Source organism: Candidatus Bartonella washoeensis Sb944nv, assembly GCF_000278135.1.
GTDB lineage: Bacteria > Pseudomonadota > Alphaproteobacteria > Rhizobiales > Rhizobiaceae > Bartonella > Bartonella washoeensis.
In genome coordinates this window covers 367,897-483,239 of sequence record NZ_JH725023.1, presented here as the reverse complement: position 1 = coordinate 483,239, position 115,343 = coordinate 367,897, and the positions used below count along the sequence as shown (strand labels likewise).

Sequence of the window (115,343 nt, the reverse complement as noted above, 5' to 3'; positions counted from 1 at the left end):
TAAAGCCTTGCTGCACATTCCGCTACGTCTTCAGGAGGAAGTGTTATTTTTGCATCATAATAGGTCGTATAAACCAAATGCCCAAGTTTTTTCATCAGCCTAGCAGGAATAGCTTGCGGTTTAAAACCAGAAGCTTTCGCCTTTGTCATGTCCGTAAACATTTCACCATTGCCAGTTACAAGCCAGTCCAATGAAATACCACAAATTTCTTGGTACTTCGAGAGAACAGAAGCGGTAGGTTCACTTATACCAGTTTCATAAGTTCCTATGGAACCAGCAGTCACACCAAGATGTTCAGCAAACTGCTTACGTTCCGTGAAACCAAGAATGCGACGCACTTCACGGAAACGTTCTGCTAGCTCAGTTTTAAGCTCTGCTTCTGGACGTGCCCAAAAAATCACTCCAAAATCAACACAAAATGGCACAGTTTAACATGAAGTTTTGTACTCAGCGGTAAAAGAAATAATGAGAGACAAATACATGATAACGCGTTATTTTTTAACTGGATTTTTATTTCATAGCACTGTTAGTCCGTCTCTTGTGTGGTTGCTAGATGTGCTCTTTCAGCATCAATTTGACGTTTTAAATGCAATTTCAAAAGAGGAAAAGCTGCTTCGACTTCTTCTATATCATTGATGTTTTGAACAAGCTCTTGCAGCTTTCCATAAAGCCTTGCTGCACATTCCGCTACATCTTCAGGAGGAAGTGTTATTTTTGCATCATTATAGGTTGTATAAACCAAATGCCCAAGCTTTTTCATCAGCCCAGCAGGGATAGCTTGTGGTTTAAAACCAGAAGCTTTCGCCTTTGTCATGTCCGTAAACATTTCACCATTGCCAGTTACAAGCCAAGCTAGGTTAACCTTTAATTGCTGTGATAAAGCAGTCAAAAACTCTACATTGGGAAAGGTGGTCCCTCTTTCAGCATGGTCATAAATTGCTTTATTAATACCTAAACGGATAGCTATCTGATCCCGATTAAGCTCTAAGCTTTCTCGTATCAAACGTAACCGCTTTGCTTGTTCTGTTTTGGGTTCAATTTCTTTTTTTGCCAAATTACATAATAATGCAAATATTGCGCTGAAACACTACAACTATTGCATTATACCTCTTGCTACTGCCCATTAATATAGGCGATTATTACACTATGACCCCACAAAAATGGACGTTACAGCATCTATTTAAGCAAGAGCGAAATTTATGACAATCACATAAGAACCGGATTACCATAGCATTTTGCCGATCTACACTATCGGAACATGTCCTTGGCACAGATCGCAGAAACTTACCAAATACCATCATCGAGTGTCAAAAACATTTGGCAGAGTTTTCTCATTGTATAAGATAAAAAGTTTATCAATGTCTAAAAATTCAATATGAAATGGATAAGATAAATTGGTTTTCCCCAAAACATGAAAGTATCACCCCTTCTTTAGAGGATGAATATTTACAAGCAATGCTTGCGTTAATACCCATGGTATTGATTGAGCTTTGATTGAAAATAATGAGAGCTTAGGGTGTTTGTTTCATCATCAAAATGGCTCCTCTTACGCGCAAATTAACAACCGTTTTATGATGTACCTCAAACACCATAATCTCTACAATTATTCACGATTGGAAGATTAAAGACCATGAAGCAATAAAGTTTCTTACTGACACTGGTCTAAAAGCTGGTATTTTGTGCCAAATTGCTAAAACCATAATGTTGGCGCACATGGCAGCTTGTGGTAATTGCAGTAAATTGATGCTTAAACATACTCAAAGATGCATAAAAAACCGTAATGTGGAGGAATTAGCATGACCCCCTTACCCGATAAGGAATTATCTGATACGCTTGTTGGTCTTTATGACGACTATCAACGCGGTTTTGATATTGCAGAACAGCTTAAATTGTGTGTGGATTTGGCTCTATCCCTTGAATTGGAACTAAGTATTCACCGTTTAAGCGAAGCAGATGCGGTTTTAAAAGAGGAAATTGTACAAACCTTGCGCCATCGCAGAAACTCTTATTCCAATGAAGATGAGACTGACACAGTTATTCATATGGATCTTGAAAAGCATAAATAATCGAACATAATCTCCTGTATTATGAGAAAATACTTTTCTTGTATAAAGCAATTGAATGGCCCAGAGAGTGGATAAAAAACTCTCTTTAAACACAGCATATAGTTTATCAAGTTGAGGTTTTGAACTTAGAACCAAATATATGTTTTTACCACTAAACCAAATCCATAGCTGTTCAGTAATATTGAAACTCTTAATCCAAAACGTAGAATAATAATTTGTATGCAAGACATTGAGCCTATGGTTGCGCTACTCCACAGTTCTAAAAACGCCCTGTCATTAAAAAAAGCCCTTTAAAGTTGCCATTCTTCATGCAGGAATAGTTCGTTGAATCTCTATGCACGCTCTGCATTCCACGAGGAATTGAATATAATCTTTTTAAATATATTCCTTGTGATCTTGGTGTTACGACATAGTGGATGTGTTGATGAACTTGGTTTCCGTGTAATATTTGTGCTACGTTGGCTAGATCTTTTCATCAACTGTTCGTACAATTACCAACAAACACATGAATCAATTTGGTTTCAGAGGTTTTATGGGCAATCCTGATACCACCATTATTTATCGTTACCTATCATCGCCACAAAAAAAGTATTACTAGAGTAAATTCCAGCTTTGATAGAGCTAGCATAGCTTTAAAAAATCTCAGAGTCCGCCATATAGCTGGATATGTCTCTACAAACGATATGATCCCGCTATATATAAGCACATGTACACAAACTCAGCGCATTTAACTCCTCACATTTTTGAAAATTTTTAATCTGGATTTTCTGATACAGTACAAATGGGTGATCTCATTTTTGCAATGGAGTATTCGGTATTGGCAGTTCCCGAGAGCAAGCTGTAAGTTCAATCTGACTAAAAGCATCAAAGCGGTAATCACACCAGAATTTGGACGAATTTTTTATCGGAATGCATGAGATCTTGGCATGATCACAATTGAGCTCCAAAACACATAATTTAAAGCATTATTTAAAGAAGAGGAAAATTTCAGCATCAATCTTATAGAAGGAAAGACCGAAGGTGTAAAAGAACAGTTCCCATTCAGCCTCCCTCGAAATTTATGGTTAACATACTGGACAAAGGATGGCTTCTCAATTATGTATGCCAACAATTATAGGGGGGATTCTTATGACACAAAACCTTCAACCGCAAAGTGAAAAATTTGACGGATTAGCTGATGATTATGATCGCTATCGTCCACGTTACCCCCTCACTTTATTGAAAACCATGCTACTGCCTTTTAAGAACAAAAAACATTTATCCATCGTGGATGTAGGAGCTGGAACCGGCATTGCATTAGAGGGAATTGTCAAACTTCTTGGAAAGGAACACCAATATCATGCTATCGATATATCGACAGACATGATTAAGCAGGGACAAAGAAAGTTTCCTACTGTGCAGTGGTATAAAGGCCGAGCCGAAAGCCTATTGCCTAAAATCGGCAAGCTTGATCTTGTTGTTGTGGCACAGGCGTTTCAATGGATGGATCGCCCTAAGCTGCTTTGCTCTGTTTCAGATCAACTTCGAACCAATGGTGTAATGGCAGTCATGCAAAACAATCGTGATTTTAAGCATAGCAAATTTCTAGACGCTTATGAAACATTGTTAGAGAAAATGAGCCCTAACTATTCGCGTTATTATCGTAATTTTGATTTTTTACAGGAAATGAGTGATGGCTTTGGGGTCAATCCAGAAAAGATTGCTTTCCATACGCACAATTGGACGATGACAATCTCATCCGAAGCCTTTATTGGAATGAGTTACTCCTCAACTCAAGCGCAACGCGCCATTGCGAGCCATGGGGAAGAATATTTGCGGCAACTGATTGAATTGATAAAGCAATATGAAGTGCAGGGGAGTTTGAAGATTTTATATCGAAGTGAACTCTACATGTATGCAAGATAATTCTGCATCTATGGTTACCTCCGCTACCTTTCGGTGTACTAAAGCAAACGAAGTGTGGGAAACTCACGCGTTATTAAGACGCGGATTTGAGAAATATTTGAACAACTTTTCTCCTTTAGCGCTCAATCTAACCCCTCGTTGTATTAGATCTTCACTGTCCAATTGGCGGGTTGGAACCTTCAACAGAAAACTTATTGGCTGTGCCATAGCATTTAAGCAAAAGCATTTGTTAAAGCCATGGTGACCGAAGCACACAAACGTCAACTTGGGTGCATTAAAATTGTTTTACGCAAAGTGTTGACCGAAAACATCCAGTTTTTTACCAGCTAGGAATTGATCCGAATAATATCCTTTAAGTCAGCTATCTATCATATATATTGAGTTGGAGTTAGTTGAATAAATGATAGATACGTTGTGTATTTAAGTTACCATGCATTGCTTTTTAAGCAAGTAACTCAAAGAGAACGCAAACCATTCATCATTGTTACAAAATTAAAATATAGTATTGATAATTTAGAAGATGCTCAAGAAATATTAAGGATCATCAACTCAAAAATACTCCTATCAACAATTATCGGTATAATTACTGATTATGAAGAAAGAGTATGTAAAGCCGTTTAGCAGATGTTATCATTAAACATTTAAAATAGTCTGACTTTATTCTTGACTATGATTAGTCAAACGTTTTGTTTTACTTTAATCTCCCTTATTTCAGCGTTGAGGATTCATACGGAAAGGTTTTGTTTAAATAGGAGAATTATCAGACAATAGCTATGCCCTTTATAAAATTAAAAGAGAAGTTTCTTCTGTCTTTAAATGATGTACCAGAGATCCGAAAAATTCAGTTAATGTACATTAAAAGAGTCCACCACATCTTATACATGTTGCTTAAATAATGTGACTCCCGCTAAAGATCTAATCATCACAAATTGTGATTTTTAAAAAGAATCATTAAAGGAGCTTTAAATGACCTTTGAAAAACCCTGGAAACCCCTTTAAAATTCCTTGAAAAAAATGAATTAGTACAAAAACTCGTAATAAATTTCACAAAACCCGCCGACAAGCTCCACAAAAAGCTACAACTTATTCATAACCTATTAATTACATTGATAAATGGCGGAGAGAGAGGGATTCGAACCCTCGATATGGTTTCCCATATACACGCGTTCCAGGCGTGCGCCTTCAACCACTCGGCCACCTCTCCAGAGGCTTGCACTATACCCAGAAAGAAATAACGTGCAAGTCTAAACTCTATACTCAAAATTCAAAACACAACTTCATTTATCAAAAGAAGATATGATATTTGTTAAATAACAAATACATCCTCTCTTTTTAAGAAAAAATTTTTTCCGTGGATAGTCCTCTAAAATGTAAGAATCGGTTGTCATCAATCAGCAATTTTAGTGTTCATTCATACACCATCTCACTCATGAACAACACTCTTTTTGCATCAACATACTGCGCATATTTCTTAAAAAATCAAATAATTGAAGCATCACGACCACAACCGTTACCATTGATTGTCTCCAGTATTAGCAGGATAAACGTCTATCTTAACCCCTTGATTCTCAAAACTAAAACATGCCTCACAAAGATAATAAACTTCTTTCTAACAAAATATTTATAATGTGATTGCTTAGCAAATTGCAGGATTGCCTAGCTCTTCCCTCTTAAAGTTCTTCATCAGCTTATATCATTGCTCAGAGCACGTACAGCCTGCCCAGTTTCACACTGCAATGCTTTTTTTGCTAAAATTTTCATATCTTCAAAACTATGCGCCTGCAAACATGCTTTTACTGAAGGAATATCACAGGATATCATAGAAAGTTCATTAATCCCCAATCCAGTCAAAATCATCGCAGCAAAAGGATCTCCAGCCATACCACCACACACGCTAACCCAACAGTTATGTTTTTCTGCCCCCTGAATAGTTCGGTGAATCATGCGCAAAACTGCTGGATCAAGACTATCAGCTTCAGATACAAGATAAGGATTTTGTCGATCAACAGCCATTGTATACTGAGTCAAATCGTTGGTTCCAATCGAGAAAAAATCAACATAGGCACTCAACACATCTGCCATAATGGCAGCCGCTGGAACTTCAATCATAATACCAAATTTTAATTTTGGTGCACCAATATCATTCTGAATTTCTTCTGCAATCTTTTTCATAGAAAAAATCTCTGAAACAGACATGACCATTGGAAACAGAATCCATAGATCACCCCCCTCTTTTGCTGCTCGATATAGAGCACGCAACTGGGGAACTAAAAGATCACGCCGACGTAACAAAAGCCGTGTTCCTCGAACGCCTAAAAATGGATTATCTTCTTTAGATAAATGTAAATGTGTAACCTGTTTATCCCCACCAATATCGAGTGCACGAATAATTAATGGCCTATCTCCCACAGCCGCAATCATCGTTCGATATACATCAAATTGTGCCTCTTCATCTGGAATGTGTGGACTATCTAAAAACAAAAATTCTGTACGCATGAGTCCAACACCTTCAGCCCCTAAATCAAATGCAACAGGAACCTGATTTGCGTAATTGACATTAGCCATGATACGTATCCTTTGACCATCTGTCGTTTTTACAGGCAATGCACATACACGTATCTCATTGTCACGCTTTTGCATCAAAATACTTATCTGTTTTTGAGCATCTTCAACATCTACAAGAGCGGGATCAAGATAAATAAAACCATTATCACCATCAATGATAGACTGAATATTATTCTCGACAGCTAAAACATCAGAACCGGCAGCAACAACCATTGGAATGCCAAGTGTGCGCGCTAAAATAGCTGTATGGGACATCGGACCACCCCATGCCGTTACCAACCCACGCACTTTTGTACAATCAAGCTGAGCTATATCAGAGGGAGACAAATCATCCGTGATAAGAATAACATCGTGCGGAATATCATTTAAAAAGAATGATCTATAAGATGGATTAATCTCACCCAAAACACGACGACCAACATCAACTAAATTAGCCGAACGCTCCGCCAAAAGAGGATCATCTACCTTAGAAAACATATCTGCAAACTGCCGAACTGCTCTGTCCCAAGACCAAGCTACACCATGTCCTTCCGCTATAAAACGACAAGCTTGAGCTATCAGATTTTCATCCTCAAGCAAAACTATTTGTGCAGAAAAAATTGCAGCAGAAGCTACCCCCATACGTGCAGTAATATCAGCAATAACTGATGCCATTTTTTGTTTTGTTTTTGAGAGAGCATTTTCAAGACATGCCATGCCAGTTGCAAAACCAGTTGGCTGGTCCATTATGGAAATATCATTCTGCCTTAAAACAAAAATCTTACCAAGAGCTAACCCTGGACTTGCCCCAACACCAGAAATAACTTTTTTCCCAAAGCGTGGATACCAACCATGAAAAGCCCTCGTTTGAGCTTCCATTTCTCTCATAACACATTTTTCACTTACGCTCACTTTCTTTGCGACAGAAATTGCATCCCTCAGAAGTTGTGCACCTTCTGCAGCATCCGTTGAAAAAATCAAAACATCACCGTTTTTTGCCCCTAATTGCAATAAACCAACCAAATTTTTCATTTCAACGGTATACTTACCATGGCGGACTCTGATAGAGCTCTGAGCTTTCTTTGCAAAGTCAACCCAAAGAGAAGCTGGTCGCGCATGAAGACCACTTGGGTAATCTAAAGTCCATTTCTGACTCACCGAAAGGTCACCCATAAAAGTTCCTCTCATCTTCGTATCCTGACCAAATAGAGCGGCAACAATCTGCTGTTTGTCAGCAGTCGTTGAAAGGACTTCAAGCCGCTCCTTATCAAATAGAAGACGCGTCAATTTTTTACAAATCTCTATATAGCGATCTGGACGAGCCGCAATGGCGATGACTAAGCGCGCTTTATTTCCCTCCTGCCACTCAACACCAGCAGGAATCTGTACAACAGCAACAGCATCCCTGATAATCAAATCACGACTTTCAAACATTCCATGGGGGATTGCTATACCATTCCCAAGCCAAGTATTCGTTATTGCCTCACGTTTTAGCATGCTTGCCAGATAATATTTGTTGACTGCACCAACCTGCACAAGTAATTCAGCAGCAGCTTGAATCGCCTCATTTTTATGATCAAAAGCAGCTGAAAGCTTTACAGATTTTATAGACAAGATTTCTATCTCGTTAAAATCTGCATTCATTGCTTCTGCTTCTTCACATCTCATCATGAATTTAAACTACCCTCACATTTGATCATGAATGTCTCTGATAAATTTCGTTTCAAACCTGTATTTTCCCAAATACAAAGCATAAAAAACCACACAAATTTCCTTTATTTTAAAGAATATAAATAAGTGAAGTGCTTAAACACCTCTACGTAGTCCATAAAATAATTAGGTATCGTTATTCACTGAGTTGCTTAAAGCCATCATAGGTAAATCTGACTCCCACTCTTTAATTTTACCACGACAAATACCCGTCTAATTCACTGAAAAATCACTTTTAAAAGTGCTTTCATCATCCCAAGTTATTCGCTATAATTTGTCATTATCCCTCATATTAAGAAAGCAGAATACCCCAATCACCTGCAACTTAATCCGACATTTTAACTTATCTCTCCCCAATTGAGCAACCCACTCTTGCCCCTCTCTGACGCATTTCATAATCAAAAACTGCTCCACATAACCTACTTCCTTCAGATTCGGCACAGCTCAATATCCTCCACACAAAATCTTCAAAATAAAACTTTAACTACATTGTAGACTTCCCTTTCCAGAATAAATATTGCAACCGCACGATAATTTTTGTCTGCGTAGCCACAAAATATATAAAAACTGCAAAAACAACATCCTTGATAACTAAAATCAAAAAAAGACCACGCACAACTTAATTTCTCAGTACTTTGGCAAATAAGACTATAAAATTGAAAGTTTTGTTGCCCTGAAGCAATCTTTATTCTCATACTGGGCTTTATTTTCATAAAGATCACTAACAGATAGATCAAAAAATAATCTTGATGTAGCTGATTGCAAGGTCATTTCGGTATCTTCAAACTCAATCCCCTTCATAGAAAAACTTCATTCTAAATTTACTGGAAATCCTTCAATGTGATATCACTGCTCAAAGCAGCTTTGATCAATGCTGTTATAGCCTTCTCTTACATATAACTTCCCCTCACAACAGATAGGAGCCTAACCAATACCCAATCACTGTCTCAAAAACATAACAACCATTACAAACACTAAAGATGCCAACAAACTAGCTCATCTTCAGCAAAATGATTGCACAAATACTTGCTTATTGAATTTCTCTACAATTCTCCGCAAATAAACTTTCTGGCACTTTTTTCACCCATAAAGAGAAAGTAGATTTTTTCACCCTCTTACTATTTACCCATTCCCTCATCACATCAATGTCTTCAGTAGAAACGAAAGACAACACCACTCTTTTAATTATTGAAGAAAATATTTCCTCAATTTTATTTTTTAGTTTCCTGTACACACCTACTCCACTTCGCACTATATCATAGAGCGCAAAAAAGGAAAGATAGCATCCTATCTTTCCTTCTAATGTTATTTCTCAGGAACTTCAAAACGAAGTCCACGAAATCATGGCTTATTGCAGAGAATATTATGGCTTGCTCTGCTGTCCCTCAACGATAGGAATAACCGAAACATATGAACGGTTATTCGCTTTCCTTTGAAAAGAAACCGTTCCGTTTGACAGTGCAAAAAGAGTATGGTCTTTCCCAATACCGACATTGTTACCAGGATGCCAACGTGTACCACGTTGGCGAATAATAATATTCCCAGCGATAACGGCTTCACCACCAAATTTTTTAACGCCAAGACGTTTTGATTCTGAATCGCGACCATTACGCGAGGAACCACCAGCTTTTTTATGTGCCATGGACGTTGTTCTCCTTTAATCTTCTTTACTATTTGACGCTATAGCCGCTTTCTTCTGCGATGCGGACTTTTTTTCAGCAGGTTCCTTAACAGTTTTCTTAACAGAAGCAGTAGCTTTTGTTTCCTTTGTTGTTTCTTTTAGTTCAACTTCTTCCTGTTTAATTGGCTTTGCAGCTGCTTTTTTAGGCTTTAAACCACCCATTAAAATTTCTAAAATACGAAGTATTGTCATTTCTTGACGATGACCACGCGTGCGTTTTGAATTTTGACGACGGCGCTTCTTAAATGAGATAACCTTACGCGCACGTGCCTGCTCTACAATCTCAGCCGTAACTAAAGCATCGGCAACAACAGGTGTACCAATAATGGCATTGTCTTCTTGCCCAACAATCAATACATCTTTAAATTCAATAACGTCACCGGTATTTCCAATAATTTTTTCAACTTTCACCACTTGGTTAGCAACAACACGGTATTGCTTCCCACCGCTTTTAATGACTGCGAACATTTTTCATCCTTTCGTTCACTCCAGCTCTTATTTGATTTCTGCCTTATCAATTAAGGGAAAATAGGCTGCTTTTTATCAGTCGTAATAGTTTAAAAGAGATATAAAAATACTCTACAAAAACAAATATGCGCAGATTGCTCCACGCTCGTATCGGCAGCATATATGACCGAATTTCGGTTCTCTGTCAATAAAGTCCCACAAAAAAGCAAAAAAGGGTTGTACTTAAAGCAATTGAAGATTATCTACCGTTATATACTCAAACAATGTAAAATTTTTTTCGCTTTCATGTGGAGAGATGGCTGAGTGGTTGAAAGCACCGCACTCGAAATGCGGCATAGGGGTAACTCTATCGGGGGTTCAAATCCCTCTCTCTCCGCCAAAATATATTAAAGGAGTATTCATCAAAATATCTTTATTCCGTACGTCTTGCCTGAATATGTTCTAACAGTCCTAATGTTGAACTATCGCGGTTATTCGCTTTGTTTTCTCCGCGGAGGATTGGTAACAATTCATTTGCTAATTCTTTGCCAAGCTCAACCCCCCATTGATCAAACGAATTAATATTCATCAAAATACCTTCGACAAAAATACGATGCTCATAAAGTGCAATGAGACGACCGAGTGCAAAAGGTGTCAATAAATCCTGAACCAGCATAATACTGGGGCGGTTTCCTTGAAAACTTTTGTGAAGGGCTAAATTGTCTGTCTCATATTCATCGATTCCACTCTTTGCAAGGATACGCCGAGTATCTTCGACACTACGTCCCTTCATCAAAGCCTTTGATTGTGCTAAACAGTTTGCTACCAACATGTCATACATAGGATGTAAATTTTGCTCATGCCCTTTTATAAATAAAATAAATTCCACAGGAATAACATCTGTTCCTTGATGCAGAAGCTGGAAAAAAGCATGTTGCCCATTCGTCCCTGAATCACCCCAAACAACTGGACCACTTGAAAAAGTTAATGATTTGCCATCCAAAGAAACCTGCTTACCATTTGATTCCATATCAAGTTGTTGCAAATAAGCTGGAAAGCGCGCTAAACGCTGTGCATAAGGAATGACAGCACGTGACGTGTAACCACAAATAACACGATGCCAAAACCCTAAAAGCGCAAACCGAATAGGAATATTTTTATGCAAGGGTGTTGTTTTGAAATGTTGATCCATATGCTGGGCACCATTGAGAAATTGGCGAAAATTTCGACTTCCTATTGCTAACATAACAACAAGACCAATAGCTGACCAAATTGAATAACGCCCTCCAACCCAATCCCAAAATCTAAAAATTCTTGGAGAATCTATGCCAAATTCTGCCACTTTATCAAGCGCACTTGAAACAGCAACAAAATGCGTGCAAACAGCTTCTTCCCCTAAATGTGAACGAACCCATTGACGTGCAACTTGAGCATTTGCAATTGTTTCAGCTGTTGTAAAAGTTTTAGAGGCAATAACAAACAACGTTGTTGCCGGATTCAAAACAGCGAGAGTATCAGAAATATGTGCACTGTCAGCATTAGAAACAAAATGACAATGCGGACCATCATGATAAGGTTTTAAAGCATGTGTGACCATTGCTGGTCCAAGATCTGAACCACCAATACCAATGTTCACAATATCAGTTATCTTCTCACCACTGCTTCCCTTATAGCTGCCATCGCGTACCATTTCAGAAAATCGTTCCATATGAGCAAGAACATCCTGAACATCTTGAACAACATCATGACCATCCAAAATGAAAACTTCGTCAGCAGGCGAACGTAAGGCAATATGAAGAACCGAGCGCTTTTCAGTTGTATTAATGGCTTTACCGGAAAACATTGCCTCACGCCTGTTTAAAACATCTGCTGCAACAGCCAAATCATCAAGGAGTTGTAATGTTTTTAATGTTACGCCACATTTCGAAAAATCGAAAAGAAGATCATCAAGTCTTAAGGAAAAATGAGAAAAGCGCTGTTTATCCTCTATGAAATGCTGACGAATATTATAGACCCCATCCTTTGTGGCATGTCTTCTTAAAGCTTTCAAAGCTGCCTCAAAAACTTTTTCATTTCGAATTGATGAGCCATCTTCCATGGACTTATCCCAAATGATTATTGACAATGAAATCTACACACAAACAATAACAAAACAGCCCACATCTCCTTTATTGCAATCAATTTTTTCTGCGCATACACAATCACATGATGTAAAAAGCAAAAAGATAAAACCAGAAAACGACATTTTTAAAACGAAAGTAAAAAAATTATCAAATCTTCCCTACCATATAAATCACTCAACTTGATTGAGTTCTCTTGTTAAGCGTAGTGCCCCTTCTGATTTTGGTCTCACAAAACGTCCAAGAAAGAGATAAACAACTGGGGTGACATAAAGAGTAAAAATAGTCGCTAAACCTAAACCACCAACGATAACCCAACCTAAAGCTATACGCGCCTCTGCACCAGCACCTTTAGCTAAAACCAAAGGAATACCCCCTAAAATGGCACAAATCATCGTCATACAAACAGGACGAAGACGAATATTCGCCGCTTCTTCTACAGCTTCACGCACATTTTTCCCTTGATCACGTAACTGATCTGCAAATTCAACAATAAGAATACCATTTTTAGCCATAACCCCAACCAACAAAATTAAACCAATTTGACTGTAAATATTAAGACTAACTCCACTTAAAAGCATAGCAATTACAGCGCAACCAATTCCTAATGGTACAGTAGCCATGATAATAAATCCTGAAACAAAACTTTCAAACTGTGCAGCTAAAACTAATAGAATGATTACAAAAGCAATTCCAAAAACAATCATAAAATTGGAAGATGTTTCATCAAGTGTAGCGGCTTCCCCTAAAGGAACAATATAATTTCCTTCTGATAATAAAGGAGCAGCAATTTTTTGCACAGTCTGATAAGCGCTACCTAAAACGACACCTGGAGCAAGATTTGCGCTTAAAATAACAGCATTCATGCGTTTCTCTCGTTTTAATTGAGGCGCAATAGCTTTTTCATGCAAATTCGCAATAACCGATAAAGGAACATATTGATTGCCTTTGGTTTTTAAAAAAATATTTTCCAAATCATGAGGATTATTAATAGGATTCTTACGCGAAGTCAGTTTAACATCATAAGAATGATCATCCACATAAACGGAACCAATTTTTTTCCCATCCAACATTGCTTGTAATGTATTACCCAAATTGGTGATATCAATTCCCAAATCAGAGGCTTTTTCTCGATTCATTTCAATAAAAAATTGTGGTTGCGTTGCATCAACAGTAAGCCGTGGGCGAATAAAATGCGGATCAGCTTGCAAAGCATTCACAAGCTTATCAGCAATCGGTTGTAATTTTGTATAATCATTTCCAAGAATTGCAAATTGTAATCCCTGACCAGTTCCTCTAACACCTAAAGAATTTCCCTGCGCAGCAAACACTAAAACCGCTGGAAATTGTCTCACCGTTGCATTAACATCTTCTAAGATCTCTTGTTGACTACGTAAACGCTTTTCCCAAGATGAAAGCAACAAAATCAAAAAAGCGGTATTGGATGAACCACCAATACCAGCAATAGAGTAACTGTTTGCAATCTCTCCAGAATCACGTAACGGCTGTAAACTTGCTTCAATTTGCTCTACCTGTTCATTCAGATATTGTGTTGAAATACCTTGTGGTCCATTAATGACTAAAAAGATAAGAGCTCTGTCTTCTGCTGGTGTCAATTCTTGTTGTAATTTCATATAGCCTCCAACACAAAGACCCGCGAAAATAAGCGAAGAAAAGACAACAGTCCAAGGTCTTCCTAAACATTTATGCAGACTATAAGCATACCACTGACTTAAGAAAGAACCTAATTTATTCAAAAAAGTAAAATGATGCGCCTCTCCCTCATTGTCTTCAATATGTTGCTTGAGAAAATGTGATGCCAACATAGGACAAAGCGTTAAAGCAACAACCGAAGAAAGCAAAATCGAAATTGCCAACACAAAACCAAATTCTCTAAAAAGTGACCCAACTTGTCCAGGAAGAAAAGAAATGGGCACAAAAACGGCAACTAAGGTCAATGTTGTTGCTAAAACAGCAAAAAAGACTTCCCGTGTTCCGATCACCGCCGCCGACCGAGGACCTAATCCCATATTGCGCCATCGAACAATATTCTCAAGAACAACGATTGCGTCATCCACCACAAGCCCTGTTGCTAAAACAAGCCCTAAAAAGGTGAGAATATTTAATGAAAATCCTACAAGGTAGATGGCAGCAATTGTACCAATTAAAGCAACAGGAATAGATAAGGCGGGAATAAGCGTTACACGAATATCTCTAAGAAAAAGAAAAATAACCAAGATAACGCTGAGAACAGCAATAACCAATGCAACCTCAACCTCATGAAGTGCGCCCTTAATGAAAATAGCATCATCACTAATAACACTTATATGCACTGAAGAAGGAACAACACTTTTGAGATGATCAAGAACCTCTCGAACACCTTGAGAAATATTAAGGGTATTTGACTGTGCTTTACGCACAATCCCCAATCCAATTCCGGTCTTTCCGTTTATACGAAGAATAACGGTTTCTACATCGGGTGATAAAGTAACCTGTGCAACATCGCCAAGATGTACATAAGGTTTTAAGATAACTTGTTCAAAAGCTTCTGGTGTTGTTAAGCGCGCAGTAGCACGTACAATTAAAGTTTGCTTAGAATTGCGTAATGACCCCACCGGAACATCTGTTGTCATATCAGCAAGAACACGTGAAATATCTGCTACAGTCAATCCATAACTAGCAAGTTTTGCTTGATCAACATCAACCTGAAAAATCTTCGTGCGAGCATTATCAACCTGTACATCACCAACACCATCAACGGCAGAAAGTGCATCAACAATTTGATCATTTACGACCATTGCTAAATCATCAACACTCATCGTTGGTGAAGTTACAACCAAATACATCATCGCAGCAGCATTGGAATCTGCTTTAATGATCAGAGGTGAATCCGCGTTTTTGGGTAAAGAATAAGCAATACGAGAGAGAGCATCACGAATATCAGATGCTGCAACATTCAAATCAACACCGACATTAAAATTGATCTCTACACGGGAACGTCCAAAAGAAGAAGTTGAAGAAATTGTTTTAACACCTGAAACACGAGAAACAGCATCTTCTATAATTTTCGTAACTTCACGATCAATTGTTTCCGCTGATGCTCCAGCAAAAGTTGTCATAATCGTCGTTACTGGAGTATCAACATCCGGTAATTCACGTACATCAACATTTAGCCATGCAGAAATTCCTGCAATCACGATCATAGCATTGAAAACAAAGGTAAAAACCGGTCTACGAATAAACAAAGCGATTATACCGCCTTGCCCCGCCCGTATTATAGGCTGTTTCGTGTTAAATTCCTGACTCATTGTACATCCTGCCCATGAAGTGCTGATACTTGCTGTTGATGGACTTTTGGATCATCAAAAGTGATCCTACTTCCTGGATAGAGCATCTGTACTCCCTGTATGACAACTTGATCACCATTTTCTAAGGGTGCTTTCACAAATACCTGATCTTCTTTATGCTGAATAATCGATACTGGAATTGGTTCTACCTTACCCTCCCTTACACGCCAAACGAATGAACCTTTACTGTTCCATTGAATGGCAAGAGGATTAACGACAGGGAAAGAATCACCACTGAATTGAAATGCAACAGAAAAAGACATACCAGATAAAAGAGTCTCTTTTTCATTCTTAATTTCAATTTGCACGTGAAGTGTACGGCTTTCTGGATCAACGACATTATCAATCGCATAAATATGACCAACAAAATTCGTATCCGACTGCGTCGTTAATGTCGCAGTCACTTTATCTCCTTTATGTATTCGCGAAATATATCGTTCAGGAACCCACACATCGACTAAAATGCGTTCTCTATTTTCAATCCGGCCTATTACAGTGTTAAGAGCAACAGCATTGCCCTCATCAATGGATAAAATACCAACAACTCCGCTGATTGGTGCACGAATTGTTCGCCGATCAAGGTCTAGCTCAGCATTACGCAAAACCAGATTTGCGTTATCCAGCTCTAAGCGTGCAGTAATTTCCTGAACCTCTGTTGCTGTATTGCTGGAACGTAATTTAACAATACGCGAGAGCGTTAATGCGCTATTATCGCGTTGTACTTTTGCTTTTGCAGCTGCTATTTCTTCCTTTTTAGAATCAAGCTTTGCAATTAAATCACCGACTTGTACTTTTGTGCCAGCTGAAACAAAAATCTTATCAATAACGCCAGATGACCAAGGTGTTAACTCCACCGAAGCCAATGCTCTTCCACTCCCAAGCGTATTCAACTTTTCATAAAAATCTTGGACTTTAACAAGATCAACAACAACATTTGTTGGTGGCCTTCTCTTTGATGCCTTTGATATTTTATGCGACGCATTTGTTGTTTTCTCCACTATAGGAATAAGTCGTTCTGAACTATGCTTTCCCTCCCAATAAGCAACCATCAGAATGAAAACAAAAAACACCGGTGGAAAGATCTTTTTTAACAACCCCATACATCTATCCTTGCTGCGTTATTAAGATTCAAATTTGTCTGAAACAGTCTTCAAAACTAACATCCGAGTTTCACACAAAAATCGAATTGCAGGTCAGGTAGTGTATCTTATTCCCCACCGCAAAAAACTATCTCATCTCTACTTGACTAACTCTCGCAGATTAAAGCGTCAAGTTAACTATCGTTCATATTGAATTGTACTGTCAAAACAACAAACAATCTAGCATACAAAGATCCAATTGAATCGAGAAATATGCTGTACCCTTTTAAAAATGTATCATAAACGAAGTGATAAAATTTTCATTTTTACTAAGTTTCACTTGCAATTTCTCAATGAAACGATTAGGAACCTTCTATCTTAATAAGAAAAAATGAAGCACCCGTAGCTCAGCTGGATAGAGCACCAGACTACGAATCTGGGGGTCAGGAGTTCGAATCTCTTCGGGTGCGCCATCACTCTTTCTTATCTGTCAACTTCAGTGTTCTCAATGCTTGTAATCCCTCAAAAGACCAAATAAGCTAAGCTGTACAAAATTTGGACAGTTTCAATATTTTATTCTATATCTAGAAAATATGCCTTTAAACCTCTTGCTGATCAACTGTCTGTTCATTCAATAAAGGCCAATAGCAATAAATTCTTCTCATCTAACTTTTATATTCTCTCTCACAGTAATAATCAACTTTTATGATATTTTACCTTATTTCTATGTGTTATAGGTTTTATTGTCCTAGTAATAGACACACCCTAAATATTAACGAAAACCAAGTTTGAAGAATTTTTCTATGCCTAAAACAGATATTGAAATTGCTCGCAGTGCTCAAAAGAAGCACATCACTGAAATCGCGCAAAAAATTGGTGTCACACATGAAAATCTCATTCCTTATGGACATGATAAAGCTAAAATTTCTTCTGCATACATAAAATCATTGAATAATAATCCGGATGGTAAACTTATCCTCGTTACTGCTATCAATCCAACACCTGCCGGAGAAGGAAAAACAACAACAACTGTTGGACTCAATGATGCACTCAATCTCATCGGAAAAAAAACAATAGCAGCCTTAAGAGAACCGTCTTTAGGCCCCTGTTTTGGTATAAAAGGTGGTGCCGCCGGAGGTGGTTATGCCCAAGTCGTACCAATGGATGACCTTAACTTGCATTTTACTGGGGATTTCCATGCCATTACAGCCGCTCATAATCTTCTTGCTGCAATGATAGATAATCATATCTACTGGGGAAATGCTTTGAATATTGATCCACGCCGCATCGTGTGGAAACGAGTGCTTGACATGAACGATCGTGCATTGCGCGATATCGTCATTTCATTGGGTGGGGTCACCAATGGTTTTCCACGTCAAACAGGTTTTGATATTACTGTTGCATCAGAAATCATGGCTATTTTTTGTCTTGCTGAAAATCTAGAAAATCTTACGCAAAGACTCAAAAAAGTTATTGTTGCCTATCGTTATGACAAAACGCCCGTGACAGTTGCTGATCTCAATGCAGAAGGTGCAATGACAGTTCTTCTCAAAGATGCCATGCAACCCAATCTTGTACAAACAATTGAAAATAACCCTGTTCTTGTTCACGGAGGGCCTTTTGCCAACATCGCTCATGGCTGTAATTCAGTTATAGCAACAAAAACTGCCTTAAAACTAGCCGATTATGTTGTTACGGAAGCAGGATTTGGAGCCGATCTTGGAGCAGAGAAATTCTTTAACATTAAATGTCGACAAGCGGATATTGCACCAGATGCTACAGTTATTGTCGCAACAATTCGCGCATTAAAAATGAATGGTGGGGTGGATAAAAATAACCTCAAAGAAGAAAATATCACAGCTTTACAAAAAGGAGCTGCCAATCTTTTGCGACATATCAAGAACATGAAACATTATGGTATCCCTTGTGTTATCGCTATCAATCATTTTGATACCGATAGCGATGCTGAAATAAGTACGCTACAAAAAATAGTTGCAACAACCGGACACAAAGCTGTTCTCTGTAAACATTGGAAACAAGGTGGGAAAGGCGCCATAGAGCTTGCACAAGAACTTGTTACCTTAATTGAAGAGAAAAATGCTCATTTTAAACTTCTGTATCAAGATGATCTTCCACTCGTTGAAAAAATTAATTGTATTATTAAAAAACTATATGGTGGACGCGGCGCTACAATCGCAGATCATATTATCAAGCAGCTTGAATGTTGGGAAAAAGAAGGTTTTGGTTCATACCCTATTTGTATGGCGAAAACACCCTATTCCTTTTCTTCTAATCCCAAACAATACGGTGCTCCTGTTGATTTTGAAATACCTGTACGAGAAGTTCGCCTTTTAGCAGGTGCAGGCTTTATTGTTGTCATTTGCGGAGATGTCATGACCATGCCTGGCTTACCGCATTATCCTATCGCTGAAAAAATTTATCTTGATGGAAATGATGAGATTCAAGGACTTTCATAAACTCAGACTTGTAAACTCAATCAATGATAACAAGCTCCTTACAGCAAAAAGCATAGAATTTTAAAAAGCGATATAGACAAACGCCTTATTTGTGTGATATGTGTGCTTACATCATACGTATAATGTACGTATGATGGGTCTTCTTTTAGGTATCTACTTAAAAGGAACTGGATTTTTTCCTATTATTTATGACACTGAAACAAAGCAGGATAAATAGTGCAAGTACTCGTTCGTGATAATAATGTTGATCAAGCGCTCCGCGCGCTTAAGAAAAAGATGCAGCGTGAAGGCATCTTCCGTGAAATGAAAATGCGTGGATATTATGAAAAGCCATCGGAGAAGCGTGCACGGGAGAAAGCTGAAGCTATCCGTCGTACACGTAAGCTTGCCCGTAAACGTGCACAAAGGGAAGGTCTTGTGGGCAATGGCCGTACTGCTGCTGTAAGGTAATGCGCTTTTGCTTTTGTTGGTGTGTTATAAATAGCGCTAGCAATAGTGTAGACAAAATATCTGTAGAACTTGTAATTATATGATGCTGCGAGTGAAGTTCTTTCGCTTTTGGTTTTCTTTGTTCAATGTTCTTTTGTGTATTTTTTATCTGGAATAATGGTTGATTCTGTATCAAGTAGTATTGGGGAATGGCTTTTAGAGATTTCAAACGATAGAAGAAGATCATCTGTTTGAAATTTTTAAGCGTATCTACTGCAGCGCAAGATGCGTTTGTGTGAGGCATTTTATTATAATTTCTCAATACAATTTTTCTGTGCGCACAAATCCTGTGTGTTTTCTTATCTGGACCAGACATCTAATATCTTTCAAGTTGCCTTAATCATATTAAATTGAAAATACGCATTACTGTTACGATATGCAATTATGTCCATTTAAATATAACACCGGAAAAGCTATCTCTTCCCCCCTAACTTAATTAAATGAAGCGGTAAAATTCTGTAACCTTTAGTGTTTCATAATATTCTGAAACTAATATGTGCCTATGTAGTGCAATCTGCTTTTAATGTATACAGTATTACCACTGAATAAAATCGTAGTAGCCTATGAAAAAACTGGAAAATCTGTAAAAAACGTTGGCACTGAAAACCAACATCTTTACGTTTATGAAGTCATAAGGCAGCCACACTCTATATTGGTTTACCCTCAATGTTTCTAATGTTCTTGCATTTAAATGATTTATTAATCATATGTTGCACCCATTCTAAAACACTCCTTTTCACATCACATGCCCCTTCCTTATCGACCTATTATTGAACAATTTTTTGATCATAATACGAATTAGCTTTATCCCCGTTTCAGAAAAAAACAGATAGACGCAATACTTTACTACCATCTGTTATACAAAAGCTGATACAACTCTCAAAGCACTCAACCATCTCAATATTTGTCTCAAACAGATACTGCATGAAAACTGGATATTGACTTACAACCACACTCGATCAAAAAAGCGACCACTAAGAAATTCAAATTTTTATCTTACTTATTTCGATATTCTTGTAACAATTTCCTCATTGTTTAGATCTCTTTAACTAGAGCTATGCCATAGCTTTGATCAGTTCTCGATCCTATCTTCTAGATCTTAGATTGCTAATATATAGAAACGAAGAGATAAAGAGTTTAAGTGTGCAACATTTTATTTGGTTTCGATTTTCAGTGCTTGCGTCATTTATCTTAATGGCAGGAGTTTTTGTATTTAGTTCACCTCGTTTTTTGCACGCACAAACACTCAATCAAAATTTACAGCAAAATCTAGGACCAAGTGGTTTACCACTCCCGCGATTTGCTTCGATTAAGCCCACCCGTGTTAATGTGCGCGTCGGCCCTGGAAGTCATTATTCTATCATTTTTACTTACAAAAAACAGGGCTTACCTATTGAAATCATCCAAGAATACGATCAATGGCGCAAAATTCGTGATGCAGAAGGGGATGAAGGGTGGGTTTATCAGTCGCTTTTATCAGGAAAGCGAACTGCTATAACTATTCCATGGCAAAAAGATAAAACAAAAAGACTGATGCTTCGCAAAAAACCTGCAGACAATGCAGAAATTGTGGCAGAAGTAGAGCCTAATGTCATTGGTAATATTCGGCAATGCAACGGACAGTGGTGCGAACTTAATATTAATAATACCCGCGGATGGCTTCCGCAACCCCAGTTATGGGGAATCTATCCTGATGAAAAAATAAACCGTTGGTGAATTTTAAAACCAACAAAATCTAATCTTTATTCCTATTGAATTCTCTGACATTCTATAATCAAGTCAGTTTTTTTGGTTTTAACCGAACTATCAAATCAACATGCGAAATCTCCATACCTTCTGGTGGTTGAGGCAAATTGCCAATAATAGGAGCTTCTTCCAAACTGCAAGGAATATCAAGAATACGATTTTCGCCTTCTATATAAAAATGATAGTGATCAGATGTATTGGTATCAAACCAAGTTTTCGAACCTTCTACAGCAATAATCCGTAACAACCCTGCTTCCGTAAATTGATGAAGCGTATTATAAACAGTTGCTAAAGACACAGGCACACCCAACCTCATTGCTTCTTCATGAAGCTCTTCAGCAGCAATGTGACAGTTGCCTTTAGAAAAAATCATATTGGCAAGTTCTAATCGCTGGCGTGTAGGTCGCAAACCATTTTGACGCAAATGTTTCTCTAACATAGATATGGAATAATAACTCGCCACCTTTCCACAATCTTTTGTGGACTGTTCTTCTTCATTCAAACCTAAATTGTCTGCACTCAACGACATATTATAAAACCACAATACATTTCTGTTACAATAAAGTTAAAATACAAAAAAATGGGGACAATATGATATAATTTCTTATTACATTTTAATAACCTACAACGCAAGATACATAAAAAAGCGCTTTTGTCATCAAAAATGATATAAAATCATTTCCCTCTCCTTAAAATTTGCTCTAAAAGTATGTTGGGGGGAAAGCGCAGATAAAAATATATGCAAATAAATGGAGTAACAATGACTGAACAAAAGTCTCGCTACACTTATGAAGAGCTTCTAAGCTGCGCTCGCGGCGAAATGTTTGGTAAAGGTAACGCACAATTACCAGCACCACCCATGTTGATGATTCATCGAATCAACGAAATCAGTGAAACTGGTGGTGAATATGGTAAGGGAATGGTTCGCGCCGAATTTGACATTACTCCAGACCTATGGTTCTTTGATTGTCACTTTATAGGTGATCCTGTTATGCCAGGGTGTCTTGGTCTCGATGGCATGTGGCAATTAACAGGTTTTTTTCTTGGTTGGCTAGGCGAACCAGGAAAAGGGAGAGCTATATCGACAGGTGAAGTAAAATTATCGGGTATGGTCACTCCAAAAACCAAACTTCTTGAATATAGAATAGATTTTAAACGTATCCGGCGTGGAACTTTGGTCTTAGGCATAGCAGATGGATGGGTAAAAGCAGATGGAGAAGCCATCTATAAAGCGAGTGATTTGCGTGTTGCTTTATTTAAAGAAGACTAAAAATTATTTCCATTAGAAGAGACATAAACAAGGAGGTATGAATGCGTCGAGTTGTTGTAACCGGAATGGGAATTGTCTCCGCTATTGGAAATAATCCTCAAACCGTTTTAACCAGTTTACGTGAAGCAAAGTCTGGGATTTCTTATGCAACCCAATATGCTAAATTAGGCTTCCGTAGCAGAGTTTACGGTAAGCCTGATATTAATATAGAAGAACTGGTCGATCGACGTGCTTTGCGCTTTCATGGACGTGGAACTGCTTGGAATCATATCGCCATGGATCAAGCAATTGCTGATGCGGGTTTGGAACCTCATGAAGTATCAAATGAACACACGGGTATTATTATGGGCTCTGGAGGTGCTTCAACTCAGTCAATCGTTGAGGCTGCTGACATTACGCGTCAAAAAAGTCCAAAGCGCGTAGGTCCTTTTGTCGTTCCTAAAGCAATGAGTTCTACAGCGTCCGCAACACTTGCGACTTTTTTTAAAATTAAAGGAGTAAACTATTCAATTTCTTCAGCGTGTGCCACCTCTAACCATTGTATTGGCAATGCTTACGAATTAATACAATATGGCAAGCAAAATCGTATCTTTGCTGGTGGCTGCGAAGATTTGGATTGGACATTATCTGTTTTATTCGATGCTATGGGTGCTATGTCCAGCAAATATAACGATGTACCAGAGAAAGCTTCGCGTGCTTATGATGCTAATCGTGATGGATTTGTTATTGCTGGTGGGGCTGGTGTTTTGGTTCTCGAAGAACTAGAAATCGCTAAAGCACGTGGTGCAAAAATCTACGGAGAAATTGTTGGTTATGGTGCAACATCCGATGGGCACGATATGGTCTCTCCATCTGGAGAGGGAGCAGAGCGGTGCATGCGCATGGCGCTCGCGACTGTAAACAATAAAATTGATTATATCAATCCCCATGCAACAGCAACACCTGTTGGTGATCCCCCTGAAATAGAAGCAATCCGCCGTATATTCGGAGCTGGTGATCAATGCCCACCAATTTCCGCTACAAAATCTCTAACTGGTCATTCCTTGGGTGCTGCAGGCGTTCAAGAAGCGATCTATACACTGTTAATGATGAATCACAATTTTATTTGCGAGAGTGCCCATATTGAAGAGCTTGATCCAGCTTTTGCCGATATGCCAATTGTTCGTAAACGCCGCGATCATCAACAACTTAATACTGTATTGTCAAATACATTTGGCTTTGGCGGTACCAATGCAACGCTCATTTTCCAACGCTATGCATGAACAGGAGTTCTGAGCTGGTTAAAAAAAGCACGGTCTTACGGAGAATAATATGAAAGGTTTGATGGAGGGCAAACGTGGCCTTATTATGGGGGTTGCAAATGACCATTCAATTGCTTGGGGCATCGCGTGTCAACTAGCAGAAGCAGGTGCTGAATTAGCATTTACCTATCAAGGAGATGCATTCGGGAAACGTGTTCAACCATTAGCAGAAAAACTCGGCTGCAAATTGTTGCTTGAATGTGATGTTGAAAAAATTGAAAACGTCGATCATGTTTTTGAACGACTTGAAAAAGAATGGAAAACTATTGATTTCGTTGTTCATGCTATTGGTTTTTCAGATAAGACTCAACTAAAAGGACGTTACGTTGATGTCACAACACGAGAAAACTTTAACCGCACAATGGTCATTTCAGCTTATTCCTTTACTGAAATTGCCCAACGCGCTGGTAAACTTATGCCCAATGGGGGAACGCTATTAACACTTACTTATGGAGCTTCACAGCAAGTTGTACCTAATTACAATATCATGGGTGTTGCTAAAGCTGCTTTAGAAGCTATGGTACGCTATTTAGCAGCAGATTTTGGGCCTCAAAATATTCGCGTTAATGCAATTTCAGCTGGTCCTGTTAGGACTTTAGCTGGAAATGGTATTGCAGCTGCGCGAGCAATCTTTTCATATCAACGCCGTAATGCGCCACTACGCCGCACCGTAAACATTAATGAAATCGGAAAATCTGCTCTTTACTTACTCTCTGATTTATCATCAGGCGTTACTGGTGAAATTCATTATGTTGATTCAGGTTATAACATTATGTCTATGCCAACACTTGAAGAATTAAAAAAGAGCGATGAAACTCAGGGAGAATGATTATCGATAACAGTTTTTAAAATTGCAAAATGAATATTTCTATTACTATTTTAGAAGTATATTAAGTGTTTTCTCTAATGTAAATGACACATATAAATGTAAGAAAGAGCCTATTTTCAAAGACACCTCTTAGACAATACCTAAGTTTTTCATGTGCTTAACTTATATTGCATAAAAATTGACTCATATAAGCTTACAGTTTGCTAAAGTGTTATCCTATTATCTCATGGTTTAAAATTGTACTATATCATGCATTTCGTCTTTGAGTGAACGGTTCAGTAATGTATTGGCTGCTTCGGATACACATTTACCACAATAGAGAACGTGATAAACTTGCTCTGCAATTGGCATTTCTACCCCGGTACGTTGTGCTAACATATGCACTTCTTTGGTATTTAAATAGCCTTCAACAATCTGACCAATCTGTTTTTTTGCTTCTTCGATATCCATTCCTTGGCCAAGCAGTACTCCAAAACGACGGTTACGCGATTGGTTATCAGTGCAAGTTAAGACTAGATCACCCAAGCCTGTCATTCCCATAAAAGTGGAAAGTTCAGCGCCCATAGCGATGCCTAAGCGACTAATTTCAGCTAAACCTCGTGTGATGAGAGCTATTCTAGCATTTGCTCCAAATCCCATACCGTCTGACATTCCTGCCCCAATAGCAATAACGTTTTTAACTGCTCCCCCTACTTGAACACCAATCATATCTAGGTTTTTATAAACTCTAAAACTTTTATCACAATGGAAAAGTTTCTGTAGTTCTTCACTAAATTCGGCATCAGAAGCTGCTACTGTAATTGCAGTAGGCAAGCCAATAGCCAACTCTTTAGCAAAAGTCGGTCCAGAAAAAACAGCTAAAGGAATTTTATCACCTAAAATCTCGCGAGCAACTTCTTGTAAAAGACGTCCCGTACCATGTTCTAAGCCTTTCGTTGCCCAAATAATACGTGAATGTTGATCCAAATAAGGTTGAACATTGTACAATACCTGATGAAATACATGACTTGGAACTGCAATGAATATATTGCGACTTGCCGTTATTGCAGTTTCAAGCGAAGCTTCAAGTGATAGATTTTCAGGAAATAGAACACCGGGTAAAAATGCCTGATTACAACGATATTTCTGTAATTCTTTGATATTTTGAGGATCATGTCCCCAGAGTATAACACTATGGCCGTTACGCGCAAGCGTAACAGCTAATGCAGTGCCATAAGAACCCGCACCAACAATTGTCATCGAAACGGTATTCATTAAATTTCCTGATGATTTCCTAAATCTTTGATTTTAATTATAAATACCTTCAAGTACAATATCTTTAATATAAATTCATTGGGTCTGAAGTACTACCTATTCGTAACTTTATTTTGATATAGTATGAATAATCTTTTAGAGGTTCTCATGCTCTGCGTACTAAACTGTACAAATATCGTTGCTTATATGTTGTATAAATTACTGTTTACCTCAAACAAAATAAAGTTTCGCTAACTCATACACGGCTTCCCTTATAAAAATGAAAGCAGATTTAAAATCGTTACGACAAATCCTCAAAAGACTATTCGGCGTCCCGTGCTAGTGCTTGCCTTACGAAATCTTACGTATTTAAGCAATCTTTACACGGGAATTTCTGTGCTTACCAACTACTCTACAGGAATCTGCGCATCAGGTACTTGCTCCACAGGCATCTCAGAGCTCGGTATCTGTCCTATAGAACCCTGCTCATCAAGTACTTGCCCCACAGGCATTTCAGAGCCTGGAACCTGTCCTATAGAACCCTGCTCATCAAGTACTTGCCCCACAGGCATCTCAGAGCCTGGAACCTGTCCTATAGAACCCTGCTCATCAGGTACTTGTCCCACAGGCATTTCAGAGCCTGGAACCTGTCCTATAGAATCCTGGGAATTTGGCACTTGCTCCAAAGGCATTTTTTGGTCTGATAATTGTTCCACCGGCTCTTGTGTATTTAATTTTTCCGATACCGAAGAACTCTCTCTACCCGACACATCCGGTTCAATAACCCGTCCTGAACCACCCATCATATTATAATTCAAATGGGAAATAGCCCACCAAGTACCCCCAATGATAACAACAACGCAGATAACCGCAAACCATAAGGCGCTTAAATTCCATTTTGCATCAGGACCAGAGTTCAAATGCAAAAAGAAAACAATCTGCACTATAATCTGAATAATTGCCATCCCAATAAGATATGCAACCTTCGTGCTAATTGCCCAACTATCCATCATCCCATACATTACAGGAATAAAAGAGGCCAAAGTAAAAAATACAGCTAGAATAAAGCCAACTAAATAGGAACCAGTACTGGGACTATGTGTTTTGTTATGCGTACTCATTACAATGCTCCTAACAGATAAACCATGGTGAAAACACCAACCCACACAATGTCCAGTAAATGCCAGAAAATTGAAAGGCATGCCAAACGTGTTTCATTGTCTTGATCCAAGCCACGACGACGAAGATGAAAAAACATCACTATCATCCAGAGAAGACCAACACTTACATGAAGACCATGCGTACCAACCAAAGCAAAAAATGCTGACCAATATGCAGATAACACCTCTCGTCCAAAAAGTTGTAAACCTGTTGTCGGATCAATACCAGCATAAGCACTAGGATCGTAATAGAACACCTCGTTTAAAAGTTCATGAAATTCATAAACTTCCATTCCAATAAAACACAACCCAAGCACAAAGGTAATAGCCATCCAAAAACGCACACCACTAATATTACCCTTATGCGCTTGCACCATTACAAACCCATAAGTAATTGATGACAGCAATAAGATGGCAGTTTCAACCAAAACAAATTTTAAATCAATAAACTCATTGCCCGCTTTTCCTCCACCATAAGAAGCAGAAAAAACAGCAAAACTTGAAAAAAGTGTCGCGAACAGGATCAAATCCGAAAGAATATAAACCCAAAAACCAAATGTCATTATCGAACTACTGTCGTGATGATGCTCATCAATATGAGTCTTATCCATTGTCATCGCAGTCATACTGTTACTCCTTGTTCTTTAAGAACAGCTGTAAAGGTTTCCTCTGTTTTCTGCACCTCTTCAGCTGGAATATAGTAGCCATGGTGATCACCTGTTAACGAATGACACACAATCGTTGCAATAAAACCAATTAATCCAATCGCGACAAGCCACCAAATATGCCAAACAAGGGCAAAACCAACAACTAACGAAAAGAATCCTGCAATAATTCCAGCCGACGTATTTGACGGCATATGAATTTTTGTAAATCCACTTGTCGGACGCTGATAACCACTCTTCTTCATATTCCAATAAGCATCATCAGATTGTACCTGTGGAATAATTGCAAAATTGTAAGAAGGAGGCGGTGAGGAAGTAAACCATTCAAGCGTACGCGCATCACCCCAGGAATCATTTAATGTTACAGGTAAACGTCCCTTATGCTTGATACCGTACCAAATTACCAAAACAACTTGCAGCACAAAACAAAGAATACCCAGCAAGATAATAAAGGCGCCCAGTGCAGCAATCATAAACATCGGCTGCCAACTAGGTTCCATGTAATGTTGGAGACGACGCGTCGCACCCATTAAACCAAGTGCATAGACTGGGAAAAAAGCAAGGTAAAAACCAATAAACCAACACCAGAAAGATGCAATACCCAGTAATCGATTCGGCTTATAACCGAAAACTTTTGGAAACCAAAAAGCAATCCCAGCTAAATAAGCAAAAACGACACCCCCAATAATTGTGTGGTGGAAATGAGCTACCAAAAAAAGCGAATTATGAAACTGCCAATCAGCTGGCACAATAGACATCAAAACGCCTGTCAATCCACCACCAACAAACGTAAAAATCATCCCCATGCACCACAGCATCGGAGGCTCAAAGCGAATCCGACCTTTATACATTGTCAGCAACCAATTAAAGACTTTTACACCTGTTGGAACAGCGATGATCATGGTCGCAATACCAAAGAAAGTATTCACAGCTTCACCACCACCCATTGTAAAAAAATGGTGCCCCCAAACAACAAGCGAAAGAATTAAAATAACCAACATTGCCCATACCATTGATGTATAACCAAAGAGACGTTTTGAAGAAAAAGTTGACACAACTTCAGAAACAATCCCAAAAGCAGGAACAACCAACACATAAACCTCAGGATGACCAAAAATCCAAACATAGTTAATCCATACCATTGGATTTCCGCCACCAACATTGGTAAAGAAATTCATGCCTAAATAACGATCACAAGCCAATAATGCGAATGCTACAGTTAAGACAGGGTAAATAACTAAAATAAGCACATTACTGACAAAAGCGCTCCAACAAAAGACGGGCATTCTCATCATAGTCATCCCAGAAGCACGCATTTTAATGATGGTCGCAACAAAATTGATTGCCCCCATCGTCGTTGCGATACCAGAAAGCTGAAGTGACCACAAATAATAATCTACTCCCGTATCTGGACTACCTTGCAACTCGGAGAAAGGTGGATACATCAACCAACCACCACGACCAAAATTACCAACACCTAATGATATGTTAATCAATATTGCTCCTGCAGCAGTAATCCAAAACCCTAAATTGTTTGCAAAAGGAAAAGCAACATCACGAGCGCCAATTTGAAGCGGTATAAGATAATTGAAAAGACCAAATAAAATAGGCGTAGCCATGAAGAAAATCATAATAGTGCCATGGGCTGAAAAAATCTGATCAAAATGATCAGGTGGCAAATATCCCGCTGATTCACTCCCAAGTGCTAAAGCCTGATGCGTTCGCATCATAATCGCATCGGCAAAACCACGAACAAGCATGATAATCCCAAGAACGATATACATAATTCCGATGCGTTTATGGTCAACTGTTGTAATCCAATTTCGCCATAAAACTCCCCACCACCCAAGTACTGTCAAAGCAATAACAGCAATTAAGCCACCCACAACAATCGCAATACATGTGTATAAAACGATCGGCTCATGCGCAAGTGCATGAAAAGCACCAGCAGTAGGATCTGTAAGTCTTCCAAACATCTCTTAACCCATATCAAATGAAATTCCAGTTTAAAAGAAACCTTATTTTAAAAAGGGGTCTCTCTCGATCGATACTCTAAATAACACTAGGATCAAAAACTGAACAAAGTGCACCCCACAATGTCTGAGCCGCAGCACGCTTCATTAAGTCTTCATTACATACAGTATTTTCATCAACACATCGATTGACAACCCGATAGTAAAGCCGCTTCTCAACAGGTGAAAAATAACGCACTTCAGCATCCTTTTCCTTCGCAGCAACATCACCCATACGAGGCGCAATGGAAAGCTGACGATAAGATGTGCGATCAAGTACTTGACCATTAGCGCGTACTTTAGCAATCCAATCATCAAAATCTTGCGAAGACACAGAATGCCACTGAAACCGCATACCTGCAAAACCATCACCACTGTAATTGGCCGAGCTTCCTTTGAATATTCCTTGTTCTTCAGCCACCAAATGCAATTTAGCATTCATCTGAGGCATAGCATAAAGAACTGTGCCCAGTTTTGGCACCCAAAAGGCATTAACAGAATTCTCTGATGTCAACTGCAACAAAACCTGACGGCCTTCAGGTGCATAAATTTCATTGATCGACGCAACATTGTACTCTGGATAAATAAAGAGCCATTTCCAATCAAGAGCTACAACATCAACTTGCAATGGCTTCTGTTCACCAACAACTTCCACCGGAAGTGAATTCGCGGGTTCAAGTTTATAGGTATAATAGGCTGTTAATGAACCTAAAACCATTACGATCATAATTGGAATACCCCACATAAATGCTTCAATTTTATTGGAATGCCCCCAATCAGGTAAATAATCTTCTGCTGTATTTGATGCACGATATTTGATCGCCAAAAATACCACACTCACCATTACCGGAATCACAATACAAAGCATAACAAGCACACAGATAACAATCAAAATGAGCTGTTGACGCGCAACATAACCCGATGGCTGAAGAACATCAATTTTACAACCAGACAAAAACAGTGCAATCCCTAAAATTGCAAGCATCTCTAATTGTCTAACAAAGCTTTTCATCTTCACCTGCCCCCGTTATATGCACTGGCAATTGCAGTAAATAAAATAATATCATCTTACTTATCCAAAAAATAATTATCAAGTCAATTCAGTGCCCATATTACTCTTATCCAACATTTGCTTTTTATTCATTATAATGAAGTCGCTTAGCAATATATTCAAGTGCAAACCGATATCCTTCACGCCCACAGCCAGCAATGACTGCATCCACACCCGCAGATGTATAAGAATGGTGACGAAAGGCTTCACGCTGATAAATATTAGATAAATGAACTTCTACTTTTATCCCTAAAAACATTTTTAATGCATCAAGAAGAGCAACAGATGTATGACTGTAAGCAGCTGAATTAATGATCAAACCAGCACTTCTCCCAATCGCTGCCTGTATCCACTCTACCAACTGTCCCTCACAATTACTTTGGTGAAAGTGCACTGTTACGCCAAGCTTCATTGCCCATTCTCTGCAAAATTGTTCAATGTCTTCTAGAGTTTCAGTGCCATAAATTTCTGGTTCACGTTTACCAAGAAAATTTAAATTAGGACCATTTAAAACCGTTATAACCCTAGACATAGTATGCTTCTTCTTCCCGATCATTACATTATAAAAAAAACTCTAGCATGTTGTTACTGCAATAAAGCTCCATCTTTAATTTCAAAAAACTCTGCACGTCCTTTCAAGGCGTCAAATAAAATGGGATCTGTTCCTGTCATAAATGTTTGTCCCCCTAAATCATCAAGAATATCAAATAAAGCAGCACGCCGATGAAAATCAAGATGGGCAGCTATTTCATCAAGAAGGAGAATAGGGGCTCTCTCTGACATCATACCCGTTAAACGCGCATGACACAAAACTAAACCTGTCAGCAAAGCTTTTTGCTCGCCTGTTGAACAAAATGCTGCAGCCATATTTTTGTCAGCATAAAAAACCTGCAAATCTGTGCGATGTGGTCCTTCTAATGTCCGTCCAGCAGCACGGTCTACTGCCCGGTTACGCTGCAATCGATTACAAAATTGCTCTTCAACCTCAATCGCCGATGTTTTACTCAGTGCTGTTTCTAAGAAACCATCAACTTGCAAAAAGGCTCGCGGAAAAGGTGTATGAACTGGCATTTGTGCAAACATGCCATTTAAAAGCCGAATAATATCAATACGCGCCGCAGCAATAGCCGTTGCTAATTCTGCCATCTGCTTTTCTAACGCATTAAACCAAACATGATCTTCACTGCCATCCAAAAATAAACGATTACGGGCACGCATAGTCCTATCATAATCCGTTATGCGACGACCATGAAAAGGATCAATAGCCAAAACCATGCGATCTAAAAAACGGCGGCGCTCCAGCGAGGATCCAGTAAAAAGCCCATCCATAGAAGGAGTGAGAACATTAATATGACAGTAATCTGTTAAGCAATCACTTGTCTCATTCACACCATTAATATGGACTTTTCGACTGTTATCGCCAATCTCCAAAGCTGTACCAATATCCACTTCACCATACAGAGCACATTGAAGACGAGCAAACACAACAAATCCACCATTTCCACCATCTGCAAAACTGACATCAGAATAAGCCGCACGCCGTAAACCACGACCAGGAGAAAGAAAAGACAATGCCTCTAAAAGATTTGTCTTACCAGCACCGTTATGGCCAGTAAAAACTACATGCTGTCCTGAAAAATGAATATTAAAGGATAAATAGTTGCGATAACGCACAAGCCTTAGCTGTCTCACTGCCACTTTGTGCACATGACCAGCTATACATTGCAAAATAATCGTCCTTAAACGCGAATAGGCATCAGCACATAAAGTGCATCCGCATCATCATTATCACGAATCAGAGCCGGAGCTGCAGCTTCAGCCAACATAAAAACCATCTCATCGCTCGAAAGTTGCCCAGCAATATCCAAAAGATAACGCGAATTAAACCCTATCTCAAGCGGATCAGATGTATAAGTGGCCGCCAATTGATCTTCCGCGCTCCCCGAATCAGGATTATTAACAACAAGCTTCAATTGCCCCTGCTCAATCGTTAATTTCACTGCACGCCCTCGATCACTTGAAATTGTAGAAACACGATCAACTGCAGAAGAAAAATCTTGCCTATTGACAACCAACTTTTTATCGTTTGTAAGAGGAATAACGCGTTGATACTCTGGGAATGTTCCATCAATTAACTTTGATGTAAAAACCACAGAACCTATAGAAAAACGAATCTTTGTTTCTGAAAGCTCTACACACACATCATCATCAATTTCTTCAGAAAGAAGCTTTTGCAACTCTCCTACAGCTTTACGAGGAACAATGACACCCGGCATACCCTCAACCCCAGAAGGAGCCTCCATATCAACTTGTGCCAAACGATGACCATCGGTAGCAACTAAACGCAGTTTTAGAACACCGTCATCAACAACATGAAAATAAATACCATTAAGATAATAACGCGTTTCTTCAGTAGAAATAGCAAATTGTGTACAATCAAGCAAATGCTTCAAGCTTGACGCTGATAAAGAAAAACGGTAACCAAACTGTCCCGGAAGCGACTCTGGAAAATCTATTTTAGGAAGACATTGAAGTTGGAAATTAGCACGACCAGAAACAACAGACATTGTACTCGCCTGATTCATATCAACTGATAATACAATCTCACTGCCATCAGGAAGCTTCCGAACTATGTCATACAGCAAATGTGCTGGAACAGTTATTGCCCCAGCTTGTTTTACATTGGCCATAAAAGATTCTGTAACCTCTAAATCAAGGTCTGTTGCTTTTAATTGAACACTATCCTTATCTGCATCAATCAACACATTCGACAAAATAGGAACAGTATTACGGCGCTCAACCACACGGTGAACACGACCAAGAGATTTGAGAAGTTGACTGCGATCAACTGTAATATGCATAAAAATCCCCATTATAATTTACCAACAATTATAGGAATTCTCTAGATTAAAAACAAACTAATTTACCTGAAAGAATCACTTGCTAGAGTTTATTCAACCTCCCTTAAAATGGCAAGTGACTCCTTTATAAGCAAAAGAGCTGCTCCTATTTAATCCCTCTGCAATACTTTCGATAAACAGTGGAAAAGCTATAAACGTTACGCAGCCTGCTCTCCAATCAACCGCTTAAGCAACTCAAGCTCTTTGGCTAAAGTCTGATCATCACAAACCAAATCTTCAATTTTACGGATAGCATGTAAAACCGTCGTGTGATCTCGCCCTCCAAAACGACGTCCAATCTCTGGCAATGAGCGAGGCGTTAGCATTTTTGCCAAATACATTGCAACTTGTCGCGGCTTTACAACTGTACGCGTCCGACGATTAGACAACAAATCTTGCTTAGAAACATTATAATGACGCGCAACAGCACGCTGAATTTCTTCAATCCGAATACGCTTGGACTCACCTGAACGTGTTAAATGACCCAAAAATTCATCAATTCGTTCCAAAGACAAATCAGACTCGAAAGACTGACGAAACAACAACTGATTAAATGCCCCCTCAATATCACGCCCCGAACCCAAAACCGTTTTAGCAATATACTCCAAAACTTCATCGGAAATTACAACCATGTTATCATCTTGTTGCGCCATTTTTAACCGTTGACGCAACATTTTTAAACGCATTTCATAATCTGGTGCTTCAATTTCAAGGGCAACTCCCCCCTGAAGTCTAGACCGAACACGAAGATCAAGTGATTCTAATTCTGCTGGCGGACGATCAGCAGCCACAACAACTTGTTTTGCGCTATCAAGCAACATGTTGAGTAAATGACAAAATTCGTTCTGTATCGACTTGCCTTGCAAAAACTGCATATCATCAATAATCAACAGATCAATATCGCGAAGCTGCTCTTTAAAAGAAAGAGCAGCATTATCACGAATAGCTGTCGCAAAACGCCACATAAAATATTCAGCAGTCAAATAAATAACCCGTGCAGGTGTTAAACGCTTCAGTGCAGCAGCCGCAACAGCTTGAAGTAAATGTGTTTTTCCTAAACCAACAGACGCGTGAATAAAAAGAGGATTAAAACGCAAGGCACTTTTATGCCCCTCTGCAATCGAACGCGCTGCAGCTAAAGCAACACGGTTAGAAGAACCCTCAACAAAATTTTCAAAAGTATAGCGAGAATCAAGCGGCGAACCAAAAACCCCTGCTTCAACACCCTTTACTGAATGCTCCGTACAACTCTCAACAAAAGATGAAACTGTCTGCTCTTCCACAACAACAGGAGTTGCAGTCGTTCTACAGACGACACCTTTTGAAACGCGCTTCATACCGCGAACGATGACTTCAACGCGAAGAATGGCCGAATTCTCTTGTTTCCATAAACTGGTCAAAAGAGAACCATAGTGATTATTAATCCACGAACGTAAAAAAGCCGTAGGAACAGAAAGCTTTACAAGATTACGACTATATTCAGCAAGCTTTAACCGACCAAACCAACTCGTATAAGCTTCGATACCCACCTGCACCTTTAATTGAGCCATCACACGCGCGAAAGCTGCCGCACCTTCCTCCTCTGAAATAACCGGATGCTCTATAGAAACACTTCTATCAACTGATCCACCTCTATCCGTCATCTTATTCTTTATTATTCTCTCTGCCGACAGGATATTCACCGAAACCCTTTTTAAGGAATCAACTTTAGAGTTCAATTTATCCACCATCTTCCATCCCGATAAAAACAAAAACTTTGTCTCGCCAAACAGCTAAAAACAAATTTAGCGAATGCAAAAACAGCCTACCCCAAATAAGATTACTTATCCTCCCCTAGGATAATCTCACCACAACCCCACTAACAAAGATGACCAATAAGATTTACTTGCCCTCATGATATGATCCATTCTTTTAAAACGAAAAACATACCAATCAAAAAAACTAAAAAACACGCCAGAAAACCTATCCAACTTGAGAGCTCATAACAGCCTAAACCAAAGCATGTTACACTCAACATAACATAGGATAATAAGCTGATGTAAACCCTGTATGCTTCCAATCCTGATAAGAACCATACAAAACAGCAGAGGTAAAATGGAAGAGGTCAAAAAAAAATCAAAAGCTCCTAAAAAGCTGCTATAAACCTGCTGCTACAAATGAGGAATGAGAAAAATAATTGATTCAATTCACTTTTTTTTCTCTAAATTTACTAATCATTAAAGAATTTCTTCAGATTAAAAAAAAAAATAAAAAAGCTTGACTAAAGAAGACTCTGCAAAAATCCACAAAGCTTGTGGATAACCATACAACTTCTACAAATCCACTCTAGTTTTTCATGGAGAGAATCACCGCATACTTCCCTTTTTTAGAAGGGCGGTATTTTTAAAATAAAAAAACCAGCACCCAAACGGATGCTGGTTTGATTTTTAACAAATGAAAAAAGATTAAATGTTAAAGGTTTTCAAACGTTTTGCTAAACGCGATACTTTTCGTGCTGCAGCATTTTTATGAAAAACCCCTTTGGAAACAGCACGCATAATTTCAGGCTCAAAACTTTTAAATGCCATTTCTGCACATGCCTTATCGCCACTAGCCAAAGCATCGTCAAACTTACGCATGAAGGTACGAACGCGTGAACGGCGAGCCCGATTAACTTGAGTGCGGGCAGCAACCTTGCGCACCGCCTTTTGAGCCGAAGGTGTATTCGCCATAAATATATCTCTCTCTCAACTCACCGGTAGGAACAGCCTAAGCGATATCCCTACCAACATAAACAAATCTAAGCTAAACTATAAAGTTGCTGATAACTGTGCAGCTTATAGCGCAATCCTAAAGCAAACGTCAATCGAATTCTCAAAAGTTGCGCATAAAAAACGAAAATCATCCCCTTGATACCCAACTTAATAGTCTAACGACACTCCTAAACGAACAAATGCGATTTAAACTGCCAGATTCCGCAAAACATATTGTAAAATTCCACCATGATGTAGGTAATCGAGCTCATCTTCAGTATCGACACGGCATAATAATGGCACAACTTTTATCGTTCCATCAGAAAAAGTGATTGTAGCCATGGTTTTCTGACGAGGCTTCAAATCATGAACCCCTTCAATCGTTACCTTTTCATCCCCTCTTAAACCAAGTGATTGCCAACTTACACCCGCTTCAAACACAAAGGGAACGATCCCCATACCAACAAGATTAGAACGATGAATCCGCTCAAAAGACTGAGCAATCACTGCCTTTACACCAAGAAGATTGGTGCCCTTAGCCGCCCAATCACGAGATGAGCCATTGCCGTATTCAATACCAGAAAAAATAACGAGCGGAACACCTTCCCGCTTATATGCCATTGCTGCATCATAAATTGTTTGTTCTGTTCCTGATGGATAATGAACTGTATAGCCTCCTTCACGACCATTCTCTCCTAACATAAAGTTACGAATGCGAATATTGGCAAAGGTCCCACGCATCATAACCTCATGATTCCCACGACGCGTTCCATACTGGTTAAAGTCAGCCACTTTAACATCATGATCAATCAGATATTTTCCAGCAGGGGAATCAACCTTAATAGAACCAGCAGGAGAAATATGGTCCGTCGTAATTTTATCACCAAACAAACCTAAGATTCGTGCGTCTTTAATATCCGACAACACATCAGGAATTTTCCGCATATTATCAAAATAAGGCGGATTACGCACATATGTTGATTGCTCATCCCACGAATAGGTAACACCTGTAGGAGCTTGAACTTTTTGCCAATTTTCGTCTCCCTTAAAGACATCCGCGTATTTTTCGACAAAAATCTTACGTGTGACATTCTTCTCGATAAATTCTTGTATCTCTTTAGACGTTGGCCAAATGTCTCTTAAATAAACCGGCTGACCATCTGAACCTTCACCAAGAGGATCCTTGCTTAAATCTTTACGCACTGTTCCAGCCAAAGCATGTGCGACAACTAGTGGCGGCGAAGCTAAATAATTTGCTTGCACATCAGGGGACACACGCCCTTCAAAGTTACGATTCCCTGAAAGAACTGCAGCAGCGATTAAACCATTATCATTAATTGTTTTTGAAATAGCTGGATACAAAGAACCAGAGTTTCCAATACATGTCGTACACCCAAAACCCACTAAGTTGAATCCCAGTGTATTTAAATCTTTTTGGAGACCTGAATTGATAAGGTAAGCTTCAACGACTTGCGAGCCAGGAGCAAGAGAAGTCTTAACCCATGGTTTGCTCTTGAGACCTTTGGCTACAGCATTACGCGCCAACAGACCTGCAGCAATAAGAACACTTGGATTTGATGTATTCGTACAAGAAGTAATCGCAGCAATCACCACATCGCCATGGCCAAGCGTGTATTCTTCACCCTCAACCCCATGACGCTCATCTTGCCCAACAGTCTTCTTATAGTCCTCAACCAATGCCGCCTCAAAACCCTGTCCAACACTTTCTAATGCAATACGCCCTTCAGGACGTTTAGGACCGGCCATAGAAGGCACAACACTTTCCATATCTAATTCAATTGTATCAGTAAAAATGGGATCAGCAATCATTTCATCATGCCACATCCCTTGTACTTTGGAATAAGCTTCTACTAGAGCAATCCGAGTTTCATCACGCCCGGTCATATTGAGATAGCGCACTGTTTCTTTGTCAATGGGAAAAAAACCACACGTCGCGCCATATTCGGGTGCCATATTCGCAATCGTTGCGCGATCAGCAAGCGTCATATGCTCCAGACCTGAACCAAAAAACTCAACAAATTTACCGACAACACCCTTCTTGCGTAAAATTTGCGTAACCGTTAATACTAAATCAGTAGCAGTAACACCTTCTTTAAGTTTGCCCGTTAAACGAAAACCGATGACTTCGGGCAACAACATAGAAACGGGCTGGCCTAACATTGCCGCTTCTGCTTCAATACCACCAACACCCCAGCCTAAAACACCTAAACCATTCACCATAGTTGTGTGCGAATCAGTCCCTACACAGGTATCAGGATAAACCGTCTGATGCCCTCCTTCACCCTTTATCCACACACATTGTGCCAAATATTCTAAATTAACCTGATGGCAAATTCCCGTCCCTGGAGGAACAACGCGAAAATTTTGAAAAGCTTGCTGTCCCCACTTAAGAAAACGATAACGTTCGCTATTGCGTTCATATTCACACTCAACATTGTCTTTAAAAGCCATAGGATTGCCAAAATGATCAACGATAATTGAATGGTCAATGACAAGATCAACAGGGATGAGAGGGTTGATTTTTTCAGCATTTCCTCCAAGTTTTACCATAGCGTCACGCATTGCAGAAAGGTCAACGACTGCGGGAACACCTGTAAAATCTTGCATGAGAACCCGTGCGGGACGATAGGCAATTTCTGCACCAGCACTGCCTTTATCATTTAACCACTTAGCAACGTTTAAAATATCTTCTTTCTTGACCGTGCGGCCGTCCTCAAATCGTAACAAATTTTCAAGAATAACTTTCATCGAAAACGGTAAACGAGAGACACCGGCAAGCCCATTCTGCTCCGCTTCGATTAAACTATAATAAGTATATTCTTTGCCACCAATATCTAAAATTCTGCGACAATTAAAACTATCAATTTGAGACATGACTGCCTACCCTCATACAACAAACTACCCAATTTCCTGGAATGAACAACACAAACTACGAGTCAAGGTCGCAGCTTGAGCGCAGACGCGATCACCTCCACACCATTCATTTCCCCCTCCACCTTCTCATAGGCAAATTCGGAAATCGGCGCCGAAAACCATTCTACACCAGATATTGATGTAATACATGTCTTATAGAACTATTTCTAGAACTATTCTAGGTACAATAGGATAAAAAACATGTTTTTTATCCTATAATGCAATAAAGATTATAGAAATCAAAAACAAAACAGGCAATCACATGGTGTTATCGGGCAAAAATTTAGCAGCTTACAGAAACGAAAAAGTGCTGTTTCAAGGTCTTTCTTTTTGTTTATTCCCAAAACAACTGATGACAATTACAGGACCCAATGGAATCGGAAAATCTACATTACTACGAATCATTGTTGGCCTTCTTGAAGCTGCAGAAGGTTATGTAATCCTTAAAGACCATGAAAAAACATATCCTGTATCAACTGCATGTCATTATCTTGGTCCCCAAAATGCTATGAAACCTTTCTTATCAGTCATTGACAATCTGCGATTTTGGTCAGCATTTTATGGGCAACATCTACGCTATCCACACGAAGCCCTTGCCGAAATTGGTCTCTCAAATCTTGGACTCTTACCCTTCAATGTTCTATCAACCGGACAAAAAAGACGTGTAGCCATTGCCCGCCTTTTGCTATCCTATAGACCCATTTGGATTTTAGATGAACCAATATCTGGAGTTGATAATCACGCTCAAACTATCCTTGCTAATATTTTTCAGCATCATCTAAACCAAGGTGGCATAATTGTCGCTGCAACGCACAATCCACTCGGCATTCCAGAAAACCACAGAATCACTCTAGAAAAATTTTTACCTCTCGAGGAGGAAAAAGAATGAAAGCACTGTTCTGGCGTGATCTTCGATTAACCTTAACACCACAAGCTTCTACATTAACAGGACTTTTGTTTTTCATTGCTGTTATTATGATAATCCCATTCGCCATTGGACCAGATCCCAAAATTCTCGCGCAAGTAGGTCCAGGCGTATTATGGGTTGGAGCCCTTCTCGCAGGACTCCTCAATCTAAACAAACTTTTTCAAACCGATTTTGATGATGGAAGTCTCGACCAATTCATTCTTTCTGGACAAAGACAAAGTCTTACACTGATTGTCTTTACCAAATGCTTTGCCCATTGGGCAGGAACTATGCTTCCGCTTATTTTTGCTACTCCTATTTTAGCATTCATGCTCCATTTAGATGCAACAATAACTTTTACAACAACACTCACCCTCTTATGCGGAACACCTGCCATTATTTTTATTGGCGCTATAGGAGCGGCTCTTGCAACGTCATTATTACACAGCTCTCTTCTCATTTTCATTATCATCTTGCCATGGATAATTCCAATCATGATTTTTGGCATTTCGGCTGCTACAGCTCCAACAAATCCAAATGTTTCTTTTCTCACTTCCCTAGCTCTTCTTATCGCTTTTTCGCTTCTTTTGAGTCTTTTTAGTTCTTTTGTTACAGCTATAACGCTCAAGTTTTTATCAGAATAGTAGAAGATGATTGCCGCACAGCTAAACTCTGCTTATTATAAATTGTATGAATAAAACATCTCGCACACATAAAATGAGGTCACTGCCCGCAAGTTTAACCCATTTCATGAAAATAAGCAGTACCGTTTTGCCTTGGATAACCAGTATAACATTATGTTTTTTTATCTTAGGGCTTATTCTGATTTTATATTCCCCTGATGACTATCAACAGGGTATTACTGTCAAGATTATGTACATTCATGTACCATTTGCATGGTTATCTATGTTCTGTTACATAATAATGAGTGCCGCTGCACTAGGAAGTCTGATTTGGAGATATCATCTTGCTGATGTGGCACTCAAATGTGGTGCACCCATTGGTGCTATTTTTACAGCCTTGACCCTCGTGACAGGAGCTCTCTGGGGACGTCCCACATGGGGAACATGGTGGGTATGGGATGCACGGCTAACGTCAGTTTTGATCCTGCTTTTTATTTACCTAGCCATTATCATGCTTGATCGCGCCTTTGATAACAAAGAAAAAGCTGCACGCGCTACAGCAATTCTGACACTCGTTGGGTTTGTAAATATCCCCATTATTAAATTTTCCGTTAATTGGTGGAATACACTTCATCAATCAGCATCGCTTTTACGTTCAGGAGGCACAACAATCGACCGCGCTATGCTATGGCCCCTCATCACAATGATAATTTTTTTCACCTTTATGTTTATTTTGCTCTACTTGATGGCTATGCGAAACGAAATTAATGGTCGTCATATCCAAATACTTCAAATTAAAGAAGCCCGTCGTTCTCAATATCAGGACTCTTCATCATGCTCGACCTAAATAGTATCCATAAGCGACTTCTAGGAAATCTGTCTCAGCAAATTGATTTTTTCCTTGGCACTCTTCACCACGAACAAATTGTTGTTTTGAGCTATATGCTTTCTGCAATTTCCCTCCTGTGTTTTATCGTGCATATTCTTCGCAAAGGTATGTACCAAAAAAAAATCCTACAGAAACTGAATGGAAAAGACACGCTTCGAAAAGAAAAATATAATGAAAATTATTCCTCCAAAACCTAAAAACAATTTATCTCTGCCCGTCTTTTTCGGTCTTTTTGGACCGTTTGTGTTTTTTCTTCTTCTTATTATGCTTTTTTTCAACTTTATGGACAATAAGCACCCAAACGATACTTCTCTTCTCCCAAACGCATTAGCAGGAAAAACGGCCCCCCAAACTAGTCTTCCCCTACTTGGTAATGAAAATCATTTTTTCAATTCAGAAGAATTTAAAGGGCGGGTAACATTAGTTAATTTTTGGGGATCTTGGTGTTCACCCTGTCGCGAAGAGCATCCTGTTCTTATGAAAATTGCACAAGATCAACGTTTTGATCTTATTGGCATTAATTATAAAGATAACAAAGAGAACGCTCAACGCTTTCTGAGTAATTTTGGTAATCCTTTTAAATTTATTGGCTTTGATGTTTCAGGGCATGTGGCCATTAATTGGGGGGTGTATGGACCACCAGAAACCTTTCTCTTAAATAAAGAGAGCAGCATTATTGCTAGACACATTGGCCCCTTAACATGGCAAATTTATCAAAAAAAAATCCTGCCAAAAATTGAAAAAGCTCTCATAACAGAAAACCTGTTAAACGACAACACATTGATGCATAAAGATAATTAATCGCTTTCCTCCTATTGAATGAGAATACCAAATACAGGAATATTTGCTCATTTCATCGCTATATTCGAAATTTGCTTGCACCTCACAAGAAGTAGCGATGTGTGGATAAAAACCGTTTGAAAAAAAGCTAAATATGCCAAGTCAGCTTCATGCAATAAGAAGTAACAATATGGAGTATTGGTAAATATAACGATGGTGCTGGTGTGTACCTTCATCATAAGCAAAAAATGGTGATACTATAAATCTTGTGGGATACTATTCACGAGTGATGAGCTTGGAAGAAAAGAGAGATGCCTTTTTAAAACAAGTGCGTGAATGAATAGAAAAATGATATGCTGTTCTGTAAAGAAGATACCCCGATTAAAGACATAAAGACACGCAAACATAAAAACGTGAGATGCTGCAAAATTCCAAAAATATTACCGTGTATATTTTTGAAAACCGTAAAGCGTAAACTTAAAGAGAGACAGTGAAGATGGGCAATGATTGACATCCCTGCGTTATATAACCATATAATAATGCGAAAAGCTAAAATTTGAATGACTTCCCTCGAGGGAAGAATTTCTCCATTCATTAAATCCCCAGCTTGGCAAATTTCTCTTTCATATAAACTGGAATTTAATAATAAAACATAGAATATAATATCAGATTACATTGCAAATATTATACCCTTATCCGCCGTCTTTCAGAGATTGGCTGAAAAGCTATCTTGGCATGAAAAGCACAATAAGGGCTGTTCTCACCAGAATCAGCACCACAAAAATGGAAATCTGATGATAAAGGATCGCCAACTGGCCATCTACATGTATTTTCACTCAATTGCAAAAGATTAAGCTGACGTGATATAGGAACAACCACATTTGATTTTGCAGACACATCAACTTCTGTTACATCTTCCGCTACTACATCCATCTTTAAAGCTGTCGCTCCAACACTGCAAGAAGCAGCATTGGTTGGCAATACCGTTGATGTGGTGCGACGTATTCGCGGTGATGATGAACTGACGCTCACAATTGTCTTTTGTGCACGCGAAATCGCCTGTGCTGTCTTACCACGTCCAGGTAGTTTTAACCGGTGCACTTTACCGATCACTGCATTCCTACTAACCCCACCTAACTGAGCTGCTATCTGACTTGCACTCAACCCCTCACTCCAAAGCTTCTTAAGAAGTTCAACGCGTTCACATGTCCAACTCATATCAGCACTCCATTCTGATCACCTCATTGAGAGGCACTCTTTTGCCTCTTCAAATGTTTCAATCATATTTTTAATGAGCCGAATGAAAAACTTTTATCTCTCTCAGAGCACAAAAAACTTCACTCAACCTATGAAATTTATAAACTGAAACACAATCTCGCTTGCTGAGTTAAACTACAATATGCACTGACTTTATGACAAGAGTCTTTGCTTCTTGAAGTGTCTATTTACAATGTTTTCCCCAACTTGCGAATCAATCAGAGGTCAAACTATCGTTTTTACCTAAGGCTTTTTCCTACAAATGTTCTTTGCAAAACCTTCATTAGCTTTTGCCAATTGGTGCAATGATCTATAGAGCTAGTAATTGATCGTAATGAAACACTGATTGCACTGTGCTCAAAGATAAAAAATGCAATGTGTTTTGTTTGCAGCATTGTTTTATTTGTTGTATTGCGAATTGAGAACATAAAGGAAATAATGATGGATGCTACAACGATACAGCCACTTTACCAGTGCTTTGCTCGACGTAATTTGCATTTCGAACAGGGCAAGGGTGTATGGCTTGTTTCCGATAAAGGAGAGCGTTATCTTGATTTCACGTCTGGCATTGCTGTTAATGCATTAGGGTATGCACATCCAAAATTGGTTGATACTCTCAAAATACAAGCTGAAAAACTTTGGCATGTTTCCAATCTTTTTCAATCACCTGAACAAGAAGCTCTTGCCACACGTCTTTGTGCAAACAGCTTTGCTGATAAGGTCTTTTTTTGCAATTCCGGCGCTGAAGCACTGGAATGCGCATTCAAAACTGCTCGTCACACTCATTATGTATCTGGTCATCCAACACGCGTTGAAATTATTACTTTTGAAGGTGCATTTCATGGACGCACCCTGGCAACGCTTGCTGCTACTGGAGAAGAAAAATATCTTAAGGGGTTTGGTCCCAAAGTTGGTGGATTTATACAAATTCCTTTCTGTGATGAAAAAGCTTTGCGTAAAGTTATCAATAAAAATACCGCTGCCATCCTTATTGAACCCATTCAGGGAGAAGGAGGAATACGAACGGTCCCTTATGAATATTTAAAGTTTTTGCGCAAAATATGCGATGATAATGATCTGTTATTGATTTTGGATGAAGTCCAAACAGGCATCGGACGAACAGGGAAGCTTTTTGCTTACGAATGGAGTGATATCACACCTGATATTCTTACCCTTGCAAAGGGACTGGGTGGCGGATTTCCTTTGGGAGCCTGTCTTGCAACAAATAAAGCTGCAAAAAGTATGACACCAGGAACCCACGGATCAACTTTTGGAGGAAATCTTCTTGGGATGGCTGTAGGCAACTGTGTTCTTGATATCATATTAGAACCCGGTTTTCTCGACCATGTTCAGCACATGGGATGTAAGCTAAAAAAGGGACTTTCAACCATTCTAAGCAGTTATCCTGAAATTATCTGTGCAATTCAAGGTGTAGGCCTTATGGTGGGAATTCAGTGTGTTATTCCTTCTCATATTCTTATTAATGCATTAGAAAATGAGCGTCTTTTATGCGTTAACGCTGGTAATAATATTGTGCGTTTATTACCTCCCCTTATCATAACCGAAGAAGAAATATATGAAGGCTTACATCGTATTGAAAAAGCAATTGCTCATCTTTTGTAAATGAACCCAATAAAGGCAAGTAATCATACCATGACAAATGCTCCTCGTCATTTCACTGATTTATCTATTTTAACCCCGCATATAGCACGCACTCTTATCGACTACGCGAAAATTCTCAAAAAAAGCCTCAAAGCAGGAAAAGATTCAAAACCCTTTGTTGATAAAACACTGGCGATGATTTTTGAAAAACCATCCACACGAACGCGTGTTTCATTTGATATCGGTATGCGTCAGCTTGGTGGAAACACGATCATGTTAACAGGCTCAGAAATGCAGCTGGGTTATAGCGAAACTATCGCTGATACAGCGCGTGTATTATCACGTTTTGTGGATATTATCATAATACGCACAACAGCACATCACCGGATGCTCGAATTGGCGCAATATTCCCAAGTTCCTATTATTAATGCCCTCACAGATGACACCCATCCTTGCCAAATTCTAGCGGATATTCTAACCTATGAAGAACACCGTGGACCAATTGCTGGTGCAACATTCGCTTGGATGGGAGATGGCAATAATGTTCTTCATTCCTTGATCGAAGCAACGGCTCTCTTTAATTTTCATTTACGCATTGCTACACCAAAAGGCAATGAACCACAAGAAAAGTACATTAACTGGGCACGTGAGTGCGGAGCTAATATTATGCTCACAAACAACCCTCAAGAAGCTGCCAAAGATGCCGATTGCATTATGACCGATACATGGGTTTCCATGGGGCAAGAATTTCGCACCCGTAGTCATTCTGTTTTCCAGCCTTACCAAGTTAATGAAGCTTTAATGAAATTAGCTAAACCCAATGCCCTTTTCATGCATTGTCTTCCTGCTCATCGTGGCGAAGAAGTCGTAGATTCAGTAATCGATGGACCGCATTCTGTTGTTTTCGACGAAGCTGAAAATCGTCTTCATGCTCAAAAAGCAATTCTTTCTTGGTGTTTACAAGATGCGTTTTTCTCTCCACAATAACATGCAAAAAAATTATATAGAAAAGGCAGAGATATGAGCGAAGAACGCGAACAGAACAAAGATGAAGCCTTTCTCAACAACATTTACTTAAGTGAAGATGATACTGTTATTCCTTTTCAAGTTGAAGAACTCGACATCCGTGGCCGTGCCGTGCAACTTGGAGAAACTTTAAATTCTATTCTCACAAGACATCAATATCCTGAACCGGTTTCTTATCTTCTTGCAGAAGCTTTAGTCTTGACAGTTCTGCTTGGAACCTCCCTAAAACTTAAAGGAAAATTTATTTTACAAACCCATTCTAATGGACCAGTTAATATGTTGGTGTGCGACTTCTCTCCCCCCTCCAATCTACGTGGGTACGCTCGTTTTGATGAAGACAAGCTAGAACAAGCAATAGCCAACAATCAAATATCTTCAGAAACATTGCTGGGAAAAGGCACTTTAGCCTTCACTATCCATCAAAGTGCCCATACGCAACCCTATCAAGGGATCGTTGCGCTAGATGAATCAAATTTACAAGAAGCCTCCCGTGCCTATTTTGACCAATCAGAGCAAATTCCCACCGATATCCGTTTGGCAGTCGCTATATTGATCAACCGCGACCAAAAAGGTAAACCACAGAAAAACTGGCGGGCAGGAGGACTTTTGACCCAACTCTTACCCCAAGCATCATCTCATCATAAAATATATCAACCCAATAAAAAACCAGAAGAAACTAAAACCCGTGCTCAACTTGAAAACCAATGGCAAGAAGCCAAAGCACTGACAAGAACCATTGAAAGTGCAGAATTGACCGATCCCCAAGTCGGCAGTAAACAGCTATTGTTCCGTCTTTTCCATGAACAAGGTGTTAGAGTTTTTAATCCTCTTTCTCTTGTAGATCAATGTTCCTGTTCACGCGAAAAAATTAAAGAAATACTGGAAGGTTTTCCCACTGATGAACGGAACAAAATGGTTAAAAACAAATATATTTCAATTACATGTGAATTTTGCTCAACAACTTATCGTTTTAAACCGCAAGAATTTTTTGAAAATAAAACGTGAAAAATATCCCTCACAAAAAAGAAAATATTGAGTACAGGTAAAATCAATTTAATTACGCATCTAAAGCATAGCAACAGCTAGCGTCAGCCTTTAGAACATGTTGTGTGTCTTGTGTTCCCTTAGAGCTAACCACTCTTTCATTGCCTACACAATCATACTTCTTCTTTAAACCAAAACGCACTCTATACGCTTTTTATAAAATAGCCCATTTTAAAATATGTTCCGTCTTTTCTGAAAATACCCTTCCTTTACTCTTGGCATATCAGCAAAAATTGATCTCTTAACACAAATAAGTTTTTCGAATCCTTTTATCATCATATTAAGATATTGATTTTAAAGATAAATAATCTTTTAAATTGAAAGAGATCTGTGAACAGAATAATATTTTTTTATTCGAGCTCTCTTAATTTAAAAATCAAAAAATCGTTTACTTGCGCATCACAAAAAAAATCAGCGTGTAGAAAATGTGGGAAAAACTAAATATGTTCTATGAACCAATCATCTTAATGCAAGGACAAGTGCACTTTTGGGGACGAAGATACAATGATGGTGCTGATCTGTTCCTTTATAAACCTTAACAATGGTTCGCGATAAACTTTATTACAAAGCATACCCCAAATTCAAAAGCGAAAACAAAAAACTTTTTTATGACTCATATTTTTTAAACAACCGCATATGACTTTGATAACACAACTGCCGATAGCGTTCACCAATCCCAATAATTGGTCTATGCTAACCCAAATAATCAAAAATAAAGCCAGCAAAAAGATGTTTAATCGTTGAAGGAAAAACTGAAACTCTCAAAACTTCTGTAGTGCTTTGGATATTCTTTATTTTCACAATTGTTTTTTGGCAATCAATGGGGAAATCCTCTTATAAAACCACTAACATAAAATTACTTTGAGTAAAAATTGAAAGCAATGACCTAACTGTACGACAAAATCTTTCTCTCTTGCATCTCTTCCATGCTCTACAAAATACTATATCTGATGAAAAAAATATTGAAGCTAAAAAAACCCAAACAACATCATACCCTTTTCTCAGGCATAAATCGTCGCAACTGAACATAAAGCGCACCACCACCACCATGCTGACGAGCAGCTTGTTCAAATGCATGAACGTAATATCGAAAAGTCGGCGTTGATAACCAATGAGGGACAAACTGATACAAAACCCCATCGCTCCCGTGCGACCGGCCCTTTCCTGTTATCACGAGTACATAACGCAATCCTTTCTGCTGAGAGGATTGTAGAAATTGTTTCAAGAAAAAATAGGCTTCTTCTTGCCCATACCCATGAAGATCAAGACGAGCCTCAAGTGGATAATGACCCTTGGCAATTTTACGATGTACAACAGGATCAAAGAAATAAGACTCATGTAATTGTACAACCGTCCTCTTTTCTTTTTTAACCACTTTTTCTCTCTGTTGATTTGCCTGAACCAATGGGAGGATTTGTGTTACGTGCTGTTTCTTATGATCGATATTTGCAACATCTCCTGAAATAATAGAAGAAGGAAACTTATCATGAAGGGGTATTATTGTGCGGCAAACCATCTCCCACAGTAGACGATCCTGCGCAACCAATGGATCTCTTTTTTGTCTCCATTCACCCATAGACATTGGAAGTTTCAATCTCTCATAAACTTTATTGATATGATCTTAGGATGAAAAACACCTTAATTTTCATCTTCTGTTGCAAAAAGCTTCCAGTTAGGATCTGACGATAGACTATTGCGAACAAAAGTCCAAACATCCCTAATTTCAACAATAGCATCAGGATCACCGTCTATAGGTTCTTCCTGCTCATTGTAAGTGACAGAAATCATTTCACTGACAATACGCACAGTCAAAAACTGTTCTTTTTCTTGCACTGCTGCTGCGACAAATTCGATTTTATTAATTCCAACAAAAGTAAATTGGACTTTTTCATTGTTTTTTTCGCGTTGCTCAATGGCTGCACAAAAACTTTCAAAAACATTCTGAGAAAGCAATCTCTTAAGTTGATCGCGATCACCTTTAGCAAAAGCTGTTACAATCATTTCATAAGCAACTTGAGCACCCTTTATAAAAAATTGAGGAGAAAAATGAGGATCATTCTGGCGCAGTGCACGTAAACCTTCATTTAGTGCACTTCCCTCTGGTGAAATTGCGTCTATTTCGCTAAAATCACTTTTTTGCGAATTGGCTTGATGAGGGAACGAAACAATATTGTCAGTCGTTTCTGACTCGATCTGTTTTTTAGTACAACCTGAATAAGGATCAAAGGGAGGCTTTTCAAAACCAATCCGTTTTCCTAATACGTTACGGAGTTGCACAAAAACAACAACCATAACAACAAGAGCTACAAAAAGTACGACGTCAAATTCCATGGGCGCTGTCAATCTCCAAATCTAAGATGATCCGTAATAAAACATTGCTGTCAATACCATTTATCAATAAACATGTAAAATAGGTAATCTACTATTCAAATATTTTTATAGCGCTAATTTTTAAATTTAAAAAGGATAGCTCCTATAATTTTCTGCTCCAATACCTTAACAAAGGGAATTTTCCTGTGATAAAATCTTATCTTATAAATCCTCGCCTTTTTATCATTTTCATCCTAGGCGCTCTCTTAGTTGAAATCGCCGGTTTTATCTTTGTTGGAAAAGAAATTGGAATTTTGGCAACTTTGAGTTTGATCATTTTAACAACAATAGCTGGAAGCATTTTATTGCGAATTCAAGGGCTTAGCCTCTTAAAAAATATACAACGTGAAGTCATCCAAGAACATAAATTAGAGAATAATATTATCAATGATGCTTTCATCATTATTGGCGCAATTTTGCTTATTCTTCCCGGCTTTGTAAGTGATATTTTGGGAATATTATTTCTTATTAAACCAATCCGTCCTTTTGTCTGGTATTTGTTTTCATCCTTCAGAAATAAAATGAACACCCACCCTAAAAATAATACCAACGCCCAAAATGAGTCTGAAAAAATAATTGATCTTAAAGCAGAAGACTATCAAGTCTCCAATACCACAGAATCTCCATGGCGTAAAAATGATTATAATCATTGAAATGCCAAAAAAATCTGTAACGAGCTAAAAAAATAATCAAGATAAGCAGACCATTCCTTGAAACCTTTTGCAAGGCGTGATAACCAGCCCTATCTTTAGATCTAAAATAGAAATACATACATTATAATGAGAGGTTCGTAGTATGGCCGAAAGTGAAATTAACAACAATGGTGGAGAGCCAATTTTTGCTGTATTGACTCAATATTTAAAAGATCTTTCATTTGAGAACCCAAGTGCTCCTCGCTCATTGCGTCCACGGGAAAAGGCACCACAAATCGACATCAATATCAATGTTAACGCTAACCCAATTGGTGACGACAATTATGATGTTGTTTTGTCCCTCTCAGTTAAAGCCAATGATGATAATGAAACATTATTTCATGTAGAACTGATTTACGGTGGTGTTTTCCATATCAAGAATATCCCACAGGAACACGTTATGCCGCTTGTTTTTATTGAATGTCCTCGTCTTTTGTTCCCATTTGCTCGGCAGATTATATCTGATGCTACCCAAAATGGTGGATTTCCACCTTTGTGGATTGATCCAATCGATTTTGCAGCTCTATTCCAAAAACGCGTTGCTGAAGAACAAAAAAATAGCCAAACTCAACCATCCTAAAAATTTATTTTTTCAACAAAAAGGCCTTGAAATATCAAAGGCCTTTATTTTTTATAACTTCTTCGCATGATAAGCGGCAAGTGTTGCGATATTGAAAACATCCGTATCGCTTCCACTAAACGGTACAATTTGGACAGATCTTTCCAAGCCAATCAAAATAGGGCCAATAATGGTTGCTTCACCAAGCTCTTGCAACATTTTACTAGCAATGGAAGATGCATGATATCCAGGCATCACTAAAATATTAGCAGTATCTGTTAATCCCATAAAAGGATACTGTTGCATTAACTTCGAATTAAGTGCCACATCAGCACTCATTTCTCCATCAAATTCAAAATCAACATTGCGTTCATGTAAAATATTAACAGCATCCTGAATATGCTGTGTAACCGATCCTTTCATATACCCAAAAGTAGAAAATGCTACAAATGCCACCCGTGGCTGATATCCGAACCCACGAACAAAAGAAGCTGTCTGTTCCGCTATATCAGCAAGTTCCTCAGCGTTAGGGTCCTCGTAAACAGCTGTATCGGCAATAAACACAGTTCGTCCACGACAAATGGCCATTGAAATACCAAGTAACCGTTCTTTTGGTTTCTCAGAAATCACTCGACGAATATCAATCAATGCTGTTTCATAATTGCGTGTAACCCCTGTCACCATTGCATCAGCATCCCCTAATGCCACCATACAAGCAGCAAAATAATTGCGATCATTATTGATACGACGATGACAATCACGCAACAACCAACCTTGACGCTGCATTTTTTTATAAAGATAATTAGCATAAGCATCCACGCGACAAGAAAGCTTAGCATTCATAACAGAAATACCTTCACGCTGAAGATCAATTCCAGCAACAGCGGCAGTTTCCTTAACTTGTTCTTCACGACCAATCAAAATCGCTTGCCCCAGTTTTTGATGAACATAGGAAACAGCTGCCCGCATTACCTGCTCTTCTTCACCTTCTGCAAAGACAATTTGTTTAGGTGCTTGCCGAACATGATTATAAACACCACGCATAATAGATGAAATAGGATCACGTCTCGCATTTAAATCGCGTTCATAAGCTTCTAAATTATCAATATGCTTTTGCGCAACACCGCTTTCCATTGCCGCTTTTGCAACTGCAATTGAAACAACTGTGAACAAACGTGGATCAAAAGGAACAGGAATGATATAATTGGGACCAAATTTTAATCGCTTGCCACGATAAGCCTCCGCAACGCTGTCAGGCACTTCCTCATGAGCTAAAGCAGCAAGAGCCCTTGCTGCAGCAATTTTCATTTCCTCATTGATGACCGTCGCACGCACATCAAGCGCACCACGAAATATATAAGGAAAGCAAAGAACATTATTAATCTGATTTGGATAATCGGAACGACCTGTTGCTATAATGGCATCATGACGTACTTGCATAACTTCTTCTGGTGTAATTTCTGGATCAGGATTCGCCATAGCAAAAATAATCGGTTGAGGTGCCATCGACTTTACCATCTCAGGAGTAATTGCGCCTTTAGCAGAAACCCCAAAAAACATGTCAGCGCCTTCCATCGCTTCAGCGAGAGTGCGTTTATCAGTTCGAACAGCATGAGCAGATTTCCATTGATTCATCCCCTCTTCACGACCTTCATAGACAACGCCCTTAGTATCGCATAATATGATATTTTCAGGTCGAAATCCCATCGCTTTAATGAGTTCAATGCAAGCAATCCCTGCAGAACCAGCACCATTACAAACTAACCGCGTATTTTGCATATCACGCCCAGTTAAATACAGAGCATTGAGTACACCAGCAGCTACAATAATTGCTGTACCGTGTTGATCATCGTGAAAAACAGGAATCTTCATTATCTCGCGTAAGCGACTCTCGATCATAAAACATTCAGGTGCTTTAATATCTTCAAGATTAATACCACCAAAAGAAGGCTCCAAATGACGTACCAGATTGATAAAATTTTCCGGATCATTCGTATCAATTTCCAGATCTATTGAATCAATATCGGCAAAGCGCTTAAAAAGCACCGCTTTGCCTTCCATCACCGGCTTAGATGCTAGTGCTCCTAAATTACCTAAACCCAAAATAGCGGTTCCATTTGATATAACAGCAACAAGATTGCCCTTTGCTGTATAATCATAAGCCAGCGCTGGATTTTCAGCAATTGCTTTAACCGGAACAGCAACACCTGGCGAATAAGCAAGTGCTAAATCATGCTGCGTTGCCATAGACTTTGTTGCAATAATTTCAAGCTTGCCTGGTCGACCACGACTATGAAAATCAAGGGCTTCGCGCTCACTGGTACTATAAACCTTTTGATGCGTTTTTTGATCCTGCTCACTTTTTTTCATTTCACTTAATTTTCTCCAAAAATAGTGTAAATTCTGTTCGATAATGCCTACCATTATCTGATTTTAAAATTTGATTCATATGCTAGAAATCGCTATGCTTGCTCTGGCAGACCTGTTCGTGCGTTTCAATTCAAAAACAATAGAGATAATGAAGATAAACATTGAAGTAAACAAAAAAGGGCTTCAAAGCCTCACTTGAAGAAAACGAGCGCGTAAAAATGGATAACAAAACCAACCATACAAATGAGTTAATCCCACAGCTCGCACCTTCATCTCCTCCTCGTCAAGAACGCCTTACACCGATGATGGAGCAATATATAGAAATCAAAGCAGTTAATAGCGATTCCCTTCTCTTTTACCGCATGGGTGATTTCTATGAACTATTTTTTAATGATGCAATCGAAGCTGCTCAGGCTTTAGGAATCACACTTACAAAACGCGGAAAACATTTAGGTGAAGATATTCCTATGTGTGGTGTTCCTGTTCATGCTGCAGATGATTATTTGCAAAAACTGATCGCATGTGGTTACCGTGTTGCTGTTTGTGAACAGACAGAAGATCCTGCGGAAGCTAAAAAGCGTGGTTCAAAATCAGTTGTTCGGCGTAATGTTGTGCGCCTTGTCACACCTGGAACCATAACAGAAGAAAAGCTTCTTGATCCAACACGTGCAAATTATCTAATGACACTTGCTCGCATCAAAACTAGCGAAGGAGAAGAATTTGCACTTTCCTGGATTGATATCTCAACAGGTATATTTCGTGTAACAGAAAGCCGCCATGAAAAACTTTTGGCAGATATTATGCGCGTGGATCCACAAGAAATCATTGTAGCGGACTCCTTTTTTCATGATAAATCTCATAAATCACTTTTCAATGCGCTCGATCGTATTGCCTCACCTCAACCAGCTAGTCTTTTTGACGCAATTACTGCTGAACGAGATATTTGCAATTATTTTAAACTTTCAACCCTTGAAGGTATTGCCGATTACTCACGTTCTGAACTCTCCGCAATAGCCGCTGCTATTCGTTATATCGAAAAAACGCAAATCACTCATCGCCCCCCACTCATGCGCCCTGAACGCCAAAATGAAAATGCTACCCTTTTTATTGATGCCGCAACCAGACTGAGTCTTGAACTTGTTCGAACCACATCTGGTCAACGTGATGGAAGCTTACTGAAAGCCATTGATCGCACTGTAACAGGAGGAGGATCACGCCTTCTCATTGATCGTTTAATTGCTCCTCTCACTACACCTGCTGCTATTGATAAGCGCCTAGATTCAATTACCTTTTTTCTGCATAATACTTCACTTGCAGAAGCTATAAAGCTCGCTTTGAAAGGGGGGCCAGATATGCCCCGTGCAGTTTCACGTTTGGCTCTTGGACGAGGAGGACCACGTGATATAGCGGCAATTCAACGCGGTTTTGAAATCATTTGTGAACTTGATCAGCTTCTTAATAATGAATTGCTTCCTGAAGAAATAAGCGATGTACAACAAATATTCTCACATTTACCGACTGCCTTGCATTTTCATTTAGAAAAAGCATTAGGCGATAATCTCCCTCTGCTTAAACGTGATGGTGGTTTTATTCGCCCGCATTATCACCAAGAGCTCGACGAAATGCGTGCTCTACGCGATGAATCACGCCGTGTCATTGCTGAACTTCAAGCAAAATATGCCCAAGAAACTGATATTAAGACCCTCAAAATAAAGCATAATAATATTCTAGGCTATTTCATTGAAGTAACCAATTTACAAGCATCAGCTCTCACCAATACCTCACAAGCAAAAGCACGTTTTATTCACCGACAAACAATGGCAAACGCTATGCGTTTTACCACAACAGAACTTGCCGATCTTGAAAGCCGTATTGCCCATGCAGCCAACCATGCTCTGACGCTTGAACTGGAAATCTTTGACAATCTTGTTCATGAAATTACAGAACAAGTTGACTTCATTCGTAAAGCTGCTGAAGCGCTTGCTATCTTGGATGTCTCCGTTGCTTTGGCACATTTAGCTGAAGAACAAGGATATTGTCGTCCTAAAATTGACCAATCACTTACTTTTCATATCACCGCGGGACGTCATCCCGTCGTAGAGCAAGCACTTCGAAAGCAAGCTGCAGAACCATTTGTTGCCAATAACTGCGACCTCTCTGTGCAAGAAAATCATCAATATGCAGCAATCTGGCTCTTAACAGGTCCTAATATGGGGGGAAAATCAACTTTCTTGCGGCAAAACGCACTCATTGCTATTATGGCGCAAATGGGTTCTTTTGTCCCAGCTGCTTCAGCTCATATCGGCGTTGTTGATCGCTTATTTAGTCGTGTTGGAGCTTCTGATGATCTTGCACGAGGACGCTCAACCTTTATGATGGAAATGGTCGAAACAGCAACGATTCTTAATCATGCAAGTCATCATTCCCTTGTTATTCTCGATGAAATAGGGCGTGGAACATCAACTTTTGATGGACTTTCAATTGCTTGGGCAACCGTTGAATATCTGCACGAAGTTAACCACTGTCGTGCTATTCTCGCTACACATTTCCATGAAATGACAGCACTCACAGAAAAACTCAACCGTCTTCATAATGTAACAATGAAAGTTAAAAATTGGAATGGCGAGGTTGTTTTTCTTCATGAAGTCATGCCAGGAGCTGCTGATCGATCTTATGGTGTACAAGTTGCAAAGCTTGCTGGGCTTCCCACAGCGGTTATTACACGTGCTACCGATGTTCTCCATCAATTAGAACAAAGTGAAATGGCTGGAAAAGGAGATAAATTAATTGATGATTTACCACTCTTTTCCCTTAAAGAAACATCTGTCACAAGTGAAAAAACAAATAAATGTTGTGTGATCCATGAAGCTTTAAAAAATATTCATCCTGATGAGTTATCACCTAAAAAAGCTTTAGAAGAACTTTATCGCCTCAAACAACTTGAACAAATGTAATTTCTTTAATAAAAAATCAAAAAATATATCATTACGCATTATTTTTAAATTATATTTGTTATTCACTGTATTATTATTTCTTTTTACTACTCAGTGTCATGTTACGATAGCTTTTGAATTTAGACCTTTTATAAAAGTTATATTTACTCCTTTCTGAAATGGTTTTTTTCCACATGCTAATCCCTTTTGTGACGTGCAAAGGAAGGGCTTTGGTTGATTTATTATAAGAAGAGTCGAAATGGGAGAATCTTACAATTTTAAGGTCTCTCATTAAAGTTGCAAACGATGAATTATCATTATAAATCAATATCTTGTCATGATAATTATCTCTTCTATAGGGAAAGAGTTTATAGATCGCATTTGCTAGAATCGATTTTTTCACCTTCTGTATGAAAGAGAAATGTAATCTTTAACCTCCTAAAATCACTCCACCATTTCCAAAAATCTTACTCATCGAAAGGGCTCACAATAATCAGCTTAGAATATTAAGCATTTAAGAAATCTCTTCTTCCCCATGCATCTTCCACAAACTGATTTCTTCACTCAATCAAATGCTGCGCACTGCACCTTTAGCAGCAGAAGTTGTCATAGCTGCATAGGCTTTAAGCGCCTTTGAAACTTTACGTTTACGCTTCTCAACCGGTTGCCAAGCGGCGTTTCCTTTTTCTTGCATTTTGGCACGACGGCGCATAATCTCAATATCATCTACCAACATATGAATAGTACGGTTAGGAATATCAATTTCTATTATATCACCCTCTTCCACAAGAGCAATTGTGCCTCCTTCAGCAGCTTCTGGTGAAATATGTCCGATAGAAAGCCCTGAAGATCCTCCAGAAAATCTACCATCCGTTATAAGTGCACAAACCTTTCCCAATCCTTTGGATTTGAGATAGCTCGTGGGATAGAGCATTTCTTGCATCCCAGGTCCACCGCGCGGACCTTCATAACGGATTAAAACAATATCACCTGATTTAATTTTATCGGTCAAAATCGCCGAAACAGCTGAATCTTGGCTTTCAAAAATTCTTGCTGGACCTTTAAACGTTAAAATTGATTGATCAACACCTGCTGTTTTTACAATGCAACCATCTTCTGCAAGATTTCCATAAAGAACTGCCAATCCTCCATCCTGCGAATAAGCATGTTTACTATCGCGGATTACACCTTTTTCACGATCAAGATCAAGGGTGTCATAGCGACAAAATTGGCTAAAAGCTGTCTGTGTTGGAATACCACCTGGAGCTGCACGGTAAAATTCATGAATAGTTGGTTCTTTAGTTCGTTTCACATCCCAGCGGTAAAGAGCTTCCTTCATCGTTTTCGCATGAACTGTATAAGCGGATGTATCAATGAGTCCAGCCACATTCAATTCACCTAAAAGTCCCATAATACCACCAGCACGATGAACATCTTCCATATGCACATTCGCAACAGCAGGTGCAACTTTACATAAAACAGGAACACGACGTGAAAGACGATCAATATCCGTCATGTTAAAATCTACCTCAGCTTCTTGCGCCGCTGCTAAAAGATGTAGAACAGTATTGGTTGATCCCCCCATGGAAATATCAACAGTCATTGCATTTTCAAAAGCTTTACGCGAAGCAATAGAACGCGGCAAAACTGTCTCATCATCTTCTTCATAATAACGCTTAACCAATGTGACAATCTGTCGTCCAGCTTCTTCAAAAAGCAACCGACGATCTGCATGCGTTGCTAATATTGAACCGTTTCCAGGAAGAGAAAGCCCTAATGCTTCAGTCAGACAATTCATAGAATTAGCAGTAAACATTCCTGAACAAGAACCACATGTAGGACAAGCAGCACGTTCCATTTCAGCAACTTCGTCGTCTGAATTATACTCAGAAGCTGTAGCAATCATTGCATCAACTAAGTCAACAGCCAGATTTTTATCTTTCCATTTAATCTTACCTGCTTCCATAGGCCCCCCTGAAACAAAGATTGTTGGAATATTCAACCGTAAAGAAGCCATTAACATACCAGGTGTAATTTTGTCACAATTGGAAATACAGACAAGTGCATCTGCACAATGGGCGTTGACCATATATTCAACAGAATCAGCAATGATTTCACGTGAAGGCAAAGAATAAAGCATTCCATCGTGCCCCATAGCAATTCCATCATCTACAGCAATCGTGTTAAATTCTTTCGCGACAGCGCCAGAAAACGCTATTTGTTGTGCCACCAGTTGCCCAAGATCTTTTAAATGGACATGCCCTGGTACAAATTGTGTAAAAGAATTCGCAATCGCAATAATGGGTTTACCAAAATCAGTATCTTTCATTCCTGTTGCACGCCAAAGACTGCGGGCCCCTGCCATATTGCGCCCATGAGTCGATATTCTTGAACGGTAAGAAGGCATTATTTTTTCCCCTCAAATAATTCCATTTTCCCTGTTGTGCTGCAATCCAACCCTAAAAACAAGAGTTCTCGCACGAGAAATGAAAAAAGCCTCTTTTTGAGACATTTAAATCACAAAACTGAAAGGCACATATAAACCCCATTCAACAGCAAATAATCCAATAAAACTTTCTTAAGAAAAATAATATCTCAATCATTCGTAGAATCTATAATAACTGCCTTTTAGCTGCACAAAAACCTTTAAATTTAAGCAATAATGTTGGCATAAGCGTTCTACTTGAGTTATAGGAACAAAGGTTGCTTGTTATAACAAGCTGCCACCATCATACTATTTTCCAACTCCCAATGTTGCGGAGAATTCTTGCATTGCGATGGTTCATAAGAGGCATATTTACTCTTTTCTTAAATGATTTTTTGTCCACACTCCAATCCCTGTTGTAACGTACAAGCGGATGGCTGTAATTGATTTAATATAAGAGAGTTTGAAATGAAGAATCTTGCTGTATTCTGGGGAATAGTTCAAGTTGCAAAATGATGAATTATCATTATAAATCAATGCATTATTGTATAACAGATAACCTTTATTGATGATACCTTTTTATCCAGATACCTCTTTTTTCTATGCATTATGTCACAAATGATAAACAGCTTGCTTTTTCTTTTTACGCACCAATCTGCTTGTTCGCTTTCATAACAATAAAATCGTATGAATCTTACAAGGTAACAAAAATGCATCGTAAATAAAACAGATGCATTACGAAATCATCGAAAAATACTAAGAGAGACCAGTAAAGCTAAAATAGCATCTCTCAAAACAGATTTAAATCTGATTCTCTCTTAAAATAATAGCCTTTTTGGTGGAGCTAAGCGGGATCGAACCGCTGACCTCTTGCATGCCATGCAAGCGCTCTCCCAGCTGAGCTATAGCCCCACATAAAAACGCATTTTTTCCCAATCGATAAACAATCTTGGGGAAGTTTTCTAGAACGAGAAAAATTGAAGATCAAGAAGATTTTGCATTCAATGAAAAGAACGCTCTCTTATTTCTCTCAAGAATCGTCGTCCTTAGACACACCGCCTCCTAGAATACCGGTAACGTCATCATCCTCGTCGTCATCATCGTGAGATAAAAACGTGTCATCGTCATCACCCAAATCGACATCACTATCTTCCAAATCAGGAATATCATCATCTTTAGAATCATCCCCATCTTCTTCAAGAAGCATAAAGGCAGATTTTTCAAGTGCTGTATCAAGCTCTTCAGTATCAACTTCTTCTTCACTATTTGCTTCAGCTGCCGCAACCTCAAAATAAGAACGCGGATAAGAAATTCCTGTATAAGGTGATACAATAGGATCACGATTAAGATCATAAAACTTTTTTCCCGTTTCCGGGTCAACACGTTTGGTTCCAAGTTCCTGTTTTGCCATGGACCGTGCCTCTTTGGTTAGCTATCATTCATTAAAGACAAATTTTATGCTCCTTAATCGAAAGACAATGCCTTTGTCAAAGATAAATACGTCATTCCACACGGATTTTCTCATGACGCTTCTCAAAGCATGTGCTAAAGGATGCTTAATTTTGTAAAATTCAGATGGAAATAAATAGAACTTCTATGCAAAAAGCAATACCTATAACCTCCTACCAATCTACCAATCTTTCTGGCAAAATTAAAATACCAGGAGATAAATCAATCTCCCATCGATCCCTTATATTGGGAGGATTAGCAAGTGGTGAAACACATATCCGCGGACTGCTTGAAAGCGATGACGTTCTCAATACAGCTGCTGCTATACAGGCTATGGGCGCCTGTATTCATAGAAAAGAGGATCTCTGGATCATCCGAGGAACCGGCAACGGCTGTCTTTTAGCTGCACAACAACCTTTAAATTTCGGCAATGCTGGCACAGGTGCCCGCTTAGTTATGGGGATGGTTGGTCCTTATCATATGAAAACAACTTTTATCGGTGACGCCTCTCTCTCCAAACGTCCAATGGGACGTATCCTAGACCCGTTACGATTAATGGGTACTGAAATTGAAGCGAAATATGGCGACCATCTCCCTTTAACGCTTTATGGCCCGAAAATGGCTAACCCGATTCGCTACCGTATTCCAATGGCTTCCGCCCAAGTTAAATCAGCAATCCTCCTTGCTGGACTCAATACCGCTGGTACCACAACTGTTATTGAACCAATTCTCACACGAGATCATACGGAAAAAATGTTAAAAGCGTTTGGTGCTGAACTTGAGATAGAAACAGATGCAGAAGGAACACGTTTTATCCATCTCAGTGGTCAACCACACCTTACTGGACAAGCGATTGATATTCCAGGTGATCCCTCTTCTGCAGCTTTTCCAATTATCGCAGCCCTTCTTGTAGAAGATTCTGATATCACCATTGAAAATGTGCTTATAAACAACTCTCGAATAGGGCTTATCGAAACATTGTGGGAAATGGGCGCTCAAATTGAACTTTTGAACCAACGCCAAACAGGTGGAGAAGACATTGCGGATCTGCGGGTCAAATCATCAATGCTAAAAGGCATAACTGTGCCTAAAGAACGAGCCCCATCAATGATTGATGAGTATCCTGCTTTGGCAGTAGCAGCAGCTTTCGCTGAAGGCAAAACTGTTATGCTAGGAATTGAAGAATTGCGCGTTAAAGAATCAGATCGACTGTCTGCACTTGCTCAAGGACTAAAAATCAATAACGTCGATTGTGAAGAAGGTATGGATTTTCTCATTGTTTATGGAAAAAGCTCTACAAAAGGACTTGGTGGTGGATATGTCACTACACATCTTGATCATCGGATTGCTATGTCTTTTCTTATCTTTGGACTGGTATCAGAAAAACCTGTTACCATTGACGATAAACGAATGATCGCTACTAGTTTTCCAGAATTTATCCCTTTTATGCAAAAACTTGGGGGGAAAATTTCTTGAAACCTTTTGTTATAGCAATTGATGGACCAGCAGCCTCAGGGAAAGGAACATTAGCACGAAAAATTGCTATGCATTATCGTCTTCGCTATCTCGATACTGGGCTCACTTATCGTGGTGTTGCTTATGCACTTTTACAACAAAAATTATCTCTTGATGATGAAAAAAGTGCACTTGCTTATGCTACAGAACTTGATTTCAACACTTTAAATCCAGCTGTTCTTTCTTCTCATGAACTTGGCGAAGCCGCTTCAAAAATAGCAATTATACCAGCTGTACGCGAAATCCTTGTTGCCAAACAACGTAACTTTACTAAAGTTTTACCTGGCAGCGTGCTGGATGGCCGCGATATTGGCACGGTTGTCTGTCCCGATGCCGATGTTAAGCTTTATGTTCTAGCCAATGTTCAAACACGAGCAAAACGACGCTATCAAGAAATTTTAAAAAAAGGATTCCAAGCAGATTATCATGAAATCCTAGCTCAGCTTGAACAACGTGACAGCCGCGATATAACCCGCAAAAAAAGTCCATTAAAACCAGCGAAAAACGCCCACTTGCTTGATACGTCAGAATTGAGTATAGAAGCAACGTTTACAATTGCATGCACTTTTATTGATCCTATCATAAAAGCGCGTATAATTGGATGAAGTCATCAAGGTGATTTCCGGCCAAGCGCTAATTTTTCTTCCTGTATTAAGGAAAAAGGCAGGAAGTTACCTCATATCAACACTAACCTAGCGCTTATACCTTTAAATCTTGACAATAAAGGTATGTATCAGGAGTTCTTATGTCACAATACAATCCCACAACAGCGGATTTCGAAGCCCTTTTAATGGAATCTTTTCAAACTAATGATCTTAATGAAGGATCCGTTGTTAAAGGCCGTGTCATTGCAATCGAAAAAGACATGGCCATTATTGATGCTGGACTTAAAGTTGAAGGACGTATTCCACTCAAAGAATTTGGAGTTAAAGGAAAAGACGGTTCTTTGCAAGTTGGAGATGAAGTCGAAGTTTATATTGAACGCATTGAAAATGCGATGGGCGAAGCTATTCTATCACGTGAAAAAGCACGGCGTGAAGAAAGCTGGATTCGTTTGGAAGAAAAGTTTAACGCTGGTGCACGCGTCGATGGCGTTATCTTTAGCCAAGTAAAAGGAGGCTTTACCGTCGACCTCGATGGTGCTGTTGCTTTCTTGCCTCGCAGTCAAGTCGATATTCGCCCTATTCGTGATGTTTCACCTCTTATGCATAATTCACAATCCTTTGAAATTTTGAAAATGGATCGTCGTCGTGGTAATATTGTTGTCTCACGTCGTACCGTCTTAGAAGAAAGCCGCGCTGAGCAACGTTCAGAAATCGTTCAAAATCTTGAAGAAAACCAAATTGTTGAAGGTGTGGTTAAGAATATCACCGATTATGGTGCTTTTGTTGATCTTGGTGGAATTGATGGTCTTTTACATGTTACGGACATGGCGTGGCGGCGTGTTAATCATCCATCTGAAATTCTCACAATTGGTCAAACTATTAAAGTTCAAATTATTCGTATCAATCAAGACACACATCGTATCTCTCTTGGAATGAAACAACTTGAAAATGATCCTTGGGAAAGCATCAGTGCCAGATACCCAGTTGGCAAAAAAATTACTGGTGCTGTTACCAACATTACTGATTATGGTGGTTTCGTTGAAATTGAACCAGGAATTGAAGGGTTGATTCATGTTTCCGAAATGAGTTGGACAAAGAAAAACGTTCACCCTGGAAAAATTCTGTCTACATCGCAAGAAGTGGAAGTGGTTGTTCTTGAAATTGATCCTTCTAAACGGCGTATTTCTCTTGGTTTAAAGCAAACATTTGAAAATCCATGGGTTGCTTTTGCCAATAAATTTCCTGTCAATTCACAAATCGAAGGAGAGGTCAAAAACAAAACAGAATTTGGTCTCTTCATTGGGCTTGAAGGCGATGTTGATGGTATGGTTCATCTTTCTGATCTTGATTGGAATCGTCCCGGTGAACAAGTCATTGATACTTACAATAAAGGTGATATCGTTAAAGCTGTGGTACTTGATGTCGACGTTGAGAAAGAGCGTATCTCTCTTGGCATCAAACAACTTTCTAGTGATAAAGTTGGAGAAGCAGCAGCATCTGGCGAACTCCGCAAAGGCGCTGTTGTGACATGTGAAGTTACTGGAATCAATGACAATGACATTAATGTAAAATTGGTTGACCACAATCTTGAAACAACCATTCGCCGGACTGATTTAGCGCGTGATCGTGATGAACAGCGTCCTGAACGTTTTTCTATTGGTCAAAAAGTTGATGCCCGCATTACTGCATTCGATAAAAAAACACGCAAGCTTTCAGTATCTATCAAAGCTTTAGAAATTGCAGAAGAAAAAGAAGCTGTTGCTCAATATGGCTCAACAGATTCTGGCGCTTCTCTTGGTGATATTCTTGGCGCAGCTTTAAAAAAGCAAGAACAAGATTAATGGATTAATAGTTATAGTTAAAAAGTAAGGCCGCTCGTTTTTCTAGCGGCCTTTTTTATTCTTTAATATTTCCCTTCTTGATTCTTCAATGATCTCGTCAAACATTACAAATACTTCTAAATAAAAATAAAAAGCTTATTATAATAAAATGCCAAAAGCCCTTTGAATAAAAAAGAAACCGCATCATTTAATGACAATATAGTATTATGGCGCTCACAATATCTTTTATGAAATGTTTTTTTTCTCAAAAAACAAAATTCCGCTCTTTTGCTGAAACCAACTTTCCTATTCGTTCAAGTTATAAATCCGAAGAAGAACTTTATAAACTAGGCCATGATATAGCCTCTGGCAAAGAAATTTCACTTCCTGAATATGAAGGAGAAAATGATTTTCGTAGACGCTTGATCGAAAATGCCAAACTTATTCTTCATACTTTTCGCAGCAGTGATATTGCTTCCGATAACAATGAAACTATTGCACCCTCTGCTCAATGGCTTATTGATAATCATTATACAATTGATAAAACCATACAACAGCTACGCTATAACTTCCCACAATCCTTCATCAAACAACTTCCCCCTTATAAAAAAAAAGCAGAAATTCCACGTATTTTTGCTTTAGCCTGGCTTTATATTGCTCATACAGACAGCAGATTTTCACAAGAAACGCTCACTGCTATAGTCAATGGATTTCAAGAAATTGATAATCTTACAATTGCTGAATTATGGGCCCTACCTTCTGTTGTACGTATGCTGCTCATTGAAAATATTCGTCGTATTTCATTGCGGATTAAAGAAACACAGCATATGCGTCATCTCGCTAATGAGGTAGCCGACAAAATTGCTCTTGCGAAAAATGAAACCAAATTACACAGTCTTTTCACTCTTTATGAAGAATTAACTGCAGATTCGACTTTTTCAGCTCATTTATTCTACCGTTTACGAGGTGCATCTGTTGATTCAACAGTGGCATTAAATTGGCTTGAAAAACAATTGCATCATCAAAGCAGTAGTCCCCAAATTGCAACTGCTGATGAACATACCCGTCAAGCAGCAGATGGTGTAACCATGGGCAATATTATTCGTGCCCTCAAAACCATTGATGATGTTGATTGGACAGTATGGTTCGAACGCGTAAGTTCTGTTGACTTTATATTACGTGAAAAGAGTGACTTTTCTGAAATTGATCCCTATTCACGCAATGCCTATCGACAAGTGATCGAAACAATTGCGCGGGGTTCTTCTCTCAGCGAAGTTGAAGTCGCGTGTAAAGCTGTGGAAATGGCACATCTTGCCTCTAAATATAATTCTCATCATAACGGTTCCTCTATTGGATGGTATCTTGTTGACGATGGGCGTTATGCCTTTGAAAAAGCTTGTGGATACTCCCCATCGCTTTTCATGAAATGGGTACGTGCTTACCGTGGCTTAAAAATAGGAACGATTGCAATTCCTGTTTCTTTTTTAACGCTCGCTCTTTTATTGACAATCTATATTCTATTACGGACATCAGACTTAACACCGTTGAAGACTGTCCTTTTTACAGCCTTAGCAATTTTTCCTGCTATGGATGCTGCTTTTTCTTTCTTTAATACTCTTGTTTCATGGTTTGTTCCATCAAAACAGCTCATTGGTTATGAATATAAAGAAGGTATTCCCAAAAACGCGCGCACAATGGTTGTTGTTCCTACTTTAATTACATCACGTGATTCTATTGATGAGCAAGTGCGCAATCTTGAAGTGCATTATCTTTCTAATCCAAAAGGTGCTATTCATTTCGCTCTCATTACAGATTGGAGCGATGCTTCATTAGAAGAAACACAAGATGATCTTAATCTGCTACACTATGCGCAGAAGAGTATCGCTAAACTTAATCACCGTTATCGTCGTGATGATACCCCCCTCTTTTTTCTTTTACATCGTCGGCGTTTTTATAATGCCAGCGAAAAATGCTGGATGGGGTGGGAACGTAAACGTGGTAAACTCCATGAACTTAATCTCTTATTAAGAGGAGATAAAAATACAAGCTTCTATGCACCAGATCCACATCTTCCCATGGATTGCCGTTTTATTATGACTTTGGATTCAGACACACGTCTAACACCTGAAAGCGTCGCAAAACTCGTTGGAAAACTTAACCATCCACTCAACTCTCCTATTTTTGATCCCCAAAGTGGGAGAATTGTAAAAGGTTACGGCATTTTACAACCCCGTATCACACCTTCTCTCACCTCAGGAAAAGAAACATCCATTCTACAAAAGATTTTTTCTACCAATCGTGGCATTGATCCTTACGTCTTTGCTGTGTCTGATACCTATCAAGATCTTCTAGGAGAAGGAACTTTCACCGGCAAAGGTCTTTATAACATTGATACATTTGAAAAAGCACTGAATGGTAAAATTAAAGAAAATACTGTTCTCAGTCACGATCTTTTAGAAGGAAGTTATGCGCGTACCGCACTAGTGACTAATGTGGAAATAATTGAGGATTATCCAACAGCCTACAATGTTGATGTTAACCGTCATCACCGTTGGATTCGTGGTGACTGGCAGTTATTACCCTATCTCTTAAATTGGCGTAAAATTAGCCTTACCACTCGTTGGAAAATGCAAGATAATCTGCGTCGTTCCCTTACACCGCTTATGTGGCTCATCGCAGCAATTACAGGGTGGTCTATTTTACCGTTAAAGACAGCTATTGTCTGGCAAATATTCTTGCTGCTTAGTCTCTTTATCTCGCCAATTTTGGGCGTGCTTCAAATCATTATTCCTTCTAGCCTTAATCATTTTTGGTATGGGCATCTCCAATCAATTTTGAGCAAAATTGCTTTCACAGCAGCAGATATATTTCTTAAAACTACGTTTATTGCCTACTCAGCTTATTTTATGACTGATGCAATCATCCGCGCACTTTACCGGATGACGATTTCAAAACAATATCTTCTTGAATGGAAAACCTCCGCTGCAACAAAATCAATCCCTAACAGTTTAGAATTCTATGTCCTCGCAATGTGGCCAGCATCACTTATTGGGATTATCGCTGTAATACTGCCTATATTTTCATATTCCCCAGCAAGCTTTATTGCTCTGCCCTTTGGAATAACTTGGTTTTTCTCACCTCTCATTGCTTGGTTTGTCAGCCAACCATCAACATCTCAGGATACGCTTGATATATCTTCAGATGACAAAAAAATACTCCGACGTATTGCACGAAGGACTTGGCTTTATTATGCAACCTTTGTTAATGCAGAAAATAATCATTTACCACCCGATAATTTCCAAGAAGACCCTAAACCTATAATTGCTCAACGCACTTCACCTACAAATATTGGAGTTTACCTACTTTCCACTATCGCCGCGCGTGATTTCGGCTGGATTAGTTGTCAAGAGACAATTACACGCATCGAATGCACTTTAAACACTCTTGCAAAAATGGAAAAATTCCGTGGCCATCTGTATAATTGGTATGCAACTGATACACTCAAGCCTCTTTTGCCAACCTATGTATCAACAGTTGATTCAGGAAATCTTGCTGGCCATTTGGTAACACTTTCTTCTACTTTAAGTGAATGGGCCGAGACACCTCGCATTTTTTTGCAAAGTAATCTAGCGGGTTTATTTGATGTCAACGATATCCTTAAAGAAACGATAAAAGAAATTCCAGATGACCAAAATATTTTACGTCCATTACGCAAACGGATCGAAGAACGTATAGCCAATTTTCATTGCACTATTAATACTCTCATAGAAAACCCAAACACTATTCCTTTTCGCATCATTAATCTTTCACTTGCAGCCCGTGAGATTGTAGATTTAACCGCTAAATTCGATCAAAAAATTCAAACGGTAGAATCTGCTCGAGCACACTCCTGGGCCAAATGCCTCATAGAAACCTGCGAAGCCCATCATCATGATGTTAGCAGTAATTATGATACTAAAAAAATACGTCAAAAATTAAACACTTTAGCTACAAATGCACGGCAAATAGCTTTTGATATGGAATTTGACTTTTTGGAGCAGCCTGAACGGCAACTCTTATCCATTGGCTATCGTGTTCAGGAAAATAAGCTTGATGAAGGCTGTTATGACCTTCTAGCTTCAGAGGCACGCCTCTCAAGCCTTTTTGCTATCGCGAAAGGCGATATCAAATTCAAACATTGGTTTCATCTCGGCCGGTTACTCATCCCGATTGGTTGGAAAGGTGCTCTCTTATCATGGTCTGGATCCATGTTCGAATATTTGATGCCATCTCTCATCATACGTGAACCCTCAGGATCAATACTGGATCAAACTAATCGATTAATTATTCATCATCAAATACAATACGCCCATAAACGAGGATTGCCATGGGGTATATCAGAAGCCGCATTTAATGCTCGTGACCACTTAATGAATTACCAATATGCTAGCTTTGGAGATCCAAACCTTGGACTGCAACGCGGTTTATCGCGCAATGCAGTTATTGCTCCTTACGCAAGCCTTTTAGCAGCACAATATATGCCAAAGCACGCCGTAAAAAATTTAAAACGACTGCGTGATCTTGGAGCTTTAGGAACATATGGTTATTACGATTCTATCGATTTTACTCCCTCACGTGTACAAAAGGGGAAAAAATACGCCATTGTACGTAATTATTATGCACATCATCATGGCATGTCAATTCTTGCTATCAACAATATCATTTTTGAAGGGCAGATGCGTAATCGCTTTCATCGTGACCCAGTCATTGAAGCAATACAATTGTTATTACAAGAAAGAGCTCCAACTCAAATTCCTGTCATTCACACAAAAATTGCCAATCCTAAGCGCAATAAATCTCAAGAATTTGATAACGCTCCTACACGCATTATCACTAACCCACTTTTCAAACCCCGTGCAACTTTGCTTTTATCAAACGGTTTTTATTCTACAATGTTAACAGCTAATGGTTCCGGTTATAGTCGGTGGCATGATTACATGATCACGCGCTTTATTCCTGATATCGCTGAAGATCAACAAGGCACCTTATTCTTCCTGCGCGATACGCATAGTGGACGTTGGTGGTCTGCGACTAGTGAACCAACACGTGTTGCCGAAGAAGAAACGATCAGCATTTTTTCAGATGAAAAAGCTGAATATATGAAAATGGTTGATGGCATTAAATCAACACTTGAATGTCTCGTTACATCAGAAAATGATGGCGAAGGCCGACGTCTACAGCTTATAAATACAACCAACAAAGATCGCTTGATTGAAGTTACTTCTTATGGTGAATTAGCGCTCGCAACAATGGATACTGATTGCATCCATCCCATTTTTTCACGTATGTTTATAGAAACAGAAATTGTCGATTCAGGAGGGACAATTTTTGCTAAAAGGCGCAAACGCGCCCCTAATGATCCCGAGATCCATATCACCCATTTTGTTACCAATACAGCTGGCACTATCCCAGAAGCAGAATCTGAAACCGACCGTTCCCTATTTATCGGTCGTGGTCGCTCTATTTGCCGACCAGCTGCATTTGACCAAAATGCTCGTTTTAGCAATAGCCAAGGCTGCGTACTTGATCCAATCATCTCACTCCGCTGCCGTATAAAAATTCCTGCACATGAAAAAACTGAACTCATCTTTTGGACTTTTGCTGCTAATTCAAAAGAAACGTTGCAAAATCATATTAAACATTATCGACAACCCAATATGTTCCAGCGAGAATTTTCAATGGCATGGACACGCTCACAAGTTGCATTATATCAGAGCGGCATCCACCCTAGAGAAGCTATTACTTATCAAAAATATGCAACACCGCTTATCTATCCAGACCGCTCATGGCGTCTTCCTCCTGAAATATTAGCAAAAACTCTTGGCAAACAATCTGATCTCTGGCCAATGTCCCTTTCAGGGGATACCCCTATCTGCCTTTTAAGGTTAGATAATGAAATGGATTTAACTGTACTTCGTGAACTCCTCAAAGCACATGAATATTGGCGTACGCGTGGATTAATTATTGATCTAGTTATTTTGAATGAACAGGCATTTTCTTATATACAAAATACGCAACGCGCTATTGAATGGGTATGCGAATCCTACCGTCACAACACTACTGAAACTGATAAACGCCAACATATTTTTACCCTTCGGCGTGATCAGATGAATGAACAAAGTTTCAAGACACTTCTTGCATCAGCCCGTATTGTCCTTCATGCTCAAAATGGATCTTTGTCTGAACAACTCAAACGTATTGAAAATATTGATTCTAATCTGGCTGCCCACAATAGTCATCAAGAATTGAATAATAAATTAAACCACGGTAAATATAACAAAAAAAGGCAAGTAGCAACACCAACTGAACCAAACCTTTTTACTTCGATTGGTCTTATTGGCCAACCAAAACCCTCACGCCTTCCTGCTCATGGTAAAGATTTAAAGTATTGGAATGGTTATGGCGGTTTTAATCATTATAACCATTATGTCATACGTCTTAACGGACACACAAACACACCACATCCATGGATTAACGTTATTGCCAATGACCACTTTGGCTTCCATGTATCAGCTGAAGGTGCAACCTTCACATGGGCTAACAACAGTCGTGATTACCATTTAACACCTTGGTCAAATGATCCTGTTTCAAATCGCCCAGGAGAAGCGCTTTATCTTGTTGACCGCTTGTCTTTAAAGCGTTTTTCGCCAGTTTCTTCTGTCGAATGTAATGAAAATGTTGTTTATGAAGCTTGCCATGGTTTTGGATTCTCAACCTTTAAATCCATACATTCAGAAATCGCATTAGAACTTACCCACACGATCGATCTGAAAAAACCAGTTCGCCTTTCCCGTCTTATCATCAGAAATGAAGGGAAAAAACCACGAAGCTTCCGCCTTTATAATTATGTTGAATGGGTTTTAGGAAATATCCGTACAAAATACGCCCCCTTTATCCTTCCCTCTTATGATTCCAACCGTGGTGCATATTTTATTCAAAACCCTTATCAGATTGAAACACCTCAACAGGTCGCTTTTTTATCGGCATCAGAAATGCCAACCAGTTTTACCACCGATCGTCTTGAATTTATTGGCTCTACAGGAACAGTCAAGCATCCCCGTGCACTCCATCAAGCTAGAGCACTTTCAAATACAGTTGAAGCAGGCTGCGATCCTTGCTCGGCATTAGCTTATGATATTGATCTAGAACCTGGACAAACAAAAGAGATCATCTTCTATCTTGGCAATGCTCAAAATATGCAAGAAGCTGAAAAACTTTTAGATCAAATCCGTGTAAATGATTTTAACGTTCTGCTTGCACAACAAAAACAACAATGGAACGATTTTGTTTCCCCATTACAAATCAAAACGCCGGATCCTTCTTTCGACATTATGGTCAATCATTGGCTACCTTATCAAATTTATGCATGTCGTATCATGGCACGTGCAGCTTTTTATCAAGCCAGTGGTGCATTCGGCTTCCGCGACCAATTACAAGATAGCTTGTCTTTGCTATTACTCAAACCCCAGCTAGCACGACAACAATTGTTAAACGCTGCAACGCATCAATTTCTCGAAGGTGATGTACAGCATTGGTGGCTTCCTCATAGCAATGCTGGTGTTCGTACACACATTTCCGATGACATTGTTTGGTTAGCTTATGGTACTGCCCTTTATGTTAACACCACTGGTGAATACGACTTTCTTGATACTCCAATTGCTTTCATTGAAGGTCCTTCTCTAAAGACAGAACAACAGGATGCTTATTTTCAACCTACGCAATCTCAAAAAACAGCAACACTTTATGAACATTGTACTTTAGCATTAGATCTTGCCATCAAACGTTGTGGGCAACATGGTCTCCCTCTCATTTTAGGCGGTGATTGGAATGATGGCATGAATTTGGTAGGCATCAAAGGAAAAGGTGAAAGCACTTGGTTGGGGTGGTTTCTTGGTAACACTTTACAAGCCTTTATCACTCTTGCTCAAAAACGTGGCGACCATAACCATGCTAAAACATGGAGTACATACCTTAAACGTTTGAAGAAAGCTCTAGAAAAAAACGGTTGGGATGGCGCTTGGTATCGACGTGGTTATTTTGATGATGGGACTCCCCTTGGTTCAAAAACAAATGATGAATGCCAAATTGATACTATTGCGCAATCTTGGGCTGTTATTTCTCAAATGGCATCACTTAAGCGCCAAAAACAAGCAATGGCTTCAATGCTTGAACATCTATGGGATAAAAAAGGTGGCTTTATACGTCTTTTTTGGCCTCCTTTTGATAAAAGTACTCTCGAACCGGGTTATATAAAAGGTTATCCACCAGGCATTCGAGAAAATGGTGGTCAATATACTCATGGTGCCATTTGGAGCATTTTAGCGCTTGCTGAGATGGGCGAAGCAGACAAAGCTTATTCTCTATTTTCTATGATCAACCCAATCACCCATGGTCAAAATCCCGAGATTTATCGTGTTGAACCCTATGTTATGGCTGCAGACATATACGCCATTGAACCACGCCGTGGACAAGGCGGTTGGACATGGTATACAGGTTCAGCGGGATGGTTCTACCATGCTGCAATACAAGCCATTCTTGGGATTCAACGTCAAGGCAATCAATTATTTTTACGCCCACATTTACCCTCTTCATGGCCTGAATATGAAGCAAAAATGAAATTTTATGATGCTCTTTATACAATTAAAGTCAAATGGGGTTCCCAAAATACACTCATTGTTGATGGTAAAAAATGTGCTAAGCTTAATGCAGGAATAAAATTAAAAAAGACAGGTAAACATGAAATCATGCGCATTCTTAAATCTTAAAAACAGAAACAATAACAGACTTTTTTATTCTTGCTCAAAGCCACAGAGTTGTTATATCTCCTGCACTCCCTATACTGACCGTGTTGGTGCACAATGATTTTAGATTCTATGAAACTGAAAGAAAATGGATTATGAACCATCCAGATATTGCGAGACGTGTTTACAATCATACTTGGAAACTTGATCCTATTATTCGTTCACTTCTCGATACAGATTTTTATAAGCTTCTTATGGTACAGATGATTTGGGGACTTTACCCCAATGTAAATGTTACCTTCTCTCTCATAAACCGCACCAAAACAATACGTCTTGCCGATGATATTGATGAAGGTGAGTTGCGTGCTCAACTTGATCACGCTCTTAGTTTGCGCTTCACGAAAAAAGAGATGATCTGGCTTGCTGGTAATACATTTTATGGACGCAAACAGATTTTCGCACCAGATTTTCTTCATTGGCTTGAGAATTTTCAACTGCCAGAATATGAACTAACCCGTAAAGATGGCCAATACATCCTTCATTTTCATGGTCCGTGGACTCATAGTTCCATGTGGGAAATCCCCGCCCTTGCAATTATAAGTGAACTACGTTCACGAGCTGCTATGAAAAACTTAGGGCGCTTTGCACTCGATGTACTTTATGCTCGTGCTAAAGCAAAAATGTGGAGTAAAGTTGAACGTCTCAAAAAATTTCCTGATATTAAAATATCCGACTTTGGCACAAGACGTCGTCATTCTTTTTTATGGCAACGCTGGTGTGTAGAAGCATTAAAAGAAGGTATTGGCGATGCTTTTACAGGGACTTCCAATGTCCTTCTTGCTATGGATACAGATTTAGAAGCTCTTGGCACCAACGCACATGAATTGCCCATGGTCATAGCCGCTCTCACGAATAATGATAACGAATTATGCAAAGCACCTTATCAAGTCTTGCAAGATTGGAATCGTTATTATGGTGGAAATCTTCTCATTGTTTTACCTGATACCTTTGGCACAGAAGCATTTTTACGCAATGCACCAGATTGGGTAGCTGATTGGACAGGTTTCAGACCTGATAGCGCTCCACCCATTGAAGGTGGAGAACGCATTATCAAATGGTGGAAAGAAAAAGGAAAAGACCCACGCGAAAAATTATTGATTTTTTCTGATGCTCTCGATGTCAATACAATTGAAAAAACCTATCACCATTTCCATGGTAAAGTGCGCATGAGTTTCGGGTGGGGAACAGATCTTACTAATGATTTTGAAGGCTGTGCTCCCCAAGAAATTACAACTTTTGATGCTCTTTCCCTTGTCTGTAAAGTCACTGATGCCAATGGTCGACCAACTGTAAAACTTTCAGATAATCCTGAAAAAACCACCGGTGATCCTCAAGAAGTACAACGTTATCTCAATTTTTTCGGTAATGAAAATCATGTTGTCAAACCTATAAGGACTTAAATCATCAGCTAATTGTATGAAATTAAAAACAAACGACTATGAAATCAGTCACTGATCAATACCATGGCAGATAGTCTCACTCTTAACGCACACAAATAATATTCCCATTATATTATGCCCCATTACATTATGAATGTGATCATCATTATTAATCAAAGTGATTTTACGAACACTTGATTAAAGTGTCCTTTTATATATCCTCTCTGCTGTTAAAATCATTCACAAGCATATCATTCTTGCCAATGAACATGCAAATTTTATAATCCTCTAAAAAAGCTTATTGGGTGAATATATATCCTAATATGTGGATGTTATCCTAAAATTTGAAGACGAAAATTTATCTGTCAATAGCTTCAACAAACTCGCAAAAATAAAAAGAGCATTAGGATCATAAAATCTTTCATTTCTACACTTATGAAGATGGACGTGTCATAATATAAATGGCAATCAAAAGCAAAACAGCCATAACTAAGAAAGCAAGCCATAAAGCAGGATGTACCATCACTAGAAAAGATAAAAAACCACCTACCATACTCATTACAGCAAAAACTTTAAAAAATATTGGAATAGCCCGCTTTTCCTCCCATTGTTTAATAGGTTGACCGAAAATGCGGTGATTATGCAGCCAACTATGGAACCGTGGTGATGAACGAGCAAAACACCATGAAGCAACTAATAAAAAGGGCACGGTTGGCATAATCGGTAATACGATACCGATAATACCCAATACAACCATTACCCATCCCACTATAGAAGTGCAAATACGCAAAGAGTAAGATATTTTGAAATCTTTTTTCATCCTCTAGTGCTACTTTCCTTTACAAGAGACAATCATTATCTCCTTACTTTTCAAATGCTTTAGCGCACAACTCCTTCCCAATATCACTTCATTGGTAAGCATATTTTCGGTGATAATTTCTTCCAAAGCACAGAATAGGTTACGCAATATGATAATCGTTTGAAAATTTTCAAGTAAACAAAACAAATTTTTAAAAAAGCCCAAAATAAAAAGGCTGCAGAATAAATCAATGCAGCCTTTTAATCACGAATGCAGCTTCGGGGGGGAGAAAAAATGCTGCATCCATCTGCTAGATATTAGGAGGAAAATAATCTAGCGTTTTGCTGTCTATTTAAAACAAGCTTTAGAGACAACATACAAAAATGCATTGCTGTTATGCAATAATTTTTTCGCGCTTAAATTTCCTGAATTGCGATTCGACGAAAGAACATTGATATAAAAATGGCGATAAAGATGAGTGTTAAAACCAACACAATCGTAGAAGCAGAATCAGACCCAATGAATAAGCTCAGATAAATTCCTAAAAAACCAGAAATAGCCGCTACAAGCATAGCGATTACCAACATAAAAGAAAATCGCTTCGTGATAAGATAAGCAATTGCTCCCGGCGCTATCAAAAAAGAAATAACGAGAACAATTCCAACAGCTTTCAAAGCTGCAACGATCGTGAGAGAAATCATCGTTAAAAGGGTATAGTGGAGAACCGATATTCGTAATCCCATTGCACGACCTTGAACTGAATCAAAAATATACAGCATGAAATCACGCCATTTCGATCCTAAAATAAAAGTGACAATAACAGAAATTATTGCTGTCTGCGTAATATCAAGCCAATTAACACCCAAGAGATTACCAAATAGAATATGATTTAAATCTAAGCTACTATAAATAGCGGTTGCCAAAACAAGCCCTAAACCAAACATAGATGAAAAAACAACACCCATCACCGTATCCTGCTTGATACGGCTATTGCTCCCTAAAAAACCCGTTACAAGGGCACAAATCATACCCGCAACAAAAGCACCACAAGTAATCAAAGTCATCGTAACATTAGCCGGACGCACGTGTTCAAACCAAGCAAAGGGTAAAGAAGTTAAAAATGCTATCACCCACGGCGTTGCCATGTAACCAAGAACAACACCAGGAAAAACCGCATGAGAAATTGCATCACCTAAAAGAGCCCATCCTTTCAAAATAAGAAAGCAAGAAAGCATTGCCATTGGAATAGAAAGGATAGTGACAATAACCATACCCTTAAGCATAAAAGAAAATTGAAAAGGAAGTAGTAATTGATCAATCATGATATCATGACACCTTTTTTTGCCGCATTTATACGTAGGCGCGCAGCAATATACCCGTGTTTAGGAGCAAAGATAAAAGCAATAATAAACAGAAATGCCTGAAAAAGCACAACAACACCACCAGTTTGTGCATTCAAAAAATAACTCACATACACACCAAATACACTTGTAACGGTTCCAATCACAACTGCAATAAGCAAAATGTTTACAAAACGGTCACTTAAAAGATAAGCTGTTGCCCCAGGTGTCACAACAAGACAAATAACCAAAAACGCCCCAACTGTTTGCATAGCAGCAACGGTACAAGCGGCAAGTAGTGTGAAAAAGAGAATCTTTAGAAACTTTACGTTTAATCCAATAGCACGCGCGTGCGTTTCATCAAATAAAGAAACGAGGAGATCTTTCCACTTCACAAGCAATATAAGCAAAGAAAAAAAACCAATAAAAGCCAATTGTATAATATCTGATGAACTGACTGCTAAAATATTTCCCAAAACAATCGTATCAATATTAACAGCCATCGGTTTTAATGATTTGAGGAACAATCCAAAAGCAAAAAAGGAAGAAAAAATGAGACCAATAATGGTATCTTCCTTTAGCTTCGTCCGGTGGTTAAAAAAGAGCATCGCTGCCGCAGCAAGCCCACCGGAAAAAAAAGCTCCAAGTGAAAAAGGTAAGCCCAAAAGGTAAGCCCCTGCTACTCCAGGTACAATCGAATGGGAAAGTGCATCGCCAATCAAGGACCAACCTTTTAACATCAAAAAAGCAGAAAGAAAGGCACAAACACACCCCACTAATCCCGAAACCCACATCGCATTAACCATATATTGATAGCTCAGTGGTTCAAACAACCAAGAAATCATGCAACATGCTCCATATTTTGAGAATCTTCAAGAACGAGAGGCTGTTTGCCCCGTGTAAAAGCATCATTTTTTTTTGCACTTTGAAGATCAAAAATATGATGGTGCAAAGCTCCACCAAAAGTTTTCTCAAGATTTTCTTTTGTAAAGACAGTTTCAGTTAACCCTGAAGCCAAAACTGTTCCCTTTATTAAAACCGTATGATCACAAAATTCACGAACAGAACCCAAATTGTGGGTAGAAACCAATATCACAGCGCCTTCTTTACGCAGATCTTGTAACAAAGCAATAATTTTATCTTCTGTTGTAACATCAACTCCTGTAAATGGCTCATCTAATAAAATAGCTTTTGCCTGCTGTGCAAGAGCGCGTGCCAGAAAAACACGCTTTTTCTGCCCACCAGAAAGTTCGCCAATTTGACGCTTGGCAAATGCCAACATATCGACGCGTTCTAATGCAACACGCACAGCTTCATAATCCCGCACCCGCGCATAACGAAAAAAATTCATGTGACCATATCGCCCCATCAAAACCACATCTTCAACGAGAACAGGAAAATTCCAATCAACATCCTCACTTTGAGGAACATAAGCAATAAGGTTTTGCTTTAAAGCTATGTCAACGGGCAAACCAAACATACGAATTTTTCCTTTTGATGGTCGCACAAACCCCATAATAGCTTTAAATAACGTCGATTTTCCTGATCCATTCACGCCAATTAACGCCGTAATGGAACCCTTTGGGCTCTCAAAATTCACTTCACGCAAAGCTGTGTGTCCATTACGATAAGTTACTGTTACACCTTGAGCAAATATTCCAAATCCTGTCATTGACTTTTCACTCCATCTGATAAAGCATTGGTAATCCGAGTACTCGTAACGCGTAACAAATCAATATAAGTTGGTACCTCACCATTTTTCTCACTTAATGAATCAACGTAAAGAACACCGCCATATTTAGCTCCCGTTTCTCTCGCAACCTGTTTAGCAGGTGCAGGGGAAATAGTACTCTCAGAAAAAACTGCCTGGATATTATATTTGCGAACCATATCAATAACATGCTTCACTTGCTGCGGTGTTCCTTGTTGATCAGCATTAATTGGCCAAAGGTAGAGTTCTTTCAGATTAAAATCACGTGCCAAATAGCTAAATGCTCCTTCACTGGTCACGAGCCAGCGTTTGTCTTTTGGCAATACCTCCAGTTCAGCCCTGATTGGATCAATCATTGAGCGAATCTTCTGCTTATAAATTTCAGCATTTTTTTTATAAGTAGCAGAATGCTCAGGATCGTATTTTACAAAAGCATTGCGAATATTATCAACGTAAATCAAAGCTGAGGTCGGTGACATCCAGGCATGAGGGTTAGGCTTACCACTGTAAGGCCCTTCACCAATTTTTATCGGCACAATGCCTTCGGAAACAACAACACTTGGAACGTCTTTGATATTTTGAAAAAACTTTTCAAACCAAAGCTCTAACTCTAACCCATTCCATAATATAAGATTTGCCCCTTGCGCACGCATAAGATCGCGAGGCGTAGGCTGATACTCATGAATTTCTGCACCTGGTTTTGTAATCGATTCAACATCAGCAGCATCACCTGCTACATTGCGCGCCATATCAGCAATGATGGTGAATGTTGTAACAGCTTTAAATTTACCAGCACACAAAGCTAAATTGGGTGCAAAAAAAATAACACTTCCCAAAACTATGCTAAAAAAAAATTTTACATTCATTAATTCTCTCATTTATTGCTAATGATTTGCATTATTATTTAGCAATAGCAGTTATCCTTTAGCTTTGCAATGAAGGATTCTTACAAAAAAACAACTTTTCCACTTGCTTAAAAACATTTTGCTGATGACTTAAAGAAAAGCTACTTTGATAAAAAAACACATTTCAAGAAACTCTACAGATTTTGAATGCCAAAAAAATAAAGGAGCACTCAAAAAGTGCTCCTGTTTTATAAAATAATTCGATCGAAGACGATGATACTTAACGACGCAAATATGCGCCTGTCGTCTTGGTGACATTTTCTATCACCTTTAAAGCAAGCTCTTCTAAATCCTCATCGGTCAAAGTACGTTCAATAGGTTGAATAGTTAATTCAATCGCAATAGATTTTTTATCTTCGCCAATGCTTGAATCTTCAAAAACATCAAAAACCTGCACTGAATGAATAAGCTTTTTATCTGCTCCACTTGCAGCACGAACGATAAGAGAGGAAGCAACCGTCTTATCAACAACAAATGCAAAATCACGCCGTACCATTTGAAAAGGCGATAATTTCAAAGGAGAACGGCTTTTTGTTGCCTTTTTCTTTGGCTCTGGAATCCGATCAAAAAAAACTTCAAAACCACATAAAGGACCACTAACATCTAATCTTTCCAATGTAGCAGGATGAAAAACGCCAAAAAAACCAAGAATAATCTTTGATCCAAGCTTCATGACCCCTGAGCGACCAGGATGATACCAATCAGGCGCCCCAACCTCAATCTGCACCTTGCTGATATCCATCCCACATGCTTCTAAAACAGCCAATGCATCCGCTTTAGCATCAAAAACATCAACGGCTTTTGCATGACCACTCCAAAAGCGCCCTGCTCCTTCAAATCGTTCTGTTCCACGGCGAATTCCACCAGCAACGCGTTGTTGTTTATCCGGTGTATCACCTTCATAGATGTTAGAAACTTCAAACAAAGCAAGATCTGGAAAACCACGATCAGCATTTCGCTGTGCTGCCACAAGCAAACCAGGCAACAGAGAAGGACGCATCACTGACATATCTGCAGCAATAGGATTTATTAATTTAAGCTGTGCTTGACCGCCTCCAAAAGCAAGTGCCTGACTTTCAGAAATAAAAGACCATGTCACAGCCTCCTTCATACCACGATGTGCTAAAGCCAAACGAGCAATGCGTGAGCGAATCTGCGAATATGTTAAAACTTGATCTTTTCTCTCTGCAAAACTTTCTAACGGAATGGGTTCAATTTTATCCAATCCGTAAATTCTCATCACCTCTTCCACTAAATCTGCTTTACCGACAATATCGGGGCGCCATGTTGGCACTTTAACCGTTACCGCTTCTCCTTCCCCTTCGATACCAAATCCAAGCTGTGTCAAAATAGTAAGAGCTTGCTCACGCTCTATTTCCAAATGTGTCAAACGTTTAATTTCAGAAAAGGGAAAAGCGATTTGTTTGATTTCTGGCTGCTGATAACCAACAATCTTTGTCTTTGAAACTTCACCACCACAAAGACGTAAAACCAATTCTGTTGCAATCGCAAGCCCTTTTTCCATAAAAGCCGGATCAACGCCCCGTTCAAAACGATAACGTGCGTCACTAATAAGTCCTAATCCACGCCCAGTCTGCGCAATACTCTTTGCATCCCAAAGCGCGGATTCAATAATAACGCGTTGCGTCATCTCATCACAGCTTGTTCTTTCACCACCCATGATACCGGCAATAGAAACAACACCCTCTTCATCTGCAATGACACAATCATTAATACCCAAATTATAGATTTTTCCATTAAGTGCTTGAAGCTGTTCACCTTCACAACCACGACGTACACTTAAATTCCCCTTAATCTTATCAGCATCAAAAACATGAAGCGGACGACCAAGATCAAAAGTTATATAATTGGTCATATCAACCAACGCATTAATTGGTCTCAAACCAATTGCACTCAAACGCTGCTGCATCCATTGCGGCGATGCACCATTTTGAACATTGCGGACTTCACACCAAGCAAAGCCTAAACACAATGATGAATCTTTTGAAAAATCTAAAGAAACATGAAGTGGTGTTTCAAAAAAAGCGTCGAATTTTGGCAAGGATAACTCTTTTAAATGCCCAATTCCAGCCGCAGCAAGATCACGCGCAATACCACGAATACCTGTACAATCAGAACGATTGGGTGTCAAACCAATGTCAATTATCGGATCATCTAAACCGGCATAAGCCGCAAATGAACCTCCAATAGGAGCATCTCCTGGAAGCTCGATAATCCCATCATGTTCATTCGATAATTCAAGCTCCGCTTGTGAACACATCATCCCAAAACTTTCAACGCCGCGGATTTTGCCTACAGATAATGTCACATCAAGCCCAGGTACATAAGTGCCAGGCAGCGCAAGAACACCAACAAGTCCAGCACGTGCATTCGGTGCTCCACAGATAACTTGAATAGGCGTATCAGCTCCCGTATCTATGGACAAAATCTGTAATTTGTCTGCGTCAGGATGTTTAATTGCGGTTAAAACTTTTGCAATCACAAAACCTTTTAAAGAAGAACGGTCATCAACATGATCAACCTCAAGGCCTATAGCCGTTAGTTTATCACAAATTTCATCCAAAGATGCATCTGTCTCTAAGTGATCTTTCAACCAAGACAATGTAAATTTCATTTTAAAACCTCACATGAAAGCTATGACAAGATCACACATTTCTTAAACCAGGAAAAAAAGCAGGCATATCAAAGCAACGAAAGCCATAATGCTCTAACCAACGTAGATCAGCATCAAAAAAAGCCCGCAAATCAGGCATACCGTATTTCAACATAGCAACGCGATCAATGCCCATTCCCCACGCAAATCCTTGATACTCATCGGGATCTAAACCAACATTTTTTAATACCTGAGGATGCACCATTCCGCATCCTAAGATTTCCAGCCAATCGTCTCCTTCACCGAATTTTACTTCTGAACCAGAACGGTCACATTGAATATCTACTTCCATAGATGGCTCGGTAAAAGGAAAATAGGATGGACGAAAACGCATCTTTACAGAAGGAACTTCAAAAAAAGCTTTACAAAAAGTCTCATGGAGCCACATCATATGTGCAATGGTAGAGGTTTTATCAATCACAAGACCTTCTATCTGATGAAACATTGGTGAATGAGTAGCATCCGAATCCATACGATAAGTTTTTCCAGGAATAATGATGCGTATTGGTGCTTTTTGTTTTTCCATCGTACGGATTTGTACAGGCGATGTATGGGTGCGTAATAATTTCCGCTCTCCCGTTTTATCAAAATCAAAAAAGAAAGTATCATGCATTTCGCGCGCCGGATGACCTTCAGGAAAATTCAATGCAGTAAAATTATAATAATCTGTTTCAATATCTGGTCCTTCTGCAAGTGAAAAACCCATATTCGTATAAATGGCTATAATTTCCTCAATCACTTGTGAGATAGGATGAATACGTCCGCGTTCCATAGGTGAAGAACGAATAGGTAAGGTGACATCAACCGTTTCACTAGAAAGACGTGCATCCATTGCTTGACGCCTCAGAAGATCACGCTTTTGTGCCCATAATTCTAAAACGCGATTTTTTAATCCATTAAGAGCTGGTCCAACTTTATAGCGTTCTTCGGCACTCATTTTTCCTAATGTTTTTAATTTTTCAGAAATGCTGCCTTTTTTACCTAACGCCGCAATACGCACTGTTTCAAGTGCCTGTTCATCATTAGCTGCTTCTAGAGCTAAACAAATTTCGTGTTCCAGATGCTCAATATCGCTCATACCTTTTGCCTATTTTTCCGAATAAAAAAAACCCGCACCAGCAAATAACCAGTACGGGATCCTGAATAAATGAATGTTTTAAGAAAACACGACTGGCTTATTTGACAGCGCCTTCAAAAGCATTCGGCGTTGTATCTTTCAAATATTCCAAAGCCTTCTTTGCGGAAGCCACTAAAGCAGAGAACGCCACTGACTCGTGGACTGCTATGTCTGAAAGAACCTTACGATCAACCTCAATACCCGCTTTTGATAAGCCATCAATAAAACGCCCATAAGTTAGGCCTTCTGCACGAACAGCAGCATTTATTCTCTGAATCCACAAAGCACGGAAAGCCCGCTTTCTATTTTTACGATCACGATACGCGTACTGTTTTGAGCGATCAACCGCTGCTTTAGCCGCACGAATGGTATTTTTACGACGACCGTAAAAACCTTCAGCCTGTTTAAGAACCTTTTTGTGTTTAGCGTGTGCTGTCACACCTCTTTTTACACGTGCCATTTAATATTCTCCTAAAAATCAAAAGCGCAAGGTTTATAAACCATTCGGCAAATAATACTGAATAACTTTTTGAGAATCTTGTTCGCACAAAACCATCGTTCCACGCGCGTCACGAATAAATTTATTCGAACGCTTAATCATGCCATGGCGTTTGCCTGCAGCTGCTACTTTAACTTTGCCTGACGCAGTGATTTTAAACCGCTTTTTAGCGGATGACTTGGTCTTCATCTTGGGCATTTTGCTACTCCATATCTCATAATTCAATCAAGCTGACCAAAGCTTGAAAAAGCATACTAGCAGCCACGGCATGCCCTGCCGGGCGGCTCTAATAGTGTTTTCATAAGCCACTATACACAAAATAGCAAGTCCGTATCAAAAAAAAATTGGAGTTCCATTACCTTGAACTTCAACCAAAGGTGCTGGAATTGAAGTTGTTTTAATTGCTGCTTTACAGAGATCAGCAATAATACATTGCGTACATTGTGCTTTACGCGCTTGGCAAATATAACGCCCATGTAAAACAAGCCAATGATGCGCATAACGAAGATAATGAGCCGGTATAATCTTTAGAAAATTTTTCTCTACAATTTCTGGTGTTTTGCCGGGCGCTAAACCAAGACGGTTTCCAAGGCGGAAAATATGTGTGTCCACAGCTATAGTAGGCTGCCCAAAAGCAACATTCAAAACAACATTTGCAGTTTTTCGCCCTACCCCAGGAAGTGCCATAAGGTCCTCACGTTTATCAGGCACTTGACCGCCATATTTGTCAATTAAAAAACTGCAAAGCGCATACACATTGCGCGCTTTGGCACGCCAAAGTCCAATTGTACGAATATGACGTGCAATCTCTTCTTCTCCTAATGCAACCATTTTTTCCGGTTGATCAGCAAGGCGAAATAATGCTTTTGTCGCTTTATTAACACTCGTATCTGTCGCTTGAGCTGAAAGAACAACCGCAATTAAAAGAGTAAAAACATTGGTATAGATAAGATCACTTTTCGGAATCGGGCGTTGAACAGAAAAACGGCGAAATATTTCCGCAATTTCGTCTTCTCTATACAATATTTTAGTAACCCTTTTTGCCTGTGACAAATTTATTGTTTTATGAGTCATTGAACTCTCTCATCTTTCCTCTTGAAGTTACCACTTACACTTGCCATATGAGAGGGATGTAACAAACGCTTTTTTAGAGTTTGGTCAAGTAACCGCTTCGAAGAGGACACTCACAATGACAGATGTGACGCCTTTCTCCAATCCCCTTCTTTTAGGATTTGAAGCGGTGGAGAAAATATTGCAACGTATTAGTAAGACTGATGAAAGCTACCCAGCCTATAACATAGAGCGTTTGCACAAAAACGATGACGCAAACTATATGCGCATCACTTTGGCTGTTGCTGGATTTAAAGTCAACAATCTTAATATCTTGCTCGATGGCAATCAACTGATCATTCATGGTAAGCAAACAAACAGTCAAAATCATCAGTATTTATATCGTGGTATAGCTGCGCGGCAATTCCAACGTACCTTTATTCTTGCAGAAGGAATGCACGTCACAAATGCCGAGTTGAAAAATGGTCTTTTATCAATTAACTTACATCAGCCAAAGTTAAAAAAACAAACGAAGCAAATTCCAATTAAAGTCGGTAGTGGTGAGTCATAAGAGTTAAGGTGTAAAGGAATAATGAAATGGGAGAGCATAAACAACACTTGTCATTGCAAGATATAACCCATTCTGATAAGGGGCAAATTGCTTATTTAAAAAAGGTTTGTACAGATGATCTGGCGAAAAACTTTCCAGATCTTCCACCAATGACCCCAGGTATTACAATATGGGCTCTTTTTGGTGAAACAGGTTATCCGATCATTTTATCCGATGAACGCTCTATTGCTCTTGCAGGAGCTAATGAGCATGAACTAGAAATTGTAACTTTGCACTAAGTTTGTGCACCTCATTCTCTTAAGCTATAGGATGATTAAAGGATAGGCTAGCGATCTCATAAAATAAAAAGCTTTTTTATCTAATCGCCAGAAGATATATCTGAAATGATTGATTCTATTGAATAAACCTTCAATAGTGTAGTGTTTTTTTAAGGTTTTTATCACTGTTTTGCTGTATTTTCTTGTTTGAGCAGAAAAGAAGGACAGAGATGCAACTTTACTTTCTCATCTCTTCTTCATGTATTGAGACATAACCTTTATCAACACACTGTGTATATTTTCATTCTCTACGACAAGCGGAGAGGCTTCTGTCATATCACTTCGGTTCCTTAGAGTAGAATAAAACGTAAAGATCGCCCCTGAAGCATCCACCACAGCATGACTCTTCGTGGTAAATCTTGCTTGTGTTTCTTTCCAATGTCTCCACCCCTTATGCTAACCTTATCTATAGCTTCCAGCACAAGAATGAACCTGAGCAAAGGTGGTATCAATCCTCATAGGCTTCTGCATCATAACCTACAGTTCTTGGAAAAATCTTGCAAAACTGTATGTGAGATCCCTTTCTGACACTAGGATTTATAAGGTTTAGGGATGATAGATAACTTACCTGAGGACAAAGGGACAACTCATGTCATTGAGCTTGGGTTTTTAAACACTGTAAACGCTTTCAACAAAACAACGGGAATGGTTATAAATCCTCATGCGTATCACAGCAATTTACCTTCAATAAACAGTAAATCTTTTGCTAATCCGTCTAGTTGATGTTACACTTTTGTTTAGTAACATTGCTGTTCTTTACATCATGCTATTAGAACAAGATATTGATTTGTAAAAATAATTTATTATTTAGATTGAATTAGCCCCCTCGAATACAATAAGATTTTCTTATTTCAAACCGTTTTATATTGAATCAATCACAGCCATTCCCTTGCATATCACAAGCAAAGTTAGTATATGAATGAAAAACGTTTAAGAAAGGCATAAAAATGCCTCTTATGAACCGTCTCAATGCAAAAGAAATCACAACATTGAATAGTATGATGATGCCGTTTTGCACCTTCATAAGTGCAAAGATGCTAGTGCAAAACGGTTTTTGCGCTATACTCTTTAACGAGCGCCGTTTTGAAATGGGCGTGGATAGATTGAGAGATGTTTCTATTAATGCAACGTTCCCAGCACCCTACCTTTTACCTGAAATTTTAAAAGGGTACAGAATCTAGATTGACTCACAAAAAACAATTCCTGTTTTAAGAATTATAGCTCTTTTCAATCAAGAAATACCGTTGCACTTAACCTCAAACTTTTTTGTGACATGTCATCAATCTTTTCAACAGCAAGATTCGCTCTTTCTTCCCCTTAAAAAAGGAAAAATCTTTGCTGATCAATTTTATTGGAGGTACCTTTTTGTTAGGCTTTTATGTTGTCTTATCCCTTGAGAACATATTTTCTTTCAAACAAAGTTTTTCATGAAAACGTTCTTATCATAATGCTCTCAAATGCCATTGCAAAAGCTTCCTATTTCCTAGACTTAACTTAATTTGCGCAACCAGAAAAATCATACCTTTCCATTCAAATCAGGAAAATTTCTGCACTCGAATTAATCTCACAACCAATCTAATTTTTGATTTAAATATTTTCACAATCCCCTTTAACGCCACCCACATACTCTTAATTGCTGTTCATAGTTTCTAGATATTCTTGCCATACGCTTTGCTGCCTGTGCAAGTGCTGCCGTTACATAACCTTTACTTCGTGCATAAGCACCATGCCCCATATGATAATTTAAATAAAGACTATAGGCATCATCAAATCTCACACCATTACGCTGAACGCTTTTACGATGATACCAAGCAACAAAATCAGCGGCATCTGCAAAATTAGTACGCCATGCAAAAGACCTTCCTGTGGAGCGAAGATACATTTCCCATGTACTGTCTAGCGCTTGAGAATAACCATACGCTGTCGAACGACGTTTCCATGGAATAAAACCAAGAAGCTTTTTGCGTGGAGGACGTGCATTATGACGAAAACTTGACTCCATGTTAATGGTTGCAAGAATAATAGACATGGGGATCCCATGGCGCATTTCCGCATTCTTAGAAGCTTTTCCCCAATTATCAAAAAAACCATTTTTTTGCGCTAAAATAGCACAAGCATTGTTTGTATATGTAGGAGGACTTGTTGCACACCCCCCTAGCAGAAACACCAATGCTCCTAAAAACAAAAGGTGTTGCATATTTTCTCTTCCTCTTTGATCTAGAAGATAAAATGAAACGTAAAAGTACTAAAAAATTCTTACCAATCAATGAAGAATATGATCACGCTCTCTATGTATTAAGTGTGTTATCTTACTCTTCATCAATTAAACGCAATGTTTGCGGCTGAACAGAGGTTGTGATTGACGCTGATTCAGAATTATCCTCTTTTAATTCAAAAGCTTCAATACGATTAGCCCTTTTCATAATTTTAGAAGATGATGTTAAAATCCCTTCAATATCTTCACCCGCTTTGTAAAAATGCTTCTGTAAAGCGCGAACACGTATATCCATTCGTTCAAAATCTTCCATTAATTTTGCTACTTCTGACTGGATCAAATGTGCTTGCTCACGCATCCGTGCATCTTTCATAATAGTTTGTACAACCTGAATAGATAACATTAGTAAAGATGGTGATACAATAATCACATGCGCCCGATTAGCTTTTTGTACCAATGGTTCAAAATCTTCATAGATTGTTGCAAAAACCGATTCCGATGGCACAAAGAGAAAAGCGGTGTCATGTGTTTCTCCAGGAATTAAATATTTTTGTGCAATATCACGAATATGCACATCCATATCGGTACGAAACTGACGTTCTGCCTCCTGACGTTGTTGTGGTGAAGCTGCCTTATGCATCGCATTCCAAGCTTCCAAAGGAAATTTAGCATCAACAACAAGAGAAGGAGCTTTATTTGGCATATGAATGAGACAATCCGGTCGTTTTCCATTTGAAAGAGTCGCTTGGAAAGCATAGGCGTTAGATGGTAAAGCATCTGCAATAATTGCTTCCATACGTCCCTGACCAAAAGTACCGCGCGTTTGCTTATTGTTTAGAATAGCCTGCAACTGAACAACCTGTCCCGTAAGTGACTGAATATTATTTTGCGCCGCATCAATTACCGCTAAACGTTCTTGTAAACGATTCAAATTTTCATAAGTAGACTTGGTCTGCACCTGAAGAGTTTGGCCCAAATTGGTTGTCATCCCATTGAGTTGTTCACTGATAGATTTATTTAACTCCGCTTGTCTTTGACCAAAAATTTCTGCCATCGTCTGCATTCGGCCTTGCATTTCGGCCTGTGTTTTTAGCAATGTAGCCATTTGCATTTGTGCCTCACGGGCGCGTTCCGCAATTTCACTTTCCAAAAGTGTCTTTTTTTGATGAGATCGTATCAACATAAACAATGCCAAGCAGATGAATATAAGCAAAAGCAAAGCTATCAGTTTAGCAAAAAACTCATCAAAGGGCATGAAAGAAAAAAACGAATCAAACATGAAAAGTAATATAACGCTCTTATTGTAAAAAAGCGCAAGAATCGTTATTCAATATTGACCCATAACAAACCATTGATTAATCTGTATTCATGTCAATTAAACCTTTAGTTACTTTACCTGATCCGATATTACGGGAAGTGTCCAGACCTGTTGAGCATGTCGATTCAACTCTTCAAAAGCTCGCTGATGATATGTTGGAGACCATGTATAATGCCCAAGGTGTTGGCCTTGCCGCTATTCAGGTTGGCCTACCACTCCGCATGCTGGTCATAGATGTCTCTAGAAATGATGCTCCTAAAAATCCGCTTGTCATTATCAACCCAGAAGTCTTATGGCTTTCAGATGAACGCAATGTTCACAAAGAAGGTTGTCTTTCTATTCCTGAGTATTTTGCGGAAGTTGAACGTCCTAAACGTCTCTGTGTTCGCTATAGCGATCGTGAAGGAAAGCATATAGAAATTGAAGCCGATGATCTCTTGGCTACTTGCCTACAACATGAAATTGACCATTTAAACGGTCGTCTTTTTATTGATCACATTTCAAAGATTAAACGTGATATGGTAATACGAAAGTTTAAAAAACGAGCACGAACAAAAGAAAAAAATGCTCAGGAAGCAATTTTGTAATGGTACTACGGTTAAGTTTTATGGGGACACCGAGCTTTTCTGTTCCCATTTTTCATGCTTTATTGGCTGCTGGCCATGATATTGTGGCTGTTTACAGTCAACCTCCTCGTCCAGCAGGACGTCGCGGTCTTAAACTGGTCCCCTCACCTGTTCAAAGTGCAGCGGAAGCAAAATCTATTCCTGTATTCACGCCTCAAACACTGAAAACAGCTGAACAACAAGCTCAATTTGCAGCACTTTGTGTTGATGCTGCTGTTGTTGTTGCCTATGGACTACTCTTGCCAAAAACCATTCTTGAAACACCACGTTTTGGTTGTTTCAATGCCCATGCTTCACTTTTACCACGTTGGCGTGGTGCTGCACCTATTCAACGTGCAATTATGGCTGGTGATAGGGAAACGGGAATGATGATTATGAAAATGGATGAAGGACTTGATACGGGGCCTATCGCTTTATCTCGCTCCATCCCCATCACGGATAACACCACAGCGGATGAACTTTCAAATAGGCTTGCACATATAGGCGCAGAACTTATGATAGAAACCCTATCAGCTCTTGAAAAAGATCAACTAAAACTTACACCACAATCAGGGAAAGATATAACCTATGCCTCCAAAATCAAAAAAGAGGAAACACGCATTGATTGGACAAAACCTGCAGAATTTATTCATAGGCATATTCGCGCGCTCTCTCCCTCTCCTGGTTGCTGGTGCAACATGAATATCAGCGGTCGAGAAGAACGCGTAAAAATTCTTGCAAGTCATTTAACATCAGGTCCTTCTCTTGAAATTGGCAGAATAGAACCAGATTCTTTGGTCATACATTGTGGACAAGGGCGTATAGAAATAACCTCCCTCCAAAGATCTGGCGGTAAAATTCTTGATAGTGTAACATTTTTAAGAGGCGCTCGTATTTCTGCTGTTTTTTGATATGCCACGTTTTAAACTCACCCTTGAATATGATGGCTCAAATTATGCTGGCTGGCAGCGCCAAGCAGGGCTTCGCACCATACAAAGTGCCCTTGAACAAGCTATTTTTCATTTTAGCGGCCAACAATTAACCATCACGACAGCCGGTAGAACTGATGCAGGTGTCCACGCTACAGGACAGGTTGCGCATGTTGATTTCATAAAAAATTGGCACACGCATACTGTACGCGATGCACTCAATGCTTATTTGCGGAAACAGGGTGAAGATATTTCGATTTTGAATGTACAAAACGTTCCTAATAGCTTTGATGCACGATTTTCTGCGGTCAAACGCCATTACCTTTTTAAAATTCTCAATCGCCGCTCACCACCAGCTCTAAACGCCAAACGCGTATGGTGGTTGCCAACCCCCCTCAATGCTGAAGCCATGCATGAAGCTGCGCAAAAACTTGTAGGACAACATGATTTTACCACTTTCCGCTCAACTCACTGTCAAGCAAAAAGCCCTATTCGCACTCTAGACTGTTTAGATGTTCAAAGAAAAGGAGAAGAAATTTTTCTTTATGCACAAGCTCGCTCTTTTCTTCATCATCAAATTCGTTCATTTGCAGGAAGTCTCATGGAAGTTGGCATTGGACGCTGGACTGTACAAGATCTTGAAGCAGCTCTCCAAGCTAAAGATCGTACGCGCTGTGGTATGGTCGCACCTCCTTCAGGACTCTATTTGACACAAGTTGACTACTAACTACCCTTTAAAAGCCATTTCCCCAAAAGCGGTTAACAAAGCTTATAAAAGACACGAATGTGTTCAAAAGCTTCCGCCGCTGTATCGACAAATGTTACAAGATCCATATCTGAACGAGAAATCGTACCTTGCGCAGATAAATAATCAAAATTGACAACATTGTTCCAAAATTCTTTGCCGAACATTAAAATTGGAACTTTTTTCATACGTCCCGTTTGCATTAAAGTTAATGTCTCAAATAACTCATCCAGAGTACCAAATCCTCCAGGAAAAATTGCCAACGCTTTTGCTCGCACTAAAAAATGCATTTTACGCATCCCCAAATAATGAAAATTAAAACATAAATGCGGAGTCACATAAGGATTTGGCTCTTGCTCATGTGGTAAAACAACATTCAAACCAATCGTTGGTGCTCCAATATCAGCAGCACCACGATTTCCTGCTTCCATTATCCCAGGTCCTCCCCCTGTGATAACCACAAATTCGCGATACTCCGTCGTAGCAGAATAACGTGAACACAAACGCGCAAATTCTCTTGCCTTATCGTAATAATGGGACATAGCATGCAAATTTTTCTTTTGTGTTTCATCTTTTGCTGCCCATGCTGTTTGTCCAGATTCGGGAATACGTGCTCCACCAAATAAAACAACAGTTGATTGAATATCACACTCCTGAAGAGCTATTTCCGGTTTTAAAAACTCAAGACCAATACGCTGTGAACGTAATTCTGGACGCATCATAAAATCTTGATCGATATAGGCTAAACGGTAAGTAGGTGAAAGCGCTTGTGGTGTATCAGAGGATTCATATATTTTTTGTATTGCCTCCTTTGCATGGAGAAATGAACACCAACTCTTTTTTTCTTCTTTCATTTTTTCTCTATAACCTTTCTCATGCGCTTATCTTGCTCCCTCACCGTTTCATTGACTGGACACATTTCTTCGCGTAGGTCATAAGAAATAAATCTTGAAACTTTCAACTTGTTTAACGGAATTCCAACCATGAGCAATCTTACACAACTTGAAATGATTATTGAAAAAGCATTTGACAACCGCGCCTCTGTCAATACCACAACAAAAGGTGAAATCCGCGAAAGTGTTGAGCACATACTAAACCTTCTTGATAAAGGTGAAATCCGCGTTGCAGAACGTCAAGAAAATGGCCAATGGCATGTACGCCAGTGGTTGAAGAAAGCTGTTCTTCTCTCTTTTCGAATCAATCCTATGCGCATTATTTCTGGTGGAGCCAATGAATCACATTGGTGGGATAAAGTTCCTTCAAAGTTTTCTGGTTGGCAAGAAGATGATTTTAAAAAAGCTGATTTCCGTTCAGTTCCTGGAGCAATTGTACGCCATTCTGCCTATATTGCTCCCAACGTTATATTAATGCCATCCTTTGTAAATCTTGGTGCCTTTATCGATGAAGGAACAATGGTTGACACATGGGCCACCGTTGGTTCATGTGCTCAAATTGGAAAACATGTTCATCTTTCTGGTGGTGTTGGTATCGGAGGTGTTTTGGAACCACTGCAAGCAAACCCAACAATTATTGAAGATCATTGTTTCATCGGTGCACGATCTGAAATCGTCGAAGGCTGCATTATCCGTGAAGGCGCTGTTTTAGGAATGGGAGTTTTTATTGGAAAATCCACAAAGATTATTGATCGTACAACAGGAGAAATTTTTATAGGTGAAGTACCAGCCTACTGTGTCGTTGTTCCAGGCTCTCTCCCCGGGAAACCGCTACCAAATGGTGAACAAGGCCCCAACCTTTATTGTGCTGTCATAGTAAAACGCGTTGATCAAAAAACACGAGAGAAAACGTCTATTAATGATCTTTTACGTGATTAAAAAGCACTTCTCAAAGATTTTGGTTAAGAAACAAAATGTAAAAGCTGAATCAATGAGGGAAAATACTTTCTCTCTTGTCTACTATTTACTCATTTTTAGCGCTTGGATAAAAGCCGACTGTGGAATTTCTACTTTTCCGAATTGACGCATCCGCTTTTTCCCCTCTTTTTGTTTTTCTAAAAGTTTGCGCTTACGCGTCACATCACCACCATAACATTTAGCGGTCACATCCTTACGCAAAGCACGAATGGTTTCACGCGCAATGATTTTGCCACCAATCGCTGCTTGGATTGGAATCTGAAACATATGCTGAGGAATAAGATCTTTCAACTTTTCGCACATTGAACGCCCACGCTTTTCTGCAATAGTGCGGTGCACAAGCATTGACAATGCATCAATAGACTCTCCATTCACCAAAATAGACATTTTAACCAAATCACCTTCCGAATAGTCAGTCATCTGATAATCAAAAGAAGCATATCCCTTTGAGATTGATTTTAAACGATCATAAAAGTCAAAAACCACTTCATTTAAAGGCAAATCGTACGTTACCATAGCACGCGCCCCAACGTAAGACAAACCAACCTGTACCCCGCGCCTTTCTTGGCAAAGTTCTAGGATGGCTCCGAGATAATCATCTGGCGTCATAATTGTTGCCCGAATCCATGGTTCTTCAATAGAAGAAATTTTAACAATATCAGGCATATCCGCTGGATTGTGTAATTCTTTAACAGAACCATCATTCATATTCATGCGATACACAACAGAGGGTGCTGTCGCGATTAAATTCAAATTAAATTCGCGCTCCAATCGCTCTTGAATAATTTCAAGATGAAGAAGCCCTAAAAAACCACAACGAAAGCCAAAGCCCAAAGCTGCTGATGTTTCCATTTCAAAAGAAAAACTGGCATCATTTAAGCGCAATTTACCCATGGCTGCACGCAAATCATCAAAATCCGCTGCATCAATTGGAAAAAGTCCACAAAAAACAACCGGTTGAGCAGGTTTAAAACCAGACAAAGCCTTTTCACAAGGGCGACGCTCTTCAGTAATGGTATCACCAACCCGCGTATCAGCAACCTCCTTGATAGAAGCTGTTATAAAACCAATCTCCCCTGGTCCCAACTCATCAACTTGCACCATTTTAGGCGTAAACACACCAACGCGTTCAACAGGATATTTGACTCCCGTACCTATCATGCGAATGGTTTGACCTTTTTTTAAAATACCATCTATTACACGTACCAAAACAATGACGCCAAGATAACTATCATACCAACTATCAACCAACATTGCTTTTAAGGGGTTTTTAGCATCACCAATATGCGGAGCAGGCAATTGTGTAACAATTGCTTCTAAAACATCTGAAATACCCAAACCTGTTTTTGCTGATATTTCTATAGCCTCAGATGCATCAATACCTATTACATCTTCAATTTGCTCTTTAATGCGCTCAGGTTCTGCAGCCGGAAGATCCACCTTATTGAGTACCACAACCAATTCATGAGAATTATCAATAGCTTGATAAACATTTGCCAATGTCTGCGCTTCCACACCTTGGCTTGCATCCACAACTAAAAGTGAACCTTCACACGCCGCTAACGAACGTGATACCTCATAAGCAAAATCAACATGACCAGGCGTATCGATAAGATTTAAAATATAGGTTTCACCATCTTTTGCCTTATAGTGCAAACGTACCGTTTGTGCTTTAATAGTAATTCCACGTTCGCGCTCAATATCCATGGAATCGAGCACTTGCTCTTTCATCTCTCGTGTCTCAAGCCCTCCTGTCATTTGAATCAAACGATCAGCCAAAGTCGACTTTCCGTGGTCAATGTGAGCCACGATGGAAAAATTACGGATATGATTACGATCTACTGTCATATGAGGCGATTTAGCAAAGAATAGCGCAAAACGCAAAGACCAATTACGTTCCTTTGGAAACCTTTCAAAAAAATATAAATGCAAAGAGCTCTAGAAGTATAACCCCTTATAGCCTAAAAAATGAGGCGTTTCATTTACTAAACTAAACATCAATGATTAAAAAAATACCCAAATGCTTTATTATGCAATGCTTATTGAAAAATAGCATACCTTCTGTAAGAATCTGTTTTCTTAAAGTTGCAAAGTTAATCAATTTTTTTAATCATTTTATCTTTTTTACGCCATTGTGAAGGTTGTAATTCAGCTACGATGATTCCAATTAGAATAAGCAATCCACCTAATAAAGCTAAAGATGATAAATGTTCACCAGCTAAGCGTCCAACAATACCAGCCCATACAGGCTCGCCTGCGTAAATGAGTGTTGCACGAGTGGGTGAAACGGATTTTTGTGCCCAATTCATCGCCAATTGAATGATAGCACTCATCAATGCCAATCCTATACCGATACCCAGCCATATCCATGAAAATTCAGGAATACTTTCCCCCATTAAAGGCATACAAAAAAATGAAAAAAGGCCACTAAAAAATAATTGTATAATCGTTACGCGTCGACTATCAACCTTGTTGGCAAAAATTCCAATGAGTATAACTTCTCCAGCAATTGCCAAAGCACCTAACAAAGTTAAAATTTCACCTTTTGAAAAATCGAAACTCCCTGGCTTTTGTCCCGAAATAAATACAAGACCAATAAAAGCAAAAATAATACCAATCCAACAAGCTAAACGGGGTGGTTTTTTAAAAACAATCCATTGCAATATTGGTACTGCCGGAACATAAAGTGCCGTGATAAAAGCCGATTGACTACTCATAATCGTTTGAAGCCCCGATGCTTGCAAAGCATAACCAAGAAACATTCCCAAACCAATAGACATACCAGCAAAAATCTCATAAACGGTGACATCTTTCATAGAGCGCCAAAAAACCGCCCCACATATAAACGATGCAATGATAAAACGAAATCCAACAAAGAAGAGAGGTCCGCTATAATGTACCGCAATGTGAATCACTAAAAACGTAATACCCCATAATATTGTAGCGAAAAACAGTGCCCATTCCTGTTTGCTAAATAAAGGACGTTTCAATTGTTTTATATCAATCATGAAAAGGTTTCATCCTCCAGTTTATTCCATACGTCCTACGAAACAATAAGTGTTCCCGCTCCCTGTTCGGTAAAAAGTTCTAGTAAAACAGAATGGGGAGTTTTGCCATTTAAAATAACAACACCTTCAACTCCATTTTGAAGGGCTTTCATACAAGTCTCTACTTTTGGAATCATACCACCTGAAATTGTTCCATTTCTTATGAGATTTTCAGCTTCCGAAATTGTCAATTCCTTTAAAAGTTTACCCTTTTTATCCAATACACCAGGAACATCCGTTAAAAACAAAAGACGCTTAGCTGCCAAAGCACCAGCAATGGCCCCAGCAAAAATATCAGCATTAATATTATAGGTTTTACCATCGCGGCCTGGAGCTACAGGAGCAAGAACTGGAATCATTTCAGAACATGCTAAAAGATCCAGTAATGTGCGATCAACTTCAACAGGTTCGCCAACAAATCCTAAATCTAAAACACGCTCAATATGCGAATCAGGATCAATCACAGTTTTATAAGCCTTTTCGGCAAAAACCATATTGCCATCCTTGCCACACAGCCCTATTGCCCATTCACCTTCAGCATTGATGAGAGCAACAATTTCCTTGTTTATGGAACCCGCTAAAACCATTTCAACAACTTCAACGATCCGTTCATCGGTTACACGTAAACCGTTTTCAAACCGTGATTCAATCCCCATTTTCATTAAAATTTCAGCAATTTGAGGACCTCCACCATGAACAACAACGGGGTTAATGCCTGATTGCTTTAAAAGAGCAATATCACGCGCAAATGCTCGCCCTAAAGCAGGATCACCCATAGCATGACCGCCATATTTTACAACGACCGTTTGATTTTCATATTTTTGCATATAGGGTAAAGCAGACGACAAAAATGCTGCTTGTTTTTCAAAAACATCAGCAACACCGTTTTCAACATCATCCATTAAAAGAGCCTCCTCATTACTTTTTACCATCTCTTTTAGTGGAGTTTAGAAAAAGTGAAAACAAATTTTATTCTATCCATCCCCGCTAAATATTGTTAACTTTCCTTTAAACTACGACAAAAATAATAATGAGATGAAATAAAGTCATCTTCCTTAAAAAAAATTGGCGTCGAAGAATTAAACAGAATAGGCGTACCAAATGTCATTATCTTATGTATAAAATTTCGAAGCAGAGTTTAAAAGAATTTCTAAGCTGTGTCGTACATTTAACTCATGGATTTTATCCTATAGTAGGATCTTTAACAATGAATATAGATATATACAACTATTGATTTTATAAGAGAAAATAAATTTTTTATAATGATGAAATTGGCTGCCATATTGGCCAATATAAAAAATAACTAAGTCGCAAATATTTCCACTAAGCTACAGTTTTTGACCTAAAATTTCATCTTTTTCCAATCATGGCAATAAGAAAACATCATGTGAACAATCTACCACTATACATGTGAAATCAGAGCTGCATCAAAAAAATTTTAGCAAAATCGCATTTCTTTTCGCTTAAAGAAATACACATAACCCGTTAATTTGTCGATATTCATTGCCTAAAGAGATAAAAATGGAGATTTGAATATCATTACATCGCTGAAACGATAAAATATTATTCTACCCCTTCACATAAATAGAATTGATGGCAATAAACAAAAATGAACAAACAAGAAAAAATTCGATCGCTTGCGTCCCATTACCAAAAAACTTTTGCATATACCGAAAGTGTACCAGGAAAATTCGTATGAAAATATCTTTGGGACTTATCTACAACAAATGACTACTGCAAGTATCCTAAATGTTTCACTAAAAAACCTATGATAGCTGCGAACTTTGCTTTTTCTATTCTCTAAGATTTTATCTTCAATTGAGCGATTTTACAGTTTGTATTTAAATGACAGCTTGTTTATAAAATTAAGAAAAAGACAGATTTTTAAGAGAAAAACTACAAAAAACTTTGCATAGATAAAGTGTAGTTATAGTGACACTTGAGATATTGTCAGTGTAGCCAATATATCGGTGCGTAGATAAGCTGTTTTTCAAACGTCATAGACACTCGAAACAACATTTGCCCATGAAGCTATGAAATCAAACATACAAACGAACCAGCAACAGAAATGCACTCTAAAACAGCCAATAAAAACCTTTCTTTTTTCAAGCAAAAAGAATGTTAAGCTTTCTAAAGGTTGTGATGCAACAGGAAATGTAACTAAAATAATTTTTCAAATACCCTCTCTCCATTTATTCTGACAAGTATTCACTAATTTTGACCAGAAATATTCTCAAAAAACTCTTTCATACGTGAAAAAAAACCATGTGATTGTGGCGAATTTTCATGATTTGAAAGCTTCTCAAATTTTTGCAACAATTCGCGTTGCTCTTGTGTCAATTTCTGCGGTGTTTCAATATTGATATGGATATAAAGGTCACCCCTTACTTGCTGGCGCCGCAACATTGGCATTCCTTTGCCCTTAAGGCGAAACTGACGCCCATTTTGTGTCCCTTCTGGAACCTTAACACGTGCTTTCACACCATCAAGGTCAGAAACTTCAAATTCCCCTCCTAAAGCAGCTGTCACCATTGAAATAGGAACGCGACAATGAAGATCTGCCCCCTCTCGCTGAAAAAATTCATGCGGTTTAATGGAAAGAAAAATATAAAGATCACCGCTAGGACCACCACGAATACCAGCATCTCCCTCACCAGAAAGACGAATACGCGTACCATCTTCAATACCAGCTGGAACGTTCACACTCAATGAACGTTTTTTTTCTACCCGTCTTGTTCCCTGGCATTTTGGACATGGATCGGTAATAGTTTCACCACGTCCATGGCATGTAGGACATGTTCGTTCAATAGAAAAGAAACCTTGTGCGGCACGCACACGACCAGCTCCATGACAAGTTCCACACACTTGTGGCTTAGAGCCTTTTTTTGCACCCGATCCCTCACAAGCATCACAAGTAACAGAACAAGGAATATCAATTTGCGCAGTTTTTCCTGAAAATGCTTCTTCCAAAGTCACTTCCATATTATAACTTAGATCTGCACCACGCTCACGACCATCGCCGCGCTTACGGTGTCCACCCCCCATAATTTCACCAAAAAAATCTTCAAAAATGTCAGCAAATCCACCAGCACCAGCAAAACCACCAAAAGGATTTGCTCCCCCTTGGTTGCCGCCTTCAAAAGCTGCATGACCAAATCGATCATAAGCAGCCCGCTTTTGAGGATCTTTGAGAACCTCATAAGCTTCACCAATTTCTTTGAACTTCCGTTCTGCCTCTTTATTCCCCGGATTGCGATCAGGATGGTATTGCATTGCCAACTTACGAAAAGCAGATTTCAACTTTTTATCATCACATTCGCGAGTTACGCCAAGAATTTCATAATAATCAACCTTCATCATGTATTCCTGATATTTTTTCATCCATTGCTAATGGATTAAAATTTGCTTTCAACTTATATTTTTAGCAACAAAGTTGCAACTCATCTCAAATAATAAACCCATCCCTCTATTTCAAAGGCTGGGTTCATTAATTAATCAACACAGTTGCTACACTTATTTCTTCTTATCATTAATTTCTTCAAAATCAGCATCAACAACATCATCATTCTTTGTATCTGTTTCACTGTTGGCTGTTTCTGCTTGCGAAGCTTCATACATAGCTTGTCCCAGCTTCATACTCACTTCTGCTAATTTCTGCATTTTTTCTGTTACTTCTCCAGTATCAGTGCCATCGAGCGCAGCCTTCAAATCAGATATTGCAGTTTCAATCTGTTCTTTTTCTTCAGCTGATACCTTATCGCCATATTCCGTAAGCGACTTTTCAGTTGAATGGATAAGTGACTCTGCTTGATTTCTGGCCTCAACACCTTCACGGCGTTTTTTGTCCTCGGCCGCATGTTCTTCTGCATCTTTTACCATTTTTTCGATGTCTGCATCACTTAAACCACCTGAGGCCTGAATACGAATTTGATGCTCTTTACCAGTTCCTTTATCCTTAGCCGAAACATTGACAATACCATTCGCATCAATATCAAAAGTAACTTCAATCTGAGGCACACCACGCGGTGCTGGCGGAATACCAACAAGATCAAATTGAGCCAGTAATTTGTTATCGTTAGCCATTTCGCGCTCACCTTGGAAAACACGAATAGTCACCGCATTCTGATTATCATCAGCTGTTGAAAAAACCTGTGATTTTTTAGTAGGGATAGTGGTATTGCGTTCAATAAGGCGCGTAAAAACTCCACCCAGCGTTTCAATACCTAAAGATAAAGGCGTTACATCCAACAGCAACACGTCTTTTACATCGCCCTGCAAAACACCCCCTTGAATGGCGGCACCCATCGCCACAACCTCATCGGGATTAACACCTTTATGTGGATCCTTGCCGAAGAAGCTTTGCACAACTTCCTGAATCTTGGGCATACGCGTCATACCACCCACTAAAACCACTTCGTCAATCTCACCAGCTTTCAATCCTGCATCTTTCAGTGCAGCTTTACAAGGTTCAATAGTACGCCGAACTAAATCGTCAACGAGAGATTCAAATTTCGCCCGAGTCAATTTCATCGTTAAGTGCTTGGGACCAGATTGATCTGCTGTAATAAAAGGTAAATTGATTTCCGTTTGCTGTGAAGATGAAAGTTCAATCTTTGCTTTTTCTGCCGCTTCTTTTAAGCGCTGCAACGCCAGTTTATCATTTTTCAGATCAATCCCTTGTTCTTTTTTGAATTCATCTGCAAAATAACCGACCAAACGCATGTCAAAGTCTTCACCACCTAAAAACGTATCTCCATTGGTTGACTTAACTTCAAAAACACCATCTCCAATTTCAAGTACAGAAATATCAAATGTACCGCCACCAAGATCGTAAACAGCAATCGTTTTTCCGTCTTTCTTATCCAAACCATATGCTAAAGCAGCAGCTGTCGGCTCATTGATAATCCGCAAAACCTCAAGTCCTGCAATTTTACCTGCATCTTTGGTAGCTTGACGTTGTGCGTCATTAAAATAAGCAGGAACCGTAATAACGGCTTGCTCAACTTTTTCACCAAGATACGCCTCAGCAGTTTCTTTCATCTTTTGCAAAATCATAGCTGAAATTTGCGACGGAGAATATTTCTTACCTGCTTCTTCAACCCATGCATCACCATTGTCGCCCTTAACAATTTTATAAGGCACAAGCGCTTTATCTTTTTCAACCATGGGGTCATCAAAACGGCGACCAATCAAACGTTTAACTGCAAAAATCGTTCCTTCAGGGTTCGTAACTGCTTGCCGTTTAGCAGGCTGCCCAACAAGCCGCTCGCCCCCATCAGTAAATGCAACAACAGAAGGTGTAGTCCGTGCTCCTTCTGAGTTTTCAATAACCTTTGCGTTTTTGCCATCCATAACAGCGACACAAGAGTTAGTCGTCCCCAAATCAATACCAATTACTTTTGCCATATCATAATCTCCATTCAGCAAGCTACCACAACCTTCATCACGCATCTTTCTCAGGCAGCTCCTTGATAAAACTCAAAATCTGCCTCCTACTTCCAGTTACACAAACAATAAACTGTAAGTCGCAACAAATTTTGCTGCCTCGTATATAAGAACAGCCTTTTACCGCTACAAGAGAATAATGAAAGAAACATTCCTAAAATGAAATTTTTCTTTTAAAAGAGGCATTCTACTTACGCGCAAACGCCATCATAGTTAATTAATAATGCAGATATCATAGCATATCCTTCTTGCGTTCTTTTAAAAATATCAACTTATAAAAATTGAAAAAATAAAGATTTTCAAAATATCGCTCAACCACGACTGATTTATACCACGAATATCACAGCTTTCCTTAGCAAAATCTCTAACGGATGCTGTATTCTTATATGGTTAATAGATACAATATTTCTTATATCGATTACTTATAGAGTCAAGCCTAACCTTGCTAAGTACTAATATTTGTGAAGATATTGTCCATTAATCCACTCTCAATAGCTCTGGTTCTAACCGCCTAATAGTTCATTGCTGTTTGAAAGTCATACTTTAAGAAACCCAAGATGATCTTTTGCTCACCTGTATACTTCTTATTAAATTTGTTATTAAATTTTTAAATATACTAAGAACGAACCATCCCGTTTGTAAGAGCACTGCCATTTTAGATCTTATCCCATTCCTTCAAAATAAGGGACTCATTCCCCTATCCTTACATTCAAATCAATATAATTCTAGAAATTCTCTCTTTTATTTTAAACAGAAACTCTGCTAAAATGGAAAAAGCACTCAAAAGTGAGTTTAACGAAGGAGGGTAAATCAATGATGACATTTATCATCGAGAGAATAAAGAAGCTTATGTCTAAAGATTCAGCACACGCACAATATCCACTTAAAAAGCTCATCACAAATGTCCTGTGGGCTCTTCTCTTTGCTTTTACAACATTGCCCGCAACCGCTCAACAGTATAAAATTGGCAACATAGAAATCCTTCATCCTTGGACACGCGCAACACCTAGAGGCATAAAAGTTGGCAGCGGTTATCTCTATATCATTAATCACGGCAACACCCCAGACCGTTTGATTTCTGTTTCAACAACCGGCGTACAGTCAACAGAAATTCACTCTATGGCTGTCGTTAACGATATCATGAAAATGGAAAAAATGCACAATGGTATCGAAATTCCCGGTAATGGCGAAATCACACTTAAACCAGGTGGAGATCACATTATGTTCATGGGACTTTCACACCCATTTAAGCTAGGTGATAAAGTCAGCGCAAAATTGACGTTTGAGCAAGCAGGAACAATTGACATTGACTTCTCTGTAAATGCTATGGCTGTAAATTCGCCTTCCAAATCTGCTCCTACTCACTAGCTATTTCATCATCATGCAATCGAAGCGTGGGAAAATCTCACGCTTCTTATTTTTGTTTAGCTCCGCAAAACATATTGTAAAAAGCAAATAGTCTACCTTTTTTATTTAAGCGTGGTCAATTTCAGGAATACGCAAAACTTGTCCAGGATAAATTTTATCAGGCGATTTCAGCATCGGCTTATTGGCTTCAAAAATGAATGTGTTTTTATCGCCTTGCCCTTTTCCATAAACCTCTTCAGCAATTTTCCAGAGATTATCACCAGATTTCACCTCATAAAAGCGAGAGGCTTTTTTAGACATCGTATCTGCAATTTTTAATTGATCAATATCAACAGAAGAAATACCCTGCGAATTCCCAACAACCAAAAGTGCTTTTTCAAGTGTTTCCCTATCTGGAACCTCACCACTCAAAACAGCTTTACCATTTTCAACCTGAATATTCACTTTTTTTGTGTCGAGCTGAAAGCTATCGAATGCCGCCTTAAAATCTTTTTCTTTTGGCGCATGATCCCCAATACCAAGCTTTTCGCCAACTGTTTTAACAAAATTAAAAAATCCCATTATGGCCTCCTTTTATGCAAGTGGATGCAATTTTGCATATACCACCACCCTCTTTCCTCTGCTCTTAAAACAGATAGGCGAATTTTCTAAACTTCAACAAATAAAAACCAACTGTTCAATTCTGGGACAGAGATAACGATAGACTTTGGTAAAAAACGCCTCTATGAAAATTTTTCCTGCATAAAGGGATCTTAATACATACAAAAACGTTATAAAATTGCAGAGATAAAACAATCTGTTACCGCAAAGATGCAGAGTTTTTTCTTCAGTTACAATTTGTATCATATTTGTTTTGCAAAAAAAATGTGAACTCCCATATAAATAGCGTGGATAATTTGCTGCCACGGCAATAGAAAGGTCTAAGAAGTCATGAAAGATAATCCAGCAATCACACAAACGATTGTACTTGTTGATGATGACCGTAACATTTTAACATCTTTATCTTTTGCGCTTGAAACAGAAGGCTATCGCGTTGAAAGTTATACAGATGGAGCATCTGCACTCAAAGGTCTAACACTGCATCCCCCACATTTAGCTATTTTTGATATTAAAATGCCTCGAATGGATGGGATGGAACTTTTACGCCGATTGCGTCAAAAATCTGATATTCCTGTTATTTTTCTTACCTCTAAAGATGATGAAATTGATGAACTGTTTGGTCTTAAAATGGGAGCTGACGATTTTATTACCAAACCTTTCTCTCAACGTCTTCTCATTGAACGCGTAAAAGCTATTTTGCGCCGTTCCAGTGCTCGTAACCAACCGCTTGCAACAGGAGCATCTCCCACCTCTTCTCTCAAACGCGGAGATCTTGTGATGGATCAAGAACGTCATACCTGTACATGGAAAGATAAACCTGTTATCCTAACCGTTACAGAGTTTTTGATTCTACAAACCTTAGCGCAAAGACCAGGAGTTGTGAAAAGTCGTGATGCTTTGATGGATGCTGCCTATAGTGATCAAGTTTATGTAGATGACCGTACCATCGATAGTCACATTAAACGTCTGCGTAAAAAGTTTAAACAAGTGGATGATGATTTTGCAATGATTGAAACACTTTACGGTGTGGGCTATCGTTTCCACGAGGTGTGAAGCTATTTTGTCGCAAAAATTTGAACGGCGATCAAATCGATGACAAAAAATACTCGACCGGAAACTGTGCAAAAAACAACCTCAAATGACATCCTCTCAACGCCATTTCTTATGTTTGCTCATTTCCATTTTCGGACACAACGTCTCCTCAGACAATTGTTTTTTTCCAGTCTTACACGCCGCATCGTCATTTTAAATCTTGCTGCTCTTGCTATCCTAGTTACAGGCATTTTATACCTTAATCAGTTTCGCGATGGTTTAATTGAAGCGAAAATCAAAAGTTTATGCATCCAAGGGAAGATTATCGCTGGAGCCATTGCTGCTTCTGCAACGATAGATACGAATTCTATTCTCATAGACCCCAAAAAACTTTTGGAATTACAAGCTGGAGAAAGTGTTACACCTGCACCTCAATCAACAGACTCTTGGGATTTTCCCATTAATCCTGAACAAGTTGCTCCTCTTTTACGGCGTCTTATCACGCCCCAAACAACAAGAGCACGTATCTATGATCGTGATGCTACTTTACTTCTTGATTCGCGCGTTCTTTATTCTAGCGGCGAAGTTTTCAGCTATGATTTACCTCCAATTAAAATTGAAAAAAACCTGTGGGAACGCCTCACATCATGGTTTTCAAGCGCATTTTATGGCAATGGAATTGCCACTGATAGAGAGCAAGTGAAAAGCCGGGGTATTGCTTATCCAGAAGTTTACCGAGCACTAAATGGATCTCTTGCTACTGCCAAACGACGCAATAGACAAGGTCAATTAATCGTTTCTGTTGCTGTACCTGTTCAGCGCTATCGTGCAGTGGTGGGTGCGCTTCTTCTTTCAACCACCGGTTCAGATATTGATAACATTGTAAAAGCTGAAAGGCTGGTTATTTTTAAAGTCTTTGCCGTTGTTGGAAGTGTGCTTTTGGTCCTTTCCTTATTTTTAGCCCATACGATCGCGCATCCATTGAGCAAATTGTCCGCCTCTGCCAACCGTGTACGCAATGGCAACAACAAGCGCGTAGAAATTCCTGACTTTTCAATGCGCGAAGATGAAATTGGTCATCTTTCAACCTCTATTCGTGATATGACCAATGCTCTTTACACACGCATTGAAGCCATTGAACGCTTTGCTGCTGATGTAAGCCATGAATTAAAAAATCCACTTACCTCCTTGCGTAGTGCTGTTGAAACGCTCCCACTGGCCAAAAATGAAGAAGCACAGGAACAATTGCTTGAAATTATTCAACATGATGTGCGTCGTCTTGACCGTTTGATTACTGATATTTCTGATGCCTCACGACTCGATGCAGAACTTGCGCGTGAAACCGCGCAGATTGTTGATATGACACTGCTTCTGGAAAGTCTCGTTCATGCCGTTCATGAAGTATACCGTAATACGCAAACCATTGATATCAGCCTTAATATTGTCCCACGTCCTCATGGAAAAGCCTACCTTGTTTTGGGACATGAACTCCGTTTAGGGCAAGTTATTTCAAATCTCATTGAAAATGCACGTTCTTTCATTCCCCATGATAATGGCAAAATTTGTATAACGATGAAGAGTGATGCTTCAACTCTTACCTTAACCATTGAAGATAATGGCCCTGGTATTCGTTCGGATAATATTGAACGCATTTTTGAACGCTTCTATACAGATCGACCAAATGAAGATACATTTGGTCAAAACTCAGGACTTGGCCTTTCTATTAGCCGGCAAATCATTGAAGCTCATAATGGAACAATTACAGCTGAAAATATTGTTGACCCCAAGCTCGAAAATAGTAAAACTGGTGCACGTTTTATTATTGTGCTTCCCTTCGCAAAATAAACCCTTTTACCCAAAGCAAAAAGCATGAAAACAAAAAATGAAATACTCCATGCAAATTGTCTCCAACTTGGAGGAAAGGGACTCTTGATTATAGGCCCGTCTGGCTCAGGAAAATCAACATTGACCCTTTCTTTACTTGACCGTGCTGGGTGGTCAAAACGTGAAGCGAAGCTTATCAGTGATGATTATACAATGCTCTGTGTGGAAAATGGAAAACTCTGTGGATATACTCCAGAAGGTTTGCAGGGCGGTATCGAGATTCGTGGTGTTGGTCTCTATACGATGGAGTTTGAAAAACAAACAACTATTGACTGCGTTATTCTTCTTGGTCCTGAATATGAGCGTTTCTCAACGAATCAGACTTTTAAATTTGCTGATCTGCATATTCCTCTTTTAAAACTTCCTAGCCTTCATGAAGCAGATTGCACTGCCATTTGTCAGGCTATTGAAGCATTCTTTTTTAGAAAAAGATGGTCGAAATCTGTCTAATTTTTTTCTAAAGGGGAAAAAATCATTATTTTTGCCTTTTTTTGAAAATTTTTCTTGGCAGCACAGCAAAGCCTTGTAAAATACTCTTTCCACCATATGGTTGGGTCTTTTAGTTAACAGGAGTTTTTGTAAAATGATTGGACTCGTGCTTGTAACGCACGGTGAATTGGCTGTTGAATTTTTGCATGCTGTAGAACATGTTGTTGGAACACAAGAAAAATTTGCAACAATATGCGTCTATCCCGATGATGACATGAATCAGCGCCAAGATGACATTATAGCCGCAGTTTCCTCTACAGATACAAACCATGGTGTGATTATATTAACAGATGTGTTCGGTGGAACACCGTCAAATATGGCTATTCCTGCTATTAAAAAAGGACGTGTTGAAATGATTGCAGGTGTTAATTTACCCATGCTCATTAAACTGATTTCTATTCGGCAATGTCCTGATATTTCATTATCAGAAGCTTTAAAAATAGCCCAAGAAGCAGGACGTAAATATATTAATGTACCAGTATGACTTTATAGCGGATAATTAACACAGATGCTTTCCAAAGATACTCTCCCATGTATATTAAGTCGCCATTTCAATATTTGTAATAAACGCGGGTTGCATGCCCGCGCTTCTGCAAAATTTGTACAAACTGTTGACAATTTCAATGCCATTGTTGAAGTTGAAAAAGACGGAAAAGTTGTTGGTGGCTCATCAATTATGGGACTTATGATGTTAGCAGCCTCACCGGGTTGTAATCTCACTATCCGCGTTTCAGGACCAGAAGCAAATGATGCTCTCAATGCTCTTGAAAAACTTATTAACAACAAATTTGGAGAAGAAAACTAAAGCTTCTCACCTAAAAAAGAGACTTCTTCGTTTTCTCTTAAGGATATCAACATTCGTATCCGTTTGAATTGGCAATATGGTTATCGTAGACATAAATGTTTGTGGTTTTTGTGTTATTTATAATACCTATATGAGCTTTCTTTTCCCACGATATTTGACCAGTTCGAATGTTGAGCATTATGGCTATCATAACCTTTAACACATATAATTAAATGTTTATAGAGATATGCTAAAACAGCTTTGAGTTTACTTTTAACCAATATAAAAGATAATTGCAAAATTAAAAATCCATAAACTTTTCTTATTTTAGCCTGTATTTGTAACATTGATAATAAGAACACAAGCGATCCTCTAACTGTATATCTTTCCGATACTTCATATAACATAGCTTTATTAAAAATTATGAGCATTATCCTAGATCATAAACTTTATGAATTGAATTCATAATTATGGTAGCCATTTTTTAGCTATTCTTTTTCTATATAATTTCCTCATCCTTAGAGGTGTGATCCGTTATTAATTATCCGTCATTGCGCTCACAGTGATGTTTTCTGACTATAAGGAGATACCATGCAACGTCTGTTTAGTGCACTTCAGATTCCGCAAGAAACAACAGAAGCACTTATATTACTGCAAAATGGCTTGCCAAACGCACAGTGGATTAACCCACGAAACTTTCATATCACTTTGTCTTTTTTTGGTGAAGTTGAAGACTCTGTAGCAGATAAGATTATTTGTGCTTTTGACACAATAAAGCTTCCCCCTTTTGCATTAAAAATGAGAGGTTTCGAAGTTTTTGGTTCAGAAAATGCTCCCCATTCTCTAGTTGTCGGCATTGAGCCTTGTGAAACTCTTAATAGTTTACACGAACAGATGCAAAATATCCGGAGCCATTTGACGTTAGCTCCTGATGAAAAGCAATTTACTCCGCATATTACTCTTGCACGATTGCTTGATATTAGACCTGATGATCTGCCTCCTTATTTGTCCTCTCGAGATGATTTTTCGTTTCCGGCCTTTGAAATTAACCATTTTGTCTTATTGTTATCGCCATCTCCTTCAAGCGATGCCCCATATGTTGTAAAAGGACGCTGGACACTTCAAGGATAAAGGATGTTAAAACATCCTTTAAAACCTTTTTGATGAAATGCTTCAAAATATAAAACTGCACCTGCAATGCTGTAGTCTTGCGTTGCAGATATTTTTGTTGAAGTGTTTATTGCGAATTAGCTTCAACAGAAGCTTCTTTTGCTCCCCTTCTGGCCACACCAACTATTGCTGGACGTAGCACGCGTTCACCAATGATATAACCTGCTTGAACAACTTGCTGAACGGTATTATCTGGAACATCAGAATTAGGAATTTCAAACATTGCTTGATGAAAGTGAGGATCAAATTTTTGCCCCTCTGGGTAAATTTTCTTCACTCCATGACGTTCTAACGCTGCTATCATTGCACGCTCAGTCATTTCAACGCCCTCAGCTAGCGTTTTCAAACCAGCATCATTCTCCTTTGCTCCTTCTGGAATAGCTTCCAAAGCACGATTGAGATTATCAGAAACAGATAACATATCGCGTGCAAAATTAGCAATCGAATAAGCTCTTGCATCAGCCACATCACGTGCAGTACGACGCCGAAGGTTTTCCATATCTGCCGCAAGACGTAAAAGTTGATCTTTCAATTCTTTATTTTCATCCTGCAAAACAGCTAAGGAATCAATAAACTCATTTCCTTCTTCTTCAACGTCTGCGCAAGTTTCTGCTTTACGGTCTTTTAAAAACTCATCAGCAGCTTGTTTCAATGCATCACGATCAACTGGTTTTTTTAAATCGCAATTTTCCAATGAAGCGTCAGTAAATTTGTTTTTTTCATCAGACATAAAAATTCCATTCCTTCATAAAATTTATTATTATCGATATCGAAATTTTACAGACAAAAATCAAGGGGTATTACGCATCTTAACACAATGAGCGTCTATAAAAAACATCCACGGCGTTATCCTAACGCAACAACTGCGAGATAAGTTGAGCTGTATAATCAACCATAGGCACGATTCTTGCATAATTAAGCCGTGTTGGCCCAATAACCCCCAAAGCACCAATAACTCGTTGTTGTGAATCACAATAAGGTGCCACCACTAAAGAAGAACCAGAAAGCGAAAACAACTTATTTTCCGAGCCAATAAAGATACGAACCCCTGAACCTTCATCCGTTAAATCAAGTAGCTGCGCCATACTTTCACGCGTTTCAAGATCATCAAACAAATGTCGCAATCGCTCTAAATCTTCTTCTGCTTTCACATCTTCAAGCAAATTGCTCCGCCCGCGAACAATAAGGTGTATTTTATGCTCAGCATCTTCTCCTCCCCAAACAGCTAACCCTGTTTCAACAAGATGATGAGACAAATGATCAAGTGCAGCCCGTGTTTCCAAGCATAAACGCGCAATTTCCTTTTTAGCTTCACTCAATGTACGCCCCTGAATATGGGCATTGAGAAAATTCGTTGCCTCTGTCAATTGTGCATGGGTAACTCCTTCCGGTAAATGAACAATACGATTTTCAACTTCACCTTGCTGAGTCACCAAAACTGCAAGAGCGTGTTCTCCATCAAGGCGCACAAATTCAATATGCTTCAACGTCCCTTCGTGTTTTGTTGCCAGAACTAATCCTGCCCCACGCGATAGATCTGAAAGAACTTGGCTCGCTTGAATGAGAAAATGTTCAATTGATTGTGCATGACCAGCCTCCTTAACTTGGGTTTCAATACTTTCGCGCTCCTCAGTTGGTAAATCACCAGCTTCCATGAATGCATCAACAAAAAATCGTAAACCCGATTGCGTCGGCATTCTTCCTGCAGACACATGAGGTGCATAAATCAAACCGAGATGTTCAAGATCACTCATCACATTGCGAATTGTCGCAGGTGATAATGTCTGTTGCAAAAGCCGTGAAAGATTTCGTGATCCCACAGGCTCTCCATCATTAAGGTAGGCTTCAACGATATGGCGAAAAATATCACGTGAACGCTCATTAAGATATTTTATTTCATTATCAATAGGTTTTTGCTTCATCACAATTGTTTCAATACTTTTAAAATACTCTTTTCTTATATAAGTTTTGCCAAGGTTTGGTCAAATAGTCTAAAGCAGTGCAAAAGCATAATACATATTTATCATAAAAAAAATGCTATCATCAAAAAGAAAGATACTTTTATATATCTTTCCAATCACTGTCTTCATTAAATATGTAAGACTCCATTTGAACAGAATATGAATAAGCATTCAAAAAGATTGTGTTTCGTAAAATCTGTAAAAACGCATATTATATAATAGTTCAAGCTGGTTTTTAGCATAAAAAATAGCTATCCTCTTTCATTTTGGAGAGATGTATATGAGAAGTATAGTAACTCAAAAACTCGTCATTGCCACGCATAATGCAGGCAAATTACATGAAATCATCACATTAGTCTCTCCTTTTGGTTTAACAACACAATCAGCAAAGGAATTAGACTTGCCTGAACCAAAAGAAACAGGAAAAACATTTGCAGAAAATGCCTATATTAAAGCCTTCGCAGCTGCAAAAGCTACAGGGCTTCCTTCTCTCTCTGATGATTCTGGTATGGAAGTGTATGCATTAGATAGTGCACCAGGTGTTTATACAGCTGACTGGGCTATTCAGCCCGATGGTACACGTAATTTTTTTAAAGCGATGCAAAAAGTAGAAAACGAACTCCAAAAAATTGGAGCTACTGAAAAAAGTAAGAGAAAATGTCGTTTTATATCAGTTATTTGCATTGCATGGCCTGATGGTTATGCAGATTATTTTCGTGGCAGTGTTGAAGGCACATTCATTTGGCCTCCACGCGGCGATAAAGGTTTTGGGTTTGATCCCGTTTTTTTACCAGATGGATATGAAAAAACCTTCGGTGAAATGACAAAAGAGCAAAAACATGGCTGGAAACCCAATCATAAAACACCCCTCTCTCACCGCGCGCGCGCTTTCAAAATTTTAGCAGAAAACCTTTTGACGTTCTCATGAATGAACCTTTTGGCATTTACATCCATTGGCCCTTTTGTGCTGCCAAATGCCCCTATTGTGATTTTAATTCGCATGTTCGCGTAAATGGGGTTGATCAACCACGTTTCGTAGCTGCCTTTAAACGCGAAATAGAAACGCAGTACCATAAAATAGGTCCACGTCATATTACGAGTATTTTTATCGGCGGGGGAACACCCTCCCTCATGACTCCTCAAACTGTTGATGCTTTGTTGCAAGCAATTACAAAAAAGTGGACAGTTGATGATAAAGCTGAAATAACACTGGAAGCCAATCCATCTAGTGTGGAAGCAGAGCGCTTTCGCGGATACCGCACAGCAGGAGTTAACCGGTTGTCGCTCGGTGTACAAGCACTTAATGATAAAGCATTGCGACAACTTGGCCGTCTTCATGATGTGAAACAAGCTCTTCACGCTGTTGCTTTAGCGCGAGAAATTTTTCCATGCTTATCTTTTGATTTAATCTATGCACGCCCCGAACAAACACTCGAACAATGGAAATGTGAGCTTCTTCAAGCCCTTGATTTTGCAGTAGACCATCTTTCTCTTTATCAACTAACTATCGAGGAAGGAACCTCCTTTAAAAGACTCCATGCTGCAGGAAGACTTATTCTTCCTACATCCGAACTCGCAGCAGACCTCTATCATCTCACTCAAGAAATAACTACACTGCATGGACTTCCAGCCTATGAAATCTCAAATCACGCAATCCCCGGTGCTGAATCAGCTCATAATCTTCTTTACTGGCGTTATCATGAATATGCAGGCTTTGGTCCAGGGGCACACGGACGCTTTATCAGACGCCCACAGGATAATTTCTCTGCCTTTTCAAAAGTATTTTCATCTCAAATTGAAAATGACGAACGTTATGTCACAATAAATGAAAAATACCCTGAACATTGGCTCAAATTGGTAGAAACTACAGGACATGGATGTGTTGAAACAGAACAATTAACCAAAGTGCAACAGGCAAATGAAATGCTTCTTATGGGGTTGCGTCTTTGCGAAGGTTTAGATCTTATGCGCTATGAAACTTTAAGCCCTAGCAGTTTATCAATGGAAAAACTTATTGATTTACAACAAAAAGGATTGGTAGAAATGTTAGGGAACCAGCGTTTAAAAGCTACCACCACAGGACGCATGCTCCTTGACCACATCATCAGCCAACTGGCAAATTAAAATCTCTTCAATTCTAACTTACTATCACATCATGTGTGACTTGATATTTATGGTTTTCAATTTGGGAGAAAACTGTTTAAAAAAAACGATCACTTCATCTATGCAAAAAAATCAACAATAAAACGTTCATAAATAGAAGTGAGAGTTTCCAATGCATCAAGAGTTACACACTCATCCACCATATGAATCGTTTGCCCCGGTAAACCAAATTCAATCACTGGACAATAATCCTTAATAAATCGCGCGTCCGAAGTTCCTCCAGAAGTTGAACATTCTGGTATATTCCCTGTTATACTTTCAATAGCATTTGATAAAATTTTAACGAGTTTGTCATTTTGAGTCAAAAAAACATCCCCTAAATTTTGTACCCATTCAAGCTGATAATAGGGTAATTGATCGTAAGTGTTTTTTGTTTGCACCAAAGAAAGACGATTTTCAATTTCAGTAATAAGCGTTTCCCTTGTCCAAAGATCGTTGTAGCGTATATTAAAACGAACTATCGTCTGCGCTGGGATAACATTTACCGCAGAATTTCCGGTATCAATGGTTGTTAATTCCAAATTACTTGGTTGAAAATTCTTTGTTCCTTGATCCAAAGCAGTTTGTGTCAACGTTTGGATCAATTTACATGTTAAAGGCAATGGATTAGCTGCCCGTTCAGGAAAAGCGACATGGCCTTGTTGGCCCTTAACTGTTATAATACCAGAAATTGATCCACGACGGCCAATCTTGATCACATCACCAACCACTTTAACACTCGTTGGTTCTCCCACAAGAGCTGCAGTCCATTTTTCGCCTTTTTTTTCTGCCCATTTTAGAAGTTTTACCGTACCGTTAAGTGCGGGACCTTCTTCATCACCAGTGATCAAAAGACTTACCATTCCTTTAACAGATTGCTTCTCAAGAACACGAGCCAGCGCTGCAATAAAACAAGCGATCCCGCCCTTCATATCAACAGCACCACGTCCATATAATTTCCCCTGATCTATCACAGCTTCAAAAGGAGGATACGTCCAGCTTTCTAACGCACCTGGTGGCACCACGTCAGTGTGACCAGCAAACATAAGATGCGGACCTTCTTTACCGATTTTTGCATAAAGATTTTCAACATCTTCTGTATTTTTATCCGTAAAAATGGGACGCTCAACACGAAACCCTATCTTCTTTAAAAATTGTTCCAAAGTTGATAAAGCACCAGCTTCACGAGGAGTAACAGAAGGACAACGAACAAGCGCCTGTAATAGCTGGGTAGGATCTGTAAGAACAGGCATAAGCGCTCTTCCAATCTAAACTAAGAATTATTAAAAACTATTAAGCTGAATTACAAAAAAGATAAAGCAAAAACATTGAAGACACTCAGCAGACAAAGCAGGGGAAGACAATCGTACTGAGGCTTCAATGAACTCCTCATCATGCGATGAAGCACATACATAATGAAAAGCTTAAATAAAAAGTTCCATCAAATATCGCTTTTTTTAAGTTTTTTCATACCTCGAATCTTTATGAGTAAAAATTAATCGCATGCAGCATATAACCATTTTTCTTCAACCAAGCTTGATGAACTTTACTGCCGGGACAAAGTTTTTCACAAAGAGCCCAAAACTTTAATCCGTGATTCATTTCTACAAGGTGAGCCACTTCATGAGCAACAACATACTCAATGATTTCTTTTGGCGCCATAACAAGACGCCACGAAAAAGAGAGACGCCCAGCTGTTGAACAGGAACCCCAACGACTTTTGGTATCTTTATAGCAAACTGACTTCACTTTACGATCCACTTTATGTGCATATTTTTTTACCAACGGCATTATAATAATTTCAGCCTGTTTTTTTAAAACATCTGCAACACGCCTTGGCAAATATTCCAAGTGACCATAAACGATAATTTGTGGTTCTTGCCCCATATTACCTGCAATAATTTCAGATACTCCCCGCCCTTCTTTACGCATTATAACATGTGCAACACCCAACAAAGGAATTCTTGTCCCC

At 39.0% G+C, this 115,343-nt stretch carries 89 protein-coding genes and 4 tRNA genes (2 of these 93 only partly in view); 42 read left to right on the top strand and 51 right to left on the bottom strand.

The annotated features are described in order from the left end of the window. A protein-coding gene (locus MCQ_RS04605) for a helix-turn-helix domain-containing protein (protein ID WP_006923837.1) crosses the window boundary here: on the bottom strand, window positions 1-425 show its 5' portion. 139 nt of this gene lie to the left of the window's left edge; the window shows 425 of its 564 coding nt (coding positions 1-425); its start codon is at window positions 423-425; its stop codon lies beyond the left edge, outside the window. A gap of 101 nt (window positions 426-526) precedes the next feature. Continuing rightward, window positions 527-1,054 (bottom strand): helix-turn-helix domain-containing protein, encoded by a 528-nt coding sequence (locus MCQ_RS04600; protein WP_006923836.1) that lies wholly within the window; start codon window positions 1,052-1,054, stop codon window positions 527-529. 536 nt (window positions 1,055-1,590) lie between these two features. Here MCQ_RS04600 and MCQ_RS09915 point away from each other — a divergent pair. The 3 genes from MCQ_RS09915 (at window position 1,591) to MCQ_RS04590 (ending at window position 3,971) form a co-directional block, all read left to right on the top strand. Continuing rightward, window positions 1,591-1,800, top strand: coding sequence for a hypothetical protein (locus tag MCQ_RS09915; RefSeq protein ID WP_108702503.1), 210 nt, complete (start codon window positions 1,591-1,593; stop codon window positions 1,798-1,800). Then, window positions 1,797-2,066 (top strand): hypothetical protein, encoded by a 270-nt coding sequence (locus tag MCQ_RS04595; RefSeq protein ID WP_006923835.1) that lies wholly within the window; start codon window positions 1,797-1,799, stop codon window positions 2,064-2,066. The genes MCQ_RS09915 and MCQ_RS04595 overlap by 4 nt, the downstream gene beginning before the upstream one ends. 1,128 nt (window positions 2,067-3,194) lie before the next feature. Then, window positions 3,195-3,971, top strand: a complete 777-nt coding sequence (locus MCQ_RS04590; RefSeq protein ID WP_181461087.1) for a class I SAM-dependent methyltransferase — start codon at window positions 3,195-3,197, stop codon at window positions 3,969-3,971. A 1,114-nt stretch (window positions 3,972-5,085) separates the two neighbouring features. On the opposite strand, the gene MCQ_RS04585 is transcribed toward MCQ_RS04590, so the two are convergent. From MCQ_RS04585 to rplU, 4 genes are all read right to left on the bottom strand, one after another. Then, window positions 5,086-5,175 (bottom strand) — tRNA-Ser (locus MCQ_RS04585). 479 nt (window positions 5,176-5,654) lie between these two features. Next, window positions 5,655-8,186, bottom strand: coding sequence for a phosphoenolpyruvate--protein phosphotransferase (gene ptsP / locus MCQ_RS04580; protein WP_006923831.1), 2,532 nt, complete (start codon window positions 8,184-8,186; stop codon window positions 5,655-5,657). 1,402 nt (window positions 8,187-9,588) lie between these two features. Continuing rightward, window positions 9,589-9,867, bottom strand: a complete 279-nt coding sequence (gene rpmA, locus MCQ_RS04570) for a 50S ribosomal protein L27 (protein ID WP_006923830.1) — start codon at window positions 9,865-9,867, stop codon at window positions 9,589-9,591. A gap of 15 nt (window positions 9,868-9,882) precedes the next feature. Continuing rightward, window positions 9,883-10,374 carry a 50S ribosomal protein L21 gene (rplU, locus tag MCQ_RS04565; protein WP_006923829.1) on the bottom strand — a complete coding sequence of 164 codons (492 nt, stop codon included), beginning with the start codon at window positions 10,372-10,374 and terminating at the stop codon, window positions 9,883-9,885. 289 nt (window positions 10,375-10,663) lie between these two features. Between rplU and MCQ_RS04560 the strand changes: the two genes are divergently transcribed. Beyond that, window positions 10,664-10,753: transfer RNA gene (locus MCQ_RS04560), tRNA-Ser, on the top strand. Between the two features lie 33 nt (window positions 10,754-10,786). Here MCQ_RS04560 and pgi read toward each other — a convergent pair. From pgi to MCQ_RS04540, 3 genes are all read right to left on the bottom strand, one after another. Beyond that, on the bottom strand, window positions 10,787-12,451 hold the full coding sequence (gene pgi, locus MCQ_RS04555; protein ID WP_006923826.1) for a glucose-6-phosphate isomerase: 1,665 nt from the start codon (window positions 12,449-12,451) through the stop codon (window positions 10,787-10,789). A 195-nt stretch (window positions 12,452-12,646) separates the two neighbouring features. After that, on the bottom strand, window positions 12,647-15,781 hold the full coding sequence (locus MCQ_RS04545) for an efflux RND transporter permease subunit (protein ID WP_006923824.1): 3,135 nt from the start codon (window positions 15,779-15,781) through the stop codon (window positions 12,647-12,649). Further along, window positions 15,778-16,920, bottom strand: a complete 1,143-nt coding sequence (locus MCQ_RS04540; RefSeq protein WP_006923823.1) for an efflux RND transporter periplasmic adaptor subunit — start codon at window positions 16,918-16,920, stop codon at window positions 15,778-15,780. Before MCQ_RS04540 ends, MCQ_RS04545 begins: the two co-directional genes overlap by 4 nt. Window positions 16,921-17,295: 375 nt before the next feature. Here MCQ_RS04540 and MCQ_RS04535 point away from each other — a divergent pair. The 4 genes from MCQ_RS04535 to MCQ_RS04520 all read left to right on the top strand — a co-directional run bounded on the left by MCQ_RS04535 (window position 17,296) and on the right by MCQ_RS04520 (window position 21,581). Then, a tRNA-Arg gene (locus MCQ_RS04535) sits at window positions 17,296-17,372 on the top strand. A 330-nt stretch (window positions 17,373-17,702) separates the two neighbouring features. Continuing rightward, complete coding sequence (locus MCQ_RS04530; RefSeq protein WP_006923822.1) at window positions 17,703-19,376, top strand: formate--tetrahydrofolate ligase; 1,674 nt, start codon at window positions 17,703-17,705, stop codon at window positions 19,374-19,376. Window positions 19,377-19,592: 216 nt separating this feature from the next. Further along, window positions 19,593-19,826: a 30S ribosomal protein S21 gene (gene rpsU / locus MCQ_RS04525; protein WP_006923821.1), complete on the top strand. Its 234-nt coding sequence runs from the start codon at window positions 19,593-19,595 to the stop codon at window positions 19,824-19,826. A 1,182-nt stretch (window positions 19,827-21,008) separates the two neighbouring features. Continuing rightward, entirely contained in the window at window positions 21,009-21,581 is a 573-nt protein-coding gene (locus MCQ_RS04520; RefSeq protein ID WP_006923817.1) for an SH3 domain-containing protein, read from the top strand. Between the two features lie 58 nt (window positions 21,582-21,639). On the opposite strand, the gene irrA is transcribed toward MCQ_RS04520, so the two are convergent. Continuing rightward, window positions 21,640-22,140 (bottom strand): iron response transcriptional regulator IrrA, encoded by a 501-nt coding sequence (gene irrA / locus MCQ_RS04515; protein WP_006923815.1) that lies wholly within the window; start codon window positions 22,138-22,140, stop codon window positions 21,640-21,642. 231 nt (window positions 22,141-22,371) lie between these two features. Between irrA and fabA the strand changes: the two genes are divergently transcribed. From fabA to fabI, 3 genes are read left to right on the top strand one after another with little or no spacing between them, the layout of a single operon-like run. Beyond that, a complete protein-coding gene (gene fabA, locus MCQ_RS04510; RefSeq protein ID WP_006923813.1) occupies window positions 22,372-22,881 on the top strand; it encodes a 3-hydroxyacyl-[acyl-carrier-protein] dehydratase FabA in 510 nt (169 codons plus the stop codon). A 41-nt stretch (window positions 22,882-22,922) separates the two neighbouring features. Beyond that, the gene (gene fabB / locus MCQ_RS04505) at window positions 22,923-24,143 is read left to right on the top strand and encodes a beta-ketoacyl-ACP synthase I (RefSeq protein WP_006923812.1); all 1,221 of its coding nucleotides are present in this window, start codon (window positions 22,923-22,925) and stop codon (window positions 24,141-24,143) included. A 49-nt stretch (window positions 24,144-24,192) separates the two neighbouring features. Further along, a complete protein-coding gene (fabI, locus tag MCQ_RS04500; protein ID WP_006923811.1) occupies window positions 24,193-25,011 on the top strand; it encodes an enoyl-ACP reductase FabI in 819 nt (272 codons plus the stop codon). A gap of 231 nt (window positions 25,012-25,242) precedes the next feature. Here fabI and gpsA read toward each other — a convergent pair whose 3' ends face one another. From gpsA to acnA, 11 genes are all read right to left on the bottom strand, one after another. Continuing rightward, window positions 25,243-26,265: an NAD(P)H-dependent glycerol-3-phosphate dehydrogenase gene (gpsA, locus tag MCQ_RS04495; RefSeq protein WP_006923810.1), complete on the bottom strand. Its 1,023-nt coding sequence runs from the start codon at window positions 26,263-26,265 to the stop codon at window positions 25,243-25,245. A 386-nt stretch (window positions 26,266-26,651) separates the two neighbouring features. Then, window positions 26,652-27,365 carry a cytochrome o ubiquinol oxidase subunit IV gene (gene cyoD, locus MCQ_RS04490; RefSeq protein WP_006923809.1) on the bottom strand — a complete coding sequence of 238 codons (714 nt, stop codon included), beginning with the start codon at window positions 27,363-27,365 and terminating at the stop codon, window positions 26,652-26,654. Then, window positions 27,365-28,030, bottom strand: a complete 666-nt coding sequence (locus tag MCQ_RS04485) for a cytochrome (ubi)quinol oxidase subunit III (RefSeq protein WP_006923808.1) — start codon at window positions 28,028-28,030, stop codon at window positions 27,365-27,367. Before MCQ_RS04485 ends, cyoD begins: the two co-directional genes overlap by 1 nt. Continuing rightward, window positions 28,027-30,045, bottom strand: coding sequence for a cytochrome o ubiquinol oxidase subunit I (gene cyoB / locus MCQ_RS04480; RefSeq protein WP_006923807.1), 2,019 nt, complete (start codon window positions 30,043-30,045; stop codon window positions 28,027-28,029). The genes MCQ_RS04485 and cyoB overlap by 4 nt, the downstream gene beginning before the upstream one ends. Before the next feature lie 76 nt (window positions 30,046-30,121). Further along, window positions 30,122-31,093 carry a ubiquinol oxidase subunit II gene (gene cyoA / locus MCQ_RS04475; RefSeq protein WP_006923805.1) on the bottom strand — a complete coding sequence of 324 codons (972 nt, stop codon included), beginning with the start codon at window positions 31,091-31,093 and terminating at the stop codon, window positions 30,122-30,124. 124 nt (window positions 31,094-31,217) lie between these two features. Beyond that, a complete protein-coding gene (aroQ, locus tag MCQ_RS04470; RefSeq protein WP_006923804.1) occupies window positions 31,218-31,664 on the bottom strand; it encodes a type II 3-dehydroquinate dehydratase in 447 nt (148 codons plus the stop codon). Window positions 31,665-31,717: 53 nt separating this feature from the next. Further along, window positions 31,718-32,851, bottom strand: a complete 1,134-nt coding sequence (gene recF, locus MCQ_RS04465) for a DNA replication/repair protein RecF (RefSeq protein WP_035007961.1) — start codon at window positions 32,849-32,851, stop codon at window positions 31,718-31,720. Between the two features lie 20 nt (window positions 32,852-32,871). Beyond that, the gene (dnaN, locus tag MCQ_RS04460) at window positions 32,872-33,993 is read right to left on the bottom strand and encodes a DNA polymerase III subunit beta (protein WP_006923802.1); all 1,122 of its coding nucleotides are present in this window, start codon (window positions 33,991-33,993) and stop codon (window positions 32,872-32,874) included. Between the two features lie 197 nt (window positions 33,994-34,190). Next, entirely contained in the window at window positions 34,191-35,762 is a 1,572-nt protein-coding gene (gene dnaA / locus MCQ_RS04455; RefSeq protein WP_006923800.1) for a chromosomal replication initiator protein DnaA, read from the bottom strand. Between the two features lie 714 nt (window positions 35,763-36,476). Further along, the gene (gene rpsT, locus MCQ_RS04450; RefSeq protein WP_006923799.1) at window positions 36,477-36,743 is read right to left on the bottom strand and encodes a 30S ribosomal protein S20; all 267 of its coding nucleotides are present in this window, start codon (window positions 36,741-36,743) and stop codon (window positions 36,477-36,479) included. Between the two features lie 228 nt (window positions 36,744-36,971). Beyond that, window positions 36,972-39,659: an aconitate hydratase AcnA gene (gene acnA / locus MCQ_RS04445; RefSeq protein ID WP_006923798.1), complete on the bottom strand. Its 2,688-nt coding sequence runs from the start codon at window positions 39,657-39,659 to the stop codon at window positions 36,972-36,974. A gap of 301 nt (window positions 39,660-39,960) precedes the next feature. Between acnA and ccmA the strand changes: the two genes are divergently transcribed. The 5 genes from ccmA to MCQ_RS04420 are packed head-to-tail and all read left to right on the top strand — an operon-like array spanning window position 39,961 to window position 42,918. Beyond that, complete coding sequence (ccmA, locus tag MCQ_RS04440) at window positions 39,961-40,587, top strand: heme ABC exporter ATP-binding protein CcmA (protein WP_006923796.1); 627 nt, start codon at window positions 39,961-39,963, stop codon at window positions 40,585-40,587. Continuing rightward, window positions 40,584-41,249 (top strand): heme exporter protein CcmB, encoded by a 666-nt coding sequence (gene ccmB, locus MCQ_RS04435; RefSeq protein ID WP_006923795.1) that lies wholly within the window; start codon window positions 40,584-40,586, stop codon window positions 41,247-41,249. The genes ccmA and ccmB overlap by 4 nt, the downstream gene beginning before the upstream one ends. 46 nt (window positions 41,250-41,295) lie before the next feature. Further along, complete coding sequence (locus MCQ_RS04430) at window positions 41,296-42,075, top strand: heme ABC transporter permease (protein ID WP_035007905.1); 780 nt, start codon at window positions 41,296-41,298, stop codon at window positions 42,073-42,075. Next, window positions 42,063-42,314, top strand: a complete 252-nt coding sequence (locus MCQ_RS09590) for a heme exporter protein CcmD (RefSeq protein WP_006923791.1) — start codon at window positions 42,063-42,065, stop codon at window positions 42,312-42,314. The genes MCQ_RS04430 and MCQ_RS09590 overlap by 13 nt, the downstream gene beginning before the upstream one ends. Continuing rightward, on the top strand, window positions 42,289-42,918 hold the full coding sequence (locus MCQ_RS04420) for a DsbE family thiol:disulfide interchange protein (RefSeq protein ID WP_035007903.1): 630 nt from the start codon (window positions 42,289-42,291) through the stop codon (window positions 42,916-42,918). Before MCQ_RS09590 ends, MCQ_RS04420 begins: the two co-directional genes overlap by 26 nt. Before the next feature lie 663 nt (window positions 42,919-43,581). On the opposite strand, the gene MCQ_RS04410 is transcribed toward MCQ_RS04420, so the two are convergent. Continuing rightward, window positions 43,582-44,115 carry a GcrA family cell cycle regulator gene (locus tag MCQ_RS04410; RefSeq protein WP_006923788.1) on the bottom strand — a complete coding sequence of 178 codons (534 nt, stop codon included), beginning with the start codon at window positions 44,113-44,115 and terminating at the stop codon, window positions 43,582-43,584. Between the two features lie 480 nt (window positions 44,116-44,595). Between MCQ_RS04410 and MCQ_RS04405 the strand changes: the two genes are divergently transcribed. From MCQ_RS04405 to MCQ_RS04395, 3 genes are read left to right on the top strand one after another with little or no spacing between them, the layout of a single operon-like run. Continuing rightward, on the top strand, window positions 44,596-45,777 hold the full coding sequence (locus MCQ_RS04405; protein ID WP_006923786.1) for an aspartate aminotransferase family protein: 1,182 nt from the start codon (window positions 44,596-44,598) through the stop codon (window positions 45,775-45,777). Between the two features lie 30 nt (window positions 45,778-45,807). Then, window positions 45,808-46,743 (top strand): ornithine carbamoyltransferase, encoded by a 936-nt coding sequence (gene argF / locus MCQ_RS04400; RefSeq protein WP_006923784.1) that lies wholly within the window; start codon window positions 45,808-45,810, stop codon window positions 46,741-46,743. 33 nt (window positions 46,744-46,776) lie between these two features. Further along, window positions 46,777-47,787, top strand: coding sequence for an Hsp33 family molecular chaperone (locus tag MCQ_RS04395; protein ID WP_006923782.1), 1,011 nt, complete (start codon window positions 46,777-46,779; stop codon window positions 47,785-47,787). Window positions 47,788-48,814: 1,027 nt separating this feature from the next. Here the strand turns inward: MCQ_RS04395 and MCQ_RS04390 are convergent. Then, a complete protein-coding gene (locus MCQ_RS04390; protein ID WP_006923780.1) occupies window positions 48,815-49,408 on the bottom strand; it encodes a Smr/MutS family protein in 594 nt (197 codons plus the stop codon). Window positions 49,409-49,464: 56 nt separating this feature from the next. Beyond that, a complete protein-coding gene (locus tag MCQ_RS04385; protein WP_006923778.1) occupies window positions 49,465-50,157 on the bottom strand; it encodes a Tim44/TimA family putative adaptor protein in 693 nt (230 codons plus the stop codon). A gap of 185 nt (window positions 50,158-50,342) precedes the next feature. Here MCQ_RS04385 and MCQ_RS04380 point away from each other — a divergent pair, with 185 nt between their 5' ends. Continuing rightward, a complete protein-coding gene (locus tag MCQ_RS04380) occupies window positions 50,343-50,849 on the top strand; it encodes an FxsA family protein (RefSeq protein WP_006923776.1) in 507 nt (168 codons plus the stop codon). Between the two features lie 142 nt (window positions 50,850-50,991). Further along, entirely contained in the window at window positions 50,992-51,468 is a 477-nt protein-coding gene (secB, locus tag MCQ_RS04375) for a protein-export chaperone SecB (RefSeq protein ID WP_006923775.1), read from the top strand. Window positions 51,469-51,519: 51 nt separating this feature from the next. On the opposite strand, the gene MCQ_RS04370 is transcribed toward secB, so the two are convergent. Further along, complete coding sequence (locus MCQ_RS04370) at window positions 51,520-53,817, bottom strand: NADP-dependent malic enzyme (RefSeq protein ID WP_035007896.1); 2,298 nt, start codon at window positions 53,815-53,817, stop codon at window positions 51,520-51,522. Window positions 53,818-54,035: 218 nt separating this feature from the next. On the opposite strand from MCQ_RS04370, the gene mutS reads away from it, so the two are divergent. Continuing rightward, window positions 54,036-56,771, top strand: a complete 2,736-nt coding sequence (gene mutS, locus MCQ_RS04365; protein WP_006923773.1) for a DNA mismatch repair protein MutS — start codon at window positions 54,036-54,038, stop codon at window positions 56,769-56,771. A gap of 547 nt (window positions 56,772-57,318) precedes the next feature. On the opposite strand, the gene ilvD is transcribed toward mutS, so the two are convergent. From ilvD to MCQ_RS04345, 3 genes are all read right to left on the bottom strand, one after another. Continuing rightward, on the bottom strand, window positions 57,319-59,157 hold the full coding sequence (gene ilvD, locus MCQ_RS04355) for a dihydroxy-acid dehydratase (RefSeq protein ID WP_006923772.1): 1,839 nt from the start codon (window positions 59,155-59,157) through the stop codon (window positions 57,319-57,321). A gap of 854 nt (window positions 59,158-60,011) precedes the next feature. Beyond that, a tRNA-Ala gene (locus MCQ_RS04350) sits at window positions 60,012-60,087 on the bottom strand. 118 nt (window positions 60,088-60,205) lie between these two features. Continuing rightward, window positions 60,206-60,586, bottom strand: coding sequence for a TIGR02300 family protein (locus tag MCQ_RS04345; protein ID WP_006923771.1), 381 nt, complete (start codon window positions 60,584-60,586; stop codon window positions 60,206-60,208). Between the two features lie 185 nt (window positions 60,587-60,771). On the opposite strand from MCQ_RS04345, the gene aroA reads away from it, so the two are divergent. The 5 genes from aroA (at window position 60,772) to pncB (ending at window position 74,804) form a co-directional block, all read left to right on the top strand. Then, window positions 60,772-62,100, top strand: a complete 1,329-nt coding sequence (gene aroA / locus MCQ_RS04340; RefSeq protein WP_006923770.1) for a 3-phosphoshikimate 1-carboxyvinyltransferase — start codon at window positions 60,772-60,774, stop codon at window positions 62,098-62,100. Further along, window positions 62,097-62,744: a (d)CMP kinase gene (cmk, locus tag MCQ_RS04335; protein ID WP_006923769.1), complete on the top strand. Its 648-nt coding sequence runs from the start codon at window positions 62,097-62,099 to the stop codon at window positions 62,742-62,744. Before aroA ends, cmk begins: the two co-directional genes overlap by 4 nt. Before the next feature lie 140 nt (window positions 62,745-62,884). Next, window positions 62,885-64,585: a 30S ribosomal protein S1 gene (gene rpsA, locus MCQ_RS04330; RefSeq protein WP_006923768.1), complete on the top strand. Its 1,701-nt coding sequence runs from the start codon at window positions 62,885-62,887 to the stop codon at window positions 64,583-64,585. Between the two features lie 206 nt (window positions 64,586-64,791). Then, on the top strand, window positions 64,792-73,368 hold the full coding sequence (locus MCQ_RS04325; RefSeq protein WP_006923767.1) for a glycoside hydrolase family 94 protein: 8,577 nt from the start codon (window positions 64,792-64,794) through the stop codon (window positions 73,366-73,368). A gap of 131 nt (window positions 73,369-73,499) precedes the next feature. Beyond that, on the top strand, window positions 73,500-74,804 hold the full coding sequence (gene pncB, locus MCQ_RS04320; RefSeq protein ID WP_006923766.1) for a nicotinate phosphoribosyltransferase: 1,305 nt from the start codon (window positions 73,500-73,502) through the stop codon (window positions 74,802-74,804). A gap of 412 nt (window positions 74,805-75,216) precedes the next feature. Here pncB and MCQ_RS04315 read toward each other — a convergent pair whose 3' ends face one another. The 10 genes from MCQ_RS04315 to nth all read right to left on the bottom strand — a co-directional run bounded on the left by MCQ_RS04315 (window position 75,217) and on the right by nth (window position 84,902). After that, a complete protein-coding gene (locus MCQ_RS04315; protein ID WP_006923765.1) occupies window positions 75,217-75,603 on the bottom strand; it encodes a YbaN family protein in 387 nt (128 codons plus the stop codon). A gap of 395 nt (window positions 75,604-75,998) precedes the next feature. Then, a complete protein-coding gene (locus MCQ_RS04310; protein ID WP_006923764.1) occupies window positions 75,999-76,904 on the bottom strand; it encodes a metal ABC transporter permease in 906 nt (301 codons plus the stop codon). Further along, a complete protein-coding gene (locus MCQ_RS04305) occupies window positions 76,901-77,767 on the bottom strand; it encodes a metal ABC transporter permease (protein ID WP_006923763.1) in 867 nt (288 codons plus the stop codon). The genes MCQ_RS04310 and MCQ_RS04305 overlap by 4 nt, the downstream gene beginning before the upstream one ends. Further along, on the bottom strand, window positions 77,764-78,594 hold the full coding sequence (locus MCQ_RS04300) for a manganese/iron ABC transporter ATP-binding protein (protein ID WP_006923762.1): 831 nt from the start codon (window positions 78,592-78,594) through the stop codon (window positions 77,764-77,766). Before MCQ_RS04300 ends, MCQ_RS04305 begins: the two co-directional genes overlap by 4 nt. After that, on the bottom strand, window positions 78,591-79,499 hold the full coding sequence (locus tag MCQ_RS04295) for a metal ABC transporter substrate-binding protein (protein ID WP_006923760.1): 909 nt from the start codon (window positions 79,497-79,499) through the stop codon (window positions 78,591-78,593). Before MCQ_RS04295 ends, MCQ_RS04300 begins: the two co-directional genes overlap by 4 nt. A 259-nt stretch (window positions 79,500-79,758) precedes the next feature. Further along, window positions 79,759-82,173, bottom strand: a complete 2,415-nt coding sequence (gene pheT, locus MCQ_RS04290; protein WP_006923759.1) for a phenylalanine--tRNA ligase subunit beta — start codon at window positions 82,171-82,173, stop codon at window positions 79,759-79,761. Window positions 82,174-82,204: 31 nt separating this feature from the next. After that, window positions 82,205-83,290, bottom strand: a complete 1,086-nt coding sequence (gene pheS / locus MCQ_RS04285) for a phenylalanine--tRNA ligase subunit alpha (RefSeq protein WP_006923758.1) — start codon at window positions 83,288-83,290, stop codon at window positions 82,205-82,207. 97 nt (window positions 83,291-83,387) lie between these two features. After that, window positions 83,388-83,789 carry a 50S ribosomal protein L20 gene (gene rplT, locus MCQ_RS04280; protein WP_006923757.1) on the bottom strand — a complete coding sequence of 134 codons (402 nt, stop codon included), beginning with the start codon at window positions 83,787-83,789 and terminating at the stop codon, window positions 83,388-83,390. Between the two features lie 33 nt (window positions 83,790-83,822). Continuing rightward, entirely contained in the window at window positions 83,823-84,026 is a 204-nt protein-coding gene (gene rpmI / locus MCQ_RS04275) for a 50S ribosomal protein L35 (RefSeq protein ID WP_006923756.1), read from the bottom strand. 135 nt (window positions 84,027-84,161) lie between these two features. Next, on the bottom strand, window positions 84,162-84,902 hold the full coding sequence (gene nth, locus MCQ_RS04270) for an endonuclease III (RefSeq protein WP_006923755.1): 741 nt from the start codon (window positions 84,900-84,902) through the stop codon (window positions 84,162-84,164). A gap of 115 nt (window positions 84,903-85,017) precedes the next feature. Here nth and MCQ_RS04265 point away from each other — a divergent pair, with 115 nt between their 5' ends. Together MCQ_RS04265 and MCQ_RS04260 are read left to right on the top strand one after the other, a co-directional pair. Next, window positions 85,018-85,449, top strand: a complete 432-nt coding sequence (locus MCQ_RS04265) for an Hsp20 family protein (protein WP_006923754.1) — start codon at window positions 85,018-85,020, stop codon at window positions 85,447-85,449. Between the two features lie 26 nt (window positions 85,450-85,475). Then, window positions 85,476-85,727: a BQ00720 family protein gene (locus tag MCQ_RS04260; protein WP_006923753.1), complete on the top strand. Its 252-nt coding sequence runs from the start codon at window positions 85,476-85,478 to the stop codon at window positions 85,725-85,727. A gap of 1,648 nt (window positions 85,728-87,375) precedes the next feature. Here the strand turns inward: MCQ_RS04260 and MCQ_RS04250 are convergent. Next, window positions 87,376-87,963, bottom strand: a complete 588-nt coding sequence (locus MCQ_RS04250) for a transglycosylase SLT domain-containing protein (protein WP_006923750.1) — start codon at window positions 87,961-87,963, stop codon at window positions 87,376-87,378. 112 nt (window positions 87,964-88,075) lie between these two features. Next, window positions 88,076-89,260, bottom strand: a complete 1,185-nt coding sequence (locus MCQ_RS04245) for a DNA recombination protein RmuC (protein ID WP_035007890.1) — start codon at window positions 89,258-89,260, stop codon at window positions 88,076-88,078. Between the two features lie 89 nt (window positions 89,261-89,349). Between MCQ_RS04245 and def the strand changes: the two genes are divergently transcribed. From def to truA, 3 genes are read left to right on the top strand one after another with little or no spacing between them, the layout of a single operon-like run. Beyond that, window positions 89,350-89,886, top strand: coding sequence for a peptide deformylase (gene def, locus MCQ_RS04240; protein WP_006923748.1), 537 nt, complete (start codon window positions 89,350-89,352; stop codon window positions 89,884-89,886). Further along, window positions 89,886-90,815, top strand: a complete 930-nt coding sequence (gene fmt, locus MCQ_RS04235) for a methionyl-tRNA formyltransferase (protein ID WP_006923747.1) — start codon at window positions 89,886-89,888, stop codon at window positions 90,813-90,815. The genes def and fmt overlap by 1 nt, the downstream gene beginning before the upstream one ends. Before the next feature lies 1 nt (window position 90,816). After that, window positions 90,817-91,560, top strand: coding sequence for a tRNA pseudouridine(38-40) synthase TruA (gene truA, locus MCQ_RS04230; RefSeq protein WP_006923746.1), 744 nt, complete (start codon window positions 90,817-90,819; stop codon window positions 91,558-91,560). 32 nt (window positions 91,561-91,592) lie between these two features. On the opposite strand, the gene MCQ_RS04225 is transcribed toward truA, so the two are convergent. Next, window positions 91,593-92,432 (bottom strand): LOG family protein, encoded by an 840-nt coding sequence (locus MCQ_RS04225; RefSeq protein ID WP_006923745.1) that lies wholly within the window; start codon window positions 92,430-92,432, stop codon window positions 91,593-91,595. Between the two features lie 129 nt (window positions 92,433-92,561). Here MCQ_RS04225 and dapD point away from each other — a divergent pair, with 129 nt between their 5' ends. Then, window positions 92,562-93,410, top strand: a complete 849-nt coding sequence (dapD, locus tag MCQ_RS04220) for a 2,3,4,5-tetrahydropyridine-2,6-dicarboxylate N-succinyltransferase (protein WP_006923744.1) — start codon at window positions 92,562-92,564, stop codon at window positions 93,408-93,410. Window positions 93,411-93,491: 81 nt separating this feature from the next. On the opposite strand, the gene lepA is transcribed toward dapD, so the two are convergent. From lepA to dnaK, 5 genes are all read right to left on the bottom strand, one after another. Continuing rightward, on the bottom strand, window positions 93,492-95,297 hold the full coding sequence (gene lepA / locus MCQ_RS04215) for a translation elongation factor 4 (RefSeq protein WP_035007958.1): 1,806 nt from the start codon (window positions 95,295-95,297) through the stop codon (window positions 93,492-93,494). A 245-nt stretch (window positions 95,298-95,542) separates the two neighbouring features. Continuing rightward, entirely contained in the window at window positions 95,543-96,457 is a 915-nt protein-coding gene (locus MCQ_RS04210) for a DMT family transporter (protein ID WP_006923742.1), read from the bottom strand. 35 nt (window positions 96,458-96,492) lie between these two features. Then, the gene (gene argB / locus MCQ_RS04205) at window positions 96,493-97,398 is read right to left on the bottom strand and encodes an acetylglutamate kinase (protein ID WP_006923741.1); all 906 of its coding nucleotides are present in this window, start codon (window positions 97,396-97,398) and stop codon (window positions 96,493-96,495) included. A 1,309-nt stretch (window positions 97,399-98,707) separates the two neighbouring features. Beyond that, on the bottom strand, window positions 98,708-99,853 hold the full coding sequence (dnaJ, locus tag MCQ_RS04200; protein ID WP_006923740.1) for a molecular chaperone DnaJ: 1,146 nt from the start codon (window positions 99,851-99,853) through the stop codon (window positions 98,708-98,710). 156 nt (window positions 99,854-100,009) lie between these two features. Then, a complete protein-coding gene (gene dnaK, locus MCQ_RS04195; protein ID WP_035007955.1) occupies window positions 100,010-101,902 on the bottom strand; it encodes a molecular chaperone DnaK in 1,893 nt (630 codons plus the stop codon). An 852-nt stretch (window positions 101,903-102,754) separates the two neighbouring features. On the opposite strand from dnaK, the gene MCQ_RS04190 reads away from it, so the two are divergent. Continuing rightward, window positions 102,755-103,309 (top strand): copper chaperone PCu(A)C, encoded by a 555-nt coding sequence (locus tag MCQ_RS04190; RefSeq protein WP_006923738.1) that lies wholly within the window; start codon window positions 102,755-102,757, stop codon window positions 103,307-103,309. Window positions 103,310-103,414: 105 nt separating this feature from the next. Here MCQ_RS04190 and lysM read toward each other — a convergent pair whose 3' ends face one another. After that, window positions 103,415-103,870, bottom strand: coding sequence for a peptidoglycan-binding protein LysM (gene lysM / locus MCQ_RS04185; protein WP_006923737.1), 456 nt, complete (start codon window positions 103,868-103,870; stop codon window positions 103,415-103,417). A gap of 369 nt (window positions 103,871-104,239) precedes the next feature. Between lysM and MCQ_RS04180 the strand changes: the two genes are divergently transcribed. From MCQ_RS04180 to thpR, 6 genes are all read left to right on the top strand, one after another. After that, the gene (locus MCQ_RS04180) at window positions 104,240-104,962 is read left to right on the top strand and encodes a response regulator transcription factor (protein WP_006923736.1); all 723 of its coding nucleotides are present in this window, start codon (window positions 104,240-104,242) and stop codon (window positions 104,960-104,962) included. A 39-nt stretch (window positions 104,963-105,001) separates the two neighbouring features. Next, window positions 105,002-106,786, top strand: a complete 1,785-nt coding sequence (locus MCQ_RS04175; RefSeq protein ID WP_006923735.1) for a sensor histidine kinase — start codon at window positions 105,002-105,004, stop codon at window positions 106,784-106,786. A gap of 24 nt (window positions 106,787-106,810) precedes the next feature. Further along, entirely contained in the window at window positions 106,811-107,275 is a 465-nt protein-coding gene (locus tag MCQ_RS04170; RefSeq protein WP_006923734.1) for an HPr kinase/phosphatase C-terminal domain-containing protein, read from the top strand. Window positions 107,276-107,408: 133 nt separating this feature from the next. Then, window positions 107,409-107,798, top strand: coding sequence for a PTS sugar transporter subunit IIA (locus tag MCQ_RS04165; RefSeq protein ID WP_006923733.1), 390 nt, complete (start codon window positions 107,409-107,411; stop codon window positions 107,796-107,798). A 24-nt stretch (window positions 107,799-107,822) separates the two neighbouring features. Continuing rightward, the gene (locus MCQ_RS04160) at window positions 107,823-108,119 is read left to right on the top strand and encodes an HPr family phosphocarrier protein (protein WP_006923732.1); all 297 of its coding nucleotides are present in this window, start codon (window positions 107,823-107,825) and stop codon (window positions 108,117-108,119) included. Between the two features lie 570 nt (window positions 108,120-108,689). Then, window positions 108,690-109,229: an RNA 2',3'-cyclic phosphodiesterase gene (gene thpR, locus MCQ_RS04150; RefSeq protein WP_006923730.1), complete on the top strand. Its 540-nt coding sequence runs from the start codon at window positions 108,690-108,692 to the stop codon at window positions 109,227-109,229. A gap of 106 nt (window positions 109,230-109,335) precedes the next feature. Here the strand turns inward: thpR and grpE are convergent, their stop codons facing one another. Both grpE and hrcA read right to left on the bottom strand, forming a co-directional pair. Further along, the gene (gene grpE / locus MCQ_RS04145) at window positions 109,336-109,998 is read right to left on the bottom strand and encodes a nucleotide exchange factor GrpE (protein ID WP_006923729.1); all 663 of its coding nucleotides are present in this window, start codon (window positions 109,996-109,998) and stop codon (window positions 109,336-109,338) included. A 121-nt stretch (window positions 109,999-110,119) separates the two neighbouring features. Next, a complete protein-coding gene (gene hrcA / locus MCQ_RS04140; RefSeq protein ID WP_006923728.1) occupies window positions 110,120-111,190 on the bottom strand; it encodes a heat-inducible transcriptional repressor HrcA in 1,071 nt (356 codons plus the stop codon). A gap of 319 nt (window positions 111,191-111,509) precedes the next feature. Here hrcA and MCQ_RS04135 point away from each other — a divergent pair, with 319 nt between their 5' ends. Beyond that, a complete protein-coding gene (locus tag MCQ_RS04135) occupies window positions 111,510-112,157 on the top strand; it encodes a non-canonical purine NTP pyrophosphatase (RefSeq protein ID WP_006923727.1) in 648 nt (215 codons plus the stop codon). Beyond that, a complete protein-coding gene (gene hemW, locus MCQ_RS04130; RefSeq protein ID WP_006923726.1) occupies window positions 112,154-113,353 on the top strand; it encodes a radical SAM family heme chaperone HemW in 1,200 nt (399 codons plus the stop codon). The genes MCQ_RS04135 and hemW overlap by 4 nt, the downstream gene beginning before the upstream one ends. A gap of 98 nt (window positions 113,354-113,451) precedes the next feature. On the opposite strand, the gene dapE is transcribed toward hemW, so the two are convergent. Beyond that, complete coding sequence (gene dapE, locus MCQ_RS04125; RefSeq protein WP_006923725.1) at window positions 113,452-114,624, bottom strand: succinyl-diaminopimelate desuccinylase; 1,173 nt, start codon at window positions 114,622-114,624, stop codon at window positions 113,452-113,454. Window positions 114,625-114,853: 229 nt separating this feature from the next. Then, on the bottom strand, window positions 114,854-115,343 hold the 3' portion of the coding sequence (locus MCQ_RS04120; protein WP_006923724.1) for a M48 family metallopeptidase. It continues 242 nt past the right edge of the window; 490 of the gene's 732 nt are visible here — the last part of the coding sequence; its start codon lies beyond the right edge, outside the window — the gene reads right to left on this strand; the stop codon is at window positions 114,854-114,856.

Coding starts and splice junctions, on each gene's coding strand:
- MCQ_RS04595 (WP_006923835.1), top strand. CDS start 1,797: ATGACCCCCTTACCCGATAAGGAATTATCTGATACGCTTGTTGGTCTT.
- MCQ_RS04590 (WP_181461087.1), top strand. CDS start 3,195: ATGACACAAAACCTTCAACCGCAAAGTGAAAAATTTGACGGATTAGCT.
- ptsP (WP_006923831.1), bottom strand. CDS start 8,186: ATGATGAGATGTGAAGAAGCAGAAGCAATGAATGCAGATTTTAACGAG.
- rpmA (WP_006923830.1), bottom strand. CDS start 9,867: ATGGCACATAAAAAAGCTGGTGGTTCCTCGCGTAATGGTCGCGATTCA.
- rplU (WP_006923829.1), bottom strand. CDS start 10,374: ATGTTCGCAGTCATTAAAAGCGGTGGGAAGCAATACCGTGTTGTTGCT.
- pgi (WP_006923826.1), bottom strand. CDS start 12,451: ATGGAAGATGGCTCATCAATTCGAAATGAAAAAGTTTTTGAGGCAGCT.
- MCQ_RS04545 (WP_006923824.1), bottom strand. CDS start 15,781: ATGAGTCAGGAATTTAACACGAAACAGCCTATAATACGGGCGGGGCAA.
- MCQ_RS04540 (WP_006923823.1), bottom strand. CDS start 16,920: ATGGGGTTGTTAAAAAAGATCTTTCCACCGGTGTTTTTTGTTTTCATT.
- MCQ_RS04530 (WP_006923822.1), top strand. CDS start 17,703: ATGCCTAAAACAGATATTGAAATTGCTCGCAGTGCTCAAAAGAAGCAC.
- irrA (WP_006923815.1), bottom strand. CDS start 22,140: ATGTCGTTGAGTGCAGACAATTTAGGTTTGAATGAAGAAGAACAGTCC.
- fabA (WP_006923813.1), top strand. CDS start 22,372: ATGACTGAACAAAAGTCTCGCTACACTTATGAAGAGCTTCTAAGCTGC.
- fabB (WP_006923812.1), top strand. CDS start 22,923: ATGCGTCGAGTTGTTGTAACCGGAATGGGAATTGTCTCCGCTATTGGA.
- fabI (WP_006923811.1), top strand. CDS start 24,193: ATGAAAGGTTTGATGGAGGGCAAACGTGGCCTTATTATGGGGGTTGCA.
- gpsA (WP_006923810.1), bottom strand. CDS start 26,265: ATGAATACCGTTTCGATGACAATTGTTGGTGCGGGTTCTTATGGCACT.
- cyoD (WP_006923809.1), bottom strand. CDS start 27,365: ATGAGTACGCATAACAAAACACATAGTCCCAGTACTGGTTCCTATTTA.
- MCQ_RS04485 (WP_006923808.1), bottom strand. CDS start 28,030: ATGACTGCGATGACAATGGATAAGACTCATATTGATGAGCATCATCAC.
- cyoB (WP_006923807.1), bottom strand. CDS start 30,045: ATGTTTGGAAGACTTACAGATCCTACTGCTGGTGCTTTTCATGCACTT.
- cyoA (WP_006923805.1), bottom strand. CDS start 31,093: ATGAAAAGCTTTGTTAGACAATTAGAGATGCTTGCAATTTTAGGGATT.
- aroQ (WP_006923804.1), bottom strand. CDS start 31,664: ATGTCTAGGGTTATAACGGTTTTAAATGGTCCTAATTTAAATTTTCTT.
- dnaN (WP_006923802.1), bottom strand. CDS start 33,993: ATGCATATTACAGTTGATCGCAGTCAACTTCTCAAATCTCTTGGTCGT.
- dnaA (WP_006923800.1), bottom strand. CDS start 35,762: ATGGTGGATAAATTGAACTCTAAAGTTGATTCCTTAAAAAGGGTTTCG.
- rpsT (WP_006923799.1), bottom strand. CDS start 36,743: ATGGCGAATACACCTTCGGCTCAAAAGGCGGTGCGCAAGGTTGCTGCC.
- acnA (WP_006923798.1), bottom strand. CDS start 39,659: ATGTCTCAAATTGATAGTTTTAATTGTCGCAGAATTTTAGATATTGGT.
- ccmA (WP_006923796.1), top strand. CDS start 39,961: ATGGTGTTATCGGGCAAAAATTTAGCAGCTTACAGAAACGAAAAAGTG.
- ccmB (WP_006923795.1), top strand. CDS start 40,584: ATGAAAGCACTGTTCTGGCGTGATCTTCGATTAACCTTAACACCACAA.
- MCQ_RS04430 (WP_035007905.1), top strand. CDS start 41,296: ATGAATAAAACATCTCGCACACATAAAATGAGGTCACTGCCCGCAAGT.
- MCQ_RS09590 (WP_006923791.1), top strand. CDS start 42,063: ATGCTCGACCTAAATAGTATCCATAAGCGACTTCTAGGAAATCTGTCT.
- MCQ_RS04420 (WP_035007903.1), top strand. CDS start 42,289: ATGAAAATTATTCCTCCAAAACCTAAAAACAATTTATCTCTGCCCGTC.
- MCQ_RS04410 (WP_006923788.1), bottom strand. CDS start 44,115: ATGAGTTGGACATGTGAACGCGTTGAACTTCTTAAGAAGCTTTGGAGT.
- MCQ_RS04405 (WP_006923786.1), top strand. CDS start 44,596: ATGGATGCTACAACGATACAGCCACTTTACCAGTGCTTTGCTCGACGT.
- argF (WP_006923784.1), top strand. CDS start 45,808: ATGACAAATGCTCCTCGTCATTTCACTGATTTATCTATTTTAACCCCG.
- MCQ_RS04395 (WP_006923782.1), top strand. CDS start 46,777: ATGAGCGAAGAACGCGAACAGAACAAAGATGAAGCCTTTCTCAACAAC.
- MCQ_RS04390 (WP_006923780.1), bottom strand. CDS start 49,408: ATGTCTATGGGTGAATGGAGACAAAAAAGAGATCCATTGGTTGCGCAG.
- MCQ_RS04385 (WP_006923778.1), bottom strand. CDS start 50,157: ATGGAATTTGACGTCGTACTTTTTGTAGCTCTTGTTGTTATGGTTGTT.
- secB (WP_006923775.1), top strand. CDS start 50,992: ATGGCCGAAAGTGAAATTAACAACAATGGTGGAGAGCCAATTTTTGCT.
- MCQ_RS04370 (WP_035007896.1), bottom strand. CDS start 53,817: ATGAAAAAAAGTGAGCAGGATCAAAAAACGCATCAAAAGGTTTATAGT.
- mutS (WP_006923773.1), top strand. CDS start 54,036: ATGGATAACAAAACCAACCATACAAATGAGTTAATCCCACAGCTCGCA.
- ilvD (WP_006923772.1), bottom strand. CDS start 59,157: ATGCCTTCTTACCGTTCAAGAATATCGACTCATGGGCGCAATATGGCA.
- MCQ_RS04345 (WP_006923771.1), bottom strand. CDS start 60,586: ATGGCAAAACAGGAACTTGGAACCAAACGTGTTGACCCGGAAACGGGA.
- aroA (WP_006923770.1), top strand. CDS start 60,772: ATGCAAAAAGCAATACCTATAACCTCCTACCAATCTACCAATCTTTCT.
- rpsA (WP_006923768.1), top strand. CDS start 62,885: ATGTCACAATACAATCCCACAACAGCGGATTTCGAAGCCCTTTTAATG.
- MCQ_RS04325 (WP_006923767.1), top strand. CDS start 64,792: ATGGCGCTCACAATATCTTTTATGAAATGTTTTTTTTCTCAAAAAACA.
- pncB (WP_006923766.1), top strand. CDS start 73,500: ATGAACCATCCAGATATTGCGAGACGTGTTTACAATCATACTTGGAAA.
- MCQ_RS04315 (WP_006923765.1), bottom strand. CDS start 75,603: ATGAAAAAAGATTTCAAAATATCTTACTCTTTGCGTATTTGCACTTCT.
- MCQ_RS04310 (WP_006923764.1), bottom strand. CDS start 76,904: ATGATTGATCAATTACTACTTCCTTTTCAATTTTCTTTTATGCTTAAG.
- MCQ_RS04305 (WP_006923763.1), bottom strand. CDS start 77,767: ATGATTTCTTGGTTGTTTGAACCACTGAGCTATCAATATATGGTTAAT.
- MCQ_RS04300 (WP_006923762.1), bottom strand. CDS start 78,594: ATGACAGGATTTGGAATATTTGCTCAAGGTGTAACAGTAACTTATCGT.
- MCQ_RS04295 (WP_006923760.1), bottom strand. CDS start 79,499: ATGAATGTAAAATTTTTTTTTAGCATAGTTTTGGGAAGTGTTATTTTT.
- pheT (WP_006923759.1), bottom strand. CDS start 82,173: ATGAAATTTACATTGTCTTGGTTGAAAGATCACTTAGAGACAGATGCA.
- pheS (WP_006923758.1), bottom strand. CDS start 83,290: ATGAGCGATATTGAGCATCTGGAACACGAAATTTGTTTAGCTCTAGAA.
- rplT (WP_006923757.1), bottom strand. CDS start 83,789: ATGGCACGTGTAAAAAGAGGTGTGACAGCACACGCTAAACACAAAAAG.
- rpmI (WP_006923756.1), bottom strand. CDS start 84,026: ATGCCCAAGATGAAGACCAAGTCATCCGCTAAAAAGCGGTTTAAAATC.
- nth (WP_006923755.1), bottom strand. CDS start 84,902: ATGACTCATAAAACAATAAATTTGTCACAGGCAAAAAGGGTTACTAAA.
- MCQ_RS04265 (WP_006923754.1), top strand. CDS start 85,018: ATGACAGATGTGACGCCTTTCTCCAATCCCCTTCTTTTAGGATTTGAA.
- MCQ_RS04260 (WP_006923753.1), top strand. CDS start 85,476: ATGGGAGAGCATAAACAACACTTGTCATTGCAAGATATAACCCATTCT.
- MCQ_RS04250 (WP_006923750.1), bottom strand. CDS start 87,963: ATGCAACACCTTTTGTTTTTAGGAGCATTGGTGTTTCTGCTAGGGGGG.
- MCQ_RS04245 (WP_035007890.1), bottom strand. CDS start 89,260: ATGTTTGATTCGTTTTTTTCTTTCATGCCCTTTGATGAGTTTTTTGCT.
- def (WP_006923748.1), top strand. CDS start 89,350: ATGTCAATTAAACCTTTAGTTACTTTACCTGATCCGATATTACGGGAA.
- fmt (WP_006923747.1), top strand. CDS start 89,886: ATGGTACTACGGTTAAGTTTTATGGGGACACCGAGCTTTTCTGTTCCC.
- truA (WP_006923746.1), top strand. CDS start 90,817: ATGCCACGTTTTAAACTCACCCTTGAATATGATGGCTCAAATTATGCT.
- MCQ_RS04225 (WP_006923745.1), bottom strand. CDS start 92,432: ATGAAAGAAGAAAAAAAGAGTTGGTGTTCATTTCTCCATGCAAAGGAG.
- dapD (WP_006923744.1), top strand. CDS start 92,562: ATGAGCAATCTTACACAACTTGAAATGATTATTGAAAAAGCATTTGAC.
- lepA (WP_035007958.1), bottom strand. CDS start 95,297: ATGACAGTAGATCGTAATCATATCCGTAATTTTTCCATCGTGGCTCAC.
- MCQ_RS04210 (WP_006923742.1), bottom strand. CDS start 96,457: ATGATTGATATAAAACAATTGAAACGTCCTTTATTTAGCAAACAGGAA.
- argB (WP_006923741.1), bottom strand. CDS start 97,398: ATGGATGATGTTGAAAACGGTGTTGCTGATGTTTTTGAAAAACAAGCA.
- dnaJ (WP_006923740.1), bottom strand. CDS start 99,853: ATGAAGGTTGATTATTATGAAATTCTTGGCGTAACTCGCGAATGTGAT.
- dnaK (WP_035007955.1), bottom strand. CDS start 101,902: ATGGCAAAAGTAATTGGTATTGATTTGGGGACGACTAACTCTTGTGTC.
- MCQ_RS04190 (WP_006923738.1), top strand. CDS start 102,755: ATGATGACATTTATCATCGAGAGAATAAAGAAGCTTATGTCTAAAGAT.
- lysM (WP_006923737.1), bottom strand. CDS start 103,870: ATGGGATTTTTTAATTTTGTTAAAACAGTTGGCGAAAAGCTTGGTATT.
- MCQ_RS04180 (WP_006923736.1), top strand. CDS start 104,240: ATGAAAGATAATCCAGCAATCACACAAACGATTGTACTTGTTGATGAT.
- MCQ_RS04175 (WP_006923735.1), top strand. CDS start 105,002: ATGACAAAAAATACTCGACCGGAAACTGTGCAAAAAACAACCTCAAAT.
- MCQ_RS04170 (WP_006923734.1), top strand. CDS start 106,811: ATGAAAACAAAAAATGAAATACTCCATGCAAATTGTCTCCAACTTGGA.
- MCQ_RS04165 (WP_006923733.1), top strand. CDS start 107,409: ATGATTGGACTCGTGCTTGTAACGCACGGTGAATTGGCTGTTGAATTT.
- MCQ_RS04160 (WP_006923732.1), top strand. CDS start 107,823: ATGCTTTCCAAAGATACTCTCCCATGTATATTAAGTCGCCATTTCAAT.
- thpR (WP_006923730.1), top strand. CDS start 108,690: ATGCAACGTCTGTTTAGTGCACTTCAGATTCCGCAAGAAACAACAGAA.
- grpE (WP_006923729.1), bottom strand. CDS start 109,998: ATGTCTGATGAAAAAAACAAATTTACTGACGCTTCATTGGAAAATTGC.
- hrcA (WP_006923728.1), bottom strand. CDS start 111,190: ATGAAGCAAAAACCTATTGATAATGAAATAAAATATCTTAATGAGCGT.
- MCQ_RS04135 (WP_006923727.1), top strand. CDS start 111,510: ATGAGAAGTATAGTAACTCAAAAACTCGTCATTGCCACGCATAATGCA.
- hemW (WP_006923726.1), top strand. CDS start 112,154: ATGAATGAACCTTTTGGCATTTACATCCATTGGCCCTTTTGTGCTGCC.
- dapE (WP_006923725.1), bottom strand. CDS start 114,624: ATGCCTGTTCTTACAGATCCTACCCAGCTATTACAGGCGCTTGTTCGT.